The organism is Aquimarina rubra, from assembly GCF_042684305.1.
GTDB lineage: Bacteria > Bacteroidota > Bacteroidia > Flavobacteriales > Flavobacteriaceae > Aquimarina > Aquimarina rubra.
In genome coordinates this window covers 1656614-1771956 of the sequence record NZ_JBHULE010000019.1, presented here as the reverse complement: position 1 = coordinate 1771956, position 115343 = coordinate 1656614, and the positions used below count along the sequence as shown (strand labels likewise).

Sequence of the window (115343 nt, the reverse complement as noted above, 5' to 3'; positions counted from 1 at the left end):
AGTGACTCAGAGCACACACTTAGAATCGCAGCTTCGTATGGTCTGAAATTAGTAGTAACTACTGGGTTTTTGGCATTTAAAATAGCCCATTGAGTAATCTCTATTGGAGTCTTATCCTTTAACGTATTATTCAAGTTCTCTATTTCCTTCTCTGTAAATTTCATTTTTAATATTTCTTTTTCTGTCACTTCGATCTTAGTCGAGAAGTAAAACTGCAATTATCTTCCCCATTTGATACGATTCCAGATTCTTTCATGAAAGAAATACAGAATCATTTTTGTAATAAAATCAATTGATGCTATCGAAGTAGCCAGTGCTATTTCACCCGTTAAAACATAAGAAACTATTAGCGTATCCAATGTACCAACCACTCTCCAGCTTACTGCCTTTGCTACACTTCGCAAAGGTTTCTCTGAAGTTCTATCAGTCTCGTACGATGTTTTCTTCGTAGCTACTTTATCTAATATCATTTGATCTACAATCATTTTTATCTTTAATCCTATTACCCTATCGGAATAGTAGATTATTAAACAAATGTATATATAAAAATCTATTCTTTAGTCTTTAATGTTTGAAAAAATCACTAGAAATGAAAGAATTATGATATTATTAATAAAAAGCCTAGTGATTTAGTAGATTATTATAATACCCCGTAAAAAACCAAAAAAAGATGATTAAATATTTTTCAAAGCCTGCTCTATATCTGCAATAATATCATCAATATGTTCTAATCCTACCGAACATCTTACCATTCCATCAGTAATACCAACGGCCAATTTATCTTCAGCAGCTAATTTGCTATGCGTTGTAGAAGCCGGATGTGTAACGATAGTTCTGGTATCTCCTAGATTTGCTGAAAGTGAGCACATTTTGATGTTATCAAAAAATGTCTTTCCTCCTGCTACCCCATTTTCAACTTCGAAAGCTACGATATTACCTCCTAATTTCATTTGTTTCTTAGCTATCTCATACTGCGGATGAGATTTTAAAAAAGGATATTTTACCCAATTTACCTTAGGATGTGACTCTAAAAACTCAGCTAACTTCAATGCATTCTCACAATGTCTATCTGCTCTTATCGCTAAGGTCTCCAAACTTTTTGATAATACCCAGGCATTAAATGGTGATAAAGCAGGGCCGGTATTTCTCGAAAAAAGATAAATCTCCCTGATCAATTCCTTTTTACCAACAGTAACACCACCCAAAACACGCCCTTGGCCATCAATTAATTTGGTAGCGGAATGAATTACCAGGTCTGCTCCGAACTTTATTGGGTTTTGCAAATATGGTGTAGCAAAACAGTTATCGATAATCAACAACAGCTTATGCTTTTTTGCAATCCTACCTAATAATTCTAAATCTAATACATCAACTCCAGGATTGGTAGGGGATTCTGCATAAATGATTTTTGTATTTGGTTTAATTAACGTTTCTGCTAAAGCAACTTCATTAACCGGAAAATAACTAGTCTCTATATTCCACTTTGGAAAATACTTGATAAACAATGAATGTGTCGAACCAAATACGGATCTTGCCGACACAATATGATCTCCAGCATCTAACAAAGCTGCAAATGTAGAAAACACAGCGGCCATCCCAGTAGCAAAAGCATAACCATCCTCTGCTCCTTCTAATTTGCAGATTTTATCTACAAACTCAGTAGTATTAGGGTTACTAAAACGGCTGTACAAGTTTCTATCTTTCTCCTCGGCAAAAGCGGCTCTCATTTCTTCAGAATCTTCAAAAACAAATCCTGACGTTAGATACATTGGCGTAGAATGTTCTAAAAACTGAGTTTTCTCTGTCTGCGTTCGTACCGCTTGTGTTTCAAAATTTTGGCTTTTTAGGCTCATACTTCTTCGTTATTAACGACTACTTTATATTTGATCGTTGCAGTTGGCTCTAATGTTTTAGATACGGAACAATATTTTTCAAATGATAATTGTGCTGCTCTTTTTGCTTTTTCCGGAACTATCTCTCCTTCTAAATATACAGTCACTACAATTTCTTTAAAAGGTTTTGCGCCATCAATTTCTACTCGTGACCCATCAACTTCAGCTCTGTAATTTGTAATCTCTTGTCGTTGTTTTTTTAATATAGAAATCACATCAATCGCACTACACCCCGCTACACCCATTAATACATATTCCATCGGACTTGGCGCTAAATCGTGTCCACCAACTTCAGCTTTACTATCTATATGAGTTATATGCCCTCTTTCATTTTTTAGTTCAAAATGATAATCATTATCAATTCTTTTTAGTTGTATTTTCATTATATCTCTTTTATTTATTCTATTTAGACGTTACCCTTCGACTCCACTTAGACAACACTTCGACAAGCTCAGTGTGACAGCTCAGTGTGACATCTTAGTGTGACATCTCAAGGTCGGGCTTTTTGCTGTATCTTTTTATTTGGAATACTTCGAGAACCTCAGTCCGCCAAATAGAAAAGAATGACTCATCATATGTTTTACATTCACGATTTCTTAAAACAATAAAAAACAATGAGTAATACCTAACACAATTACTTTTTATCCTTTTTCGGTCAATCTTAATATATCTCCAAAAACTCCTCTTGCAGTAACCGCTGCTCCTGCTCCTGCTCCCTGAATCACGATAGGTTGATCTCCATATGATTCTGTATAAATTTCGAATATCGAGTCGGAACCTTTTACTTGTCCTAACGCACTACTTTCTGGAACAGATACGAGTTTAACGTCTAAAATTCCTTTTTCTTCAAATAAATCTCCGTGTAAATCTCCAATATATCTAAGTACATGGTTTGGTTTCTGTTCTGACTTTATTTTTTGATACACCAAATCTAATTCTTTTAACTTTTCTAAAAACTCATTTGCACCTCCTTCTCTCAAATTCTCAGGAATCAAATTATGGATATTAATATCTGTAAATTCATTACTCAAATCCAATTCTCTAGCCAAAATCAATAATTTTCTTCCTACATCATTTCCACATAAATCTTCACGAGGATCGGGTTCTGTAAAACCTTTATCAATAGCTTCTTGCAATACTTCACTAAAAAGCCTTTCCTCTTTAGAAAAAGTATTGAACAAATAACTTAAAGATCCTGAAAACACACCTTTAATTCTAGTTATATTTTCACCGGATAGATGTAATAGCTTGATCGTATCTATTAGCGGTAACCCAGCTCCTACGTTTGTTTCATACAGATATTGTTTTTGATGCTCTTCTAACTTAGATCTTAATTCTTTATAAAACTCAAAACTTAAAGTATTCGCTACTTTGTTTGAAGAAACTAAATCAAATCCTTCTTCTACCAAAGTAATATAATGATCCGTGAATTCTTTGCTAGCGGTATTATCTATCGCAATTAAATTTTCTAAATGATGTTTATCAGCAAACTTAATTATATCTCCTATTTCGTATTGAATTCCTTCTTTTACATCTGATCTCCAAGAAGTTTCAATTCCGTTTTTATTCAAAAGAATTTTCTTTGAATTTGCTACCGCAAAAATGTTCAAGTCAATTTTTTTTCTCTTTTCAATCTCCTTCGCAGATTTTAAAATTTGATCTATCAAAGTCCCTCCTACTAATCCATGTCCGAATACAGCGATATTTATCTTTCTTGAAATTTCAAAAATTTCTCCATGAATAACATTGAGTGCCTTATGAAGTTGATTTTTATATACAACAAGACTTACATTCTTTCCGGAAACTGTGTTATTAAATAACAAAGGAATCACCTGATTCTTAATCAATGCATTATAGGGTCTATGAAAGGTACTTAAATCTTGTCCGATAATGGAAATTACGGATACATCATTTTCTACGGTAATTATATTTACGTCCCGCTTGTACAAATCTGCTTCGAACTCCTGTTCCAAAACTTTTTTAGCTTCTACTGCTTTATCCGCTCCTACAACCAGCCCTATACCTCTTTCTGAAGAACCCTGAGAAATCATACTTACGCTGATATTATTATGGGCTAATGCTTTAAAAATCCTTGCATCTACTCCTACTTTTCCTAACAAACCTCTTCCTTCTAAATTGATTAAAGAAACATTTTCTAAAACCGAAAGGGATTTAATTCCGTTCGCATTATTTTCTGCAGTAATCAGTGTTCCTCTATTGTTATGATCAAAAGTATTTAAAATGCGTAATGGAATATTTTTTTCTATCAACGGAATAATAGTCTTGGCATGAAGAATATTCGCTCCAAAATAAGCCAACTCATTTGCCTCAGCAAAAGATAATTTTTCTATTTTTCTTGCATCAGACACTAAATCAGGATTCGCCGTATAAATACCACTTACATGTGTAAAATTTTGTAGCTCTTCTGCATCCAAATAATTAGCCAATAATGCTGCTGTATAATTACTACCATTTCTACCTAAGGTAGTGGTTTCATTATCAGTATTTGACGCTATAAAACCGGTTACGACATTAACGGTTGTACCGTTATATTTTTTAAAATGTGTGATCACATTTTCCTTTGACAATTTATCCAAAGGCTGTGCCTCACCAAATGTACCATCCGTTTTAATTAATTCTCTACTATCTGTAAAATGAGCATTAACTCCTTTTTCCTTAAGGATATGTGTAATCAGTTTTGCAGAAATAACTTCTCCTTGTGATAACACCTGATCCTTAATCCTTTTGCTATAGTCTCCTAAAAGAGAAACTCCTTCAAAAAGTTTATCTAAGGTTTCAAACTCGTCATCAACACTAAAACCTGCGTAATCTGCTACCTGATATTTTTTAAAAGCCTCTAATTGCTCTTGATAACTTTCATTCCTTACAGCTTTATCCAAAATAGCTTCTAATTCATCGGTTGATTTTCCTCTTGCAGAAAGAACAACAGTTATCAATTCCCCATTGTTAACCTTATCTTCAATAATATCAACTACTTTGTGGATTCCTTTACCATTCGCTAATGATTTTCCTCCAAATTTTAAAACTTTCATCTTCATCTTATTTTAAAATACATCTTGCAATAACTCACTGAGTTGGTCAAATTCTATTAGAAATGCATCATGTCCGTGAACAGAATTAATTAAATGATGCGAAACATTATGTTTTACTTCTTTTAATTTTTTAAAGGTAATTTCATCCTCTACTACCGTAAAAAACCCATCAGAATTCACACTTATGATATGAATGTTAGATCTAATAGAACCTGCAACCTCTATAAAACTTCCTCTTCCTGCTGTAATATCTATATTCGCTAAAATGTGATTTAATTCTTTATATGCCGAAAGCGTGAATCGTTCATCCAGTTTTTTTCCGTGATGAAATAACCAACTTTCGACATTATACATTTCCTTTTCATCATTATAACTTCTATTAAACTTTTGTTTAAACGATTCAGGAGACCTATAAATCAACATTGCATGTAATCGTGCATCGTGCACAGGGTTTTCAGAGTTCAATAAAATCTGTTCCTGCACAAGACAATTGGCTTTTAACCAATCAGTTGATTTCCAATCTGTAGCTACGGGAATTAAATGATCAATCAAATTAGGTTTTAAAGCAGCAAGCTCCCAGGCAATCCCACCTCCTACCGATCCTCCAATAGCAGCATGGAGTTTTTTAATATTAAGTAGCTCTAAACCTTTAGCAAAAATCGCAGCAATATCTCTGGCGGTAAAAAATGTATAATCAGAAATCAAATTACTCTCTTCTCCATCATACCCATTCCCCGGAATGTTAAATGATAATACAGTATATCTATCTGTATCAATACATTTCCCTTTACCAATCAATCCGTTCCACCAACCATTTGGACCACAAACACTAGAATTTCCGGTCAACGCGTGATTCACCAAGACTATTGGAGCATCCTGTAAAGAATTCCCAAACACTTCAAAAAACAAAGGTATTTGGTCAATCTTTTGTCCTTTTGTGGTCGTATAATTGGATATTTGAACTTTTTGGAGCATAGATAAATTACTTCTAACGAGTACAACTAACCCTTAACTAATTTGCTTTTCAAGGGTTCAAAACTCAATACTAAAGAATTTGATTATTTTACTTTTTCGGTTACTTTGGCGAATGCACTTTTTAAATCGGTTTTTAAATCTTCAATATCTTCTAATCCAACTGATAACCTGATCAAATCCCTAGTAACACCAGTAGATTCTTGTTGTTCAGGATTTAATTGTTGATGCGTGGTACTGGCAGGATGAATAATGAGCGACTTAGAATCTCCAATATTTGCCAGTAACGAGAAAATTTTGGTTTCGTTAGCCACAGTTTTAGCAGAATCAAAACCTCCTTTTATACCAAAAGTTATAATACCACTTTGCCCTTTTGGAAGATATTCTTTTGCAAGTTTATAATACGGATCACTCTCTAATCCGGGATATTTTACCCAAGCCACCTCGTCTTGGTCTTGTAACCAAGTAGCCAATGAGAGTGCATTTTCACTATGCTTTTTAATTCTAATTTCGAGAGTTTCTAACCCTTGTAAAATCTGGAATGCATTAAAAGGACTTAATGCAGCTCCGTGATCTCGTAAACCTTCTATTCGAGCCTTAGCAATAAATGCTGCAGCACCTAAAGCATCATGATATACTAACCCATGATAGCCTGGTGATGGTTCTGTAAATTCAGGAAATTTACCGCTTGACCAGTCAAAAGTCCCTGCATCAATAATCACGCCTCCAAGAGAAGTTCCATTTCCACTAATATATTTTGTTAGTGAATGAATTACGATATTAGCTCCATATTCTATTGGATTTAACAAAGCTGGTGTTGCTACTGTATTATCAACAATCAAAGGAACTTTATAAGCTTTAGCTTCGGCAGAAATAGCTTTGAGATCTAATACATCTAACTTTGGATTGCCTAGTGACTCTACAAAAAACACTCTGGTGTTCTCCTGTACAGCGTTTTTAAAATTCTCCGCATTTGATGGATCAACAAAAGTGGTTGTGATTCCAAACCTTGGCAATGTAACGCTTAAAAGATTATATGTTCCTCCGTATAAACTACTTGAAGCAACAATATGATCACCAGATTTTAACAAGGTAAGTAATGTAGTGTTAATTGCCGCTGTACCTGACGCTGTCACTACTCCTGCAATACCTCCTTCTAAGGCTACCAAACGCTGTTCCAAAATATCATTAGTTGGATTATTTAATCGAGTATAAATAAAACCAGACTCTGATAAATTAAACAAATTAGCTGCGTGATCAGCATTATTAAACACATAGGATGTAGTCTGATAAATAGGAACTGCTCGGGTTCCTCCATTTAATTTTACATCATGTCCAGCATGTAAAGCTTCTGTTGCAAATTTTTGTGCACTCATAATTTTCTATTTTTTAAATTTTAATAATTAAATAAAACTCAAATACATCAAACACTATATAAGTGTGTGGTTATAGAAAATTAAAAAGAAAGGAAACGACAGTTACAAGAGTTGTAATTGTATCGAGTTATCTTTTTCGTCAATGACGAATAGAATTTAGCACCTTCTTTACGAATAAAGGGTTGCTAAGGTTTCATAGGGTCTATTCCCTCCACCTTTCTTAATAACTTACTAATATGTATAAGAAACTTCGAAACAAATCTAGTAATTATTTTTAAACTGAAAACAATTTGTTTTGAAAATTGTTTTAATCGGAAAAATGACTCGGAAAAAGATTTTTTATTGGAAGAAAATTAATGATACGTTAAATCCTTTCGAATATTATCATTTTTTTTACCTTTGCCGAAATAGTAAAAAGGGATAGATTTGACTGATTGCAACCCTAAAGAACTGAAAATAGACGTATTCATATGAAAATATTGAATTTATTCAGTTCATAAATGCTAAAGCAGTTCGATACCAAATAATTCTTGTCGAAGGCTTCTTTATTGCAATCTTGTCATAATTTATTATAGTTTATTCTATAAAAACAACAAAGAATGGCATATTTATTTACTTCAGAAAGTGTATCTGAAGGACATCCGGATAAGGTAGCAGATCAAATTAGTGATGCTTTATTAGATAATTTTTTAGCTTTTGATAAAGACTCAAAAGTTGCTTGTGAAACTTTAGTGACTACCGGTCAAGTTGTCCTTGCCGGAGAGGTTAAATCCAAAACGTATCTTGATGTACAGCAAATTGCTAGAGAGGTAATCAATGAAATTGGATATACTAAAGGTGCGTATCAATTTAGTGGTGATTCTTGTGGTGTGATATCGCTAATACATGAGCAATCTCAGGATATCAATCAAGGTGTAGATAGAGAAACTAAAGAAGAGCAAGGTGCAGGGGATCAAGGAATGATGTTTGGATATGCTACCAAAGAAACTGAAAACTACATGCCATTAGCATTAGATATTTCTCATAAGATTCTTATAGAGTTAGCTAAATTGAGAAGAGAAGGTACAGAAATTCCTTATTTACGTCCTGACTCTAAAAGTCAAGTTACTATAGAATATAGCGATGATAATGTACCACAACGTATCGTAGCCATAGTAGTCTCTACTCAGCATGATGATTTTGATATTGATGATGATGTGATGCTGGCCAAAATTAAAAGTGATATCGTTTCTATTTTAATTCCGAGAGTAGTTTCGCAATTACCAAAGTATATTCAGAACTTATTCAATGATCAAATTACCTATCACATCAACCCTACAGGCAAATTTGTTATTGGTGGCCCGCATGGAGATACTGGTCTTACCGGCCGTAAAATTATTGTTGATACTTATGGTGGTAAAGGAGCTCACGGTGGTGGAGCTTTTTCTGGAAAAGATCCCAGTAAAGTAGACCGTTCCGCGGCTTATGCATCAAGACACATTGCCAAAAATCTTGTTGCTGCGGGTGTTGCCAGCGAAGCATTGGTACAGGTTTCTTATGCTATTGGTGTTGTAGAACCTACTTCAATTTTTGTAGACACCTATGGCACTAGTACTTTAGATATTACAGATGGCGAAATTGCCGAGAAAGTTGCTCAAATATTTGATATGAGGCCCGCTGCGATTGAAGAACGACTTAAACTTCGTAACCCAATTTATAAAGAAACTGCTGCTTACGGACATATGGGTAAAGAACCAAAAATTATTACTAAAGTTTTTGAAAGCCCTTATTCTGGTAAAGTAGAAAAAGAAGTAGAACTATTTACCTGGGAAAAACTAGATTATGTAGATCAGGTAAAAAAGGCGTTTCAAATCTAATTTTATAATTAATTTGACGTAAATTTGTAGTCTCCAATGCTTTATGAAATTTTTTGAAATAAATCTAGTTCATTTCAAAATCAGATACTATAAGAAAACCTACGAATACTAAATTGTTAAAGAGACTGTCGTTATAAACAAATATCTTTAACCCTAATGATTAAATGATCAAAAAAAGTATTGAAATGAGATTAAAAATTGGAATCACTTTTACATTGTTTTTTATTTACGGTCTTTCCTTTGGACAAGATTATAAGAACAATACAAAATCCATTAAAGAAGTTGATATCAAAATAGAAGAAGGACAATATAGCGCAGATGATACTGTTTCTGCAGACAGATTGATAATTGAAACTTCTGATCAAGCTGATTTAACCCAAGACTATACTAGTTTTACTGATGAAGAATGGATGAAAATCAAAATACAAATCCAAAATAACAAGAAAAGAGTTATTGATAATAATGAGATTTTTGTTTCTAAAACTATAGATACAGTTTTTGTAACCGCTCCTGGTTTTAATAACAAATCTCAGTTATCGGGTTGGTAAACTTAGAATAGAACATATTTAGAATAAACCGAAGACTGCCTTTTATGGCGGTCTTTTTTTCTTAAAGTCACCAATCCACATAGAGAATTCTCAATTCAGGGGGTAATTCCTAAACAAAAAGGGTTGTTTTCCCTCTGGCAATATCCTTTTACTAATCTTAAATTAGCACCTGTAAATCAACTGATTAAAAAAACAGAACTATGAAATTACAAATATTAATGATGATAGCTTTGATATGGATTGGACAAAGCACATTTGGGCAAACTACTGAAACAAAAAATAATTCGACAGATAAGAATTCGCAAAACAAAACAGCACAAGCTAAGGGTACTTTGATTACCAATATTTCAGAACAAGGTCAATCGCCTAAGAACAATGATATTTATTATAGTGAACAAGAGTGGAAAAAAATAAAACAAGAAATTCGAAAAAACAGAAAGAGAATTACAAACAGTAAGGACGGAATTCATACTTCTAAGATCTTAGATACGATTTATCTAGAAATAAAAATTCCTACAACCAATTCACAAATTACCGATTGGTAATACTCTGGAAAATCTATAATTGACATCCAGTGTATTAAAAAGACACTTTGTTATAGAAAATAGGGGTATTTACCTGTCATAAATTTTATGGTTTTAGTGTAATTTAGGTTCGGATTTTATTTGTAGCTTAATATAATCTTTATTGGCAATTATTTTTTATAGTTTGCCGCAGTAATATTTGATCCATTTTGTCACTCTTAATATTCTTTTACACAAACTGTAGTGACAAAAAAAATAGAATATTAACAACTTAAAACCATACCCGTCATGCCAAAATCAAATTATTGTTTAATCGATCCAGACGGAGGTTCTCTAAAAGTTAGAGTGACTGCTAATAATGGTATAAGATCAGGATCCGTTTTTATTCTCTGGGAAATCCAAAATGGAAAATGGGAGAAGAAAGAAAAATTCAATGTTATTACAGGAGATGATGGAGTTGATGAGTTTATTCTTCTAGAGAAACCAGATGACATCGAAAATGATTCTCTTGCTTGGTCTATAAACGCTTGTTCTTCTATTAATAATGTTGAGCGTGGAGAGTTTAGTATTACTATTATTCAGGATGGAAAAGATCGTTGGAAAAAAGAATCTTCTCGTCTTGTTCCAAAATGCTCAGACGGTAAACAGCTTCAATTTGGAAGTCACGTTATTTTTAAACATATGATTTCAGAACATATCCCAACCTCTGACTTATGGAAAGACACAGAATAAGTTTCGGTATATTAATATTCTTGTTTATGTTCATTGGATATTCACAAGACACCGAACAACCCGGAGATAACCAAGATGCTTATACTTTTAAGCTTGATTATAATGTTCCTGAAAGTCCTGCGTTTGCCGTTTTGGATGCTAATCCAACCACCATTATGCGCGCAAGTACTCCCCAGGAGATTATAACGCATTTAGCCAGTAACTTTCTAAGTGGAAACGAAGTAAGTCCAGGATTAGCTTTTGACTTCAACCCTTATCTTACATTTGGCGGAAGGCTAAAAAATGTAAAAGAATATAGGAATAGTTATGGAAAAAGATTTCTTGCCAACTTACAACTATCGTTTGCTACTATAAACTCTCAGGATTTTCCAGATGATCTTTTATTCTCAGGAGGATTACGGGCAACGCTTTTTGATAGCAAGGATCTTATGTTTGATGAACAATTAGGAAAAGATATTGATGACGCTTTAAGCTCTGGTGGAACTGATCCTGGACCCATGAATGATAATGATCAAGGAACCGTGGTAGATAATCCTGCACTTAAACAAGCATATGTAGATGCCAAAACACGTTATATGAATAAACCAGGAGGTTCTCTTGCACTTGGTTATGCTATTGCCGGTAGAGCCAGAGATAATTCATTTAAAACAGATAGCATTGTTACCTATAGACATCAAGCCTGGTTAGTAGGACAGTATGATTTGGGAAGAAGTGGTATGAGTATTAATGCTATGGTAATGTATCGATACGATCAGACTCCACAAACTCCAGACAATGATGGTTTGGTAAGCGGTATTGCGCTTAGAAAATACGGTCAAAAACTAATTCTTTCTGCAGAAATCTATCATGATAGTATGAAAGAAAGTATTGATTTTGGCGGATATGCAGAAGCCTATCTTATTCCAAGCATTACCCTCTTTGTATCGCTCAAAAAAGAAACAAATAGTATTACCGGTGATGAAGATGTAATTTTAAAACCCGGTATCAAATGGAATTTTAGTCAATCTAAAAAATAATTCGCCTCCCCACAGAATAGCAAATATCCCCAAAGATTTTAAACAACTTATAAAGTAAAATAAGAAATCATGGGAAAAACACTGCGTGTCTGCCTTGCAATGGGTGGAGGAGTTTCGTTAGGCTCGTTTTCGGGGTCAGCATTAACAGAAGCATTAAAATTACTGGTGCTTTACGGAAAGGATACTGACAAAAAAGAATATGATCAAGTAATTGTAGATGGAATGAGCGGTGCAAGTGCGGGAGCAATTGCGCTAACCATTATGCTTAAATGCCTTATTGATTACCGTTCGATGATACCATTATTTAGCGATCAACTCAAAGAAGAAGATCTTCTTGATGAAATCATTAAAGAGTATTTTGGAGGAGATAGTACAAAAGCAGAAAAACACAAGAATAAATTTGAAACCTTAAAAGCATTACAACTTGCTCAAAAAATTCAATACAAATTATGGGTAGAAGAGGTAGATTCAGTAAAACTCTACGGAGGTAAAACTGATAAAAAATATGTTGCTAATCCAACAGAATCATTTTCTTTATTAGACAGAAAATTATTAGAAGATCTCACAAAGAAATATCTAATGACATCAGATGGTGTGGATATTTCGAGAAGGCAGCTTCTAGATCCAAACCGGGTGATTTTTGCATGCTCTCTCACTAATCTCCTACCTATTGAAGTTGATTTTTTAAAAAAAGGGGTTACAAAAAATGGTTCTAATGAAAAAGATAAGTTACAGCGTAATTTCTTAAAATCTGTGGGATCCGAAAATCATTCTGAGTTACGAGTTATAGATTTCGTTTTCGATGAAGATGCAGTAAACCAGCAAGAAAAAGAAACAGATTCCAGATGGTTAAAGTTTTGTAATACTCCCAATCCAATTATTCCTACCCAATTTCGGATAAAGGATAAAGCCGCCTGGGCTACTATTTCGGCTTCTGCCCTGGCCTGTGGGGCATTTCCCATTGCATTTGAGCCTGTACTCCTTAAAAGATTTAAACAGGAATTTGGTGATAACAATGGCAACACAAACTGGCCATCATCGTTTATTGAAATACAACACGAAATAGAAGAATACAAATCCGATAGCGCCGAAATCTTTAAAGAAAATAGTTGTTTTGCCGAAGAAGGCAATAACAAATTGAATTATGAATGCTTCAATTTCCCTTATATCGATGGAGGAACATTTAATAATGAACCTATACGAGAAGCCTTTAAAATAGGTACGTTTCAAGATTTTGGTCGTAATACTCAAAATGAAGAAAGACTTATCCTCTTTGTAGATCCTATTGTGAGAAAAGAACAATATCATTCATTTAAAGTTTCTGCGTTCTCGCCGGTAAAAGTATCCGGAAGCGAAGTATCCTTTAAAAAAGAATTAGGTAAGCTTTTTGGAAATACTTCAAGTATTCTAGGAGTCCTCACTAATCAAGGGAGCATCAAAGAAGAACACAAAATAATCGATATTAAAGAAAACTTCGCATTAAGAAAAACTATTTTCAATTATCTGGATGCGAATACGGATATGAGTAGTAATCTAAATGTTGAAATTATTGCCACGGCTTTCAACAAAATCGCAAAAAACCTAACAAATGGTATTATTTCACTTGGAACCAGAGATCCAATGGAATATTTTTTAGCTGAAATAAGAAAGAATTGCGAGGATGAGAACGGAAATCAAATGGCTTGTTTTCAAATACTAAAAAAAGACCTAATAGAACTCAAGAAATTAATTGACCAAAAGATAAAAAAATCAGAAACTCTTAAAATCGATGATGCATACAGAATTTTAAAATTGGAAACTAAAGAAGATAAAAATGGATTTGCCCAAACAGTTTTTAAAGTAATCGCAGATTTTGCACTCAATACTGACGGAAAAAATGAGAATGCATATCGTGCTGCAATACTACCCGTTAATAAAAACCTGGATACCATAGAGTTACCAGGTAGCGAAATTGAAGCATTTGGAGGTTTTGCTTCATTCAAAGCCCGTAAATATGCTTTTGAATTTGCCCGTCTTAGCACGCTTTTTTCTCTTAAAGAAAGTAAAGGAGGATTTCGACCTAACAGCCCTTTTATTGCAAATGAAGGATTTAAGAGCCTAGAAAACAACTTAACAAACAAAATCGAAAACATCGATTTCTTTACTAATGGAAGCCAATATGCTGGAGAATTAGAAAATCATCTTTTTAATCCTTCAGTTATCCGTTTAAAAGGAGTTTTATTAAGCAATAAATATCTGAGATTTATTCTTCTTAAAGTTCCGTTTGTGGCCACCTCTCTATTAGGAACTGTAGCTATGCCCCTTGTTTCTATTGGGTTATTTGCAAGTTCCATTTTCAAAAAATCACCTTGGAAAGGTTCTAATATCGTAAATAATTTCATTAAGAAAAGTGTAGATCAAATTAATTACTTACCATTAGAACCAGTAACTATTTCTATCCTAAGTGATACTAAGCTCAACAAAAAGTTACTTGTACGTTGTGCTGATGGTAAAGTAGAAAAACGAAAAGTAATTGAGCGGCCGTTTCAAGTTTCTGAACATAAGACTAGATATCAATATTATTTTCAGGTATCTCTTTTAGAATATATCAAACAAGCCAATTCAATACGTCCAGAAACTGTATCCCAAAATGTTGAATCTTTAAAGATCAATTCTCAATTGATACAACGACTAGGATTGTCACTGTCTGGTAAAGTAAGAATACCAGGCAATATTGACGGTAACTTGAATCCTGAAGATAAGCGCAAAGAAATAGAGAAAAACTATTCGGATATTATTACAGAAATGCGAATTGACAGGGTAAATCTTCCATTACTTAATAACGCGATCAATGACCCGTCGACAGCGCTGCATTATTCGCTAAAAAATATTAATTACCACGTAAATCCATTACTGGAAATTGATCTTCAAAAACTAACCGAGGGATGGTATTTTAAAGAACAAACAGAATCGTTGGACAAAAAACTACAGCGCAAGACAGTAGCTTAGATCATCAGTATTTGATGGTTACACTGAAATAACCCCATAGATTATGGGGTTTTCACCTCTTTATTTGTTAATGTTCTAATGGTATTTTTATAAAACGTAAAAAAATCACTCACTAATGTTTTCCAAAAAAGTAATAGTATATCCGTTACTCTTTGTAGCACTGTTTATTCATGCTCAAAATTATAAGTTTCATCATTACACCTTAGAAGATGGTTTGTCACAAGAAACCATAAATGCAATTATAAAAGATTCCAGAGGTTTTTTATGGTTAGGGACGCAAGATGGACTCAATCGATTTGACGGTGATCGGTTTGAGATTTTCAAAAACGAAGAACACCCAAATAGTATTTCAGGAAATCATATCACTAAGCTTCTCGAAGACGATCTGGGAAAGCTATGGATAGGAACTAGTAATAACGGAGTTTGTATCTATGACCCAAACACAAAATCGATTACAAGAATAGGTGATACAGAGATCGATATGAGTGCAGCTTGTTCAGGTATAGTTAAGGATAAAAATGGAAATATCTATATTTCGTTCTTTAATCAGAGTTTGGTAAAAGTATCTCAATCTGATCATAAATCTATGGAAATCAGTAAAATAAATTTTTTTTCCAAAATCTCAGGTACTATTTCTACAATGAGTGTAATAGACAACACTCTTTTTGTTGGCACTAAAGAAGGAAATCTATTCTATAGTGATCTAGACAGAAACGGTACTAATTTCAAAGAATATAAACACGAACATAATTGGAGAAACATCAAGTCTATTGTTAGAGACACATATGGGCAAGTGTTAATTGGCACTGATTCTGGACTCTGGAAACTAAACTTTCAAGAAAAGACTAGCACACAATTAAAAATTAAAAGAGACCCATCATTTAGTAACCTAAGTGTTGCAGATATCATCGTAAATAAAGATAATGTCTGGATCGCAACAGACAACGGACTTTATCATCTAAAAGACTATAAACAAGATCTTTTGGAATTTGATACTTTTAAAAGGTATAGAGGAGACAACAATTTAAGCAACACCATTTCCTCAAGTAATGTACATTGCTTGTATCAGGATGACGAGTTTTTATGGATCGGAGCAAACAAATTGGATGTATTAGAATTCAATCCTCCTGTTTTCAGGACGCTTCAAAATTCAGATGTAGGCTGTTCTAAAAAACCATTTGTAAACAATCACATTTATTCCATTTTAAAAGAAAAAAAAAGGACCTGGGTAGGAACCAGAGGTGGAATGAACCTAATTACGAATGATAGCACCTATAACTTCAGAAAAACTGATAAACCCAACTCTATTGCATACGATGTGGTTAGAGGAATTGAAAGAGATATTGATAATAATTTATGGATTGCTACTACAAAAGGAGTTTCTATTCTCAATCTCAAAAAATTCTCACCAGACGATCCTAAATTTATACCCCTTCTTCACAATCCCGTAGACGATTCTTCACTTAGCGAAAATAACACCAGATCCATATTTGTTGATCGGGATCACAACATATGGATCACAACTTTCGGAGGAGGAATCAACTTATTTACGGGTGACGTGAAAGCAGAAAAATTTAGCTTTAAACATTTTAAAAACATTCCGGGCTATGATAACTCTATAAGTTCAGATTTGGTATTAACGATGATACAAGACCACCAAAAAAACTACTGGATCGCCACCAAAAACGGGTTAAACCGATTGAATTTTGAAGACGATAATTTCGAAAAACCATCTTTTAAAACATTTAGAAATATACCCGGAGACACAACTTCTTTGTCTAATAACTCTGTTTTGAGTGTATTTGAAGATTCTGACCACGTGCTATGGGTAGGTACCCAAAACGGGTTACATAAGTTTGATGCCAGTAAAGAAACTTTTAAAGTTTACGGTAAAAAAGAAGGATTGCTTAATCCGGTGGTCTATAATATTCTAGAAGATGAAAATAAAAATCTATGGATGAGCACCAATTTCGGTCTATTTCGTTTCAATAAAAAAACTGAAATCTTTTCAAATTTTAACTCAGGAGATGGATTACTAAGCACAGAATTTAATCTGGGAGCTGCATTTAAGGACCCAAAAACCAATGAATTGTACTTTGGTGGCATCAATGGTTTAAACTTTTTTAAACCGGAAAAGGTTTCTGACCTTGATAGAGAAGGCGCAATACTATTGACAGAACTTAGGATCAAGAATAATATAGAAGTTCCTTCTGCTAATGATACTTCGGTACTAAAGAAAAATATCATTACAACCAAGAGTATTCAATTAAAACACGATCAATTCCCTTTTTATCTAAGTTTTTCTAACATGGATTTTAGAGCTTTTAAAAACAATAAATATCTCTACAAACTTAATCCTGTTGATGATACTTGGAATGATTTATCCAATACTCAAGAAATACAATTTCCTAGCCTTTCTCCAGGAACCTACAAATTACAAATACAAGGAAAAACTAGAAATCAAATCTGGGATAAAGATCCATTGGAACTGGAAATAGAAATTCTTCCTCCCTGGTGGAAAACAAACATAATGTATACAGTATATATTTTAATAATCGTTTTTATTCTTTTTACGATACACCGATTTTTATTAGCAAGAAAATTAAACATTCAGGAAGCTCAAAAACTCAGAGAGATAGACGAACAAAAAAGCAAATTATATACCAATATTACGCACGAATTCAGGACTCCATTAACTGTTATTTTAGGAATAAATAATACGTTAAAGGAACGTCTGGCATCCAATAAGTGTTCTCAATATCTCGAACATTGTGAGATGATACGTAGAAATGGAAAAAACATGCTACAGTTGGTAAATCAAATGCTAGACTTGGCAAAACTGGAAGAAGGAAAATTAAAACTACATTTACAACAAGGTAATATCGCCGAATTCTGCCGGTATATTGTTTCGAGCTATTCATCACTTGCCGAATCTAAAAATATATCAATAGCTTTTTATACGGAACAAGAAAATATCCGCATGGATTTTGATCAGGATAAAATACAACAGATATTATCTAATCTCTTAACCAATGCCATAAAGTTTAGTGATTTAGGATCTGATATTGTGGTTCATCTTCATCAGAAAAATGATGATTTTACCCTAAAAGTAAAAGATTCAGGAAAAGGAATTCCTAAAGAAAAAATAACGCAAATCTTCGATCGATTCTATCAAGTAGAGCACGTAGACAAAATAGAGCAAGCAGGAACTGGCATTGGCTTATCCCTTACAAAAGAATTAGTTACCTTAATGGACGGCAATATCGAAGTTGACAGCACACTGCATCAAGGGTCTATTTTTACTGTAATCATACCTATTACTAACACCGCAAAAGTTACCGCAGAATTTTCAATGAATAAAAAACCGTCACCAAAGACAAAAACATATCCACAAGAAACAGCACAAAACATAACAAGCAAAAACGATCGACCACTTGTTTTAGTAGTGGATGACAATAAGGATATTATACAACTTTTATCAGTTTCTTTAACAGATAGCTATATCGTAGTTGCTGCAAGTAACGGTAATGAAGGAATGGAAAAAGCAATACAACTCATCCCTGATATCATTATTTGTGATGTGATGATGCCAGAAAAAGACGGACTGGAGTTATGTGACATCCTGAAAAAAGATGAAAGAACCAGTCATATTCCTATCATTTTATTAACGGCCAAGGTGACCGAAAATGACAAAATTGCGGGCTTACTGCACGGTGCAGATGCTTATCTCCACAAACCTTTTAGCAAAACAGAGTTGCTTGTACGTATCGAAAAACTGATTTCTCTTCGCACAATCCTTCAACAAAAATTTTCATTGAATTCTTCTTGGCAAACAGTTTCGGATAAAAAGATGAATACTAAAAACAAAGACTTCATTGATAAAGTACTTACGAGTATTGAAAAAAACCTGGATAATACTAATTATGGTAAACTGGAACTCTCAGAAGATTTACATCTTAGTGAATCACAAGCTTATAGAAAGATCAAAGCAATTACTGGTTTTTCTACAGCTATCTTTATTCGAAAAGTACGTTTACAAAAAGCTAAATTCTTACTACAAACAACGGATCATAATGTTTCTGAAGTATCGTATATGACAGGCTTTAGTAATCCAAGTTGGTTTTGCAAAGCTTTTAAAGAAGAATATGATCAGCCACCCAATGCAATGCGAAACTCTTTGGTATCCAATTAATACAAACGTTTTTCTTCTTTGAATTGCAATCATAGTACATGGATTTTTTTTGCAGCGCAATGATACTTCAAATCTATGAAGAGATACTTCCATTCATTTAGTAAGGTTCAGATTAATATTGTTTCGAGAACGAAATACGATCTCATAAAACAGTATTCATCTAAACATACAAAATCATGAAAACAATTGAAAAAAAAGATCCAAAGGGAAAACAAGGAGAAAAAACAGGTAAAAGAAAAACAGCAGCCCGTAAAACCCGACCAAAAGTAAAAACAACAACAGGAAGGAGTGGTAGATCTCCTCAAAAACCGCAAAAAGAAGCCGTAACTAAAAAACCGGTAAAAGACATTATTAAAAAAAGACCTCAGCAAACCCAGCTCAAGGATAAAACCATTGCCAAATTTAAAAGAGATAACACAGAGGTAAAATATGTGGTACAAAAATCTAATAAAAAACGTGCTGCACAAGCCAAAACTACTACATCTAACCTGCCAGAAACCAAAGAAGAGGTGATAAATGATTTGATCTGTACTACAAAATATGTTGAAGAAAGTGTAGAAAATGCAGATCAATACATCCTAAGTCCATTATCTAGTATATGGTTGGGTGCGGCAATGAACCTAGACGATTTAAACAGAGGTGTTTATTCTAATAACACAGAAGATAGAAGACCTATCACCATCTCTAATAGTTTTGGATATGCAGGTGAGAATTACAAAACCATACAAAACCCGAGTAAGCACAAAGTTCATCAGGCGACGGTTTCGTTAAAAAATCAAGAAATCGTTCAGAATCCCGGTACGCAAATGCAATTTGATCTATTCGAGGTAAACTCTAGTGAGCAATTAAAGCTCCATTTTGGAGCAGAAGCACAGATCGGGTCAGTTAACATAGCAGGGGCTTCAGATTTTAATTTTACTACCACAAACAAAAATTATATGGCGGTATTTAAACAAGTATTCTATACCGAATCAGTTTCGCCAATAGATAAAAGTAAATTTTTTAAAGACAGATCGGCAAACGACAAAGATATTTATGTTTCATCCATTGCGTGGGGAAGATTAGTTTTACTCACCATAGAATCCAGTTCTTCAGAACAGGAAATTTCTGCAATGCTCAATGCTACCTTTGGAGAAAGAGTAAGTGCAGAATTTCAGGCAGAGTACGAAAAAACGGTTAGTGAATCTAATATCCAATTGTATATTTTGGGTGGTGGATCGCAATCTGCAGGTACTTTAATTTCGGATTTATCCCAGTTAACCAGTTATATTTCTGACAATTCAGAATATCATCCACTTAATAATCCGGGTAGTCCGATTATTTATCAATTTACTTCTGCCGGATCCGGAGCTTTAACCAGTGTATTGTCTTCTACATCTTATCCCCTACAAGTATGTGTTCCATATACAGGAAAATATGAAGTAGAAATTCAAAATATTGAAGTGGTTAAAAAGAATAAAAACAAAAACCTGAATGTGTATGGTAAAGTGACCGTTAAGGCATATACAAAAATGAAGAATAAAACTTCTGGAAGTTATTCAAATCCACCGGGAGGCGCAACCGCCTGGAACGAAGGAAAGAAAGAAGCAGTAAAACTTGGTGAAGGCGAAAAAGAAAGGATCAAATCCAAAAAAGTATTGACGTTTGATAAGCTTACTGAAATCGACGATAAAGCGTCTTACATAGAAATCAAAGGAGACTTATCCGAAAAAGAAGCATTGAAATCAGACCATCTGGGAGTGAAAACAAAGAAAATTTATATCTATGACCTTCCTAATTACGCTTCATCTGCGGGTAGTATAAATGATGATAATTATTTAGAATTTAGAGACGGAAAAGGAATTATTAGAGTAAACTTTGGTATTAAATCATTAAATAGTTATTAATAAAACTCTCCGGAAATATTTTAAGAGGCTGTCTAAAAAGCAACTTTACTATGTCAAACTGAGCTTGTCGAAGTTTTTAACTTTTTGCTTTTCAAAATGTCTTCGACAGGCTCAGACTGACAATTTTAGATTGTTTACGCTTTTTAGACAGCTTCTTTTTATGTATTAAATAACCTATAACAAAGATTGTTTTCATCTTTTTTAAAGAAGATTGAGTATTCTTAATGCACTACTAAAACCCTTGCAAACACTTGTTTCAAAGACAATTCATTTTCTGATTTGCAACAATAACACATGCTATTTTTGATCATAGAAAGGATACTGCAACCTTTTGAAAATATACTACAATTCCATCCTCCTGATTCCTTCTAATATTGCTTTTGAAATCGAGATACAAAAAGAGTATCAAATCAAATAATAATATTTTAATTCTAAACATTATGAAAATCAAAATCACATTTGACAAATTGTATGTGACGGACAACGGGGATCCATCACACGAAACAAACGGAGAATTGTATTACAGTTTTAAAGTCAATGGAAAATCATTGATTAGTAGATCAAAAAGTAATCCGAAAAAAGTAAAAGACAAGGCGACTATCCAACTAAATAAATGTAAAGAACTGGATGTAAAAGACAACGAAACTATTAAAGTTAGTGGATATGTAGGAGACTCAGACAAAGGATTTAACGGAAAAGATGAGTATGATGACTTTTCTGTTATTTTAAAGAATTCTAATAACTGGAAAGAAGGGAGTAACTCCGTACATCTGGTAGATGGACGACTAAACGTTACGTTATATTATGAGGTAGAAATAGAAGGCTCTACAAACACCACAGGCCTCAATACACCTAAAAAATCGGCTTCGCTTACTTTGGTGTCTTTTGATGATAGCAAATTCTACAACTTAGTTCAGAATGCTCATAACAACTATAGTTTAGGTTTTGAAGGCTATGACAAAAGTGTGTTAATGAAAAAAGTATACACCTCCTTTCCAAAACCAAGTGAACACGTTAAAGATACTACAAAGAAAAAGTTTCTTGAAAAATTAACCGAGCTAGCAGATAATGGATATTTTATTGATGTTATCATCCATAGTCACGGGACTTATGAAAAAGTCACACTGGATGACGGAGAAGTAATCACCAACAATGATATCCAAAGTCTTGCTACCGGAAAATATGCAGGTGGTAAATTTCCATTACGTATGGTATATATGGTAAATTGCAATGGGTCTACACTGAATAACAATTTCATCAACGCCGGTGCCAAAGCTGTGTGTGGAGCCAAGTTTATCAACTTTATGCCTAATCAAGCCAACAAGTTCATCAGGGAATGGAATGATGGAGAGCGTTTTGATACGGCGATTAGGAACTCTGACACGGCTTCTTCCAGAACGGTGATGCATTCCTTGATTGTAGCTGATTCGAAAACAACAAAGTTTGAACCTAAATGTAAAATCTTTAGTACGGTTCTAGGTAAAAGCGATTGTGCAGAAGCCTACTTTACCAAATTCTGGTTAGCAAAAAAAGAGTATGACTCTAATAAAAGTGGAAAAGACAATATGAACGCATCTTCAAAAATGATTATTTCTGGTGATGCAGGATTGCGAAAAGCAGATAGACCTTCGTGGTAATAAAACTGTTATATCAGATGTGAATAGTGTTAAAGGATTTAAGTTACTTCGAGTTATACCGATAACAATCTGGATCGTATCGAGAAACATTTTGAACTATAAATTTTCTTTGTTTTCGATATACCGAATCAATGATTTGGCACTCCAACAACGAAAATTTTTTAACATTATACACATTATTTCATTTGTTAAAGAATAGGCGTAATTTTTGATATCTTTTCAAAACTTAAAAACATCTTGTTATGAAAACTGATACATACACCAAATCTGTATTGACTATTATTGCTGTTTGTCTAAGCATTATCGTGCTAAAAGACATTGATATCATTCCGAAAGCGTATGCTGAAGGTTCAACTACTACCTTATCAAACTATGGATTAGTTCCTGTTAACGAAGACGGAACAATCACCGTAAAGTTGGACACTTCTAATGAAATTGATGTAAACATAAAAAGCATTAGCACGTATGATAAGCTTAAAGTAGATCTCAACCAAATCAGCACCAGTGAAGAGTTAAATGTAAATATCGATGAAATAGGCGGTAGCTATGTTTCAAGTGGTGGACCTATCAAAGTAAAAATCCAGAATTGATTCTGGATTTTTGTTTTCGTTAATTTCATATTACCAAACTCGCTCGGAGTAAAAACAACTCCCCTTATTGCTGCATCTTCAAATAGTAATCTACAGAATGCTTTCCTGAACCGTAAAACAAAAAGAAAACACATAGTAAAAACACCACACTGGCAATAACCAAATTGGCCACGTTCATTTCTCCGACAAAATTGATAACAATTGCCCCGATTAACAGTGGTAATTGCGCAGCAACAGACCAGCGAGTCAATAAACCGAAAGCAATGAGAATTCCACCGATTAAATGTGCGGGAGCTACATAATGAATAACGATCATACCGCCAGCAAGGTTCTGAACGGGTTTAAGTAAGTCTACTAATATCTGACTATTGCTGATGAAATTAATTCCTTTTAAGAATAAAAATACTCCTAATGCAATTCTAAGAAGATCTAATGGATAATACGTATGGGCATTAGCCCATTTATTTAATGACTTTATAGTTGGCATAATGAAAAATGTATTGATTAGACCACTATAAGATACTGATTTTTAACGTGATAAAAAACACAAATTAAAAAGCCACAAATAAAATATACTATAAACCAGATGCTACTGAGGTAATTTTATCCAGAGCCGCGCTTATTTTATTAAGCACTTCTTGAGTACCCCCTATTTCGTGACGCTGTTGTAAATATTGAGGGTCATTGTATGAAATTCTCACTACATTTTGTTCATCTTGCCAAACCATAATTTTTTGTGGGAGATCCAATCCGGTTGTTTGGGCATTTTGCATCAAAGGAGTTCCTAATTTGGGATTTCCAAACATTACAATTCTGGTTGGCCTTAGCTCTAATCCTACAGAAGCCGCATTTGCCTGATGATCAAGTTCTGCAATAATTTTCAGATTTGGATTATTAGAAATTACCTCTATAAGTGTGCTATACGTTTCTTCAAAACTCTTAGTACTTTCTTTGGTTACTATTCCTTCTTTTGCTGCAGTTTCCATACGCTCTAATTCATTTTGTACTGTTTTAGACGTATCATTCGCAGTTTGATTACAGGAAATCAAAGTAAGGATATATAGAAAAAAGAAAACTATTCTTTTCGCACCTTTGATTTTAGTATAAGGCTTGATTTTCATTGCTTTTATAATCACAATCATTCATATTAATATACCAAGCCATCTTTACATTATCGCTATACTGATCGCTTTTATCCACTTCAGTATGATCCAAATACACTTGGGTCATTTCTCCGGTGGTTCCTAAAACAGCATACCAATAATGAGTTTTTACGAGATTTATGTGATGCTGTTCTCTGGAGGGTGCTTGCCCCATAATTCTTGACAACTGAGCATACACTTGACCTTTATTAATTGTTAAAAACTGCCCTTCTGCAGTATGTTCTACTGCAAAAACCCCGGTAAGACCATCCTTTTTATACTCGCTATAAACTCCCCAACCGACTCTTATTTCACACCCTTGACGAACTGCATTTTTTAGATTATCAATACTTCCCGACAGGGCATTTCCCTTTTCGTCATTGGCATAAATGACTTGCCATCCTTTGTTGTTATCTACTACATTTTCTTTTTGTGTTGTGGTATTACAAGAACTCAAGAAAACCACTGAAAATAGTATTATAATATCCCTAAACATCCAATAACTTTTGGTTTAAAGATAACTTAAAACCAAATCAAAATTAAATTTCATCCGTTATTTTTAATTGTTTAAGTCCAATTCCTTGTTAGGAAAAGTTTCTTATTTAAAATCTACTGTAATAATAAAATAGTGAGGAATATTAAAATGACTTCCCAATTTTTCCGGTCGAATATTGGATTGCGCTACTTCGCAATAAGAAGCTGAACCATTCTCGTGCATGTTTGGTGTAATTAAAGCTAGCACTGCATTTTTGCCTTTTATCGGCATGTTAAGTTCTGGGTTACTGCCAAAAAAGTCTTTGAGTGCATATTTTTCTGCATTATCATCTAGGTCAAAATACAATTTTTTACTCCCAAAGTTTTTGCCTCTCATTTGTATCTTCAATTTTCTATCACTAAGCTTAAAGTAGAAACTTAGCATTTCTTTTTCAGAAGCTACTTTAAAATAATCTAATTCAGTTCCATCAAAAAGAATATTTCGAGTTAACTCTTTGCCATTTTTATATTCAACAACTTCAATTACATAAGACATCCCTTCAATGTTTTCACCTTCAAAAATCAGCTTCTCTAAAAAAATGTTTTCGAAGTCAATAAGTCCTTGTAGATCTATGTTTTTAAATCCATATTCGTTAGTCATTTTAACTGTTGTTTGGGATAATCCAAAATCTGAAATTGCTAAAAAAAGAAGTGCCGTAAATAGTTTTAAGTTCATAATAAATTAAGTTTTTTGATGATGTAATATGTTTGGATATATAAAGGGTGCTACTGGAGCGCAGTATTGTCCATAACACCATATTTTTTTTGATATTTTCAGAATCTGATATAGTCTTATTACAAATTATACTTTATAGTTAAAATCCAGAATCGTGGTTGTACAACATAACTAGAAGTACTATTAAAAAGCTCATTAAAACTATCCCTGTTTATACTTTCGGTATCCAAAAGATTCGTGACCGAAAACTTATATTCCCATTTACTGTCCGGTTTTTGATAAAACACTTCTGCATCCCAAAAACTGTATTCATTTAAGGTAGTACTCGCGTCACTATAGTTATAATAACTGTAGGATGATTTCAGCAAAAATCCTTTGGCAAAAGCCCAATCTAATCTTGCAAAAGGACGACTGGTATAAAAAGTACTTTCTGCACCATTATTATTATAATCATTAACAGTAATACTATAACCTAAGTCAAAATTTGGGCCTTTTTTAAAATTCGTAGACCATTCTGTTTGGTATGTTTGTGTAAGACTTATACTCTCGCTTGGCAATGTGTTTACAATGTTATTAAAGCTGGACCAACTTACATTCGCTGCTAGATTCCCTTTGATCTTCCCAAAAGTCCTTGTGAAATTTCCGTTTGCAGTAAGTACTTGATCTGCAAGATTTGAGTTAATCGGAGTATTTACCCGGTTAATCCCGGTAACTATGCTCGTGTTTTTTATAGGATTCCGTCTATTAGAATAACTTATTCTTGCAAAAATATTGGTGTAATTAAACATATTAAAACTAAAATAGTTTAGGGAATAGTTATCATACAATCCGTTCTCCAGGTTTCGATTTCCTTGAGATAAAGAATTGTAATTATTGAAAACATACCCTTCTGCAAGGTTATTTATATCCGTATAATTAGCTGTAATTGAATAATTAAAACGTAAGCTCTCGCTTTTTTTAAACTGAACCAGTGCAAAGAAGTCAGGTAATACCAACCATTCATTCTGGTTGATGGTGGTCCCTAGTTGCGTATCGCTGAGATCATAATTATGAACGCTAACTCCTGGATTAAATGTAAAAATACCCGTGATGAATTTGTAATGTAATCCTGCGTATAGATCCCTAAAATTATAGGTTACATCATTGTTAAATTCCTCTGTCTCAAAGTTATTCTGGTTTCCGGTATCCAAAATCTGAAAAATCTCGGAATCAAAGTTTTGAGTGCTTAATGTTGATCCCAATGTAAAATTGAGATTACTTTTTTTATTCAACACATAGTAATAATCCAGTTTTGCATCCAATTTACTGGTCTTTATATTTTTTTGTTGATTGATGTTATATCGTTCTGATTCTTCTAAAGGCTCATAAGTATCTGCATCAGGATCATTGGGATCATTGATTTGAGTAAAAACACCTCTAAAAGGGATTTCTGATCTAATCGCATTGTAAAATGGATCCTCTTCCTGGAACAGATGTTGCGCTTCCAAAGAAAAGATGTTTTTAGTGTCTAGTGTATAATACGCATTTAGATTCTGTTGGATCGAAAAAGGCGTGTTCTCTAATCTTTCGTTGATATCTTCAGAAATATCTCCTCTTACAGAAAGAAAAGTATCATCTTCTTCTTGTTTAGAAACTTTGCCAAAAACATCATAATCCAATCTAAAGTCACTATTAGGCCTATAACTTGCACTCATTTTTAACAACCCTAAAGTACTTTGCTGTTGTGTATTATCAAAAGTCTCTTCTATTGTATTGTCTGTTGGATCCGATGTATCGTCAATATAAGTTCTTCTTGTATTTGTTATCAAATCTGTTTTGGTATCGCTAACAATTCCGTAACCACTAATATCTAATTTCTTACTTGCTGACATACTAAAATTAGCGGCACCAAACTTGGTATTAATCTCATTAGCACGATTGTTTTGTAATACAGCAAAAGCCAAGTCATCTGTGGTGATATTAAAAGATGTACCTCCTCTATTTAAATTTCTGAAACCACCGGTGAAATTAAAGTAATCTCTTCTGGTAAATGGCACTTCTCCAATATCATTAAAATCTGTAAGGATATTAATGCTGTACTTTGGACTGTAATAAAAGAGTTTTGGTTTTACTAAATATCGTTCTGTTTCTCCTACTCCGGCACCTGCGGTTATTTCTCCAAACCAAAAGTTCTTTTTTCCTTCTTTTAGTTTGATATTAATCGCTACTTGATCCTGGTTATTACGTAAACCACGCATTTGTCCCACATCTTCATAATTTCTCAAAACTTCTACTTTATCCAAAGCATCCGCGGGTATATTTTTGGTGGCTAGTTTAGAATCTCCATCAAAAAAATCTTTTCCTTCTACCATTACTTTAGAAACTGTTTTCCCTTCGACTTCTATTTCGCCATCCTCATTTACTTCGATTCCTGGTAGTTTTTCTAACACATCCCCTAATTTTTTTTCACTACCGGTGGTAAATGAATCTGTGTTATACACCAGGGTATCTCCCTTGACCACCACAGGCATTTCATATACAATTTCTACTTCATCCAGACTGTTCTCTTCTGATTTCATTTCAAAATTAGCGATCGCATCGGCGGTATTTACAGTAACCGTCTTATCGTTTGCAGAAAGGCCTATAAAACTAACTTTGAGAATATATGTGTCATTAGTGGGTACCGAAATTTTATATTTCCCTTTATCATTTGTAATTCCATAAGCGGTCATAGCATTGTCTGATTTTTTATACGCAATGACGTTTGCCATTTCCAGTGGATTACCTAAAGAATCTTTAACAAATCCGCTAATCTGAACTTTTTGTGCAGACATAGTGATCCCGACCAATAAGATGGTATACAGTATTATTTTGTTCATTTTTTTGATTGATTTATGACATTGTCATCATTAGACTTTTACGCTGAGAATCTAAGCCAATAGAAGACCAACAAAGTCCTAGTTTTCATTTGCACATCGACAACACTTCGACGGGCCTGTCCTGAGCTTATCGAAGGGCTCAGTGTGACATTGAAATTCTATTTTACTTAACTATATTGAATTTTTATACAAATACTAATTCCTGCGTCCTCCGCCCAGACCACCTCTTCCTCTTCGTTGTGTGCTAAACTGCTCGATCATTTCTTCTACTTTCTCTTTTGTGATATCATCAAATTCCTTTTGAGACACTTCTTTTCCTTTAGTGGGTGCTTTAATTTCTTCTTTTTCTTTAGTATTTAGCACTATCTTATTACACAACACGGTAGTTCTTCCTTCCTGAATCTCTAGAATCAAACCCGGTAATCCCCAATAAGATCCCGGACCTTGATTTACCGGAATCTCGGGAGTATACCAGGCAATTACCTCTATTTCGTTTGATGTTTCGGATCCATTCTGAACATCTTGACTATTTGCTTGATCATCGGCTCCGTTTTCTCTCTGTTCTCTTTGTTGTCTAGCTTTCCTTCTCATCGCTCTCCAATCCATAAGTTCATTTACTTTTTTGGTGGTGGTTGCCTTAAAACAAGTATAGTTTCCTATTTTCTTTGTCTCATTTACTAAGGTCCAATTGTATGTTATCAATGAGTCTTTGATCAAAAAGTTTTTACCATAAAATTCGCGTTGATCATAGTATTGACCTTCTTGGATATTTTTATAGTAATTATTAGATGTAAAACCAGAAAGCGTGGTTCCCCATCTTCCACCTCCTTCTGATGTGTCTAATTGTGCTTCTTCTTTATACGTAGCTGCACTTTTATTAAACGCAAGGATGAATGTTTTTTCCATAGCGGATTTCATTCGATCTGCAATAGCTTTTTTCTGGTCTTCAGACATTTGTCGCCTACCAAAATCCATATCCATTCCTGTTTTACTGAAATAATAGGCTTTTCCTTGAAAATCCTGTGCTGTTGTTAAAAGGGTAGTAAGAATACTTACTAATGTCATTAAAGTCTTCATGTTAGGCAGTTTTAAAACTTTTAGACTCCATTATTAACACGTAGTTTAATCAATGAAAGTTAATTATATCCTAAAAAAACCTGCATAAAATATAGTATCTGTAACGTCTCTTGATTGATTTCTGATGATTACCCTCTTATTCTTATTTGCATACTATTTCCATCATCTCGTTGTGGTCTTCTATCCTGCATTTCCTTCATTTTTTTCTGTAAAATTTCTTCGAATTTAGTTTCTGACACAACTTTACCTTTTCCTGGAGGTATAATCTCTACCTTTTTCTTTGGATTCAGCACTATTTTATTACATAGCATGCTTTGTTGTCCATCGTTAACCTCCATAATTAATCCAGGTAATCCCCAAAAAACAGAAGGTCCATTATTAATCGGAATTTCTGGAGTATACCAAGCAGTAATAGTGATTTCTACCTCTTCTACCTCCTGGTTTTCTTCAGAATTATTGAAAGAAACACTTCTAGAACGTTGTTCTGTTCTTTTGGCAGTAGCTTTGTAACAGGTATAGTTTCCTATTTTTTTGGTTTCATTCTCTAGTTTCCAGTTTAACTTCGTAAGTGAATCTTTGACCAAAAATAGTTTACCCAACATATCCCGTTGTGCAACAAATCGTTCTTCTTTATTATTTTTATATAAGATATCCGAGGCTCCCGACCCTGCAACCATTACTCTCACTCCTGTTGCCGGTTGAGGAGTTCCTAAACGCTCTTCTTCTTTATAAACAGATTCTATCTTATTGAATTGTAATGTATACTCTTTCTGAAATTGTTTTTTCATCATTTCATGAATCTGTTTTTGCATTTCAGAATTTACTTGCGTACTATCCAGTTGTATATCTAATTTTCTGTTTGTCTGGTAGGTAGCAATCCCTTGAAAATCCTGTGCCGAGATATTTCCTGCGATGAATAGGGTTGTCAGTAAGAATAATCTTATCATAATCATATCTTTTAGTTATTATTGATATTTGTTTATTTGAACTGTTCTTTCGCAAAGATGAAGAGTAAATATGAACCAAACCGTTAACCAGTGTTAACGAGTGTTAAGCGATAGTTTTTATCTAAAATAAGTACCTTACTTTTGAACTATGAAGAAAAGAAACTACAAAACGATATTATACTTTATTGGCTTTGTAATTATTGTAACTATTGGCATACAGATATATTGGAATTATATAAACTATCAGTCCGGAAAGCAACAATTGATTAACGAAGTACAGATCAGCCTGGATAATGCCGTAGATCAATATTTTATAGAACTCGCTGAGGAAAACACCATTGGTTTTATTGCCAGTGATTCTACCTACAACCTCAATAAAACTATCCAGTTGGATAGCCTTATCAATAAGATTGACATCTCCAATAAAAACTTCAAAGGGTTAGATTCTATACATTTAAAGATCGATGCGTCTAACTTGGTTCAAGATTCATTAGTAAATGACAGTTTACGTAAAAATCAAGCACTAAGAAACGCAAAGGCGCTGCGCTTTTCCAGAAACTTCGTTTTATTAAAAAACAAAGATTCTATTGATGATGTTTTTAGAACCCTTACGTCTAAAATCATTATTTCTCTTACTCAAGACTCCATTGGGCTTCAAAAAATAGATACGTTGCTTAAAGAAGAGTTACTTCGTAAAAATGTAAATGTAACTTACGGATTAAAACTTGATCCCAGAACAACACCCATTAAGACCTTACATGATGACATTATAGCATCTGCCTCATTAAGTACCGCATCAAAATCAGCCTATCTTCCTAAATCCAGCAAGCTCGAACTTTACTTTACTAATGAAAAACTTATTATTTTTAGAAAGAATTTATTAGGTATACTATTATCTTTCTTACTGGCAGGAGCCGTAATTGGCTGTCTTCTTTATCTTTTAAAAATCATCAATCACCAAAAACAGTTAGCCGAGCTAAAAAATGATCTCATTAGTAATATCACACACGAGTTTAAAACCCCAATTGCAACCATCAGTGCGGCTTTAGAAGCTATCCAAAATTTTAATCAGGAAAATGACTCGGAAAAAACCAAAAAATATGTGCAAATGTCTTCCAATCAATTGGAAAAATTAAATACGATGGTAGAAAAGATTCTGGAAACCGCGACGCTGGATAGCGAAGAGTTACAACTTAATATAGAAAAAATAAATCTAGTAGACCTTATTGACAGTATCACCAAAAAACATCAAACGAATTCTCCGGACAAAAAGATAGTATTTACCAGTACACAAGATAACATTTGGAAAAAAGTTGATCCATTTCATTTTGAAAACGCCATCAATAATATGGTGGATAACGCTATCAAATATGGTGGTGATACGATTGAAGTATTTTTAAAAAATATAAAATCTAATATTATTCTTGAGGTAATGGATAATGGAACCTCATTAACAAAAGCCCAAAAAGATAAGATCTTTGAGAAGTTTTATCGTGTACCAAAAGGGAATACGCACGATGTAAAAGGATTTGGTATTGGATTATTTTACACCAAGACTATTGTTGAAAAACACGGAGGAACTATAGAATTGTTGCTTGAGCAAGAACGAACTAATTTTAAAATCACTTTACCTAATGGCTGAAATTATTGACATCGTATTGGCTGAAGATGAGCCTTCTTTAGGGCAAATTATCAAAGAAAGTCTGGAAACCAGAAATTTCAAAGTACATCTCGCGCAAAATGGAGAAGAAGCACTTGCTCTATACAAATCCGTTAGCCCAAAACTATTGGTGCTGGATGTGATGATGCCTAAAAAAGATGGCTTTACATTGGCCAAAGAAATCCGATTAGAAGACGAAACCATCCCGATCATATTTCTAACAGCAAAATCCCAAACACAAGACGTAGTAGAAGGTTTTACGATTGGTGGAAATGATTACCTAAAAAAGCCTTTTAGTATGGAAGAGCTGATTGTTAGAATTAATAATCTACTACACAGAACCAAAACACAACTAAGTGCTGAAGCATTAACCATCGGAAAATATATTTTTGATTTCCCAAAACAGATATTGACTTACGAAGATACATCGTATCCACTTACGCATAGAGAAGCACATTTATTATTTCATTTGGTAAAAAACAAAAACCAAGTGTTGGATCGTTCTATGATTCTTAAGAAACTTTGGGGTGATGATGATTTCTTTAATGGCAGGAGTATGGACGTATTTATTACCAAACTTAGAAAAAAACTAAAACAAGACGATACCATCCAGATTATTAATGTTAGAGGATTTGGGTATAAATTAGTTTGTTAGAAACGACCTTATTTTTGTACTTTGCTGGTTTATGAACAAATTTATATTCTTCATACTTCTCATTGGCTGTAGTACTCATAGTTATGCTCAAAGAAATGTAGTGGTACAAGATTCTATTTCGCTAGAAGCTGATCAGTTTTTAGGCATCGATTCTTTTGGTGCCATATATTTTACCAAAGGAAATATATTTTATAAAAAATGGAATGGTCAGAAGTGGCAGTTTGGAGATTTTATTTTAGGACAACTTACCCAGGTATCCATTCTTAATCCACTAAAAATTGTGTTATTCTACGAATCCTCTAACACCCTGGTTTTAGTCGATAAATATTTAAACGAAATAAACAGGATTAATTTTAATACGATTGCCGAATTTAAGAGTCTTTCCCTGGTTTCTCCGGCAAATGATAATAGCAGCTGGCTTTTTGATAATAACACCCAGCAATTAGAAGTATTTAATACTATTTCTAACAAAACACTAGTGGCTACACAACCTATTAATGAACTCCCAACTACATTAAGAAGCAACTTTAATTACTGCTGGATACTGACTTCTGAAACACTTTCGCAGTTTAATATATATGGAAGTCTACTGAGTAGAACTCAAAATGAAGGATTTACCGATATGAGAATTATCAACAATGATCTTGTCTTACTGAAAGAAAACAATTTGTATTATCGAACTTCGGCTACAGAAAAAATAGAAAAAATAAATCTTCCTGAAATTCCTGTAAAACAGTTTTATGTTACTAATGAAATCCTTTATATTTACCACCAAAGTAAGATTTACAGTTTTGATCTAACACCCCAAAAAAATTAATCTATTATGCACGTAGCCATTGCAGGAAATATTGGTGCCGGAAAAACAACATTGACCAAATTATTGGCAAAACATTATCGATGGGAGCCTCAATTCGAAGATGTATTAGAAAATCCTTATCTAGAGGATTTTTATAATAAAATGGAGCGATGGTCTTTTAATCTGCAAATTTATTTCCTGAATAGTCGATTTAGACAAATCCTGGAGATTAGAGAAAGCGGAAAAGATATCATTCAGGATAGAACGATCTATGAAGATGCATATATATTTGCTCCAAACCTTCACGCAATGGGATTAATGACCAATCGTGATTTTGAAAATTATAAATCACTATTTGATCTGATGGAAAGTGTGGTAGAAGGTCCTGACTTACTTATTTACTTGCGCAGCAGTATTCCTAATTTGGTTGCACAAATCCACAAACGTGGTCGTGAATATGAAAACACCATCAGTATTGATTACCTAAGCCGATTAAACGAACGGTATGAAGCCTGGGCACATGGATATGATAAAGGTAATCTGTTGATTGTAGATGTAGACCACCTTAACTTTGTAGACAATCCAGAGGATCTGGGGAATATCATAAACCGAATTGATGCAGAATTAAACGGATTATTCTAAAAATAACAAAGGCCTTTCTTCATCGAAAGGCCTTCTTTTTTGAACTTGGAGTAACAAGTTTCTTTTTTACTTAAACTTCTTAAGACTGTTGCTCTTCTTCAGTTTCAGTTTCCTCCTTTTTATCTTCGTTTACTGCTTTTTCCAAAGATTTATCAAGTTCTTCTCCAGCTTCTTTTACTGCCTTTTCTGCTTCTTTTTCAATCTCGGCTGCTTCTTTTACAGCTTCTTCTGCAGCATTTTCTGCCTCTTTTTGTACTTCGCTGGTTTCTTCTGTGGCATTTTCAGTTTCTTTATTTGTATCTCTACAAGAAACAAACGCTACATTTAAAGTAAATAAAAACACTAAGGCTAAAATTACTTTTTTCATAATATAAAAATTTTAGTTGTTATTATACGGCTATAACGGTATTCTATTCGCGCTATTTCTATTACCTTGGTAATGTTTTCACAAAAAATCTTAATTTTTTTAACAGAATGAATTTCAGTGATTTATTTCAATTCCTTTCAGAATTACAACAAAACAACAACAAAGAATGGATGGATGCTAACCGAAAATGGTATCAACAACTTCGAAACTCTTTTATAAATTGGTTGGATCATCTAGACACAGAACTAGCCAAAATTGATCCGGATTATTATCCAACTTCTGGCAGAAAAGGAATTAACAGGATAAACAATAATCTTCTTTTCCATCCTAATAAACCCGTTTATAAAGATCATTTTGCCGCTGGATTAGATCAACGATCCAAACAAGGAGATTTTTATATACAGATCGGAATTAACGATTGTGAATTGGCTGGAGGCTATTGGAAACCAAATCATAAAATCCTGCATAGTATTCGCGAAGCTATTGATTATAACGGCGAAGAATTACTTAAGATCATAAGTAAAAAAAGTTTTCAAAAGACATTTGGTGAATTATACGATGACGGAGATTCTTTAAAAAAAGCCCCTAAAGGATTTACGATGGATCACGAACACATCGATTTATTGCGTCTTAAAACTATCGCTGTTATTCATCCTCTGACCAAAGAAGAAATTCTACAAGATGATTTTAATGAAAAAGTAATAGAAGTTTATAAAGAAATGCTTCCTTTTAGACGATACTTAAATGAGGCCGTAACGGTATAGATTTAGTCTATTTTCTCATCCAAATATTTTACAATCATATCGGTTGCTCCTGTATTACTATTGATAAAATGACCGGCAATCATTCCGGTTTGTTGCCTAAACCTTTTATTCTCGATCAACTTGTTCATTATTTTAGAGAATTCGGTTGAATTCGATACAGAAAATAATCCCGCAAGTTTCTGAAGCTGTTTGGCTTCTCTAAATTTTTCAAAATGCTGTCCTATAATAATTGGAATTCCGAAGGTGGCAGGTTCCAAAATATTATGCAATCCAGAGGTTCCCATAGCTCCACCAACATAGGCAATATCTCCGTAACTGTAAACGCGCGATAAATAACCTATGGTATTCATAATAAATACCTGGTAATCGTTCAGGCTCTTTCCTTCTTTATTAGAAAACAGCACAGTCTTTTTGGTCAACTTTCGCTTCAGCTCCTGTACACCATTATCTTTTATCTCGTGCGGTGCAATAATGAAACATAGATCATCCGAGGCTTGATTTACATAGTCTAAGAATACCTCTTCATCTTCTTGCCAGGAACTTCCCATAACAACGCAAAGTCTATCTCCAATAAATTCTGAAATGAAATCCACCTGATTATCCATTTCAATCTGGTGTGCAACTCTATCAAAACGGGTGTCACCACTAATAGTAACATTATCAAAACCAGCTTGATGCAATAATTTTTGAGAAATAGCATCCTGAACAAAAAAATGATCTACTTTTTTTAATGCATTTCGCATAAAGCCTCCATACCACTTAAAAAATGCTTGATCCTCTCTAAAAACCGCAGATATAATAGTAATAGGTATCGATTTATTATTTAATTCCTTCAAATAGTTGGGCCAGAACTCGTACTTCACAAAAACAGCAAGTTTGGGATGTACCAGCTTTATGAATTTTCTGGCATTTAATTTAGTATCTATCGGTAGATACACGATTACATCGGCGAGCGCACTATTCTTTTTCACTTCATATCCCGAAGGAGAGAAAAAAGTAACTAACAATGTATGATCAGGATATTTTTTCTTCAGTATTTCCATCACCGGAACTCCTTGTTCATATTCTCCCAAAGAAGCACAATGAAACCAAATTACCTTATCATCTGATTGTATCCTCTTTTGTAATACTTCAAAAACTGTTTTTCTTCCTTTTGCGAATAATGAAAGTTTTGGACTTATGCTTCCAATAACAGGAAGCAATGCATTGAATGCCGAAATAAGAAGATTGTAGAAAAAATTCAAGAGTTCTGATTTTATATGCTGCTAAAATACGGCTCTTTCTGTTAAAATTCAGTCAAACTTTTGGGCCAAAAGATCAATTTATCAAATTGACAATAAATTAGTATAATTAGCATTTCGATAAAAATAAATTTGAATTTTTACATTTTTAACAAAATTAATTCAATAAAATTATTAAATTGACACCAACTATCACACAAACTCAAATCTTATGAAATTAAAATTTACTCTAATTGCATTATTTTCTTGTGCAGTATTATTTTCGCAAAACTTTTTGGAAGTACAACTTCCTAAACCCGATAAGTTAAATCCATTTTTTATTGGTCCACTTCTGAAATCTACTATTCATTATGGTGTTACTCCACCTAATTACAATGGAAAAGTAATTCTATTTAATCACGGGTATATAGACCTTAATCAGACACAATTTTTGTTTGACAATTCTTTCTACCAAAAAACCTATGACGAAGGATATCAAGCAGTTTTTGTTGCTACTACCCGAGGCGGTGGCATATGGGTCAACGGAGAATTATTGGCAGAATCTATCGATATTATCACAGCAAAGTATAATGTATCGGATGTGTCTATTATAGCGCATAGTAATGGAGGAAAAGCTGCCGAAGCTGCTATGATACAGTATGGCAAAAAAAACAAGGTAAGTCAGGTTTTTGCCTTGGGAACACCTTATTGGGGAACATATTTAGCAGATATTTCTCAGATGCCCTGGTTAAACTGGGCGTGGCGCCTAACAGGATTAAACGAAGGTGCCAGAACCTCTACTACCTATTATTGCCGGGATGTTGTGCGTCCTTATTTAGATAATAACTCCAATAATGAACCAGAAAAATTTGTTGTATTAGGTGCTTCAGGGTATTTTAATGGATCTAACCTTTTGGCCAGAGCAGCTTTTACCACAACCGGTGGGATTTTACTACCGGTTCAGGGAGCAAATGATGGGGTTGCTCCTTATAGAAGTACATTAAGACCAGGAGCAGAATATGTATTCAGAAAAAATGATTATCGCGCTTTTTTTGACCATATTGATGTTAGTTTAGGACAATTTAGCTGGCGTTATGTAAAATCATATTTGCAAAATCGTTCTCAGAAAAGCAATCAATCTTTAGAAACCAACATTGCGGATAACCATATCACTACCAGTAACTATTATATCATTCATTCTGAAAATGAATATGATCAAATTACATTGGATAAAAACTCAACATTTGCAGTTGCAGAAATTATCCACGAAAATCCAATAGCAGAGTTTCAGGGCTTTGACCTAAATCAAAAACAAATAAACATAACAAAAACTCACCATGCAGAGGATCACAAAACCGTAATTCCATTATCCTCAAATCATATTAAACTAAAAAGCGAATCTCGTTTTGCTGCTTTTATCAAACAGAATAATGGCATCACTATGTCTCTAGAACATCAAGTAAAAAATAACTATCCTACTTTAAAGGTTGATGTTTTATCCGAGAAAAAAAATAATGAATTACTGCAAAATACCGAAATACGTGGAGTTATTATCAAAACTTCAAAAATTGATGGTACTCCACTTAAAAACGATCCTGAGATCATTACTTTTGATAAAAAGAACGGTAGTTTTTATTTCGACACTAAAAATCTGGAAGAAGGTGTTTATAGCTTGTTTCTTAACTCAGAAAGCAAGGGTAATTTTAAAAGAAGTATCATTTCTGGATTTGTGGTTGGAGATGTACTAAAGGCTTTGAGCAACAGCACCGAAAACTCAGATTTACTCAATCAAACCGACAGATCTATTCAAATCACACCAAATTCAGTAAAAAATTATGCGTTATTGTCACTTCAAGGGTATGATATTTCTGATAAACTATCATTAGGTGTATATGATATTACAGGAAAAAAGATAACCGATTTTGTTGTCCCGGCAAATCAAAATTCGCAGTATAATATCTCTGAGAAACTACAGCCATTATCAGCTGGCATATATCTTTTACAGGTTAATAATCTGAAAACTATAAAATTTGTAAAAGAATAATAGTATAAATATCTGAGATAAAAGCTTTTGCCAATGTGACACCATTCTGACTGTATTCGTTAATAAAAAACACATCAAAACCGGGTATCACATTGTCAATCGCTTCATTATTTTGTACTTTCGTCAGGTCACAAAACACATCCTATGAAGAAGATTCAAATGGTTGACTTAAAGGGTCAATACGAACAAATAAAAGAACGCGTAGATGCATCTGTTCTTGACGTTATCTCCTCGGCTGCTTTCATTAATGGTCCGGAAGTACATAGTTTTCAAAAAGAATTAGAAGAATATCTAGAGGTAAAACATGTGATTCCTTGTGCAAATGGAACAGACGCTTTGCAAATCGCAATGATGGGATTAGGTCTTAAACCGGGAGATGAAGTTATCACCGCAGATTTTACCTTTGCCGCTACTGTAGAGGTGATCGCATTATTACAACTTACACCAGTATTAGTAGATGTAGAACCGGATTCTTTTAATATTGATCCTGAAGCTATCAAAAAAGCAATAACTCCTAATACAAAAGCAATTGTACCTGTTCACTTATTCGGACAAGCTGCCAATATGGATGAAATTATGGCAATTGCTAAGGAGCATAACCTGTATGTTATTGAAGACAATGCGCAAGGTATTGGTTCTAGTTATAAATTTGCAGATGGAAAAGTTGCTAAAACAGGAACTATTGGTCACGTTTCTTCTACTTCATTCTTCCCCTCTAAGAATTTAGGATGTTATGGTGATGGTGGAGCTATTTTTACTGATGACGATGATTTGGCACATACCATTCGTGGAATTGTTAATCACGGTATGTACAAAAGATATCATCATGATGTAGTTGGTGTAAACTCTCGATTGGATTCTATACAGGCTACAGTGCTTAGAGCAAAACTGCCACATCTTGATGCTTATAACAATGCCAGAAGATCTGCTGCAAGAAAATACAACCAAGCTTTTGAAGGGATCGAGAATATAATAACCCCAAAAGTTAAAGGAAATAGCTGCGGAACCAGTTCAGCTATAATTTGTGACACTTGTAACTGTCACGTATTTCATCAATACACGCTTCGTGTGATGAATGTAGATAGAGATGCATTAGCAAATCATTTAAATGAGGCAGGCATACCTTGCGGAGTATACTATCCAATTCCATTACATAGTCAAAAAGCATATCAGGATGATCGTTATAACGAATTAGATTTTCCTGTAACCAATCAATTGGTAAAAGAAGTAATTTCTTTACCTATGCATACTGAATTGGATGATGATCAAATCAATTATATCACCAAAAATATTATTGATTTTGTTACCAAATAAACCCCGTAAATTAGCAAAATACAGATTAAAGACTATTTTTGATCTAATTACTTTTTTACAAATACCCTACATACCCCTTAGTTTAGTTAACTAAAATAACAACCAATAAAACCCACAATGGATTCACTTTGCATCTGTTATAACTTAGTTGATCATAATAAGCTTTCTGGAATTCCTCCTTTACCAGAAGCATATATTGTACCTGTAAATAATGATCGTCTTGGTTATGTAGAAAAACAAGCTACCGCTCAAACATTAGCAAGTTTCGAAATACCATATTTAGAAACACCACATGAGCAATTATTAGAAATATGTGCCAGTCTAAAAATCCCTGTATTAGAACAGCAATTCAGGCCAGCCAAAAAACGAAAAACATTTGGTTTAGCAGATATATTAAAAGACCCAAAAACTAAGGAAGTAGTTATCAACTATATTCATAAAAAACTTTCACTTTTTTATGCCCTGATCATTGAAAACAAGTATGCTGTTGTACACAATGCACAGAGAAAAGATCCATTTGAGGTTCATAGGTTATCGATTGGTGACAGCACCCTTAACCCTATTTTAGAGTTTACTAAAACAGATGAAGGTATTGACTATGCTTTTACCCTAATGGAAGAAGAAAAAGTTATAATTCCTCAAAACCATAGTATTCAGATATTACTAAATGAGCCTTCCTGGATTATTTTAGATAGATCCATTTTTCATATTGATAATCTAAATGCCAATAAATTAAAACCGTTCTTTAGTAAAGAAAAAATTACTATTGCTAAAAAGCATATCAAAACATATCTGAATAAAGTAATCATACCTGTCATTAAGAACGTGGATGTGATCGCTAATGGTTTTGAAATTGTGACCCATTCAGACATAACATCTTATCAAATAGAGGTTATCCAGGATTTAATAAAAGAACATTATGTTGCCAAAGTAATTTTTGATTATGGCGAAGCCTCTTTTGATTATAACAGTGCTAAAAGAACTTCTTCTGATGTCCATTTTGGAGAGAATGAAGATATCCAGATCACCCAAATCAAGAGAGACGCAAAGGCAGAAAAAGAAATAATCGCATTACTGGAATCCAAAGGACTAGCGCTAAACGCAAATCTTGTATTAGAGCCTGAAAGTACTGAAGATCCGTTAACAATTTTTAATTGGATACAAACTCATCATAAAGAGCTTGAAAAGGAAGGTTTCGAGATTATTTTACCTGACCTTGAGAATAGAACGGTAAATCTTGAGCCTCATCAGATCGAGATTAAAAATAAAAAAAAAATGACTGGTTCGATGTCAAAGGAATAGTCCTTATTGGTACTCGGGAAATTCCGTTTTCCAAATTCATCAAGTACATAAAAGAGAACAATCGATTTTTTCCAATAAACGATCAATACGTCTTCATTATTCCTTTAGAATGGATGCATCGTTTTAAGAAATTAGCAGATTTCGGAAAAGTTAATGACAATAGTATTCTTGTAAATAAGGGTAATTATACACTTTTACAAGACATAGTTCCTCCGGAAGAGTTGGAGATCACCGATACCATTGATGTAGCATATCAACCGTGTTCTAAATTAAAAGCCACTTTAAGACCGTATCAAGAAGAAGGTGTAAAATGGTTGGTAAAGCACAATCAAAATCAATTAGGAGCTTGTCTTGCTGATGATATGGGACTTGGTAAAACACTACAAACTATCGCCACATTAGTTTTTAGCAAGGAACAACTTATACCAGAAACCGAAGTGCCAAAAACGATTAAACTAGATCTGTTTAGCGATCCATTAGAAATCAAAACATATCTAAAGGCACTCATTGTATTGCCCTCTTCTCTTGTGTTTAACTGGGCACAGGAAATATTAAAATTTGCACCTCATCTTACAATCACCAAGTATGTCGGTAGCGATCGAAAAAAAATCGTTCCATACCTAGAAACGTATGATATTATATTAACAACATATACAACGCTGTCCAAAGATATTTCTATTCTACAAAAAACAACGTTCACCTATTTAGTTACAGATGAGAGTCAACAAATTAAAAACAAAGAATCTAAAATATTCAAAGCTATTAATAAGATTAATGCAATCCATAAAATTTCGTTAAGTGGTACACCTATCGAAAATTCATTATCAGATCTTTGGTCTCAGATGGAATTCATCAATCCCGGTATACTGGGAAGTTATCCGTTTTTTAAAGATCATTTCAAAATTCCCATAGAAAAGCATCAAAACGAAGATCGCATAAAAGAACTAAAGACATTAATAGACCCTTTTATTCTAAGAAGAACTAAAGAACAAGTTGCTAAGGACTTACCCGAGTTATCAGAACAGATCATTTATACCGAAATGTTGAGCGCACAAGAAAAAACATACGAGTCCCAAAAATCGGCTGCCAGAAATTTATTATTAGGTATTGATACGGTTTCTTCTAATAAAATTCATATTATCAACACTTTAACCAAATTACGTCAATTAGCAAATCACCCTAAACTATTAGATACTCAAACAGAAGAACCTTCCGGAAAGTTCAAAGATGTTAGCTCATATCTGGAAACCTTGGTGAAATCGAACAAAAAAGTATTGATATTTAGCTCTTTTGTCTCGCATCTTAATCTATATCAGGAATGGTGTAAATCTGAAGGTATTTCTTTTGTAAGTCTTACCGGTCAGACTAAAAGCTCTGAAAGGGAAAAAATTGTACATGAGTTCCAAGAAAATGATTCAATTCCACTGTTCTTTATTTCATTAAAAGCAGGTGGTGTAGGTCTTAATCTCACGAAAGCTTCGTATGTAGTGTTACTGGATCCCTGGTGGAATCCTTTTATTGAGAAACAAGCCATTGCACGTGCGCATCGTATTGGACAAAAGAACAATGTGATGGTCACTCGCTTTATTACTAAGAATACGATCGAAGAGAAAATACTAAAGCTACAGGAACAAAAACAACATCTTTCGGATGAAATTATAGATATCAATACAATTCCGGATTATATAGAAAGTGATTTACTTGAATTATTAAAATAATTATCTGGGCGTTCGAGCGAGCTATCCACTATATCTTTTTGGTTTTTTACAAAAACTAAAAAGGATGCCGTTGCTATCTCTAACGCAAAACTTTTCTCATCGTCTAAATCATAATCCGTAACAAAATGGACAAGTAGACGTCTATTAAGAAAAATAATTAAACCTTATGAAACATATTTTACCACTCCTTGCTTGCATCCTGAGCTTCTGTTCATGTTCTTCTCAAGAATCAGTTATTGTCGAAAAGAATGAAATTAATCTGGAAGACTACCCTAAATTATATACAGACTCCAATAAAACAACATTCACTGACAAATTTCATTTTCTAAAAAATATTACTGTATATGAAATAACATATCTAAGTGATGGGCTAAAAATACAATCGTTTGCTGCTGTACCAAAAAATGAAGGAAAGCATCCTGTGATTATATACAATCGAGGTGGAAACCGGGATTTTGGAGCGCTAAACATAAAGACCGCAATAGGTCGATTCTCTAAATTGGCCAGTGAAGGATATATTGTGATTGGCTGCAATTATAGAGGATCGGGTAAAAGTGAAGGAATGGAAGAGTTTGGCGGTAAAGATGTAAATGATATTTTAAACCTCAACAAAGTTATTAATGAGTTACCTGAAGCAGACACTAATCGTGTGGGCATGTATGGTTGGAGTCGTGGCGGTATGATGACCTATATTGCATTAACAAAAATGAACAATATAAAAGCAGCAGTTGTTGGTGCCGGAAAATCTGATTTGAGAACTATCGACAGACCCGAAATGGAGAAAAAAGTTTATGCCGAATTGATTCCGGATTACTACCAAAATAAAGAAGCTGAACTTAAAAAAAGGTCAGCGGTATTATGGGCAGATAAATTTTCTACTGAAGTGCCAATACTTATATTACACGGCAATGCTGATTGGAGAGTAAAGTCTACGAATTCGTTACAATTAGCTTTAGAATTTGAAAAACACAGAATTCCGTATAGATTAAAGATTTATGAAGGAGCAGATCACGGTATCACCCAATTTAGAGATGAAAGAGATCAAGATGTATTGGATTGGTTCAATAAATATCTAAAAGGTTCTGCAGAATTACCAAATATGGAATTTCATGGTAGATAAATTACTCTGAACAGCCGTAATTCTAAAAGAAATCATAATCTGTTGATCAATTACAGTATTTTATTTTAAATTGTTGATCTTATAATTAAGCACAAATCCATTCACAAACAACTTTACACAATTTATAATCTTATGAAATTCTTTTACACCTTACTTTTTGCTCTGATAAGTATAACACTGACTGCCCAAGACACCTATCTTCATTGCGGAAAATTAATTGACACCAAATCAGGTAAAATGCTAACCGAAAGAACAATCGTTGTTTCCGGAAATAAAATCAGTAAAGTCGAAATTGGATATACCGAAGGAGAAAGCGGTGATATTATTATTGATCTAAAAGACAAAACGGTCATGCCGGGACTTATTGATATGCATGTGCATATGGAAAGTGAATCTAACCCAAAGGCATATTTAGAGCGCTATACAAACAATGAAGCAGATGTAGCATATAACTCAGTGGGATTTGCAAAAACTACCTTAATGGCAGGATTTACAACGGTAAGAGATCTTGGAGGAAGTGGAGTCAACATTGCATTAAAAAAAGCCATCGCACAAGGAAAAATTGATGGCCCAAGAATATTCACTGCTGGAAAATCATTGGCAACAACCGGAGGTCACGCCGACCCGACGAACGGAGGAAACAAAGCTCTAATAGGAGATCCCGGTCCAAAAGACGGTGTCGTAAATAGTGTCGAAGATGCTAAAAAAGCAGTTAGACAACGCTACAAAAACGGAGCTGATTTAATTAAAATTACTGCAACCGGTGGAGTCTTGAGTGTAGCCAAAAGTAGCTCTAATCCTCAATTTACTGTTGAAGAAATAAAAGCTATTTGTAAAACCGCTAAGGATTACGGATTTCATGTGGCTGCTCACGCACACGGTGACGAAGGAATGCAACGTGCCATTATTGGTGGTGTAACTACCATTGAACACGGTACACTGATGAGTACTAAAACAATGGATTTAATGAAAAAAAATAAAGCCTATTTAGTACCAACGATCACTGCAGGAAAAGAAGTTACAGAAAAAGCAACCATAGCAGGGTACTACCCGGATGTAATTGTTCCTAAAGCGCTCGAAATTGGACCACAGATTCAAGATACATTTAAGAAAGCGTACAAGCGTGGTGTACGTATTGCATTTGGTACAGATGCCGGCGTTTTTAAACACGGACAGAATGCCAAAGAATTTGGATATATGGTAGAAGCCGGTATGCCAGCTATAACAGCTATACAATGTGCTACCATCGTAAATGCAAAAGTTCTGAACATGAGCAAAGAATTAGGGCAAATTGCACCTGATTTTATAGCAGATATCGTAGCGGTAAATGACGACCCTTCTAAAGAAATAAAGACTATGGAAAATGTAGTATTTGTAATGAAAGAAGGTAAAATCTATAAACAATAATTCCACTTTAATCAGCATAGGAATTCATTACAAAACCACACTTTTGTGAAAAAAATATCGCAATATATTATTCTGGTAGTCATTGTATTATTTGGAACATTCTATCTGTATACGAAATGGTCTGCTGCGGGTGAAGGTGATACTGCGCCTGATTTTGAAGCTTCTTTGGTTGATGGAACACCTTTTAAACTTTCTGACCTACAAGGCAACTATGTACTCTTGGATTTTTGGGGTTCTTGGTGCGCACCTTGTATTAAGGAAAGCCCTAAATTAGTTGCTCTTCATAAAAAATATGCTGAAGATCTAACTATCGTAAGCATTGCTTTGGAGAAAGACTCAGAATCCTGGAAAAAAGTAGTTTCCAAATTTGGATATACCTGGAAACATCAAATAGTTGATCAAAATAGATTTGTAATGCTATCGGATATTGCAAGAAAATATGGTGTTTCAGAAATTCCGGCTAAGTTTCTGATATCGCCAGAAGGAAACCTGATCGGAAGCTATTCTTTTAAACAGATAGACAGTTTATTAACCAAAGTCAGTTTTAACCAATAGAAATATGAAAATCAAACATATATATCTTGTATTGATTGTTGTTATCTTTTTCGGGTGTAAGGAATCAATAAAAAATTCTGGAACCACTCAAGAAACTGAATTAAAAAAGACTGAGACCGACACAATTATAAACAAAACAACTGCACAGCCCAATGTGACGGTACTAGAAAAGCAATTTGAGATAGCTGGTTTAAACCGAAACCGACAAATTAGAATCTATTTACCACCTAATTATAATGTAACTAACAAGAAATATCCCGTGCTTTATATGCATGATGCGCAGAATCTATTTGATAAATTCACCTCGTATGCCGGTGAGTGGGAAGTAGATGAAAGTCTCAACCAACTTGCAAAAACATCTGGAATAGAATTGATTGTTGTGGGAATCGATAATGGAGCAGAAAAACGTATGAATGAATTGAGCCCCTGGAAGAACGAACAATTTGGTGAGGCAGAAGGCAAGGCATATATGGAATTTATAGTGAAGCAAATCAAACCATACATAGATACCCAATATAGAACTTTAGAAGATAAAAACAATACTGCTATTATAGGAAGTTCTATGGGTGGATTGATCTCGCACTATGCGATTTATCAATATCCGGAAGTTTTTGGCAAAGCAGGAATCTTTTCTCCCTCTTATTGGTATGCTGAAGATGTTTTTACTTTTACTAAAGACAATCCGCTTCCTAAAGAAGCTCGTTTGTTTCTTTTAGTCGGTAAAAAGGAAGGACACGGAATGGTAGAAAACACTCAAAAAATGTTTAATAAAATTCTTTCTTCCAATCATCCCAAAGAAAATATAAATATGATTATGGATCCAAAGGGAGAACATAACGAAGCTCTTTGGAAAAAACATTTTGCTACGGCTATTAAGTGGTTATTTATCGATTAAAAGAAAAAATCAAATAAATTATGAGAACGATAGTGATTTTTGCGCTACTAGCGATCATTTCAATATCTACCCAAAGTCAGGAAAACAATCTTTTAATATTCAAAAATTTAGTAGGCAAAGAATGGAAATCCGAAGGGAAATGGGGAGATGGCACCGTTTTTAAACAAGAAACTGTTTTCACGTTTGACTTAAACAGTACGTTGGTGATTGCAAAATCAAAAGGATTTACGGACCAAAAACAGACTCAATATGGCTGGCGTAATCACGGAATTAGAAAGTTTGACACTGAAACCAAAACTATTAAGTTCTGGGAGTTTGATGTTTTTGGAGGTGTAACAGAAGGAACTGTTACAGTAGATGGAAAAAACCTGATCTATCAATATCCATATGGCGAATCAATAGTTACTGATATGTGGGAATATATTGATGATCATACCTATAATTTTAAAGTTGGGAATTATGTAAATGGAAACTGGAAACAGGTATATCTGGAAACCCAGTTTAAAGCATTGAAATCAAGTAATAACAATCATTAACTTTTTTTATTAAAAATTGTCCTTCATAATATCACAAAAAAAACCTCGTAGCCAAAAGGACATCGAGGTTTAAAATTTTTGTTACTATTCTAGATTGAAGCAGCAATAGTTTCCATTGATCTGTCTACTTTTTTCACCAGTCCGGATAGTACTTTCCCAGGACCAACTTCAGTAAATGATATGGCTCCATCCTTGATCATATTTTGTACACTCTGCGTCCATTTTACCGGAGCCGTTAATTGTGCAATCAGATTCTTTTTAATCTCTTCCGGATCGGTAACTGCAGTTGTAGTTACATTTTGATAAATCGGACACGTAGGTGTATTAAAAGTTGTAGCTTCTATAGCAGCTGCTAACTCCTCTCTTGCAGGTTCCATTAATGGAGAGTGAAAAGCTCCTCCAACAGGCAATACCAATGCTCTACGAGCACCTTTTTCTTTCATCAATTCACAAGCCTTTTCTATGGCTTCTACTTCTCCCGAAATCACCAACTGACCGGGACAATTATAGTTTGCAGCCACCACTACGCCATCTATTTCTTCACATCCTTTTTCTACAACTTCATCCTCTAATCCTAGTACAGCTGCCATGGTAGAAGGTTTTAATTCACAGGCGCGCTGCATTGCCAGAGCTCTTTTAGACACTAATCTAAGTGCATCTTCAAAATTCAATGTTCCATTAGCCACTAATGCAGAAAACTCACCTAACGAATGTCCTGCAACCATATCAGGCTGGAAACTATCTCCAAGTACCTTACTCAGGATTACCGAATGTAAGAAAATCGCCGGCTGAGTTACTTTGGTCTCTTTTAGCTCATCCGCAGTACCTTCGAACATGATTTTAGTGATTTCGAAACCTAAAATATCATTGGCTTTATGAAAAAGCTCTTTAGCAATTTCTGAATTTTCATATAAATCCAGACCCATTCCTGAAAATTGAGCCCCTTGACCTGGAAAAACATATGCGTTCATGTATTGTGTATTTAAAATTTTAACAAAAGTAAGTATTATGTTGATAGTGAATGTTAGTTAACTTATAGAATTTTACCTATACTGATTTAAAATACGTGTAACACTATTATAATAAGAACTGCCAAAAAGATTAAGATGTACCAATAAATAATATAACTGCCAGATACCTAATCTTTCTCTCCAATTCTCAGTAAGTGGAAAAGTTTCGTTATATATCTCAAATAATTCCGGATCAAAACCTCCAAAAAGATGCATCATTGCGATATCCATTTCTCTGGAAGCATATGATACAGCAGGATCTATTAAACAAGGATAACCTCTGGTATCCATTATAAAATTACCATTCCAAAGGTCTCCATGAACCAAACTCGATGCTTCATTTGGAATTTCAGTTTCAATAGTTGCATAAAAATCATCCAAATTCCGAAAAGAAAAACCTCTATTTATTGCCATCTCAAATTGTGGTTGTAAACGTTGATTTATATAGAATTCTGAGGGCGAGATATGCTTATGATTACACTGAGGCAAACTACCTATGTAATTATCATTTTCAAAACCAAAATAAGGCTTACTTTGCTTATGTAAAAGCGCAAGTTGCTTGCCAAATACAAGCCAAAAATCTTCTATTTGTTTTCCGGAGTCAATATATTCTAATAACAAAAATGCTTCATCATTACTGCTTCCATAATGCAGTACTTGAGGAATCGTAAAAACCTTAGCTTTTCTCAATTCTCGAAGCCCTTCGGTCTCTGCTTGAAACATTCCAGGAAATCTCTCGTCACTATTAATTTTGACTACTAATTTTCTGGTACTTGTAATCAACAAACAAACCTCATTAATATCTCCTCCTAAAAGCGGTTTCGTTTTTATGATCTTTTCAGAAAGAAGGTTTTCAAAATGTTGTATGAGTATTTTTGATGGCAAAATAACACTACTTCTTCTTATAAGTCAAATATGTAAATCCAAACTTGTGCCGCTCATCTGCTCCATGAAGTTCTTTGTTCTCAATGATCCAAATTTCGGGATCTATCTCAGGAAAAAAGGTATCCGCTTCAAACGTACCGTGTACTCTGGTAAGCTCTATACGATCAGCATATTCCATTCCCATTTTATAAATCTCTCCTCCTCCAATAATAAATGGTTTTGGGTCATCTTTTGCGATTTCTAGAGCCTCCTCCATAGAGTTCACGACAACCGCTCCCTCCGGTTTATAATCCGGATTCCTAGTAATTACTAAGTGCACACGATTTGGTAACGGTTTCGGGAATGATTCAAAAGTTTTGCGACCCATAATAATATGATGTCCGGTAGTAAGTTCTTTAAATCTTTTAAAATCGTCCGGTAAATGCCAAACCAAATCATTGTCTTTTCCTAAAGCATTATTTTCGCCGGCCGCTGCAATCATGGTGATTATTTGATTAAAACCAGTAGCTTTTGGCTCCTCGATAACTTTAGGTTGCTGTTTTTTTATGAATTCTTCTTTCTTTTTAATTAGCTCATCTTTTGGGTACATTAAGTCTACGTCCTTTTGTATTAATTCGATTTCTGCCTTTTGTTTTGCAATTAACCGCTCCATCTGATTACTTGTCCATTCGGCACCCATAAATTTGTGAAACAGCCAGACATTGCAAAAATGCAATACAAAAAGAAATGCCCAACAAATAACAACTACCGCATACCAATCTATACCAAAAAAAGTAACTTCTTTACCAAACCCAATTAACAAATTAAGAATAACCAAAAAAATGGATCCAACCACAAACACTATGAAATGCTGAAATAGTCTTTTCTTTTGAACGATGCGCTTACGAGCGTGCTCATACAATTCACGTTGTACGGGATCAATTTGTGGAGTTTCTTTTCTTTTTGAAAACATTTTAATAGTACCTTAGTCTTACTTGATTAATATATCAAAGTAAATATAAAGGTTTTGATAAAAAGCCCTAAAATAACTTATGAAGAATTTAAGAAAAGAATTTCCTGTACTTTCCCAAAACACTTATCTCAATACAGCATCCTCTGGATTATTATATGATTCTTTATTGGATTACCGACAAGAACATGATCTTGATTTTCTAATTGGCGGAAGTACTTTTAGAGATCAGCAAGAAAAGTTTTTAAATACCGTAAGAAAATCAATTGGCTTTTTTTTTGGTTGTACACCAGAAAACACTGTACTAACTCCAAACTTTTCGTTGGGTTTTAATACCATTCTAAATGGATTAGAAAAAAAGAAAAAAGTGCTGTTATTGGATGAAGACTACCCCTCTATAAACTTTGCCGTTGCCAATAAAGGATTTGAGGTTTGCCATGCTAAAGTAAATTCCTCTCTGGAACAAAATATTGAAGAAGCTGTCGCGAAACACAAACCAAGTATTTTTGCTTTTAGTTTAGTACAGTATACCACCGGTATTGCTATTGATCTTAATTTTCTGAAACAACTAAAACTAAAAAACCCTGAGCTATTAATCATTGCAGACGCCACACAATTCTGTGGAACCAAAGTCTTTGATTTCAACACATCCGGAATCGACATTTTGGGATGTAGTGGTTATAAATGGTTATTAGGCGGCTATGGCAATGGTTTTATGTTATTTAAAGAAAACGTATTGGATCAAATTACTCCCGATACTTATAAAAAAGCCGCTTCTAATACTGATTATGATTCTTCATATACAAATTTACGAGCACGATATGAATGTGGACACTTAGACACATTTAATTTTGGTAGTTTACAATATTCCCTACAGTATATTTCCAAAATAGGACTTTCGGTAATTGAAGAACAAATAAATGAGTTAAGCATATACGCTAAAACCGAATTAACAAACTTAAACCTACTGGAAAATGATGTTATTAGTCGGAAAAATCATAGTTCTATTTTTAATATAAAAGGAGATCAAAAAATGTACAATTCCTTAAAAGAAAAAAACATTATTACTTCTTTAAGAGGCAATGGAATTAGAATAAGTCTTCATTTTTATAATACAAAAGAAGATGTTACCAGATTAGTCGATGAACTACATCGTTATCGTTAATATTTAATTGTTAAATGTTGATTAAATTATTGAAAATCTGATAGTTTACTCTTTTCTGTTTTGATGTTTTATATTAATTTCACTTAAATTTTATTAACAGAAAATTAATTACAAACTAAAATTATGGCAATAACCAAGCAATACTTAAAATCAAAGCCTATCTGTAAAGTAACATTTTCAGTTCCTGCAAAAGAAGCTAACTCTGTAAGTGTAGCAGGAGAATTTAACGAATGGAATACTGAAGCTACAATATTAAAGAAGTTAAAAAATGGTACGTTCAAAGGAACTTTAAATCTACCAAAAGATCAGAAATTCGAATTTAAATATGTTGTAGACGGACAGTGGACTAATGAATCTGATGCTGATGGATATCAGTGGAATGATTTTGCTGCTGCAGAAAACAGCTTATTAGTACTTTAAAGAAATACTACAGATTGACATTGAGGTTGTAGCCACTTATTCTACGACCTCAATACCTTTCCAAAATGCTACGTATCCTTTTATCTGTTTAGCCAGATCACTTGTTTCTGGATAATACCAAGCCGCATCCATATTTTCTTTACCATTTACAGTAACGGTATAGTAAGATGCAACTCCTTTCCAGGGACAATTAGTATGAGTTTTGCTTGATTTAAAAAATTCTTTTTTAATTGCTTCCGGAGGAAAATAATGATTGTTTTCGATTACTTTGGTTTCATTACTTTCTGCAATTACCTGGTTGTTCCAAATTGCTTTCATAGTTTTATTTTTTTAATCAAAAATCTACTCTGATTTTTTAAATACGTAATTTTTATAATACTGGTTTTTATCAGTAAACGACTCTGTAATCTGTAATCCAGATTCTTTTGCCAACCAATTCACTGTATCATCATCATACTTCTGAGAGATCTCTGTATGAATACTTTCCCAGGCTTCAAAATGAACTTGCAAAGACAAACAATTGATATCTACTGTTTGCTTTTTAGTACTTACCAAATAACTCTTGGCTGTGCCACTTTCGGGATCATATACCTCCCAATGTATAAACGCATCCAGATCAAAATTACCTCCAAGTTCTTTATTAATTCTTGCTAAAACATTTTTGTTAAATGCTTCTGTTACACCTGATTTGTCGTTATAGGCATCTAAAACTTTCTGTGGATGTTTCTTTTGATCAAACCCCATAAAAATCAAATCATCTGGATGCATGGCAGCATTCAATTTTTTCAAAAACTGAATAGCTCTGGGATGTAATAAGTTACCAATATTAGAGCCGAGTACCATAATTACTTTTTTGCGATTACTAATATGTTGTAATCTATCCAAAACTTCAAAATACTCACCTATCTCACCCTCTACATCAAGATCAGGAAATTCTTTAGCAAGATTATTAACTAATCCATCAATTGCATTCTCGCTAATGTCTATTGGATGATAGGTAACAGGATATTTTTTATCAAGTAATTCGCTTAGTAACACCTTTGTTTTTTTACCATCTCCAGCTCCTAATTCTATAAGATCAAAACCTTTTTTATCCTCATCAAAACTCTTTAGGATATCCGATTTATGCAATTGAAAAATATCATATTCTGCATTGGTAAGATAATACTCCGGCAACTCCATTATTTGCTGAAAAAGTTTATCTCCTACTTCATCATAAAAGAATTTAGAAGATAAATATTTAGGAAAAGCAGTAAGTCCTTCGTGTACTTCCTTTCCGAAAGTACAAGTCAGGACATTTTGATCTTTTGAATTCATGTATTGAGGTTATTTATTTTTTACTAATCGCAATCCATTAAATTGCCATCTTAGTTGTGGGTGAAAAAAATTACGATAGGTATATCTTGTGTGATTATTAGGTGTCGCCACCGAACCTCCTCTGAGTACTTTTTGGTTTACCATAAATTTACCATTGTACTCACCTAGCGCTCCAGGAGCTTTAGCATAATTAGGGTATGGAAGATATGCGCTTTCTGTCCATTCCCATCTTACTCCATAATTAAAATATTGTTGAGCCGCTTCCCATTCAAATTCAGTAGGAAGTCGTTCTCCTTTCCATTGTGCGAAGGCAAAGGCTTCATAATAGGAAATATGCGTTACCGGAGCGTCGGGGTTTAAAATTTTTAAACCTCCTAATGTATATTGATGATATTCCTTGTCAATTTCGTGCCAGTATAAAGGTGTTTTTATGTTATTTTTTTTGATCCAATCCCAAGCTTCAGCGTGCCACAAAAGACTATCCTCATAACCGTTATCATTTATGAACTCTAAATACTCTTTATTTGTAACCAGTTTATCCGCTATGGCATATTTTTGGAGAAAGACCTTATGAACTCCTAATTCATTATCATAACAAAAGTCTTTCCCTTTATAACCAATTTCATACACACCTTCGTCTATGGTATGATATTCTGTAGAAGATTCCATCTTAGGATTTTCTATAAACGTATCATTATACTTAGGTAATAAAGGATTATTCCCAAGAATGTATTTGATATCAGTAAGTAATAATTCCTGATGTTGTTTCTCGTGATGAATACCTATCTCTACAAGATCTTTAATTTGTTGATTCTCATTTTCCTCTAATAAAGATTTTAAATGAGATGTAACATGATGTCTGTACTCATAGACTTCATTTACAGTTGGCCTAGAAAGATTGCCCCGGTTCGTTCTTATTACTCTTTTTCCAATACTTTCATAATAACTATTAAAAACAAAGGCAAAGTCGCTATGAAATCGAGTGTATCCTGTTTTATATTTAGAGAGAATAAATTCTTCAAAAAACCAAGTAGTATGTCCCAAATGCCATTTTGGAGGCGAAACATCAACTATAGGTTGAACGACATAATCTTCAGTCTGAAGTGGAGAACAAATTTCTTCTGAGTGAGCTCTGGTCTGTAATAAAGAAGAAAGCAAATTATCAGTAATTACCATAAAAAAAGAGTGTATCCGATTTACGAATACACTCAAATTTAATGATTTTTATCTTGCTACTACTGTATAACAGAGTTAATCCAATGTTAAATATACTTATAAGATTATTTTGGCTTTATAAAAGTTATCGGTGCCACATACGCTATAGCAATGGGTTTTTTACCCCATTTGGCAGGTTTCATTTTAGGAATTGTCCTGATAATTCTAACCGCTTCTCTCTGAAGATATCTATGACCACCTTTTACATCTATCACTTCAGCCTTGCCTTTGTTGTTTATAATAAATTCTACAGTAACAGTTCCTTCCAAACCTTCTTTTTCAGCGATTTCAGGATATCTAAAATTTCTTATGATATGATTTCTTAAACTATTGTCAAAGCATTTAATTGGAGTTTGCCTTCCATTCTCACATTTGGGCCACATAGGCGTGATTCCTTTTTCATTAGCATTCTCTTGTGACAGGATCACATTATCCTGAGCAAATAAAAATGTTGAACATAAAATTGTTACGGCAAGTAGTAGTTTTTTCATTGTAATTCAGTTTAAATTTTGGGGGCTAAACTGCAACTGCACCTTTGATATGAGGGTGCGGATTATAGTCTTCCAATATGAAGTCATCAAAAACGAAGCCAAAAATATTTTTCACCTCTGGATTAATCCTTATCCTTGGTAATTTTCTTGGAGTTCTTGATAACTGTAATTCTAATTGTTCTATATGATTATTATAAATATGAGCATCTCCAAATGTGTGTATAAACTCTCCTGCTTCGTATCCACATACTTGTGCCATCATCATAGTGAATAAGGCATAAGATGCGATATTAAAAGGTACTCCCAAGAAAATATCAGCACTTCTTTGATACAATTGGCAAGACAATTTTCCATCCGCTACATAAAACTGAAAAAAAGCATGACAAGGAGGTAGTGCTGCTTTACCATTGGCAACATTCTCTGAAAAAGATTTTGATGTATCCGGTAAAACACTTGGATTCCAAGCGGATACTAACATCCTCCTGCTATCAGGGTTCTGTTTTAATGCTTCTACAATTTCCTCAATTTGATCTATTTCATCGCCATTCCAATTGCGCCACTGATGTCCATAGACTGGTCCTAAATCCCCATTTTCATCTGCCCATTCGTTCCAGATACGAACTCCATTTTCTTGCAGATACTTAACATTAGTATCTCCATTAAGAAACCATAACAATTCGTAAATAATTGATTTAAGATGTAATTTTTTGGTTGTCACCATCGGAAAACCTTCACTCAGATCAAAACGCATTTGATATCCAAAAACACTTTTTGTACCAGTGCCTGTTCTATCTTCTTTTTCATTGCCATTTTCCAGTACGTGGCGTACGAGATCAAGATATTGCTTCATATTCCCTTTCTAACTTTCTTTTGGGTTTCTTAAAATTATACTAATTCCTGTCAAATATACAAAAAATAGGTTTCCAGATATCTATCAATATATGGATTATGAAATAGTTATAAAACCTTTTTTATAATTATATTTTCAACAATAAAAGACTGTGATTTTTATCCAATAATCATTCCGGCTATCGTAGCAGAAAAAAGCGAAGCAATTGTACCTCCTATTAGAGCTTTCATTCCAAATTCTGATAAGGTTTTTCGTTGTCCGGGAGCAAGCGAACCAATTCCTCCGATTTGTATACCTATCGATGCAAAATTTGCAAAACCACACAACATATAGGTGGCCATAATAACGGATTTATTGTAAGTAAAATGTAAGGCATTGGATGTTTCTTTTAGGTCTGCTAATTGAATATACCCCACAAATTCACTGGCTGCCAACTTGATCCCTAATAATTGCCCCATTAACATTATATCTTCCTTTGCCACACCAATTAACCACATCAATGGAGCAAAAATTGTACCTAAAATAGACTCTAAAGAAAATTTTTCGTAAGGAGTATGTTCTGCAATGAAAGCGCTGAATGTGGTCACCTCTCCAATCCATCCTAAAATTCCATTAACCATAGCTATTAAGGCCACAAAAACTAACAACATAGCTCCTACATTAGCTGCAAGCTTTAATCCTTCTGTGGTTCCATTAGAAATTGCATCCAATACATTAGAACCTATTTTATCCTGAGTAACCTCAATAGAACTATCTATTTTCTCGGTTTGAGGAAACAATATTTTGGAAATTACTATAGCTCCAGGAGCAGCCATAACAGAAGCTGCCAAAAGATGTCTGGCAAATTCTAATCTAAGTTGTTCGTCATTACCTCCTAAAAAACCTATATATGCAGCCAATACACCACCAGCAACAGTAGCCATTCCTCCAACCATCACCAGCAAGATTTCAGAGCGTGTCATTTTTTCCAAATAAGCTTTGATCATCAAGGGTGCTTCTGTTTGGCCAAGAAAAATATTTCCGGCCACACTTAGGCTTTCTGCTCCAGAAATCCCCATTAATTTAGTCAATATCCAAGCCATTCCTTTAACAACCACCTGTATAATTCCAAAATAGAACAAGATAGATGTTAAAGCTGAAAAGAATATGATTGTTGGTAATACCTGAAATAAAAATATAAAACCGTAACTATCAACATCCATCATACCTCCTAGCAAGAATTCGCTTCCAGCCTGAGTATACAACAAAATTTCATTAAAAATTTTCCCTATAAAATTAAATATCGCCTGGATAAACTCAACTTTTAAAACCCCAAAAGCTAAAAGCAGTTGTCCCATTAATCCAATTCCAACAGTTTTCCAATTAATTGCTTTCTTATTACTACTAAATAAAAATGCGATTGTTAAGAGGACTATCATCCCTAAAACACCTCTCCAAAGACTTGTAAAAGAAAACCCTTGATTAGGTATCAATTCACTGGTTTCTGATACAGGAGCAACTTCAACTTCTTCTTTTTCGGAAACAAGAGAATAGGAGAAACTATTTTTTGACAACACTAAAGTAGAATCAGTAATGCTTTGAATTTTATACCTAATAATAGAATCTTCTGATTTTTCAGGAAAAAAAAGTAATACTTTATTTTGAGCCAGATAGTCACCCTTTAACTTTTCTGATTCATTGTTAAAAGTATATGAAAAGAGTCCTTTTTCTAAAGTTAAATAATCATTATCACCAACTTCAAAAACATTTTCTGGTGTCCCTTCCACACTTTTCAAAATCCATTTTTTCTCTATGGATTGAGCTGATACTATTGTAAATGTAAATAATGATAACAGGAAAGATAGTAGTCCTTTTTTCATAAAATAGAAGTAATATTATAATATTTAGGAATATGGGTGCATGTGATCAAAACTAACCACGTTTTGAAATTTCATCTCTGATTCTCGCGGCTAACTCATAATCCTCATTAGCAACAGCTTGTTCTAGCATACGATTTAATTCTTCAAGAGATAAATCCTGATAACTGGTTTCCTTACCAACCATCTCTACATCGTCAGAGACCAACTCGTCAACCAAGAGGCTTTCAGGATCATCTTCCCCATCTTTTTTAGGATTTACTTTTAGATAAATTCCCGCTTGATCCAAAATATTCTTATATGTAAATATAGGTGCCTGAAAACGTAAGGCTAATGCAATTGCATCGCTGGTTCTGGCATCTATAATTTCTTCTATTTTGTCGCGTTCACAAATAATACTGGAATAAAAAACACCGTCTACCAGTTTATGAATAATTACTTGTTTAACAACTACATCAAATCGATCAGCAAAATTTTTGAATAAATCGTGAGTAAGTGGACGAGGAGGTTTAATCTCTTTTTCTAAAGCTATTGCTATTGATTGTGCCTCAAAAGCACCAATAACAATTGGCAATTTCCTTTCGCCATCTACCTCGCTTAAAATCAATGCATAAGCACCATTTTGGGTTTGACTATACGATATTCCTTTTATGTTCAGACGAACTAAACTCATAGTAATTTCAATAAAAAAAAGGCTGTTTGAACAAACGGACTTTTACCTAAGTTCAAACAGCCCTTGATTGGGCACAATTTATGAAAATTATGCGTTATTCGCCTTAAATTCCTTTAATTTTTCAATTAACTGAGGTACTACTTCAAAGGCATCACCAACTATTCCATAATCCGCAGCCTTAAAGAATGGTGCTTCAGGATCATTATTGATTACCACTTTGACCTTACTGGAATTAATACCTGCAAGATGTTGAATAGCTCCAGAAATTCCTACAGCAATATACAAGTTTGTAGCAACAGGTTTTCCTGTCTGCCCAACATGTTCTCCATGAGGTCTCCATCCCATATCACTCACTGGTTTAGAACAAGCCGTTGCTGCTCCAAGAACATCAGCAAGCTCTTCTATCATTCCCCAATTTTCTGGTCCTTTAAGACCTCTACCTCCAGAAACTACCACTTCTGCATCCGCTATCGATACCTTATCCGTTGCCTTATCTACTGATGTTACATTTACAGTAAAATCCTCATCAGAAAGAGATGGTTCAAATCCTTCAGCAGCTGCTGCACCTGAAGCCTCTTTTAATCCAAACGCGTTATTAGACAATCCTATAAGCTTAATATCTGTTGTAATCTCGGTGATATTAAATGCTTTGTTCGTAAAAGCTGATCTCTTTACCGTAAAAGGTGAAGCGCTTTCTGGCAATGATACAACGTTAGAAGCATATCCTGCATTAAGATGCACCGCTAACATTGATGCTAAAAATTTACTGTCTGCACTAGAGCTCACTACTACTACTTTTGCACCTTCTTTTTCTGCTGCTTGTTTTAAAGAATCAGCATATGCTTTTGCGTTAAAAGTAGTTAACTTATCATTCTTAATCTCTAACACCTTATCCACTCCATAATTTCCAAGCTCACTGCTATCCGCTGCGTTAAAACTAACAGCAGTAACTGTAGTACCAAGCATATTAGCAATCTCTTTTGCGTAAGACGCTACTTCAAAGGCTGCTTTCTTAAATTTTCCTCCTTCGCTTTCTGTGTATACTAAAACTGACATATATACTATTTTTTTATATTGAACCTATTAGACAATAGGTATTTATTTATACGATTATATTGCTTTAGCTTCGTTATGTAATAACTCTACTAATTGACCTACATTATCCGGAGAAACTAAAGTAACCTCTCCTTTAGGAGCTGGTTTCTCAAATTTAACGGCTTTTGTCTCTACAGAAGTTTCTACCGGTTCTACAACCGTTAACGGCTTTTTACGAGCCATCATAATTCCTCTCATATTAGGAATACGAAGGTCACTTTCTTCTACCAAACCTTTTTGACCACCAACAACAAGTGGTAATTTAGTGGTTGAAGTTTCTTTTCCTCCATCAATCTCACGGATAGCAGTTGCTGTATCTCCTTCTACTTCCAGTCCAATACAAGTATTTACAAAATTAGCTCCGGTAAGTGTAGCCAACATTCCAGGAACCATACCACCGTTATAATCAATTGATTCTCTACCTGCTATTACCAGGTCATATCCTCCATCTTGTACAACTTTAGCTAACTGCTTTGCCACATAAAAACCATCAGTAGCCTCAGTATTTACTCTAATTGCATTATCTGCTCCAATAGCCAAGGCCTTTCTTAGCGTTGGTTCTGTTTCTGCACCTCCAACGTTCACTACATCTACAGATGCACCTTGCTTTTCCTTAAACCACATAGCACGTGTTAATCCAAATTCGTCATTCGGATTAATAACAAACTGTACTCCATTTGTGTCAAACTTAGTGTCACCTTCTGTAAAATTAATTTTAGAAGTTGTGTCTGGCACATGGCTAATACAAACTAATATCTTCATTTTATATAGGTATTTTTTGAGAATTTAATAATAAAAGCGAAAGTACAAATAAAATGTCGAATTTACTATGCATGCATAATAAATTTTTCAAAATTCAATGATCAGTAAAGGGTATTAATTGCTACTTTTGCCTTTCGTGTAGCACAAAAATAATTATTTTATAAATGAAAACGATACAATTCAGAGAAGCAATTTGCGAAGCAATGAGCGAAGAAATGCGCCGAGATGAATCCATTTACTTAATGGGTGAAGAAGTGGCTGAATATAATGGAGCTTATAAAGCTAGTAAAGGAATGCTTGATGAGTTCGGCCCGGATAGGGTAATTGACACTCCTATCTCTGAACTTGGTTTTGCCGGTATTGGTGTTGGTAGTGCTATGAATGGTAATCGCCCGATTATTGAATTCATGACATTTAACTTCTCTTTGGTTGGTATCGATCAGATTATCAATAATGCAGCAAAAATGCGTCAGATGAGTGGTGGTCAATTTAATATCCCAATCGTTTTTAGAGGCCCAACAGCTTCTGCGGGACAATTAGGTGCTACACATTCTCAAGCCTTCGAGAATTGGTTTGCCAATACACCAGGATTAAAGGTAGTAATTCCTTCGAACCCAAAAGATGCAAAAGGCTTATTAAAATCTGCTATCCGCGATGACGACCCTGTTATTTTTATGGAGAGCGAGCAAATGTACGGAGATAAAGGAGAAGTGCCTGAGGGAGAATATACCATACCATTAGGAGTTGCGGAAACTAAAAGAGAAGGTACCGATGTGACTATTGTTTCTTTTGGAAAAATAATTAAAGAAGCCTATAAGGCGGCTGATGAGCTCGCTAAAGAAAACATTTCTTGTGAAATTATTGATTTAAGAACAGTACGGCCTTTAGATTTGGATGCAATTTTTGCTTCAGTCAAAAAGACGAACAGATTAGTAATCCTTGAAGAAGCCTGGCCTCTTGCCAATATCGCCTCGGAAATTACGTATCAAGTACAGTCTAATATTTTTGATTATCTGGACGCTCCCGTCATAAAAATTAATACTGCAGATACACCAACACCTTACTCACCAGTGCTATTTGAAGAGTGGTTACCCAATAGTAATGACGTGGTTAAAGCTGTCAAAAAAGTGATGTATAAATAAAATAAACCCTATTCCTTTGAGTTTCATTAAATTTGCGACTGTTTTTTAAACTTTTTGAAAAGTGGTCTGAAAATTGCGGGACTAAACGAGCTTTACATCAATTATTACACATTTATAAAAATATTAGATGAGATATTGGGTTTTAGGGATTTTATTTTTTGCTTTTAGCAACTCTTTCATTTTTGCACAGACCAAAGTTAGTGGTTACGTTTACGATAGCAACAAACAAGCTATCCCATTTGCCAACATTGTATTTGTTAATTCTACAATAGGAACGATTACCGATGAAAATGGTAAGTTCTATATGGAATCTGATGAAAATCATAGTAGTATAAAAGTTTCATTTCTTGGTTTCGAAACGAAATCCGTTAAACTAACGAAACGAACTACATATAACATGGAAGTGATTTTGGAGGAAGAAGCCGCTTCTTTAGACGAAGTTGTTATATATAAAGGTAAGACTTCTAAAAAAAATAACCCCGCCATAGACATCCTTCGAAAGATTTGGGATAACAGAAGAGAAAATGGTGTTAAAAAATTCAAACAATACAATTACGATAAGTATGAAAAATTAGAATTTGATCTTAATACTATTGATAGTGCGCTTGTGAATAGCAGAATTTTTAATGGTATGGAGTTTATTTTTGAAGACATTGATACTTCCAGAATAACAGGAAAAACCTACTTACCTATCTTTCTAAACGAGGCAATCTCGAAGGTATACGGTGATAATGAGCTTAACGAGCTTAAAGAGGTTCTTAAAGGAAATAAAAATGCAGGATTTAGTGATAATCAAACGTTAATCGCTTTCGTAAAGGACTTATACTCTGATTATGATATCTATGATAATTATTTGAAATTCTTTGATAAAAGTTTTACGAGTCCATTATCCAGAACCGGAATTAATGTTTACAACTACATACTTTCTGATAGTGCCTATATTGGTGATAAATGGTGTTATAACATTATCTATTATCCTAGAAGAAAAAATGAACTTACGTTTAAAGGAGATTTTTGGGTAAATGACACGACTTGGGCGATTAAAGAAATTAACCTCGAAGTTACCAAAAGTGCTAATATTAACTGGGTAAAAGACTTATACATCGAACAAGAATTCGACGTACTAAATGACTCCATATTTTTAATTACCAAAGACTATTTTCAATCAGATTTTTCGTTTAGTAAAAAAGAAAAATCAAGAGGAGTTTATGGTAAGAGAACCACCTTATACGACAACTACAAATTTGATCAAAAGAAAGATAAAAAATTCTACCAGAGTCAAGTAGACCCCTACGATCAAGATATTTACAATAGAGATGATTCATTTTGGTCAAGTGCGAGGATGGAGGAACTGAACAAAGATGAACAAAAAGTTTATAAACTTTTGGATACTCTAAGAACGGTAAAAGCCTTCAAAAGACTCTACAACGTAGGAACTATACTAGCTACCGGATATGTAGAATTTAATGGTTGGGACTTTGGTCCTTTATTCTCTACCGTTGGTTACAACACTATTGAAGGATTCAGATTACGAGCCGGTGGCAGAACTTATTTTACGGCAAATGATCGCTGGAGAATAGAGGGATACGGTGCTTATGGCTTTAAAGACAACAAATTCAAATATGGTCTTTCAGGAAAGTATTTGGTAGACAGAAAGTCTAGATTAATAGTTTCCGCAGGTAATAGACGAGATGTGGAACAGCTTGGAGCTAGCCTTACCAATACCAATGATGTAGAAGGTAGAAGTTTAGCATCCTCCTCGATAGTTGCGACCGGAGACAATACCAGACTGACCTCTATCAATTTATCTGCATTTTCTATGCAAATAGAGCCTAGAAAAAACTTTACTGTAGGGGTAACAGGATCCTACAGAACATTAAAACCTGCTGACAGAAATTTATTTAGTTTAGATTTTGTTGATCCAGATACGGGTGACCTGAGAACAGAGATAAAACAGGCAGAAATTTCTACTACACTCGCATATTATCCCGGAAGAAAAACAACAGGTTATGGTGTAGACAAGATAACCGTAAACGATGGTGATTATGCACAGCTATTTCTTAATTATGCTGTAGGTTTAGATCATATTCTAGACAGTGATTTTGAATATCAAAAGCTTCAATTCTTTTACAGACAACCGTGGAACATTGGTGGTTTTGGGGTGTTAAATAGTTCTATTGAGTTGGGGAAAACGTTTGGAGAGGTTCCACTCGGACTATTAAGTGTTGTGCCAGGTAATCAAACCTATCTCTCTATTCAGAATACATTCCCTTTATTAAACTTTTACGAGTTTGTTACCGATACGTATGCTTCTGTGCATATGGAGCATAATTTCAACGGAAGAATTTTTTCCAGAATACCCTTACTTAGAAAATTAAATCTAAGAGAACTGGTGGGTATTCGTGGTGTGTGGGGTGAATTATCCGACGAAAACATACTTTTAAGTCAACCTTCTAATGAAATCCTTATTGCTCCGGATGAAGAAATATATTGGGAATATAGTCTTGGTGTAGGAAATATTTTCAAAATTTTCCGAATTGATTTTCATTTTAGAGGAAATTATTTTGATAATCCAGATGCTCGTGATTTTGGAGTAACAGGATCGTTCGGATTCTACTTCTAAAAGATTAAATTCATGCATTCTTTTCAATATTGAAGTACTTATTTTCTCTGAAATTGTCTTATACATTTTTTACGAAAACCTTTTAGTTTACCATAACATTAAAATTTAGCCTGAAAACGTATTATTTTTGACTATAAATTTTAACCAACCCCTTGTAATACTTATATTTGCCGCCCATAAAAATGAGAACAAGAATATGAGCGCAGCAACTCGCGAAAGTTTCGATGTATTAATCGAAATCCCAAAAGGAAGTCGTAACAAATACGAATACGATTTTGACATAAAAAAAATCAGATATGATCGCATGATTTTTTCATCAATGATGTATCCTGCAGATTATGGATTTATCCCTGAAACTATGGCATTAGATGGAGATCCATTAGATGTTCTAGTACTCGTAACAGAACCTACCTTTCCTGGATGTGTAATGGAAGTAAAACCAATAGGTGTTTTCCATATGGCCGACGAAAAAGGTCCTGACGAAAAAATTATCTGTGTACCAATATCCGACCCAATCGCTAGTCGATTAGCCGATCTAAAAGAAATGAACCCACATCTGATAAAAGAAATCGAACACTTTTTTCAGGTTTATAAGGATCTTGAAAAAAAGAAAGTAGATGTTGGTGGCTGGGGTAATATAGATGAAGCCAAAGAAATTATCAAAGCGTGTGTAAAGCGATTTGATGAATTAGAAGACAAACCTAAAGGATTATTTAGCATCTATTAAATTAAATTCTAAAAATTCTAAAAAAGCGCAATATTTAAACAAAAATATTGCGCTTTTTATATTTAGATGAATTTACTACTTTTAGCAGCTAATTAACTAAAAACACATTTAATGGAATCAAATATGATTTACATGCCAATTGTTTTGGCATTACTAGGGCTAATTTACATGCTGGTTAAAAAATCTTGGGTAATGAAACAGGATGCCGGTGACGGTAAAATGAAAGAAATTTCAGATCATATCTATGAAGGAGCCTTAGCTTTCTTAAATGCCGAGTATAAATTACTTTCGATATTTGTTGTAATAGTAAGTATCTTATTAACTGTTGTTTCCTTTATAGTACCTACTACTCACTGGTTAATTGTAATCGCTTTTATTTTTGGAGCTGTTTTCTCTGCTTTTGCAGGTAATATAGGAATGAAGATAGCTACCAAAACTAATGTAAGAACAACACAAGCTGCTCGTACCAGTTTACCAAATGCACTTAAAATTTCTTTTGGAGGAGGTACCGTAATGGGATTAGGTGTAGCAGGTTTGGCGGTTTTAGGTTTAACAGCATTCTTTATTTTGTTTTTTCACTACTTTATGGGTGGAGAATGGACCAACACAATGGATATGACTATTGTTCTTGAGACATTGGCAGGATTCTCTTTAGGAGCAGAATCTATTGCATTATTCGCCCGTGTTGGTGGAGGAATATACACTAAAGCAGCTGATGTAGGAGCCGATTTAGTTGGAAAAGTAGAAGCAGGTATACCAGAAGACGACCCTCGTAACCCTGCTACTATAGCAGATAATGTGGGTGATAATGTGGGTGATGTTGCCGGTATGGGAGCCGATTTATTCGGTTCATATGTTGCAACAGTATTAGCTGCAATGGTACTAGGAAACTATATCATAAAAGATATGGGAGGAAATATTGTCAATGAAGGATTTGGTGGAATTGGCCCTGTATTATTACCTGTAGCAATTGCGGGAGCTGGAATTATCATTTCTATAATTGGAACTATGCTGGTAAAAATTAAAAGTAATGATGCTAAAGAAGCGCAAGTTATGGGTGCTCTTAACATTGGAAACTGGACATCTATCGCACTTGTAGCAGTATCTTGTTTTGCATTATGTACATATATGCTTCCGGAAACCATGAAAATGGAATTTTTTGGTGAAGGTCTGATAGAAATTTCTGCAATGCGCGTATTCTATGCAACACTTATAGGTTTGTTTGTAGGAGGGGTAATTTCTGCTGTAACAGAATACTATACAGGATTAGGTAAAAAACCAATTTTAGCAATTGTACAAAAATCAAGTACTGGTGCAGGAACAAACATTATTGCAGGTTTGGCAACAGGAATGATTTCTACTTTCTCTTCTGTATTATTATTTGCTGGGGCTATTTGGGCATCCTACGCATTTGCAGGATTCTATGGAGTTGCAATGGCAGCTTCTGCAATGATGGCTACTACTGCGATGCAATTAGCCATTGATGCATTTGGTCCTATTGCCGATAATGCTGGAGGAATTGCTGAAATGAGTGAGCAAGAACCAATCGTAAGAGAACGTACCGATATTCTGGATTCTGTAGGGAATACAACCGCTGCAACCGGAAAAGGATTTGCAATCGCATCTGCAGCTTTAACATCATTGGCTTTATTTGCCGCGTATGTTACATTTACCGAAATTGATGGAATAAACATCTTCAAAGCACCAGTCTTAGCAATGTTATTTGTTGGAGGAATGGTACCAGTCGTATTCTCCGCATTAGCTATGAATGCCGTAGGAAAAGCAGCCATGGAAATGGTATATGAAGTACGCCGTCAATTCAAAGAAATTCCTGGAATTATGGAAGGAACCGGCAAACCCGAATATGACAAATGTGTTGCAATTTCAACAAAAGCGTCCTTAAAAGAAATGATGTTACCAGGATTGTTAACAATAGGTTTCCCGTTAGCAATTGCTTTTATTCCAATGATTTTTGGGATGGATAATCAAGCCATTGCAGAAATGTTAGGAGGCTATATGGCTGGTGTTACTGTATCTGGTGTTTTATGGGCAATTTTTCAAAATAATGCAGGTGGTGCATGGGATAATGCTAAAAAATCTTTTGAAGCCGGTGTAGAAATCAACGGAGAGATGACCTATAAAGGATCTGATGCTCATAAAGCTGCCGTTACCGGTGATACAGTTGGAGATCCTTTCAAAGATACCTCAGGGCCGTCTATGAACATATTGATTAAGTTGACTTGTCTTATAGGACTTGTAATCGCGCCTATACTTGGAGGACACACTTCAGAAACTGCAGTAGCAACAAATGAAATAGAAGTCATTGAAACTAAATCGTCTTCGGATAAAGTTGAAAAACAAATTGAAGTTAAAATAGATATGGATGGTGAAATAGCAAATGCTTTGATTACTATAACAAAAACCGAAAATGGTAAAACTTCTTCTGAAACTAAAAAATTACAAGGAACAGAAGAAGAGGTGAAAGCTAAAATTGAGGAAATTAAAGCTTCTTTAAAATAATTTATAAAAGCTATATATCAAAAAAACCTCGCTTAATAGCGGGGTTTTTTATCTTTACGAATAATTACTAATCTATGTTCAAAAAAAAACCATTACGAATTAATTCTTATTTGGGTTACGGGACTACTGAGCGCCTCAGAGCTGCAGGTAGAGCCTTAGAGGATGAAAACATAAATTTTGATGGTAATACGAAAACATTAAAAACATTACGTAATATCTACAGGCAGTTCGAAAGTGATGAAATTAAAAATGCTGATATCGAACTTAAATTATCGAACGGCATGACATTTATCTCTAAAACGGATGCCGAAGGGTATTATCACTTTGATGAAACTTTATCAAATAGCAAAGAGTTAGTGAATAAGGAAGGATACTTAACCTATCTTGTTTCCTATAAAAACATGGATAATAAAGAAATCCTTCAATCAAATACATTCAAAGGAAAGATGCTTGTTCCTTCTTCTGAAGCCTCGTTTGGAGTGATTAGTGATATTGATGATACTATTTTACATACCGGTGTTGCATCATTATTTAAATGGAGAGTTATTGCGAATACTTTCTTTAAAAATTTTGACAGAAGATTACCGCTAGAAGGAACGGTTCAGTTTTATCAAAAATTAAAACTTGGCAAAAAAAATGAGCCCATCAATCCAATCTTCTATGTTAGTAATAGTCCCTGGAATTTATATGATTATTTGACTGCCTTTCTAAAAAAACATTATTTTCCTGAGGGTCCAATATTACTAAGGGATTTCAGAACACCCTTTGATAAGACTCCAAAACCCAAAATACCTCACAAACAATCTGAAATTCTAAATTTACTAAGCGTTTATCCAAACTTAAAATTTATATTAATTGGTGACAGTGGAGAAAAAGATGCAGACATCTATACAGGAATTGCAAAAAAACATCCTGATAGAATTTTGGCGATTTATTTAAGAAGTGTAAACCACAAAAGAAAAGAAAAAAGAATAATTAAAATTATTAATTCTTTTTCAACCACCCCTATTCTCCTTGTACACTCTTCACAAGAAGCTGAAGCACACGCAAGGCAGCAAGGAATTATTAATTAGTTTTTTAAACTTCTAACTTCAGAAGTGAGCGCTGCCATGGCATCTTGTAATTGCTTTATACCTGTGGTATCAGGATTGGCATCAATATTAAAACTAAGTTTACTATTCACCTCCCATAGCTCTACAATTTGATGTGTTTGAATAGTGTATGGTAAATAATCAGAATTTAAAGAAATCAAGGTTAACACAGATGAGTCCTCATTTTTTCTAACTTTTTTAACCACTACACTATCCTGTAAAACTACTACATAAAGAGCATTACTTCTTAATTCTGTGAGATTATTGACAGCTTTTCCAATCACCCATTCTTTGGGTTCTAATACCGGCAACATACTATCGCCTTCTACCTGAAATCCTCGATAAGTAGCATTTCTATACTCCGGAAGAGGAATGTCAAATGCGGGCAACTGTTGGTACCAATCTACATCTTGTACATTATGTGGATAACCAGCAGCGGCTTTTACATTAACCAGTACAATATTTTCATTGTTTTCAGAATCTACAGTTATAACTTTTGGAGTAACATCTCCATTGTGTAACTGAATTTTCTTTTGATCACTTTCACCAAACAACCAAAGAGGATTCACACCAAACTCCTTAAGCAGTTTAGAAACTACTTTTCCCGAAATTTTGGTTTTCCCTCTTTCTATATCCGCAGTAGAGTTTTTAATATCTAAAACCCTTGCAAAATCAGATTGAGTAAAATGATTTTCTTCACGGATTGATTTAAAACGTTGAATGGTTTGGTTAGTTAAATTATCCATACAACTCCAATTTATTTATTTGTATACATTCCTGTTACTTGATTTGGGATAATTCTGTAACAAATATACTATTTTTTGGAATATTTCCAATTTTAACACAATTTGATTTTTATTTTATTGGAATATTTCCATAAATTTGGAAAAATTACTAGCTAATTCAATTTCCTATGGCATCACAAATCATTTTACACCAACCAGAATCAGAAAAAATAATTCGATATTCATTGAATAATTCAATTCCCGCTACCGAAGAACTTTATAGAAAGTTAATAGACAAAGGTTTCTTTTTTAAAAGAGATCATAAGATCAATAACTACACTTTTGATTTTTATTCACCTCTATTAAAAATTGCTATTGAGATTGATGGATACGCACACGAGTTTACCGATGTATATAGTCAGGATGCGCCTAAAAAATTACATATACATTCTTTAGGAATAACCGTGTTGCGTTTTACTGATTACCAAATACTGGTAGACATAGAAGAAATTATAAGAGCTCTGAAACATCAAATAAAATTGTCTAAACATAGAAAGTATGTCGTTTGACAGAATACGCGAAAAACTTTCAATACTAGCAGATGCTGCCAAATATGACGTATCCTGTGCAAGTAGCGGTGGTAAAAGAGGAAATAGCCAAAAGGGTTTGGGCAACAATACAGGGATGGGGATTTGTCATAGTTATACAGAAGATGGTCGTTGTGTCTCTTTATTAAAAATACTGCTAACCAATCATTGTATTTTTGATTGTGCGTATTGTGTAACCAGAAAAAGTAATGATATACAACGGGCTGCTTTCAAGATTCAGGAAGTAGTAGATTTAACTATTGATTTTTACAGAAGAAATTATATTGAGGGTCTATTTTTAAGTTCCGGGATTTTCAAAAATTCGGATTATACCATGGAGCGTTTGATTGCGGTTGCAAAAAAGCTTCGGTTAGAGGAAAATTTTAATGGATATATTCATCTAAAATCCATCCCTGGCGCCAGTGATGAACTTATGAGAGAAGCAGGACTTTATGCAGATCGTCTAAGTGTTAATATAGAAATACCTACCATATCTGGATTAAAACTTTTAGCTCCGGATAAAAAGCATGAAGACTTCATAAAACCCATGCAAAAAGTAAAAAATGAAATTATCCAGTACAAAGCAGAACGAAAAATTATAAAAAGTACACCAAGATATGCTCCGGCTGGTCAAAGCACACAGATGATTATCGGTGCCACAGGAGAAAGTGATCGTGATATCATGTACTCAGCCACCTATTACTATAAAAAGTTTAATATGCGTAGAGTATATTATTCAGGCTATGTTCCGGTAATGGCTGATAACCGCTTGCCTTCGCTAGCTACCAAAGTACCTATTCTTAGAGAAAATAGGTTATATCAGACCGATTGGCTATTGAGATTTTATGGATTCTCCGTCAATGAATTGTTGAATGACCAATATAAAAATCTTGAACTGGATATTGATCCGAAATTAAGCTGGGCATTGAGAAATTTACACATGTTTCCCGTCGATATCAATAAAGCAGATAAAAGTGCATTAGCCAGAATACCAGGAATCGGAATGCAATCTGTTTCAAAAATATTGCAAGCCAGGAAATTTAGAAAATTAGACTGGTCACATCTAAAAGCAATTGGTATTGCCCTAAACAGAGCAAAATATTTTATTACTTGTAACTCTAAAGACTTTCATCATCAAGATTTTACTCCTTTACAATTAAAAAATAAAATCCTGAAAAATTCTAAAAGTAAACACGAAAAACACTTTACGAATCAATTAAGTCTTTTCTCATAAAAACTAAAAGATGAATCATCACACTATTTTGATATATGACGGAAGTTTTGATGGTTTTTTAACGTGCATATTTACAGTATATGAACAAAGAATAATTACACCTATTATTAGAAACGAATCTGAATCTAATAACCAATTATTTACAACTTCAGAAACCATCATTACGGATAAAATAAAATCACGTAGGGTTTGGAAGGGAATAAAAACCAAAATAATACCTTCTCAACAAAAAATATTATTCAACGCTTTTTTAAGTGAAATTAAAGGAGTAGAAAACACATTGCTTGCTTATATTCAAAATTTATTCAATACCCAAAAATCTAATCTAATCGATTATGGAAATAAAGATATCCTTAAAATTAACCAAGTAGCTAAAATGGTTGGTAGAGAAAAACACAGAATGGAAGCTTTTGTGAGATTTAAAAAGACTAAAGATGGTATTTTCGTAGCAACTGTAGAACCCGACTTCAATGTACTACCTCTAATAACCCATCATTTTAAGGATCGGTATGCTGACCAAAAATGGTTAATCTATGATATTAAACGAGCATATGGGATATATTATGATCTACATAAAGTAGATATCATTACTTTAGACTTTTTTTCAAAATTAAACACCAGTATATCAAAGGACAGTTATGCAGATAGTGAATTAGGTTTTCAACATCTGTGGCAAACATATTTCAACAATGTAAATATAAAATCCAGAAAGAACTTAAAGCTGCACACACAACATCTTCCCAAACGTTATTGGAAATACTTGATAGAAAAAAACGATATATAAAATAAAATGTTAAATTTGCCGTTCAATAACCCAATTAACTAAATCTATCAATTATGAAAAGATTATTTTTAGGAGCAATTGCTCTAATGTTAGCAGTTTCAGTAACTTCTTGTAGAGATACAAAAAAAGCAGAAGATGCTGCTGAAGATGCTGTAGAAGAAGTAAAAGACGCTGCTGAAGAAGCTAAAGACGCCGCTGAAGAAGCTGTGGAAGATGCTAAAGACGCTGCTAACGAAGCTGTAGAAGACGCAAAAGAAGCTGTTGATTCTGTAAAAGCTGCGGCTGGTGAGGCTGTAGATGGAGCCGTAGACGCTGCTAAAGAAGCTGCTGGTGATGCAGTTGATGCTGCAACAAACGCTGTAAAAGAAGGTGCGGATAAAGCTGCAGACGCTTTAAAAAAGCAATAATATATAGAATAGTATATATTAAAACCCTCCTGAAATTTTCAGGAGGGTTTTTTATTTCTAATCATACCACGCTACTTTTTCATCTATTGGATTCCGTTTAGAAGTTATATCTTCTTCTTTATCATAATTACCTAAATATAGAAACCCCAAACATCTTTCACCTTCTTCAAAATCAAAAAACTCGTTCATATACTCGATTAAAGCCGGACTACTCCAGTAACATCCCACCTCATTGGCAGCGCAAGTCAACCACATATTTTGGACAGCCATCGCGGTAGCCGCAATTTCTTCCCATTCAGGTACTCTTTCTTTAGGATCACGTTGCATACATATCGCTATAATAGCACTCGCGGCTGTACACTTATTCTTAATCTTTTTATGTTTAAAAGGAGAAAACTTTTCTTCTGGAGTAATATCAGTATAGGTATCAGATAAAAAAGTCCCCAGTCGATCTTTTGCTTCTCCCATCACAATTTTAAATCTCCAAGGTTCAGTCAAACGATGGGATGGAGCCCAATTTGCATTTTCAAGCAAAACCCGGATAAACTCTTTAGAGACAGGTTTATCGTTATATTGAGAAGGAAAAATTGCTCGTCGCTCCCTAATAATCCGATTTAAATATTCATTATTCATGCTTTTTACGTTTTTAATGTAAAGTTATTATTAATATTGAGACCAATAAAAAATAAATACAAGTTATAGATCTTGAATTTCCATGCACGTCTTCATAAAGCTGAGCAACTTGATAATTTATCTTTATCGGGTAAAGTATTATTAAAAACCTTGACAAGCCTAAAGTTAATCAATATACTTTTTGGCAATCATAGACAGCTTGTCAATAGTACTTTACAATATTGTAGGTCAAAACCAGAAAAAAAATATTTTCGCATTCTAGATTTAGGTTGTGGAGGTGGTGATAGTATTCATAGTATTTCTCAGAAACTAAGTCAAAACGGAATTCAGGCTTATTTTTTAGGAATAGATGGCAATCAAGAAAGCATTGCTTATGCTAGTTCTAGATACGCCCACCACGATCATATAGAATTCAGGACAGCGAATATATTGAAAGATTCGTTCTCGATTCCTGAATGTGATCTAATTGTAAGCAGTCATTTTATGTATCATTTTAAGGATGACGAATTAGTAACCTTTATAAAAAAAGCAAAACAAAAAGGAATTAAACACCTTATTTTTAGCGAATTAAAAAGAAGCCGTTTTGCCTATTTTTTATTTAAATATTCAAGTTTAATTTTACCAATTTCCAAGATGGCGAAAAAGGATGGTTTATTAGCGATACGAAGAGCTTTTACCATAGAAGAACTAAAAATCGTTCTGAACAAAAGTGATATAACAAATTATACTATCGATAAAAAATTTTGGTTTAGAACACTAACAAAAATTAATCTCTAAATATGAAAGATATCCTCTTTGATTTTTTAAACAAACTAAAACAAACCCCTAAAACATTAGTTCTGACATATGTTACGATATATTTCTTATGGGGATTAGGAATGAATGAATTTGGCACAGAAATGGGCATCGCCAGATTTGCTAATTGGTGGCAGGTTATCACTTGTTATATTTTATACATGGTTCCTATATCTATTATATTAAAAGAATATAACTTCTTCAATCAATATGCTTATGGCTTAGTTGCTATGGGGATACTAGAATTTTTAGGATATTGGCTACAAACTTCTTATGTGTATCCAAATAATATTCTTGATCAACTATTCAGTCCTCAAAACTTCAGTTTGGGAATGGCTTTATTTTTCGCTTTATATTTTCCAGCCGGAAATTGGTTAGTTGATAAAGTTCACGGTCTTATCTTTAAAAAACAAGAAATAGATTCTCCTTCTACCTTGCAACAAGAATAAACTGTTGTTTGCCTTGTTTTTTTACTCGATACTTATCTTGAATTGCTCTGGCTCCTTTTAGATCTAATGAATCTGCTACATAGGTAATCCAATCTTGTCGGTGCACGATAGCATTATCTAAAACTGCATCCGTGAGGTTAGCATCCTCCAACTTGGTCCCCCATAAGGTAGCTTCTGTCAAATCTGCTTCTGTTAAATCTGCTCCGTACAATTTGGCATTGGTAAGATCAGCACTTAACAATTCAGAATTGCGAAGATTGGCATTGGTTAAAACAGATTGTTTTAAATTAGCATCAGACAGATTTATTCTTTCCATATTCGCTTCTATCAATTCACTTCGTTCCAGGTTAGCAGCAGGTAGATTTACTTCGGATAAATTGGAGTTGCTTAAATTAACATATTTAAGATTCACTCCTCTTCCCAAAAATATATCTTTAAAATAGGTATAGCTAAAATCAGACGCATCCAAAATCTCCCTATAAGACTGATCTGCCAGATTACTCCTGATTAAACTAAACAAGAGTTGTCCTTTTTCGGGACTAATTTTTTTATCAATCAGCTCTCCGTCTTCTTTATACTTATAAGGTTTCATTGCTCTAGATAAACTTGCTATTCTTGCTTCTAAAACCGGACTAATATTACGCTCGCTAGATCCTTTATATTTCAGCTCTTCGCTAAGATCAGAAAGTAAGTTATCCATAATAAAAACTAGCGATGACCTTCTTTCTGCTTCTATCAGCTCATTTTGATTATCGACTAAGGCGTTCTGATTGATAACCAGTTTGGTTTGATATATAAGGATTATAGAAGGAATCAGTGTTACTAACAACCCAAAAAGGCCAATTCTTGTAATACGCCAGATAATATTAGAAGACACATCAGAAACTGTATCCACAGACACAGATTTAGTTTCTTTATATTCTGTTATAGCATTATTAATACTTTGCTTAAGTCTTATTCCTAAGAGAGGAACACTTGATTTTTTTAGTATCCAAAAACCAATACTTTTTTTCTTCTCCTTCCTTTTTTTTATTTGATCTAATTGATCTTGGAGTTGTTGCTTTTCTTTCTCTAGCTGGTCGATTCTTTCTTGCTCAGTCACTTTATGGTAGATTTTGGGATTTTAGAAGCTCAATATATTAAAGTTTGGCGATTCATGCCAATATAAAAAGAAAGCCTTTTCTAAATAAAAAAAGGCTTTCCAAATCTAACATAATAAAATATAGTCCAAAAACTATCCCCTACTTCATATAGTTAGATATATCATCCGAAATATTTTCAACTAAAGAATTTTGTTCGTTTTGATCCACCTGATTAATGATTTTAGCTAAAAGATGTACATAACTCGCCACATACTCACGTTTTTTAGTATCATTTACATACTCTTTCCCCTCCACAACAATGAACGTAATCAGATTACGTATAATCTGTCTTAAATCTGAAACACTTAGTTCTTCTTTCATTGTATAAATCTTAGACGTATTACTAAAACCTACATTGAAATTAGAATTCTAAATTCCTAAAAATGAATATGAAACATTATAAAAACAGTGATTTCCGACAAAAAGCAACTTTTATCGATTTAGAGAATTATCCCGGCATTAAACCAAAAATAGTATTGTTAATTGTTACTTATTTTAAATAAACAAACCCAAATCAATATCCAAAAATGCTTAAAGTATTATTTAAAACACAATTATTAACCCCTTAAAAACAGATAAATAATCTACAATAAAACACGAATGTGAACGATATGATTCATATAAAATGTACCTATTTTATATAATTGTAATTAAATTCTTTTTGCTCTAAATTTAAAACAGCTTATAAATCAAGAGAGACACCTTCATATACATAACCTTGGCCTCCATTACCTAATTCATTAAAATCATACGTATACAAATGATCTTTAATTACAGAATTGTAGTATGTATAGACCGGCTTGTTCCCAGCTATATCATCGGCATAGCCTAAAATACCTTCATATCTCCATCTACCAACAGCAGACGTCATTTGTCCGGTTACAGTTGTTCCTGGAAGAAATTCGTTATAATATGCCAATACTAAACTTCCATAGGCATTATAATAATATATGGATTGGATATCATTTAATATTGCAGGATGTTGCCTTACATCGGTTGTGATCACTCTATCCCCGTTAGCAAGGTTATGCCATCTGGTAATTGCTCTCTCGGTTGGTCCATTGGATAATACAGAACCTAAAATACCTTCATAATTAAAACCTGCATTTACTCCTTCGTTGTAGTCTACAGTATACAGATGACTACCATCTTTATAAAATCGATAAATATGCCTAACTCCCGAATTATTTCCAGAGCCATTACCGGAACCGGAACCTTCATTACTATCAATATTAATAGGTAATCTTTTTGATATATCTGTTACATCGGACTCATTTAGACCATCATTGATTTCATCTTCGGAACAAGAAAAAGTTAATAATAATGAAAGGGTCAAAAAAGAATTGAACACTAAACTAGATTTTTTCATAACTTAAATATTTTTTATTATTTAAGGTCCTGTTACTATTGTATTCATTTTGTTACCCAATAAAAATCGATTTTTTAAATATATAAATATCGCAATTTTACTCCTCTATTTTTCAAACGATTATACAATCGAAAACTTTTAACTGTTTTTAAAATCCAGAGATATGAATCAATTGAAAAATTTGCCAGAAATTAAATTACTTAGAAAAAATCAACAAAACTTGTGGTAACTGGTTGTTTTACTGAGTAGGAAAATGATTGTTTCGGATGGCCGATGGCTAGAAATTCCTTTGGCATATCTTCTGTGTTTGCCTGCTAGCTTAATTATAATCTCAGCTTAGGCTAACATAAATTTACAAATACCACATCACATATCCAGAGTTATTCTGGATATGTGATGTGGTATATTATTAATAAAATCAATTACTACGGAATATTTTATATTCGTTAGGTAGAACAAAAGGTTATTCAACTATTTGAAACTCTAAATAGTAAGTATTTAAGATTTATTAAGGATAAGGATCAGTATCATTCCAGAATATCACATTCGACTCGACTTAGGATCAAAATCATGAAATACTACAAACCTATCGATCATTGATAATTGACTTTCTAAGTTTAGGTCACTTCATTTATCTCCTTCTCCCAGAGTACGTCATTGCCTCTCCTTTACCAAAGGCATAGCTTAATCCAAAAGTAAAAAAGCGTCCACGCCGCCCAAAATTATAGGTTTCAAAAGTAGGTTGGTCTACAAAACGTTCTTGAATTCTGGAAGCAAAAACATCACGGATACCGAGATTTGCTACAATTTTTCCTTTTAAGATTTTTTTGCGCATACCTATATCCAGAAAGGCAAAACCACTTTGTTCCCCTTGTACAGTTTCAAATCCAGAGCGGTAGTTTCCATTAAATTCTAAATCAATATCTGCAGGTAAACCGATTTTTGAACCTAACCGCGTAGACCATTGATTTCCTGTAAAGTCAAAAATCTGGCCTTCAAAAGCCCCTTTTCGAACAAAATAATTAAAGTTAAAATCCCCAGTAAAAGTCAGCCATTTTGTGGGACTGTATTTTCCGTTAGTTTCAAAACCTATAGAAGAATTCGTACCAATATTTTCGGGGGTAGTAAAATTTACATTATCCACAAAAGTCGATACCCGTTCTACCACATCTGTTGTATAACGATGATACAAACTGGAACTCATACTCGCCTTTCCAATTTCATAAATACTAGTTAGCTCATAAGAATTGGTAAACTCAGGTTGTAATTCTGGATTTCCGGTTCGGATATTGAAATTGTTTCTAATGTTGAAAAAAGGATTCAAATCCCAAAGCCTAGGTCTAAAAATTCTTTTAGAATAACCGGCTTGAAGCGAAAACTTCTCACTAAATGTATAGGAGGTATGAAAACTAGGAAAAAAATTGGTGAAATTTCGCGAGTTACCTTCATTCGTATTTGCTAATAATGTTTCTAAATCAGTATTTTCTACTCGTAAACCTCCTTTAACCCCCCAGATTTTATTTTCATAAGCTATAGTTCCATAAACTCCCAACACCTTTTGATTCCATTCAAAGTCATTGGTTAGATTTTCGTTTATTACATATTCTCCATCAATAAAATCCTCTACCTCAAAATCATTCCCCACATCGTTTATGACATATTGTGCTCCGGTCTCTATGGTATATTCTTTAGTTAATGGGTTGGTATAATCTGCTTTGAAGGTGAAATCTGCTTGCTGAAAATTAGTGGCAGTCCGTTGATTATTATCTACATTTTCTCCTTCAAGTGTAGTATCTGTAAATAATGAAGACTGATCTTTTCCAAAAAAACTACCCAAAGCACTCAGTTGGAACGTATGGTCTTCATTATTCTTAAACTGTTTTTTCCAATTAAATTCATACTGCCATTTGGGGTTGGTCGCTTCGGTAGTTTCGTCTCGCATCCATCTAGATACCAATATATTACTAGCCTCAAAAAAACGAAAGTTAGTTTCAGAAGGCTGGTCTTCGATTTCGTAGGCAAAATTTCCTGAAAGAGTAAAAACGTTGTATTTATTCAAATGGTAATCTGTACCTAAGGTAATATTGAAAAAAGTTTCATTCCTGAAATTCTCTCCCTCACTAAAAATTACTTCATTATTTGTGAGATTTCGGTTAATCGCTTCGTTATCTCTAGGCAATGAACGGTAACCGGCTCCCATCTGAGTAAACAGGTTAAATTTTTCCGTTCTACGATTAAGACTAAACCCTATACTATGATTATCAGGTATACCTGTATTAAGTGACACAGAACCGTTCCATCCTTGCTTTTCCTCTTTTTTCAGGATGATATTTAAAATTCCAGAAGTACCTGAGGCTTCATATTTTGCCGAAGGATTAGTGATTACCTCAATACTTTGGATCATATCTGCCGTGATCGTTCCAAGAGCATTACTTGATTCATCAGCCAATACAGAAGGTTTTCCATTAATCAGAATTTGAACTCCTCCGGCTCCTCGTAAACTTATTTCTCCTTCTATATTAACATTAACCGAAGGTACGTTGTTAAGCACTTCTAATGCACTAGCTCCTGTGCTACTTAGGTCTTTACCAACATTAAAAACACGTTTATCCAGTTTAAACTCTGTTTTAGAAACTTCTCCTCTAACAACAACCTCATCTAGTGTTTGGCTGTCTTGATAAAGTTGAATGGTACCAAAATCGACTTCTCTTCCTTTTACTTTAAAATCACGAAGTTTTATGGTTTTAAACCCCATAAAACTAATTTCGACATAAAAATCTTTTTGTACAGTTTTTATTTCAAAAGCACCTTGATCATTTGTTATTGCTCCCGAAATAGTGGTGTTAGCGTTTGTATCATTTAAAACAACTGTGGCATAAGGTATAGGTTGACCGGTTTCGGCTTCAACTAGCAATCCTGAAACTAGTATTTCTTCATTTTGAGCCCAGATGCCAGCTGTAAAAAATAATAGTATTAAAAGAACCCGTATGTTCATTATATTTTAATTATAATTTGATTACTCAAAGAAAAGGAGAAGAATAGATTTATAAAAATCCATTTGGGTAAACAACTGTTGTAATCAGACAAACGACATTATTGTCATTGACCTCGATAGATCTGCCGTTTATAGCAATTATTAAGAGGATTGCCTTTTAAATCTTATAGTTGGAGAAGCAAAAACTATATTTGTTATACAGCTTTCGATATTGTGAAAAAAATATTCTTAAATAAAGAGGTTTGGTTTCAGGTGATATTGCATATCGTCGTATTTACTTTTTATTCATTTGACCGTCGTAATCCTGAAATAAAACCTTATCAATATGTGTTCTTTTTGAATTTTGTAATTGCCGGTCTTATGGTGAATTATGTACTTCTTCCTAAATTCCTATATCCCGGAGCATACTTGAAGTTTGCATTATATGTTGCATTGGTGGTGGTGTGGGTAATTTTTGTGGAAGAAGTTATATTAGAAAAAATCTATTTCCCGGATACGCGCGGTACCAGGTTTCTGGGTGTAGCATATAATCTTATGAGCACTTTGCCAACTTTATCAGTCCTAGCAGGATTCAAATTTGGCTGGGATGCCCTCATCAAACAAAAAGAGGTCAAAGAATTAAAAGACTCTGTAAAGGAAAGCGAACTTCAATTCCTGAAATCGCAAATTAATCCTCACTTCTTGTTTAACAATATGAACAACCTGTATTCATATGCCATCGAAAAATCCCCACGTACACCAGAGGTTATCCTAGAGTTATCGGGTGTGCTACGATATATGTTGTATGAGTGCAAGGCAAAATACGTATCGCTTTCAAAAGAGGTGGAACAATTAGAAAACTTTATCAACCTTGGGCGTTTGCAAATAGAAGGGCGTGGCACAGTTTCTTTCTCGAAAAGTATTGCCCAATCAAATTTTCGGATAGCTCCACTTATTTTGATTGCTTTTCTTGAGAACGCTTTGAAACACGGAAGTTCTAGTCAAACGGGTGGTATAATTATTGTTGTAGATATCAAGATTACTGAGGATGGATTCCTTTATTTTAAATGTTCCAACACCTATAAAACACAAACCAATACAAACAATTTAGATAGCGGAATTGGCTTGGAAAATGTAAAAAAACGGCTTACTATTATATATCCAAAGGCACATACATTACAGATTAAGGCTAATGAAGAAACATATGAAGTTGAATTAACCATCGATCTAAAAAAGTCTCGGTAAGAATGAAGTGTATCATCATAGAAGACCAATTACCAGCACAACGTATTTTGAAAAAATACATTGAAGATACAGGTTCGCTAGTACTCATAGGAACTTTTACTGATGCTCTGGAAGCTATGGAAATGATGAAATCGACCAAAATAGATGTCATTTTTTTAGATATTCATTTACCCAAGATATCAGGTATCGATTTTTTAAAAACGCTATCCAATCCACCTCAGGTTATTCTTACAACAGCTTTCTCTGAGTATGCTTTGGAGAGTTATGAATTTGATGTGGTGGATTATTTATTGAAACCATTTTCATTTCAGCGGTTTATTAAAGCTATTTCGAAGGTTGAGAACAAACAGCAAAATTTAATTCCGAGTGTAGAGACCACGGAGATGAATGAAGTGTATGTGAAAGTAGGCTATGACCTGGTGCGTATTCTTATTGATGATATTGCCTACATCGTATCTGATGCTGATTATACGGAACTTCACCTACAAAACAAAAAACACGTATCATCTGAAAGACTGCGTTACTGGGAGGAACTTTTACCTTCGAAAAAATTTATGAGGGTACATAAATCATACATCATCAACACCACAGAAATTGAGAGAGTGTCTGGTAATCAAATTTATTTAATAAATCAGAAAACAATTCCTTTAGGCAGGGCTTATAAGAATAATTTTATGAAAAAATTCTTGTAAGAAGAGATTGTATTGATGTTGGCTACTATTTTATTAATTAGTATCTATATGCTCAATACTATACCTGATATGTCAAAAGATCATTATTATATCAAGAAAGTCCTCTTTGGCTTACTCCAGAAATATGGTCGTTTTATTGAACTTTTTACTAGAAACCAGGGAATAAAATCTATCCGGTTCAATAAAGCGGTTCATTTCATAAGTTTACTAATTAATACTTAAATAAACTAGTTGTCATTTGGATATGCTCCCTTTGACATTTTTTCTCAATATACGATATACATATTAGTATATTACAAAAAACATATAAACTATTAAGGGAAAAAATCGTGTTTTAATTTTATTTTATTAATTTAGAAGCAACAAAAATTATAAACCACCCCATAACTGAAGTTTTCTTCGGTTATGGGGTGGTTTGTTTAAAATGAAAATACTTAATAGTAGATTCTTGTGAAAAACCGTAATTCATATGCAAATAAGTTTTCGATATTGTAATAAAAAATGGATTGATTAATGCAAAATGATTTTTTAAGAAAAGGTCCTGTTGAAGGAGAAGAATTGAAATACTATGGCATGATTATTATAGTTGTGTTTCTAGTATGTTTAGCATTTTATCTTTATGATCGATATAAAAATAAAGGGTGATTTTTAAATAGTATATTCTTAATCAAAAAATCAAATGAAGTACTCAATAATCTTAATTTTTCTTACTGCTGGATTAATTATTGCTGGATTTATAAGCCCAAAAGATAATTGGACAAAAGACGATAAACTTTTTTATTATTTTCTAGTAGCAGTTTTTATAATCTCGACTATATATTTTTCTATAAAAGATGGTAGAGGAAAAGAAATTTTTGAGAACAAAATAACTTCAAATTTGGATACAACGGTTACAAATACAAAAGTATTAATTAAAGATCTATATTCTTTAAATACAGAATTGTCAAAAGGAATTGACAGTGCTAAAGATATACTAAACAATATAAACAGCTTAAATACTAATTTATTTGAAGTCAATCAAAAGGCAGATAGTCAACTACAACTTTTAGAGGAATCATTGAGTAAAGCGGAAACTTTTCAAATTAATTTAGAGAAGCAACTGGAAATAGAAATTACTAGATTCGATCAAGAAAAACCAAATCTAGATATACCCACTAATGCTGTGTTTATAAAATCGACTAAAGATTATTCTTATGATTTTGAGATTAATATAGTAAACAATGGTGGTCGAGTTGCTATAATTGAGAACCTAGATTATTTAATGATTCCTCTTGATAAAGAATTGGACACTATTGGAACTACAAAGATGAAAAATTCAAAACTATCAAATGAATTAACATCGAATAGTGACAGCATATTTACAGTTATCGAAAGAGACTTTTGCAACCAAGAAGAATATGAGAGAATTGAAATAGTGTTTTTTTTGGCTAGAATAATATACAAGGATATGGCAACAAGTACTCAATACACTAAGAAATTTGCTTATCAATGGGATAAAAATCAAAATCCAAAAAAACCTACTTTTTACTTTTTAAGACCTAAATATAAATCTGAATTAATTAGAATACTAAATAACTCAAATTTGCAGTATTTTATGGATTAAACATCTTAGTTGAAAGTTCAATAAACGGATTTGTTAGTTTTAATTTAATATTAAACTGATTTTGATGAACTTTCAAACTCTATGTTTAAAATTAACAGAGTTTAGAATCTCAAAGTTGAAACTTACTTTTGCAAATCTAATTTTAAAACCATAATATGAGTAATGTAGAAAAGTTGACTAAAACGATGGAAAACCAAGATAAAATAATTGAGAATATCGTAGAAATTCATAAGAGTGATGTTTCACTTGAAGAGATGGAATATTTTATTAAATATATCCATATTGGTCCATCTAAAAATTATGGTGCTTATAATTTTTGTCAAAGTTTATCTGATTATCACGAATATTTTGGAAAAGCTGGATTTAATTTTTCCGAAGAAAAAATTGAACAAGTTTTTCAACATTTAATGTTTCGTTACCCTGATAAAATATATAAAACAAATGATGGTTTTAAAGTTCTAAATGAATTTAAACCTAATTTAAATTTTGAATCAGTAATATTTAAAACGATTAATTATTATAAATCAAAAATGTAATAAATTAATCAAAGTCTAAATAAACGATGGCAAAAAATTTCATTTATAGAGAACCTGTCCTATCAGCTTTTATGGGAATTATAATAGCTGCTTTAGGATGGAATTTAATACAAACATATTCACTTGGAAGAGAAGTTTCAGAGGTAAATATGATTAGTAAAAATAATGAGAATAGAATGGATAGAATAGGAGAAACAATTCCACAAATAAAATCTGCTCTAGCTGCTATAGAAATAGAAAAGTTATTAAACAATGCCTTAATTGCTTTCGAACCTCAAAAGGATTCTAATGAAGTTTGGAGCATGAACATCGCTCTAGCTAGTGTTTCAAGTTCTGAATTAACATCATATAATATTAAACTTGATAGCCTAGAGGATAATTATGTAATGATGGCTGCCTCTGGAACGATTATGAATTCAAAAAAAGGAAGTGTTCTTTCATTTTACGATTTTGAAAAGTTTTCTAATAAATACGTAGACATACCTAATAATATTGATTCTAAAAATAGTTGGATTATTTCAGGATCAACAGAAGAAATTTCCAAATTATTAAAATCAAAATCCGAAACTATTAATAGGACTGAACTCAAGTTAACAGAGAAAAATTTCCAATCTTTAATTGATAGTTTAAAAGTTCAATAAAACGATGATATCCTATACACGCTTTTAAAAATTCCTCATTTCGCGCTTGATCCATGATAAAGATCTATTATTTTATGAAAGAAACTTTACAAACATTTTTAATTTCTGTTTTAATTGTTTTAGGCTCTTTATTTTTAATAAGTTTATTACTTCAGAATTTGTATTCGGCTATAAGATTGTATCAAACGGGAGAAGTTCAATTAATGGAGGTAACAGAAAAAAAACCAGTCATTCATCATGGCAAAAATGGTCCAACTGTTACAGGGCATGTCGTATTAGTAAAAGAAACTTCAAGTGAACTGTATGTAGTAAGTGATCTACACTATTTTAAGATTAATTTTGGAGATAAAGTAAAAGTGCTTTTTAGTGAACAAATTAATAAGGGAATCGTTTTTAACAAATCAATTCCAGGATTTTTTACAATTGTATTTACATTAGAGGGGTATGGTACTATATTTTTGGTTTTAGCTGGAATATTTTTATTAATAGTATTACTTAAACACGCCATAAAAGCGAATTATAAAATAATTAGTGATAGATTTATTAAAGCCATTGATATTGCTAACGATGATGATTCAATGAATCAGTCATATTTTAGTTTTTGGCTGGTGGTTATAAAAAAAATAGTTCCAGATTTAGTTGTGATATCCTTTATGTATTTAGTTGCTATATTATCAATACGAAGTTTACTGATAATTGAAAGTTATAGCAAATTTGGTTTAGGATTAGTGATTTTTGTTTCTACACTAACATTTTTATTTTTTCCTTGGCTTACATTCACATTAAAACAGACTTTTTCTCAGAAAGTTATTGTGAAAAATTCAATTTCTTTAGTGAAAATAGCTTTAGGGTTATATGGGATTGTTAAGACTATAAATTTTATAAATAATTCTACAAATAATGAAAGTGATTTACAGGGATTAATTTTGGATTATCTTAAATATCTGATTAATTTTTAAAAACCCGATAGTGTGGAAATATTTTCCGTGCGGATTTGTAGAATAAAAGTTCAATAAAACGATCAACAGTAATCTACTTAAGTAGTTATGTTTTATGTTTTTACTGGTTGATATATGCTTATGTTGGGTACAATTTAAATGACGACAATTCTATGAATGAAGAAAATTCAAAATATCATGCAAAAATCAAGACCAAATCAACAGAATCTTTTGCAACTTTTTGGCAAGAAATCCAGAGATCAGAAATGCTTATAAGCTATTTAGAAGTTGGAAATAAGCTTATTTCAAAAAACAATGGCGAGGCGAAAGAATATTTCACAAGTATCTATGATCACGTGGCTAACCCTGAAATGGTAAAAAAAAGCTTGAATAGCAATTTAGACAGCTTTCTAGATGTAAATTTTTATGAAATCCACTTAAGCTCGATGATATATGTAAATACAATTGATAACTTTAATACTTATTTTAAAGATATTCTTTCAGAAGTTGTACTTAAGAAACCTCAAATTTTAAAATCCCAAGAATCTGAAAAGCTCGACTTTATTTTGGAACATGAATCATTGGATGATTTAATTAGTTCTATTGCTAGTAAAAAGATTGAGGAACTATTTTATAAAGGAATAAAAGACATCGAAAAATTCTTTAAAAGTCGACTAAACATAGATATTTTTAAAACCGATGAACATAGAAAAAATATTAATTTTTATATTCAGCTGAGAAATTTAACAGTACACAATAGACGAAAAATATCAAAAGAGTTTGCTAAACAATTTCCTGAATATGTAAACCAAATTGGGCAACACCTAAATTTCGAATTCAGTTATGTTTCGAAAATGAATTTATGCTTATTCAATTTCGTAGCAACAATAGATGAAGAGATTTCTAAAAAGTTCAAACTTAAAATTATAACTGGACTCCGCACCAGATAGCGCGGAAATGTTTTCCGTCCGGGATAGTACAATTAAAGTTCAATAAAACGATAAAATGACAACAAAAGAAAAAGCTGATTATATTCTAGAATTTTTTAAAAATGGAGAGCATCAACAGATAATGAAAAAATTTAATTACTCTCCAAATTTTGATATTGAGGTTTCAGATTCGAAAAGTAACATTGATTTCTCACGCTCTGTAAAAGTTGATAACTATTTAGAAGCACAAGAAATTATGGAAATGATTTTAGGTACTAATAAAAATCCTAACAAAATTAAAGGTGACATACAGAATAGGTTAGATAGGAAGAATTTAAATCACCTAACTCCTTTTTTTCTAATTTTTAAGGGTAATAGAAAAGTTCAATAAAATGATAATATGCTTAAAGAATTCGAGAATCTAGACTTACCAAATAATCATTATTTAAAAATCGCAAAACAATTAAAAAGTAATTATTTTAACGATTTTTTAGAATCAATTAATAAAATAAAGAAAATCATATCTGAGAAAGATTTTAAAGTTTTTTGGGAAGATAAAATGCAATTAAATAAATCTAAATTTGATGAAAAAAGCTTTATACAAGGAGCTTGTGAAATCGCAGTAGCAAATTACTTTAGTGAAAAAGATAATTTCAAAGTTGAGGTTCAGGTTAACCCTAAAAACAAAAAAGATGTGGATTGTCAATTCAAATCAAAAGGGTTTACATATAATATAGAGGTTAAGTGTGCTTCTTTTGACGCAATGGAAGAGGTTCAAAACTCTGATTCTTTTAAATTTCAAACTTTAGGAAGATTAGATAACAAAGATGACATAATTAATATTCTGTCAAAAGCTATTGACGAAGGGTTAGAAAAGCAAGGAAAGGTACTGAAACCACATGCTGAATTGAAAAACATGGACAATAACCTGAAAGATTTTTTAATATCAGCTCATAAAAAATTTAATTCTGAATCTGATGAAAAGGAAATTAATATTCTATTGATTGGCTGCAACGACAAAGCTGATATGCAAAGCTGGGTTGGTTATTTAACAGCTTCTGCTGGATTATTTACAGATAATTCATATTTCGACCAAATGAATTATAATAATGTTGATTTAGTCGTATTAACAAATTTATACTACAAACATAAAGATTTTCACAAAAAAAATATTGAGAATTCTTGGAGTTTAAAAGGAACATTAAATTTAAGTATCATAAACCCATTTAGTTCAAAAAAGAAACTTGATGGAATAATAAATTTTGACAACGAAATGATTAATTATAATACAGAAATTAATGAATTTATTGTTCCTGGTGATGCCCCGGATAGTGTAAAGGAAGCTGTAAGAATACCTCATTTTGTAATTGACTATTTAGAAAATGAACAAGGCAAATATTTATTTGATAAAAAAATCTAAAAGTTCAATAAAACGATAATCTAAAATAAGATTAATATCATGCCCAAAAAAAAGAATTCATATAAAAAGTTTCATGAAAGGATATCAAAAGCAGAAACTAAAAAACATGATTTCACATATTATAAGGAAAGATTATCTGAAGAATTAATAAGTAATTTTAACGATATAATTCGTCGAAACAAAATGGACAATGATGCATCTACTGCAGGTGCTGGTGCTGAGCAAATTTGGGCAGAATTATTTAAAAAATGGTTGCCTAAAGGCTTAATTATAGAAACACAGGTAGGATATTATTTCCGGATGGTACTACAAGTCCCCAATTGGATATTATTATTCTAGAACCAGATTATCCAGCTTGGCTCTTGAATAATAAAAAAGAACTTTTTTTATCACACGGTGTAATTGCCGCCTTTGAATCAAAAATTAATATCACGGGTACTGCAATTACTGAAGCAACAAATGATGCACTTAAAATCAAAAGTAAATTTTATCAAAGTAAATTTAGCCATCAGGTTGGACCAATAATTGGACTATTAGGATTCTCACATAATTGGAAAAAACCAAAGAAATCTTTAATAGGTAATTTTTCTAAATACTTGGATAAGGTTGATCATCCCAGTTATCTTTTAGACTTATGCTGTATTTCTGATTTAGCAACAATTGAAGTTTATAAATGTTTGTGCTGTGAAGATTATTTCCCAACTTCGGAATTTTGGTTCGAAGCTGAGTACAATGTCTCTTATTTTAGTGCTCCAATAGTAGCGTTAATCATGAAATTGAGGTATTTAATCAATAGAAAAAATAAGTCGGTTGATTGGCTTTGGAATTATATTGAAGAAGTTGATAGGTATGAAACCGGAGGGGGATGGTCTCCAAGGTATTTTGAACCCTATAAAATATGGAAACTTGAAGAAGTATATTTAGGAAGAACTGAAACAATCAGACAAACTCTTGTGAATAAAACATATGAAAGTATTATAAATTATATGGATGAATTGAAAATAGTTTTTGCATCGAGAGGATATAATCCATTTGAAAATGAATAAAAATTCAATAAAACGATGGAAGAACATCATTGCACTATAAATATCAGATACGATCTACCTAAAGATATTTGGGATAAAGTAGCACAAGTATATGCTCAGATGCCTGGATGGTTAGGTTTTGGAAAAGAAGGTTTAGGTCAAAAAGGTATTCCATACTGGTTTAGTTTCAACGAAGATGAAAAATACATATTTGCGTCAATAGAACCTGGTGGACTCCAGTTCGAAGCAAATATGGATGAAGATGAATGGCTTGCTTGGAAAACCTATTTTAAAAAGATCGCTACAGAAATTTTAGGATTCAAAGTTGGAGAAATAGAAGAAGGTGAAGTAGGATATGAAATAGAGTGGATCGATTAACTACAAGAGTTCAACAAATTCCATTTTAAGCTCTTTTAAACTACAAAATAACAAAACTTATAATTATCCTAACGACTTCACAATTAGCTTAAATACCACCTTTGTTTTAATCCAAACAACTAGAAAAAGGATCAAAAAACAAAGCAAATCAAAATCTAACTTCCAAATATTCATTTAAAAAGAACATATACTAAAATAAAAATGTTGAAACTATGTTGAAACCAGCAGGAAATTAAACCATTCCCACACAAAAACAGAAACGTCTAAAAACAAAAAAGCCTTCAAAATCGAAAGATTAAGAAGGCTTTAAGTACTCGGGACGGGACTTGAACCCGTACGTCCTAATGGACATTGGATTTTAAGTCCAACGTGTCTACCAATTCCACCACCCGAGCGTGGTATATTTTATCAGAGCGAAAGACGGGATTTGAACCCGCGACCCTCACCTTGGCAAGGTGATGCTCTACCCCTGAGCTACTTTCGCATTTTAATACTGTACATCAGGAATATTACTTGAGGGTTTTTATCATTCTAAGAATGAAGCGACCCATATCCGCCTGAGGCGGATGATGCTCTACCCCTGAGCTACTTTCGCAGTAATTTTATGAACTTCGCAATTCGTTATTGCGGATGCAAATTTAAAACATTTCTAGTAATACCAAAGTCTTTTCTAAAAAAAGAATAAAAAACTTTACACCGATGAAGCTTTCTTCCTGGTTAACATACGTTTAATCTCATTCAATTTCATCAAAGCTTCTACCGGAGTAAGCGTATCTATGTCAATATTTACAATCTCATCTTTGATTTCTTCCAGCAAAGGGTCATCCAGATTAAAGAAACTTAATTGTAATTCATCTTCCTCTTGGATTCCTTTTATTTTATCAGTTAATTCTTCACTACTATGAGATTTTTCTAATTTTTTAAGCATCTTATTAGCTCTATGCAATACTTGCTGAGGCATTCCCGCCATTTTAGCTACGTGAATTCCAAAACTATGCTCACTGCCGCCTGGAACTAATTTCCGTAGAAAAAGTACATTGTCCTTTAATTCTTTTACCGCTACATTATAATTTTTTATACGATCAAAAGTTTCGCACATTTCATTCAATTCATGATAATGTGTTGCAAATAATGTTTTCGGCCTTGCTGGATGTTCATGGAGAAATTCACTAATGGCCCAGGCGATTGAAATTCCATCATACGTACTGGTTCCACGACCAATCTCATCAAGCAACACTAAACTCCTATCCGATATATTGTTTAGAATGTTTGCCGTTTCATTCATCTCTACCATAAATGTAGATTCCCCCATAGAGATATTATCACTGGCTCCTACCCTCGTAAATATTTTATCTACCGCTCCAATCTTGGCTTCATCTGCAGGAACAAAACTTCCCATTTGAGCTAATAAAACGATCAATGCGGTTTGTCTTAATATCGCAGATTTACCACTCATATTAGGACCTGTAATCATAATCATCTGCTGATCTTCTCTGTTCAAAGAGACATCATTTGCTATATATTGTTCTCCGGGAGGTAATTGCTTCTCTATTACCGGATGACGTCCATTTTTAATTTCAAGAATATGAGAATCATCGATAACAGGACGTGTATAGTTATTTTCTTCTGCCAACTGAGTGTAAGAACATAGGCAATCTAATTGCCCAATTAAATTAGCGTTTAGTTGTACTGGCTTGATATATTCATTCATCCACACAATCAAATCACTAAATAATTGCTGCTCTAATAACAGGATTTTTTCTTCTGCTCCCAGAATTTTAGCTTCGTACTCTTTTAATTCTTCAGTGATATATCTTTCTGCATTTACTAATGTTTGCTTACGTATCCAGGTTTCAGGCACCTTATCCTTATGAGTGTTTCTTACCTCAATATAATATCCAAAAACATTATTTGAAGCTATTTTTAGAGAAGTAATACCGGTAGCCTCTGTTTCTCGTTCCAGCATTTTATCCAGATAATCTTTCCCTGAAAAAGCGATAGAACGTAATTCATCCAACTCATCCAGATATCCATCTGCTATGGTATTTCCTTTTAGGATATTTACAGGAGCTTCTTCATTAATCGTCTCTTTAATTTTATTTCGGAGCAACTCGCAATCGTGAAGTGTATCTCCTATCACTGTTAATGCTTCATTATCGCTATTAGCAGCTTGTGCTTTTATCGGCACTATCGCTTCCAAAGAATTCTTAAGTTGAATAACTTCTCTAGGATTCACTTTTCCTGTAGCTACTTTAGAAATCAAACGTTCAATATCTCCGATCTGCTTAATCTGATGTTGAATCTTCTGAAGCAAAATCTTATTTTCTAAAAAATACTGTACAACTTCATGACGTTTATGGATGCTGGCAATATTCTTAAGAGGCAATGCCAACCAACGTTTTAAAGTACGACCACCCATCGGAGAGATGGTTTTATCAATAACATCTATTAATGTTACTGCATTAACAGCATTAGGATTATACAACTCTAGATTACGAATGGTGAAACGATCCATCCAAATATACTCATCCTCTGCAATACGCTGTATAGCCGTTATATGTTGTAATTTATGATGTTGTGTCTCTCCTAAGTAATGGAGAATCACACCTGCAGCGATAACACCTTCTTGCAAATGATCCACTCCAAATCCTTTTAGGGAAGTAGTTTCAAAATGAGCATTCAAGGTTTCATTTGCATAATCCGTCTTAAATACCCAGTCTTCTAAGAAAAACGTATGAAAATCACTTCCAAAATCTTTTTGGAAAGACTGCTTTTTAGGTTTAGGAATTAAAACCTCACTCGGATTAAAATTTCGTAAAAGTTTATCCATTTGTGCCACATCACCCTGTGCAGTTAAGAACTCTCCGGTAGAGACATCCAAAAATGCAACACCTAGTTCTTTTTTACCATAATGTAGAGCACATAGAAAATTGTTGGTCTTACTCTGTAAAACCTCATCATTTAGAGCAACACCGGGAGTTACCAACTCTGTTACTCCTCTTTTAACAATAGTTTTAGTCTGCTTCGGATCTTCTAATTGATCACAAATCGCAACTCGTTCTCCGGCTTTTACTAATTTAGGAAGATACGTATTCAAAGAATGGTGTGGAAACCCAGCTAAAGCTGTTTCATGCTCACTTCCATTACCTCTTTTGGTCTGAACAATATTGAGAATAGCAGCAGCTTTGATAGCGTCTTCGCCAAAAGTCTCATAAAAATCTCCTACTCTAAACAACAATAATGCGTCAGGATATTTAGCCTTAATCGCATTGTATTGCTTCATTAACGGAGTTACTTTCTTTTCTTTTTTTGCTGCCAAAAGGATATAATTTTGCTACTGTGGCTAAAGTAGGTATTCTCTATTTTTTTTTGAAACGTAGTGAAAAGGAGTTATTCATTTTTATTCACAATCCAGTTTCAATGAATAAATGTATGAATGGTATAATGAATAAATGATATTTTTGCCATAATGGAAAAGAAGAGAAAACTAAAAAATAGCGAGCTAGATCGCAAAACAGTGGCTGAATTTAAAGATGCAGAAAAAACTCCGCTGATTATCATCCTTGATAATATCCGAAGTCTTAATAATATTGGATCTGTGTTTAGAACGGCAGATGCTTTTTTGATTAAAAAAATATACCTATGCGGTATCACTGCAACTCCACCTCACAAAGACATTCAGAAAACAGCACTTGGAGCTACCGAAACGGTAGATTGGGAGTATACAGAAAATACTTTAGAACTAGTTACTAAACTTCAATCCGAAAATATCAAAATCGCATCCATTGAACAAGCTGAAAATGCAACCATGCTTAACGATTTTAATCCTGAAGCTGATCAAACCTATGCGATCATTTTTGGAAACGAAGTAAAAGGCGTCCAACAAGAAGTGGTTTCTTCTAGCGATACTGTAATCGAAATACCACAATACGGTAGTAAACATTCTTTGAACATTTCAGTTAGTGCTGGTGTCGTGATATGGGATTTGTTTTGTAAGTTTAAGGCTCACTAACTCAATCACTATTTTCATAATGAAATTCATTTCTGTACTACTAGTCGCCTGTCTAACTTTCATAAGTTGCAACCAAAAAACAACAGAAGCTAAAAAAGAGGAAGCAATGACAGAGGATCAACTCATCGCAAAAGCAAAAGAAATTCATAAAAATGTCATTACGCTGGATACCCATTGTGATATCAATATCAAAAACTTTACAGATTCTATTAATTACACACAAGACCTAAATTCGCAAATCACCTTACCAAAAATGAAAAAAGGCGGACTAGATGTTGCCTGGTTTATTGTGTATACGGGTCAAGATTCACTCACAACAGAAGGTTTTGAGAAAGCACATAAAATTGCTATGTCTAAGTTTGATGCAATTCACAGATTGGTGGATACTATTGCTCCAAATCAAATTGAATTAGCATTGACTTCTGAAGACGTTCGTAGAATTCACAAATCCGGCAAAAAGGTAGCTATGATTGGTATTGAAAACGGTTATCCGGTAGGAACCGATATCAATAACGTAAAAAAGTTTTATGATCTGGGAGGAAGATACATGTCATTATCTCATAACGGACATAGCCAACTCTGCGACTCTAATACTGGCGAGGCTGATGATGTATGGTTGCACAATGGATTGAGTGATCTTGGAAAAGAAGTCGTAGCCGAAATGAACAAATGGGGTATGATGATTGACGTATCACATCCATCCAAGGAATCCATGAGACAAATGATCGAGCTTTCTAAAGCACCGATTATCGCTTCTCACTCTTCTGCAAGAGCTTTATGTGATCATAGTAGAAATCTTGATGATGAACAATTACAGTGGTTAAAAGAAAATGGCGGTGTGGTACAAACCGTTGCTTTTACCTCTTATTTGAACACGGAAAAATTCGAAAAGAGAGTTGTTAAAGAAGTAGAGATCGGAAAACAAATAGCAGATTCTATGGGAGTCACTTGGCTAGAACGAGAAGAAGTCATGAAACTTAGTTCTGAAGAAAAAGAAACCTACTATGACTTTTTAGGAAAAATGGCTGCGATAAGACGAGCAAAGGTCAAAAAAATGAACAACTTACCTCCTGCCGTTGATGTGGTAGATTTTGTAAATCATATTGATTATATGGTTGATAAAATCGGTATAGAACACGTAGGTATCAGTTCTGATTTTGATGGTGGTGGCGGTATTGAAGGCTGGAGTGATGCTTCTGAAACGTTTAATGTTACTTTAGAATTGGTAAAACGCGGATATACCGAAGCACAAATAGAAAAACTTTGGAGCGGTAATTTACTTCGTGTTTTGGATGAAGTTCAAAAAGTTGCTAGTGCCCTACAGAAGGGATAGATTATTTGGTCAACTGGTTTAAAATCCAAATATAATCTTCACGATTGCTTATAAAATCCTTATCGGATATATCTATGATTCGAACATTAAAGTGCGCTTGTGATTTAATGAATTGTAAGTACCCTTTGTTGATTTTATTTAGATATTCTGCGGGGATTTTCTGCTCGTAGTCGCGGCCACGTTTTTTAATATTTTCTAACAAGCGTTCCGTGTTTTGATATAAATACACATACAATCCTGGCTTTGGCAAATCGCGATACATAATATCAAAAACCTTCTTGTACAACTTATATTCATCCTCCTGCAAGGTTACCTGTGCAAAAATCAATGATTTAAACACATCGTAGTCACTAACCACAAAATCCTTGAATAGATCAAACTGACCTATATCATCTTGTAATCTTTGATAACGATCGGCTAAAAATGACATTTCCAGCGGAAACGCATATCGTTCCATATCTTCATAGAACTTTGGCAAAAAAGGATTATCAGCAAAACGCTCTAGCACCAACTTAGCATTAAATTCTTGAGCAATCAGATGTGCTAAACTTGTTTTACCGGCACCAATATTCCCTTCTATCGTTAGGTATTGGACTGAGGATAAAGAATATTTTTGTTTAGGATTTAAAAGAACATCTTTTAGCTTTATTACTTCAGATACATCTGTTGTATTTTCTAGAAGCTGATGTACGGTTTGTTTTACTATTGGATGTTCTTCCTCCTCAGCTATTTCTTCAAGAGGTTTCAATACAAATTTCCGATCTTGCATAGAAGGATGAGGAACAATCAAATTCTCGGTTTCTACAATTCCTTCCGAAGAAAAAATAATATCCAGATCAATAGTTCTTGCTTCATATCCTTCTGCATCTGTTCTATTCCTTCCTAATGAATTTTCGATTTCCAAAAGTTTATCCAAGACTTCTGAAGTAGCATCAAAAGTCTTTACCAAAATACACGCATTATAAAAATCGTCACTACTAAACCCCCAAGCCGGTGTTTGATACACTCCTGAAATATCCACTACATCTCCAATAGTTTTATAAATCAACTGCAAAGCCTGCTGAAGATAATCCAGACGATTTCCGATATTACTTCCTAAAGAAATATGTATACGATTTGATGTTTTCAAATGTGGATATTTATATTCTGAGTAGAACTCTGTATTTTTAAGAACAAATTAAGGAAAACAAAATCACTTCACCTTATTTTTGAGCGAAGTATTATGAACTAAATCTATTTAAACCAAACTCCCTCTGAATCTAAAAGACAAAATAGTAGCGTATAGGATTTATCTCATACTTGGAGCTTTATTTATTTCTTCATTAGTAGCATCTAATCTAATTTTTCAGAAATTCTTCTACTGGGATTTTTTCGGAGTATATACTTTTGAAATTTCCGTAGGGATTTTACCGTACCCTATCACCTTTTTGATTACTGATATCATTAGTGAGGTCTATGGAAAAAGAAAAGCCAATCAAATTGTTACCGCTGGTATTTTTGCTTCATTCTTTTCGTTGTTAATTGTTTACGCCTCCAAAGAAGTTCCCGCCACAACTTGGTCTCCAATTAACGATGAGACGTTTACTAAGGTTTTTGGTGCAACCGCCGTTGCTGTTTTTGCTTCTATGATGGCATACCTTTTTGCTCAGTATATTGATATTCAGATTTTTCATTTTTGGAAAAGAGTTACTAAAGGAAAACATCTTTGGCTAAGAAATAACTTCTCTACCTTTTCTTCTCAATTTATTGATACTTTTACGGTATTGCTGTTATTATGTTCTACAGGCGTTATTGATTGGGATCGTTTTGGAGTGCTTTTATTAAATGGCTTTTTATTCAAAGTATTGGTTGCCGCTCTAGATACTCCCATTCTCTATTTGGGTGTTTACATCTTAAGAAAAAGGTTCAAATTAAAACAGGGAGGTGAGTTAGCTCTAGAGATTTAAAAAAATCTAACAAATAGTTAACTCAAAAATAGCAACATCGTACCTTTGTAAATCGTTACTTTACACAAAAGCAATTAAAATGATCAAAAAAGCTCTTAAGATCTTCGGAGTTCTTGTAATTCTATTGATTATAACAATCATTTCGCTACCTCTCTTATTTGGAGGAACGATAAAAGATAAAATCCGTTATTTAGCGAATCAGCATGTAAATGCAAAAGTTGATTTTACTGATGTAGACATAAGCTTAATCCGAAGCTTCCCTCAGGCATCTGTGATTATTGATGAGCTTTCTATCATTAATTTCGCTCCTTTTGAAGGAGATACATTGGCATATGCCAAAAAGATTTCTCTGGATATGTCTATAAACGAATTATTCAAAGATGCTTCAGAACCTATCAGTGTCCAGAAATTTATAATTGACGAAGCAAACATTGTAATAAAGACAGACTCAATAGGAAATTCTAATTTTGACATTACAAAAACATCAGAAAAAACCGAAGTAACTCCAGAAGAAGAAGGTAGTTCTTTTACCTTTGAACTAGATCATTATGAAATAAACAACAGCAAACTTTTGTATAAAGATGATGTAGGCAAAATTGCGTTGCTCATGACTAATGTAAATCATAGTGGCGATGGATCTTTATCAGGAGAGAACATACTATTGGACACAAAATCCAGTTCTGAAGTGTCATTTAGTCTGGATAACACAGAATATTTAAATAAAAATGCATTAAAGCTCGATGCAGAATTAGAATTAGATCTTGAGAATCAAAGATATGCTTTTAAAGAAAATAAGGCTTTTGTAAATCAACTACCGTTGGAATTTGAAGGGTTTGTACAGCTTTTCGAAAAATACACCGATGTAGATCTCAGTTTTAAAACCCCTTCATCGGACTTTAAAAATTTCTTAGCCGTTATTCCGGAAGTATATGCTAAAAACCTGGATGGGGTTCAAACTACAGGAGATTTCTCTGTAAAAGGTACTATCAAAGGAAAAGCTGATGATACATATATCCCAAAAATGGATATTAAAATTATATCAAACAATGCGTCATTTAAATATCCTGATCTACCAAAAAGCGTTCAAAACATTACAATAGATACACAAATTAAAAACGACACTGGTTTAGCTGATGACACGTATATAAATATTGGAAATCTTACTTTTAGAATAGATCAAGATACCTTTGCAGCCAAAGGTAGTTTAAGAAATATAACAACAAATATGATTGTAGATATGGCTGTGAATGGAACACTGAATCTTGCCAATTTAGATAAAGCATATCCAATGCAGTTAGAACAGGAATTGAACGGAATACTTAAAGCAAATGTAAACACCAATTTTGATATGCAATCTTTAGAAAAAGAGCAATATCAAAATGTAAAAAGCTCTGGTACCGCCAGTTTAGATAGTTTTACCTATGCTTCTCCAGAATTACCTAATGAGATAAAAATTAAAAAAGCCAGTGTAAGTTTTAAACCGCAGACAATCACTTTAGACAAGATGCAAGTGACTACAGGTAAATCTGACCTAACTGCAGAAGGTACTATTAATAATTTAATGGGTTTTTTATTCTCAAAACAAGATCTTAAAGGAAACTTTGATGTTAATTCTGAAGTTTTTGCGGTAGATGATTTTATGGTAGCAGAAAATGAATCAAGCGAAGGACAGACCAAAAATACTGAAAAAGAAGCACTGAAGATACCATCATTTCTTGATGCAACTTTAAATTTTAATGCGGAAAAGGTAATCTATGACAACTTAGAGTTACGAAAAACAAAAGGGAGTGTAAAAATAAATGACGAAACTGCCTATTTGCAAAACGTGACATCTAATTTATTTGATGGAGGACTTGCCTTTAACGGCAAAGTATCCACTAAATCAAAGACTCCTAATTTTGGCATGAATTTGGACTTGAGTAAAATTGATATTGCTAAATCTTTTTCAAGTCTGGAATTACTGCAAGGATTAGCTCCAATTGCCAAAGCCTTAACAGGTGCATTAAACACACAAATTAACTTAAATGGTAATCTAAATAACGATCTTACACCCGTACTAAATTCTCTTAAAGGAAACGCTCTGGCAGAAATACTGGATGCTCAAGTTAGTACTGCTCAAACACCATTATTATCCAAACTAGATAGTCAACTAAACTTTCTAGACCTTGACAAACTAAGCCTAAAAGATCTTAAAACCTCACTAAGTTTTGATGATGGTAAAATCAATGTAAAACCATTTGATTTTGACATTAAGGGAATTAAAATAACCGCTGGAGGAAGTCACAGTTTTGATATGAATATGAATTATAATGTATCATTAGATGTACCTGCAAAATATTTGGGTAATGAAATAGGTGGATTAATTTCTCAACTTAACGAACGGGAAGCCAGTGAAATGAAAGTTGCACTACCTATTGGTATATCGGGTAATTTTTCTAACCCCAAAATAAATCTTAATACCAAACAGGCTGTAACGCAATTAACCCAGCAAATTATTAATAAGCAAAAGGAAAAAGCTAAAGACAAAATATTGGATAAAGGTACTGGAGTACTTACTGATTTATTAGGCGGCTCTAACAAAGACAAAGATTCTACTAAAACAACAACTGACGAACCAGAAGACAAGCTTAAAGATGCCGCTAAAGATATTTTAGGAGGATTTCTTGGTAAGAAAAAGAAAAAAGACACTACAGGAACAAAGAACTAACACCTTTACATAACATATATTAACTCCTTTTTTTTGTCATTTTACCAGTTAAAATGATAGAACACTCTATTTTGTATAAAAATCCTAATGACGATTTAGTAACACTACTGATTAATTTTTTTTGAGCTTATTTCTTACTACATTAGCTTTGGGAAAATACATAATAAGGGTTAGATTTTAATTGGATTAATAAATAGTACAAACCATTTAAAATTTAGAACCAATTAGCACTTCACAAACAGTACCCAAGACTTTTAACGCCTTTTTAGTAAAAAACTGAGTTTCTAACACAATAAATTTATTAAAACTGAATTAACTATTTAGTAAAGTTGTAACCCATAAGCTAAACCCTTATCATCATAATTTTACTCTCAAAATACTAAAACCCCCACAACAGTTATGAGATCAACAATTTTATCCCTGACAATACTGATATTTTCCTCGGCTATAGTATCATCCCAAAATATGATTAATGACGATTCCATGAAATGGATGAAAGGATGGACTAATTTTGACCCTAATCACGAAGCATACCCCGAAGCAGACGAAGATATCCCGACTATTATCGATCAAGATTTTTATCTAACAAATGATGCAGTCTACTTGATGTCCGGTAATGTTTATGTTACTAACGGAGCCACATTAACAATACAAGAAGGAACTATTATTCGTTGTGCAACAGAAATAGAAACCAGTCTTATCATTAGTAGGGGATCCAAACTTATCGCCAGAGGCTTAAATGGTCAACCTATAGTTTTTACTTCTAGTAAATCCCCAAGAGCAAGAAAAAGTGGTGATTGGGGAGGAATTATCATTGCAGGATCGGGAACAATTAATTCTCCTTCGGAAGCTGGTATTATAAAAGGTGATTTTTTACCTCAATATTCACTATATGGAGGAAATAATGATGATGAAATGACTGCAATTATGACCTATGTAAGAATTGAATATGCAGGAAAAAAAGTTAATCGATCAAAAGAATTAAATGGCCTGTCATTATATGCGTTAGGAAAAGAATCCATCCTTGACAACATTATGATAAGCTACTCTGCAGATGATTCTTTTGAGTTTTTTGGAGGAAAGGCAAATATGCATAACCTAATTTCGTATAAAGCCAAGGATGATGACTATGATTTTACTCTGGGATTTCAGGGAGAACTATATAATATTCTTGCAGTAAGGCATCCATACATCTCTGATGTAAGTGGATCATATGCTATCGAGATAGATGGGTATGATAAAAAATTAGGTATAACATCAAAAGGGTTATCCTCTGTAAATATTAAGGATGCCACTTTAATTAACTTATCCGATAGTAGCAACTACCAACATACCAATGCTGCTATTTCGTCAAAAAACCTGGCACGGTTAAATTTTACTGATTCCAAAATATCCGGTTTTGCTAACGTGGTGAAATTCGATAAATCATATACCTCATATGCTACTTTAGAAAAGTCTTTTTCTTTAGAGAATAGTATCTTCAATGTTCACGATGTTAATGTACTGGTTCAACTAGAACCTAAAAGCGAAGCACAAAAACTGCTTAAATATAATATGTTTACTACGCAATTCAGAAATGTCGCTGATTTTTTCGAGAAGCCACTAGATGCTAAAAACCCAAAATTCATACTAAAACAATCTCGTGACACTTATACAGTCATGCAATAAGATCAAAATTTACCTTAATTAACACCCTTATAATGAAATCAATTACCCTATTACTAACTTTGTTTCTAACAATTACCAGCTTTGCACAATCCAAAAAAAATATATTTTTTGACCAAAGCACCTTGACCACAAAATTTCATACTATTGATGAGTTGGAAGATTTAAAAAAAGGAGAACTGGTTAAATTATATATAGAACGTGCAAATGAAATTATTACCGTCCTACCTTATATCGCATTAACCAATGAAGCAGATGTAAGCCTTTCGGATATCGGTATTAAAGAAAACTCTGATAATCTTAAACTGTTAAAAAAACATCACGAAACCACAACAGATGCTTTTGAAAGCACAAGTAACTTAATCACTGAGTTTATACCATACGCTGACACCGAAAAAATAATATGGTCCATTTTGTATTATGAAGAAATGATTAAAAAAATCCGAATAGGAGTCAACGGAAATTTTTAAAACACACCTACCCTAACGTTAAAAACAGCTTTTATAGCTGTTTTTTTGCTTTATACCGTTTGCATCATATAATATCAACACCCGCCTAAAACACCATAAACAAAGCGGAAAGCAACAATAAACTTGATAAAATCTCTACTAATAACAATTACAAAAAAATGTTAATAAATGTTTTTTTATGTAATCTTCATTTCATCTAACCGTACTAAATGATATCACCACCGACAAATGATGACTTTTTGATATTATTCAAATGTGGTTTACTAAAGTGTAAGACTTAAAAAATGGAGTTATGAAAAAAAGAGAACTACTTAGTATATTTTTATTTATTGCAATTTCTATCTCAGGATTATCTCAAAATAATTTCAATGTAAATAATATGAAATGGACAAGGGATTGGACAAACTTTGAACCAAATCGTACTAATTATCCTAATCACGATATCCAATTACCAAACATTATAAGCAAAGACACGTATCTAAGAAGTGATATTATTTACCTTATTTCAGGAGATGTATATGTAACAGATAATGCCACACTAACCATCCAAGAGGGAACACTGATAAAAGCGGATTCCGAAAAATCTACCAACCTAATTATTACTAAAGGCGCTAAACTTATTGCTGATGGAAGCAAAGTTTTACCTATAATATTTACATCTAACAAATCTAGTCATTCCAGAAAGAGCGGTGATTGGGGAGGAATTACAATTATTGGTTCTGGTAAAGCAAATACAGTAGAAGGAGAAGGAATCATAAAAGGAGAATTTAATCCATTGTATACCAAATTTGGAGGAAACGATATCGATGAAGAAACTACTATACTTAGATATGTTAGGATTGAATATGCAGGTAAATCAACCAATGGCCTTTCATTTTATGCTCTTGGAAATCAATCTGTAGTAGAAAACATAATGGTCAGCTATTCTGCCGATGACTCGTTCGAATGGCACGGAGGAGCCTCTACTTCCAAAAATCTTATCTCCTATAAATCCAGTGATGACGATTTTGATTTTACTCAGGGATATAGAGGAGAACTAACAAACATTTTAGCCGTCAAACATCCTTATATTACAAGCAACAATGGATCTTATGCTATTGAAGTAGATGGTTACAATAAAAAATTAGGTTTTGAAAGTTCTAAAATATTATCAAGTATAGATATCACCGGAGCAACATTAATAATATTGGTAGATGAAAGCAACTATTACCACTCCAGAGCTGCAATATCGATTAATAACCTTGGACAATTATACATAAATGATTCTAATATATCCGGATTTTCTGATGTAGTCAAACTAGATAAATCATTCTCTACGCTCAGAATGATAGAAACAGCTTTTAAACTGGATAACAGTTTTTTTAATGTACATAAAGAAGGGGTTACTACGTATCACAACATAACAGGAGACACATTTAACTTGCTTAAATACAACCGATTTACTAAAAGATTTCAGCAACCTGAAGAGATTTTTAGTGATCCTTTAGACAAAGCGAATCCAGATTTTACATTAAAGAATTCATTAAATAACTATATGGTAGTTCAATAAACGTTCTTCCATCAACAACTAACACCATGAAAAAAATACTTACCATATTACTTGTAACATTAACGATTGGCACCTTAAGGGCCCAAACCAAAAAAAAAGGAGTTTTCTTTGACAATAACGATTTGACCCAAAGATTCCACACTATTGATGAACTACAAGACCTTAATAAAGGAGCACTAATAGAATTATACTTAGAACGTGTTAAAGAGATTTTTATAGTTCTTCCCTATTTATCTTTATCAAATACTCCAGGAACCAGTCTTGGTGATGTAGGAATCAAAGAAGATTCTGACCACATTAAAGTAGTTGAAAAAAACAATGAAATAGCCGATAGAGCATTTGTTTATACAACAAACACTATAAAAGAACTAGTTCCTTACTCTGATACAGATAAGATTATCTGGGCAATATTGCATTTTGAAGAAATGATAAAAAAGATGCGATTGGGTAAAGAAGGAAATATCTAGAGGCTACGCCACTAAAAATCAAGCTACAATTTAAAATTATAAAATGTTTAAAATAAAAAAGTGCTTCCTAACAACTGTTTTTTAGCTCTTTTTTGTGCTTTTAAACCTAAAAATCTGCATTAGACTGTTAAAAATTATAATAAACTTCAAAAAATACTAAAAACACAAAACTTTGATTTACAGTAATTTGTAGAAATCGCATTTTTTCATTCAAAAAATATTTATTAAAGATAAACTTTTTGTTTATCATTTTTCATAAATGAATAAACAATTCATAAATATCTGACAGCCAATACAATAAAATTAAATTAAGTAGGAATTATACTCTTAAAATTATCACAAATAAACCTAAAACAACGACGAACGTACATATTTTACGGTAAATACGTAACCAACTCTTTAAAAAGTATAGTAACTTAGTATCCCTAAAGAAGAAGAAAGAAATTTCTTCTGAATTTATAACCCCAAAATAACACTTTTATGAAACTAAGATGCGCTTTGACCTCAAGCATTCTATTATGTATTACCATCCTAACTTCTCACGCTCAAGATTTTGACAGAAACGACAGTAAGTGGATAAAAGGTTGGACCAATTTCACACCAAATACCACAAACTACCCGGAACCTGACGAGAGACTTCCTAACATTATCGCGGATGACACATACTTAAGTAATGACACGGTATATTTACTTTCTGGAGACGTTTATGTTATTGGTAATGCAGTTCTTACGATTCAAGAAGGAACGGTCATAAGAGCTGATCACGAAAATCCAGCGAACCTTATTATCACTCGAGGTTCGAAACTTATAGCAGTAGGATCAGAAGCTTATCCAATTGTTTTTACATCTAATAAAGCGGCTAAATCACGTGCAAGCGGTGATTGGGGTGGAATTATTATTGCAGGTTCAGGAAAGGTAAATTCTGTTTCCGGTAATGGTGTTATTAAAGGAAACTTTAATCCGCAGTATGCTGTATACGGAGGAACCGATAAGGATGAACAAACAGCAATTTTAAGATATGTAAGGATTGAATTCCCAGGCAATAAAACCAAAAGAACAGAAAACGCTAATGGTTTATCCCTGTTTGGAATTGGTACTGCTTCCATCATTGATCACGTAATGGTTAGTTATTCCGGTCAAGATTCGTTTAACTGGACAGGAGGAAATAATAATATGAGAAACATGCTTTCTTTTAAAGCAGAAGATGATGACTTTCAAATCTCTGAAGGTTTTAAAGGAGATTTGGACTTTTTGATGGCTATACGTCATCCTTATATCACAAGTCCAAAAGGATCCTATGCAATAGAAATTGATGGATATAACAAAGAACTTGGTTACTTACGACCAAATTCAATTACAGACGTAACTATTACCAATTCGACTTTTGTAAACCTTTCTGACAACTCTAATTATATGCATACTACATCTGCTATTTCTGCCACGAATTCTGCACTTGTCTATCTGCATAATTCAAAAATATCTGGTTTCTTAAATGTGGTAAAATTCGACGAGTCCTATACTTCATTAGCGGTTATCGAAAAAGCTTTTAAAATGGATAATAGTTTTTTTAATATCCACGGAGAGGGTGTAGAAGTAAGTTACAAGCCAAATAACGGCGTTGCCAATGTATTAAAATACAATAGGTTTACTAGAGATTTTGTTAGTGTTGATAATCTTTTCGAAGACCCTATGAGTAAATCCTCTCCAAAGTTTCAACTTAAAAAATCTATGAATAATTATATGGTAATGCAATAGACAATATATTAAAATACTTTTTTTGCTCTGGATCTCCCCAAATCCTATTTAAGAATTTTAACACGGTAATCTAAATTATGCTCAAATCAAAATTACTAATTGGTTTTATCTCTTTTCTGTTTTTTCAATATACATATGGTCAGAAAAGAGATGAAGCCGTTTTTTTCGTTCAAAAAGATCAAATAACCAGATTTCATACAATTGGTGATTTAGAAAAGTTGAAAAAAGGTGAACTTATTCAATTATACCAAGATAGAGTGAGAGAAATTGTAACGGTTATTCCATTTTTATCCTTAACCAACGAACCAGGTGTTCGTCTAGGTGATTTAGGAATTAAGGAAGATTCTGATCATATAAAATCACTAAAAAAGAGTGCAGAAGCAACTGAAGAAGCAATAAGTATTGCGCAAAATTCTATTGAAGAACTGGTACCCTATGCAGATACAGAAAAAATCATATTAACAATTCTCTACTTTGAAGAAATCATAAAGAAAATGAGAATTGGAGTTAACAGAAGTTTTTAACTCATATCACAATTTAAAATTAACAATCCTTTCTACTAAAAAAAGATGTTTTGATTCGGCAGAAAATAATTAAGTATATCTCATAAAGTTGTGTAAGGATAACTACAAAAGTTATACTAAGAGTATATGATTTTAGTTTATCTAATTCTTGGAACTTTAACATCAATCGTCGGTGCACTTCCTCTTGGGGCAGTAAATATTGCCGTTATCAATACTACCATACGAGAAGATGTTAGGAAAGCATTTAGAATTGCGTTAGCAGCCGGTATTGGAGAAGTATTTCTTGCTTTTTTTGCGTTACACTGTAGCATGGAACTTACCGATTTTTTCGAAAATAATCCATGGATTCAGCTCGTAATCATTTCCATATTTTTAGTTCTGGGTGTTTATTTTTTAGTACGAAAGAAGAAAGAAGAAACTACCAAACAAACTCAAAAAATTAAGTTGGGAAAGTCTAAGTTTTTAACTGGTTTCTCCCTTGCCTTTTTAAACCCTCCTGTTATTGTATATTGGATAATAGCCATATCGCTTACAAACAAACATCTTTTTCAACTTACACTTCACACCCCTTTAACAGCGCTATTTCTATTCTTTACTGGAATATACCTAGGCAAGATTGGCACATTGTATTTATATAGCAAATGGGGAAATAGAATGGCTAAAAAATCTGGAGATGCCAAGACTAAATTATTTAAGATTATTGGCATTGCACTAATAGTCATTTCTTTTGTTCAGGGTATAAAATTCTTCGTAGTATAAAAGGTTTATAGTATATACATTTTTTATACTGAATTATACCTTTTTTTGTTTTCGAAATCGCATATTTTTGCAGGCAAAGAAGGCCTTAATTATAATGATGAAAAACGACCTAAATCCTACATTAGAACTTTCCAAAACTGATATGAAACAATATGGCTATTCCATTATTGATCATATTGTGGAACATTTTGACACTCAAGACTCTAAAAAGCCGGTCGCAATAGCAACCCGTGAAGAAATGGATGATTTATTGGCCGAAGACATCCCCTACCGTCCCACTAGCGCTAATGAAGTACTCGAATTTGTAATGGAACACATCATTCCACAGAGTACCATCGTTTCTCATCCAAAATCATTTTCTTTTGTACCAGGTCCAAGCAATTACATCAGTGCAATGGCAGATACCATTGCTACCGGATTTAACATTTTTTCCGGTGGATGGGCTGCTTCTCCGGGAGCTGCAGAATTAGAAATATTAACGATGAACTGGTTGTTAGAAATCTTTGGATTTGGCACCAAAGAAGGAGGAGGTATTTTTACGAGTGGAGGATCCATGGCCAACCTTACGGCACTGGTTACCGCCAGAAGAATAAAATGCGGAGATGACTTCTCCAAAGCTGTCATTTATTTATCAGACCAGGCACACTCTTCAAACATAAAAGCCATCAAAGTTATTGGTTTTAAGAAAAGTCAAATAAGAATTATTCCAACAGACCTGGAATTTAAAATATCGCTTAACAAATTAAAAAATGCGATAGCTAAAGATCGTCTACAGGGTTTAGAACCATTTTGTATGATTGCCTCTGCCGGTACTACGAATACAGGTACCGTAGACCCATTGGATGAAATTGCACAAATCTGCGAAGAAGAAAAATTATGGTTTCATATTGATGGAGCTTATGGAGGTGCTGCAATATTGGCAGATAACGGGAAAGAATTATTGAAAGGTATCGAAAAAGCAGATTCTTTAACAGTAGATCCACACAAGTGGTTTTTTCAACCTTATGAAATGGGTTGTTTACTGGTTAAAAATCACAACTGGCTCAGTGGGACTTTTAGCGAAAAGCCCGAATATCTTAGGGATGTAGAAGGTAACGAATCCGAAATCAATTTTTATGATCATGGGATTCAGCTTACACGCCGTTTTCGTGCGTTGAAGTTCTATATGTCCTTAAAAACATTTGGTTTGGATTCTTTTAAAAAGGCCATTCAATATAATGTAGAGCTGGCAGAACGAACAGAAACTATACTTAGAAAAAGTCCTAAATGGGAAGTTATTTCTCCGGCCACTTTAGCAGTCATAAATTTTAGATATAATCCCATTGATGAAAATCTTTCGGAAAATGAAATCGATATAATTAATCAGAAAATTTCTGAAAAAATGATGGAATCCAGAGAAGCATTATTAGTCACTACCGTACTTTTAGGACAGGTAGTTTTAAGAATGTGCCTCATCAATCCCAGAACGACTTTGGATCATATAACAGATACTATTAAACAGTGTGAGCTATACGGAAATGAATTATTGGTATTAGAAAAACGCTAACTAAATGATAGATAGCTGAACCACGTACCCTTCACTATTCCTTACGTTAAAAACAGTATCGTCTTCAAAAATTAAATATTGCCCCTTAATCCCTTTTAACACACCAGAATATTCTGGTGTTTTTTCAAGATTTAAGCTTTTTAATTTATTAGGATATGCTAATACTGGAAAATTAAGTTCAGTTTCCTTATTACTCGCTATAAAATACTCTTTTACTTCATCAGGTATAAACTCTTCAAGCCTATCTCGATATTCCGCCAGATCTTCGTCTTCAATTTCATTTTTAAGCATTTTTCGCCAATTCGTTTTATCAGCTACATGTTCTTTTAGGGCTACTTCCGTAATACCTGCAAGATATCTATTAGGTACTTCTACAATCTCGATAGCCTCGTGTGCTCCCTGATCAATCCATCTGGTAGGTACTTGCGATTTTCTGGTGACACCAACTTTAATATTACTAGAATTCGCCAAATAAACAATATGTGGTTGAAGCTGCACCTTTTTTTCGAAATCTAAATCCCGATCTTCAATATCTAAATGTGCAGTGCTAAGCTCTGGTCGCATCACCCAATCTCCTACCTGAGGTTGATTATAAAAATCATCATAACAATATCCTTGTCTGTATATCTTTTTATTTTCTCCACAAGCCAAACACTGATATTCCACAAACTTAATAGTTACCCTTTTATTCAATAATTGATTCACATGAATAAAATCAGACTCAAAGACTAAATAATACTGAATCGGGTTCCCTATCTCGGTTTGCATTTTGGTGAGTACTCCTTGATATTGCATAAAAAGTTTAGTTATAAGTTAAATGTATAAAAAGAATGTTATTATTTTTATTATTTTAGTTTCCGATGAAAGTCAACCACACAATCATATTAATGCTAATTACAGCCTAAAGATACATCAAAAAATGCCAATCCCTTTAGTTAATTCAATCGCTAGCTGGTTTCTAAAAAAGCGTTTTCATCAGATGGAGCTTTTTCTAAAATATCCTAATGAGGTACAGCTGGAATTGTTACATGTTTTACTAGAAACAGCCAGAAATACTGAATTTGGTAGAACCTACGATTTTTCATCCATCCATAACTACGAAACTTTCAAAGAGCGTGTTCCAATCCGATCCTACGAAGATTATGAAGAAATGATCGAACGCAGCCGACTAGGAGAACATAACATTTATTGGCCTACTCCGATTAAATGGTTTGCAAAATCCAGTGGAACTACTAATGCTAAAAGTAAATTTATACCCGTTAGCCAAGAGTCTCTAGAGGACTGTCATTATGCAGCAGGAAAAGATCTTTTGTGCATGTATTTGAATAACAATGAAAACTCTAAACTTTTTACCGGAAAAAGTCTGCGCCTAGGAGGTAGTAAAGAATTATATAAAGAAAATGGCACTTCATTTGGTGATTTGTCTGCAATTATCATAGACAATATGCCTTTTTGGGCTGAATTTAGTTCCACCCCAAGTAATGAAGTTTCTCTGATGAGTGATTGGGAAACCAAAATGATGGCTATCGTGCATGAAACTGTTCAGGAAAATGTTACAAGTCTTGCAGGAGTTCCTTCTTGGATGCTGGTGCTACTAAATCAGGTATTAGAAACAACGGGCCAAGAAAATTTATTCGAGATTTGGAAAAATATTGAAGTATATTTTCACGGAGGTGTCAGTTTTGAGCCATACATTGACCAGTATAAAAAGATATTGCCAGGAAATTCTTTTAAATACTATGAAATTTACAACGCATCTGAAGGTTTCTTTGCAATCCAGGATCGAAATGAATCATCAGAACTCCTATTGATGCTTGATTACGGTATTTTTTATGAATTTATACCAATGAACACTTATGGAACCAATAATGAAACAGTAATACCATTAAGTGATGTAGAAGTTGGTAAAAATTATGCTGTTATTATTACTACAAATGCCGGTTTGTGGAGATACAAAATTGGTGATACCGTGCGTTTTACTTCCATTAATCCATATAGAATAAAAGTATCAGGAAGAACTAAACACCATATCAATGTTTTTGGTGAAGAACTCATTATCGAAAATGCTGAAGAAGCTCTTAGAAAAGCTACCCGAGAAACTGATAGTGAGATCATTGATTATACTGTAGCCCCTATTTTTATGGAAGGAAAAGAAAAAGGAGCTCACGAATGGATGATCGAATTTAAAAAACCACCAAAGAACCTCGATCATTTTACCAAAATTCTAGATCAAAATCTTCAGAACATCAATAGTGATTATGAAGCGAAAAGATATAATAACACTACATTGAACATTTTACGAATTAATAATGCACGACCTAATTTGTTTTATGATTGGCTTAAAAAAAATGATAAACTTGGAGGCCAGCATAAAATACCCAGACTCTCTAATTCTAGAAAATATCTCGATGAACTGCTAGTTTTAAATAAAGTAGGCTCATATTCTCTCTAGCACATAAAAAGCATAAAAAAACTTGCTAAAAAAAGTAAAATTCCCCATAAAAAAATATAACATTACGGTTTTAACGTAAAAAAACTACGTAAGAAATTCTATTTTTTGGTCAAATTTGAGTATTTCATCGGTTAAAAAAACCGATTGAACTAAAAAATAAAAAATATCTTTTTCACACCTAATTTTCATACTAAATTTGTTACCAGTTAGTTACAACTTACCAAAGGTCCCAAATATGAAAAATCTTTTACTCTGTCTTATTTTTATTTCCAGTTCTATAGCTATTAAAGCTCAAGAAGTAGTTATCAATTCTAATATTAGTGACCAAAAAGAAAGTGTTTCTAAAAAAACCAATTCGCTCTCAAAATCTCCTATCAAATATATAGATACAGATAGCAATCATATTTGTTATGGGGAAACTTCTAAAGTTGCATTTTACGAAGTATTAATTGCCAAAAACGGATTCAATATAGAGCTTAAAGATAGTAAGGCTTTGGTAATTAGAAATACGGAAGAAATCATTTCTAAGAAAAGAGAGGAAATACTATATTCTGAAGAAGATTAACATTTTTGTTCTAGATATCTAAAACGTACAACACAAATACTTTTATATTCTTTTAAAAGTATTTTTAATCTAAAAAACTCCTTAAGTTATAACTTAAGGAGTTTATTTTTTCTGTTATGAGAGGCTAGAGGCTGCCTAATTATGAGACTGCTTTAAGTTTATTTATTGTTGATTTATTTAACTTTTTCTCTGCATAATCTTTTGTTACTCTCAATTCTGTTTCTTCACTTTCCGGTAATTCGTACATAGCATCTGTAAGAATTGCTTCGCATAAAGAACGTAATCCTCTTGCTCCCAACTTATATTCTACAGCTCTTTCTACTATATAATCCAGAGCTCCAGGTGTAATTGTAAACTCTATGCTATCCATGTCGAAAAGCTTTTTATATTGCTTTATAATCGCATTTTTAGGCTCGGTAAGAATAGCTCTTAATGTACTATTATCCAATGGATTCATATGCGTTAATACCGGTAAACGACCAATGATTTCAGGAATTAATCCAAAATCTTTTAAATCCTTAGGAATTATGTATTGCAACAGATTATCTTTTTCTATGACATCCTCAGATTTAGAAGCACTGAAGCCCATAGCTTGCATATTCAAGCGTTTTTGTATAGCATTTTCGATACCATCAAAAGCTCCTCCTGCAATAAAAAGTATATTTTCGGTATTAACTTCAATAAACTTTTGATCAGGATGTTTACGTCCACCTTTTGGCGGAACATTAACCACGGTTCCTTCTAACAACTTAAGCAACGCCTGCTGCACTCCTTCTCCAGAGACATCTCTTGTGATACTAGGGTTATCACTCTTGCGGGCGATTTTATCGATCTCATCAATGAAAACAATCCCTCTCTGGGCTTTTTCAAGATTATAATCAGCTGCCTGCAGTAAACGTGTAAGAATACTTTCTACATCTTCTCCTACATATCCCGCCTCTGTAAGTACAGTAGCATCAACAATAGCTAAAGGTACGTTTAGCATTTTGGCAATTGTCTTTGCAATAAGAGTCTTACCAGTACCCGTTTGTCCAACCATAATGATGTTACTCTTCTGGATTTCGATATCATCATCGGTATTAGGCTGTAATAAACGCTTGTAATGATTATACACAGCAACAGACATGACTTTCTTAGTAAACTCTTGTCCGATTACATATTCATCCAAAAATTTCTTAATAGCCATTGGCTTACGAAGCATTAATTCAGAGCTAAGTTCTCCTGCTTCCTCATCTTTTGCTTCTTCCACCACTATTCCGTGAGCTTGTACTATACAACGATCACATATATGCGCATCTAAACCAGCAATTAACAAATTGGTTTCTGGTTTCTTTCTTCCACAAAACGAGCATTCTAAATCTTCTTTCGGCATAATTATCTATTTCAAAATCCTGTCGATAACCGCAGTATTGACAGACTTGTTTCTAGGGGTGCAGACTGAATGTATCTGCCATTATTTATTTATACAATTATTCTCTTGTCAATATCTCATCAATCATTCCATACTCAAGCGCTTTATCGGCTTTCATCCAGTAATCTCTATCACTATCTTCATATACTTTATCGTATGTCTGCCCAGAATGTTTTGCAATAATCTGATACAGCTCTTCTTTTAATGTCAGGATTTCACGAGCAGTGATTTCGATATCACTAGCTTGTCCTTGAGCTCCTCCAAGAGGTTGATGAATCATCACTCTACTATGAGGTAAACCAGAACGTTTTCCTTTCTCTCCTGCACATAATAGTACAGCTCCCATAGACGCGGCCATTCCTGTACAGATCGTTGCTACATCCGGTTTAATAAATTGCATCGTATCATAGATTCCTAAACCAGCATATACACTCCCTCCTGGAGAATTTATATAAATCTGGATATCTTTTGAAGAATCTACACTTTCCAAAAACAACAACTGTGCTTGTATAATATTTGCAACCTGATCATTGATTCCGGTACCTAAAAAGATAATACGATCCATCATCAAACGAGAAAATACGTCAAAAATAGCCACATTCATTTGACGTTCTTCTATGATATTAGGAGTCATCCCGGTTGGATACATACTACTAATTATCTTATCATAGTAATTACTACTAATACCGTGATGCTGTGTTGCGTATTTTTCGAATTCTTTTCCGTAATTCATATGTTCTTTTTCTGAAATTTTATTTTTATAAAAAAGGCGTTAACCCAACCTTGGTTTAACGCCCTAAATATAAGTATAAATTCCTTATGAGTATATGTTGATTATTTGTAAACTTCTTTTACAAAATCATCAAAACTCACTTCTTTTTCCTTCAATTTAACATTCTCCTTATAGTAGGCTAGTAATTTCTGACTCATTAGTTGTTCAGAAATTCTTTTTACCTCATCCTGATTAGATAAAATTCTGGCAGCAATATCTTCCAGCTCTTTATCCTCTGGAGACATCTGACCAAATTGTGCCATCTGTCCTTTTATCAAATCTTTAGCAAATTCTTTTAGTTCATCAAAAGTAACCTGAAGATTGTTATCGTTAATTATTTTTCCTTCAATTAATTGAAAGCGTAATCCTTTTTCACTCTTCTCATACTCATCCTTTGCTTCATCCTCTGTCAAAGGTTGTTCTCCTGTTGCCTGAATCCATTTTTGTAAAAACTCTGCTGGTAAATCGAATTTAGTATTTTCCAGAACACTCTCAGTAACATCGTTAAGCAACTGTTGATCCGATTGCTGTACAAACTGACGATCCGCATCTTGTTTAATCTTTTCCTTTAGTTCAGTTACTGACTTCACAGTATCTTTACCATAAAGCTTATCAAATAAATCCTGATCTAGATCCGCTAATTCCTGATGATTGATTTCAGAAATGGTAAAAGTTACCTCGATGTCTAGATCGTGAGCTTCATCATGACTAACCTTAAGAGCATTCATCAAATCGTGATCATCCGTAAATAAACCTTTGGTCTTTAAGGTAAGAACATCACCAACTTTAGAGCCAATAAATTTATCTAAGTTTCTCTTTCCTTTTATTTTATCTAAAGAAATCGTAGTTTGATTTTCGATTTCTTTTTCTTCATTTACAAAAGTACCATTGATCAAATCGTCTTTCTCTGCACTATCCTTAGATATCAATTTACCATATTGCTTTTGGATTGTTTTGATTTGATTATCGATCATTTCATCCGTAGCAACGATTTTATAATGAGTAATTGCTTTTTTACCATTCAGTTTTACTTCAAATTTTGGCGCTAAACCTAATTCAAACTCAAAAGAATAATCATCTGCATCCCAGTTAAAGTTTTCCTGTTCTTTTGGTAATGGATTACCAAGAACATCTAACTTCTCTTCTGTAAGATACTTATTAAGAGCGTCTTGCAATAATTTATTTACTTCGTCTACCAAAACGGCTTTTCCATATTGCTTTTTTACCAACCCCATAGGAACGTGGCCTTTTCTAAAGCCAGGAATATTGGCGTTCTTACGATAATCTTTAAGGATACTATCCACCTTATCGCTATAATCTGCTTTTGCAATATCTACTGTTACTACAGCATTCAAATCGTCTAATTGCTCTTTTGAAATATTCATTATCTCTACTTTTTTGTACTAAAAATCGGGTTGCAAAAGTAATACTTTTTTAGAACTCGACAAAGTTTTAACTCCCTGAAAAACAGTTAGCTTTTATCTTTCTTTAAAATAGAGTATAATATGGATTGAAACACTGATAACAAAATACTAAATATCACTGCCCAAAGCCAGCCATTCACACTAAAACCAGAAACAAAATGATCAGCAATCAAAATAATAGCTGCATTAATTACCAACAAAAATAATCCTAAAGTTACAATGGTTACCGGCAATGTTAAAATAATCAATAACGGCTTTACAATGGTGTTTAAAATCGCCAAAAGTACCGCTACGATAAGTGCACTTACATAACTATCAACTCCAACTCCCGGTAAAATCTCTGCCAAAACCAATACAGCAATGGCACTAAGAATCATTTTTAATAAGAATTTCATAAATAAACGTTTAGATTGATTTTTAAGGTAATAAAAACAATATAATAAAAAAACCTGCTATTAAAACAATAGCAGGTTTTTTATATTAATTTTTAGAAAACTCTAATTTACTTCATTACTAAGTGTAACCGTTCCATAATCACCTGGATTAACAGAAGGTAAAGTAGCTCCATAAGTATCTTTTATAGCATCAATAATACCATTAGTAACCAAAGCGTGAGCTCTAGGTGTCGGATGCACACCGTCTAGAGAGAATCCTCCTCCAGTAACAAAATCTGAAGTTATCACTCCACCATCAAATGGAATTCCGCTTCCTGCCGCTTGTGTTAAGTCACTTGCTACATCGTAAAATGCCAAACCGTTAGCTGCCGCAATACCTCTAATAGAAGCATTAAAAGCTACACGAGCGTTCTCAACTGAACTTTGCTCATCTGAAGTTAATACAAATTGATCTTGCATTGGATAAGTAACTCCATTAACAGATAATTGACCTGCCTGTTCTGGTGTTAAACCAAAACCTACTAATTCTGCTAATCTATCTTCATTTATCTGACCTATAACCCCTGCACTAGTTAAAACCAACAAGTCATTAGATGTAGCTTGTCTTGCCTGCCCATATTGCGCAGCAAAAATTGCCGCTTGAGCAGCACCTAGTGCTGGTGTTAAAACCGGCACTAACTGTGCTGATATATCTGTCAATGACTCATCTCTTATAACAACAGGACTAGCTCCAGTTGTAGAAAATTCAATTGCTCTTTCTGGAAAACCTAAAAAAGCAAATGCCCCATTTAATTGCCCATATG

At 33.4% G+C, this 115343-nt stretch carries 105 protein-coding genes, 2 tRNA genes and 1 riboswitch (2 of these 108 running past the window's edge); of the genes, 63 read left to right on the top strand and 44 right to left on the bottom strand.

What is annotated here, in order from left to right; translation table 11 throughout:
* From ACFSR1_RS16260 to ACFSR1_RS16230, 7 genes are all read right to left on the bottom strand, one after another.
* Window positions 1–164, bottom strand: the beginning of a protein-coding gene (locus tag ACFSR1_RS16260; RefSeq protein WP_378294073.1) for a phosphoadenosine phosphosulfate reductase domain-containing protein. The gene continues 463 nt to the left of window position 1, outside the view; the window shows 164 of its 627 coding nt (coding positions 1–164); the start codon lies at window positions 162–164; its stop codon lies off the left edge, out of view.
* A 54-nt stretch (window positions 165–218) separates the two neighbouring features.
* Window positions 219–470 carry a DUF2061 domain-containing protein gene (locus tag ACFSR1_RS16255; protein WP_378294072.1) on the bottom strand — a complete coding sequence of 84 codons (252 nt, stop codon included), beginning with the start codon at window positions 468–470 and terminating at the stop codon, window positions 219–221.
* Between the two features lie 204 nt (window positions 471–674).
* Window positions 675–1853: a trans-sulfuration enzyme family protein gene (locus tag ACFSR1_RS16250; protein ID WP_378294071.1), complete on the bottom strand. Its 1179-nt coding sequence runs from the start codon at window positions 1851–1853 to the stop codon at window positions 675–677.
* A complete protein-coding gene (locus tag ACFSR1_RS16245) occupies window positions 1850–2275 on the bottom strand; it encodes an OsmC family protein (RefSeq protein WP_378294070.1) in 426 nt (141 codons plus the stop codon). The genes ACFSR1_RS16250 and ACFSR1_RS16245 overlap by 4 nt, the downstream gene beginning before the upstream one ends.
* Window positions 2276–2533: 258 nt before the next feature.
* Window positions 2534–4945 (bottom strand): bifunctional aspartate kinase/homoserine dehydrogenase I, encoded by a 2412-nt coding sequence (gene thrA, locus ACFSR1_RS16240; protein ID WP_378294069.1) that lies wholly within the window; start codon window positions 4943–4945, stop codon window positions 2534–2536.
* A 12-nt stretch (window positions 4946–4957) separates the two neighbouring features.
* The gene (locus ACFSR1_RS16235; RefSeq protein ID WP_378294068.1) at window positions 4958–5920 is read right to left on the bottom strand and encodes an alpha/beta fold hydrolase; all 963 of its coding nucleotides are present in this window, start codon (window positions 5918–5920) and stop codon (window positions 4958–4960) included.
* A gap of 83 nt (window positions 5921–6003) precedes the next feature.
* Entirely contained in the window at window positions 6004–7293 is a 1290-nt protein-coding gene (locus ACFSR1_RS16230) for an O-acetylhomoserine aminocarboxypropyltransferase/cysteine synthase family protein (RefSeq protein ID WP_378294067.1), read from the bottom strand.
* 124 nt (window positions 7294–7417) lie between these two features.
* Window positions 7418–7523, bottom strand: a riboswitch (SAM riboswitch).
* Between the two features lie 369 nt (window positions 7524–7892).
* Between ACFSR1_RS16230 and metK the strand changes: the two genes are divergently transcribed.
* The 10 genes from metK to ACFSR1_RS16180 all read left to right on the top strand — a co-directional run bounded on the left by metK (window position 7893) and on the right by ACFSR1_RS16180 (window position 23262).
* On the top strand, window positions 7893–9149 hold the full coding sequence (gene metK / locus ACFSR1_RS16225; RefSeq protein WP_378294066.1) for a methionine adenosyltransferase: 1257 nt from the start codon (window positions 7893–7895) through the stop codon (window positions 9147–9149).
* A 185-nt stretch (window positions 9150–9334) separates the two neighbouring features.
* Entirely contained in the window at window positions 9335–9697 is a 363-nt protein-coding gene (locus ACFSR1_RS16220) for a hypothetical protein (RefSeq protein ID WP_378294065.1), read from the top strand.
* A gap of 200 nt (window positions 9698–9897) precedes the next feature.
* On the top strand, window positions 9898–10242 hold the full coding sequence (locus ACFSR1_RS16215) for a hypothetical protein (protein ID WP_378294064.1): 345 nt from the start codon (window positions 9898–9900) through the stop codon (window positions 10240–10242).
* A 267-nt stretch (window positions 10243–10509) separates the two neighbouring features.
* A complete protein-coding gene (locus ACFSR1_RS16210; RefSeq protein ID WP_378294063.1) occupies window positions 10510–10953 on the top strand; it encodes a hypothetical protein in 444 nt (147 codons plus the stop codon).
* Complete coding sequence (locus ACFSR1_RS16205; protein WP_378294062.1) at window positions 10935–11969, top strand: hypothetical protein; 1035 nt, start codon at window positions 10935–10937, stop codon at window positions 11967–11969. Before ACFSR1_RS16210 ends, ACFSR1_RS16205 begins: the two co-directional genes overlap by 19 nt.
* A 69-nt stretch (window positions 11970–12038) precedes the next feature.
* On the top strand, window positions 12039–14957 hold the full coding sequence (locus ACFSR1_RS16200) for a patatin-like phospholipase family protein (protein WP_378294061.1): 2919 nt from the start codon (window positions 12039–12041) through the stop codon (window positions 14955–14957).
* A gap of 115 nt (window positions 14958–15072) precedes the next feature.
* Window positions 15073–19149 carry a hybrid sensor histidine kinase/response regulator transcription factor gene (locus ACFSR1_RS16195; RefSeq protein ID WP_378294060.1) on the top strand — a complete coding sequence of 1359 codons (4077 nt, stop codon included), beginning with the start codon at window positions 15073–15075 and terminating at the stop codon, window positions 19147–19149.
* A gap of 176 nt (window positions 19150–19325) precedes the next feature.
* Window positions 19326–21035, top strand: coding sequence for a thiol-activated cytolysin family protein (locus tag ACFSR1_RS16190; protein ID WP_378294059.1), 1710 nt, complete (start codon window positions 19326–19328; stop codon window positions 21033–21035).
* A gap of 440 nt (window positions 21036–21475) precedes the next feature.
* Window positions 21476–22672 (top strand): hypothetical protein, encoded by a 1197-nt coding sequence (locus ACFSR1_RS16185; protein WP_378182273.1) that lies wholly within the window; start codon window positions 21476–21478, stop codon window positions 22670–22672.
* 242 nt (window positions 22673–22914) lie between these two features.
* A complete protein-coding gene (locus ACFSR1_RS16180) occupies window positions 22915–23262 on the top strand; it encodes a hypothetical protein (protein ID WP_378182270.1) in 348 nt (115 codons plus the stop codon).
* A 64-nt stretch (window positions 23263–23326) separates the two neighbouring features.
* On the opposite strand, the gene ACFSR1_RS16175 is transcribed toward ACFSR1_RS16180, so the two are convergent.
* The 7 genes from ACFSR1_RS16175 to ACFSR1_RS16145 all read right to left on the bottom strand — a co-directional run bounded on the left by ACFSR1_RS16175 (window position 23327) and on the right by ACFSR1_RS16145 (window position 30496).
* The gene (locus ACFSR1_RS16175) at window positions 23327–23749 is read right to left on the bottom strand and encodes a DoxX family protein (RefSeq protein WP_378182267.1); all 423 of its coding nucleotides are present in this window, start codon (window positions 23747–23749) and stop codon (window positions 23327–23329) included.
* 88 nt (window positions 23750–23837) lie between these two features.
* Window positions 23838–24383 carry a DUF302 domain-containing protein gene (locus ACFSR1_RS16170; protein ID WP_378294058.1) on the bottom strand — a complete coding sequence of 182 codons (546 nt, stop codon included), beginning with the start codon at window positions 24381–24383 and terminating at the stop codon, window positions 23838–23840.
* Window positions 24361–24900 carry a hypothetical protein gene (locus ACFSR1_RS16165; protein ID WP_378294057.1) on the bottom strand — a complete coding sequence of 180 codons (540 nt, stop codon included), beginning with the start codon at window positions 24898–24900 and terminating at the stop codon, window positions 24361–24363. Before ACFSR1_RS16165 ends, ACFSR1_RS16170 begins: the two co-directional genes overlap by 23 nt.
* Before the next feature lie 102 nt (window positions 24901–25002).
* Complete coding sequence (locus ACFSR1_RS16160; RefSeq protein ID WP_378294056.1) at window positions 25003–25614, bottom strand: hypothetical protein; 612 nt, start codon at window positions 25612–25614, stop codon at window positions 25003–25005.
* A 119-nt stretch (window positions 25615–25733) separates the two neighbouring features.
* Window positions 25734–28472: a carboxypeptidase-like regulatory domain-containing protein gene (locus ACFSR1_RS16155; protein WP_378294055.1), complete on the bottom strand. Its 2739-nt coding sequence runs from the start codon at window positions 28470–28472 to the stop codon at window positions 25734–25736.
* Window positions 28473–28667: 195 nt separating this feature from the next.
* A complete protein-coding gene (locus ACFSR1_RS16150) occupies window positions 28668–29549 on the bottom strand; it encodes a GLPGLI family protein (protein WP_378294054.1) in 882 nt (293 codons plus the stop codon).
* 128 nt (window positions 29550–29677) lie between these two features.
* On the bottom strand, window positions 29678–30496 hold the full coding sequence (locus ACFSR1_RS16145; RefSeq protein WP_378294053.1) for a GLPGLI family protein: 819 nt from the start codon (window positions 30494–30496) through the stop codon (window positions 29678–29680).
* A 148-nt stretch (window positions 30497–30644) separates the two neighbouring features.
* On the opposite strand from ACFSR1_RS16145, the gene ACFSR1_RS16140 reads away from it, so the two are divergent.
* Genes ACFSR1_RS16140 through ACFSR1_RS16125 form a run of 4 tightly spaced genes read left to right on the top strand, consistent with a single transcriptional unit; the run spans window position 30645 to window position 34249 of the window.
* The gene (locus tag ACFSR1_RS16140) at window positions 30645–32138 is read left to right on the top strand and encodes a sensor histidine kinase (RefSeq protein WP_378294052.1); all 1494 of its coding nucleotides are present in this window, start codon (window positions 30645–30647) and stop codon (window positions 32136–32138) included.
* Complete coding sequence (locus tag ACFSR1_RS16135) at window positions 32131–32811, top strand: response regulator transcription factor (RefSeq protein ID WP_378294051.1); 681 nt, start codon at window positions 32131–32133, stop codon at window positions 32809–32811. The genes ACFSR1_RS16140 and ACFSR1_RS16135 overlap by 8 nt, the downstream gene beginning before the upstream one ends.
* A gap of 31 nt (window positions 32812–32842) precedes the next feature.
* On the top strand, window positions 32843–33628 hold the full coding sequence (locus ACFSR1_RS16130; protein WP_378294050.1) for a hypothetical protein: 786 nt from the start codon (window positions 32843–32845) through the stop codon (window positions 33626–33628).
* Window positions 33629–33634: 6 nt separating this feature from the next.
* On the top strand, window positions 33635–34249 hold the full coding sequence (locus tag ACFSR1_RS16125) for a deoxynucleoside kinase (protein WP_378294049.1): 615 nt from the start codon (window positions 33635–33637) through the stop codon (window positions 34247–34249).
* A 79-nt stretch (window positions 34250–34328) separates the two neighbouring features.
* On the opposite strand, the gene ACFSR1_RS16120 is transcribed toward ACFSR1_RS16125, so the two are convergent.
* Window positions 34329–34616: a hypothetical protein gene (locus tag ACFSR1_RS16120; RefSeq protein ID WP_378294048.1), complete on the bottom strand. Its 288-nt coding sequence runs from the start codon at window positions 34614–34616 to the stop codon at window positions 34329–34331.
* Window positions 34617–34723: 107 nt separating this feature from the next.
* Here ACFSR1_RS16120 and ACFSR1_RS16115 point away from each other — a divergent pair, with 107 nt between their 5' ends.
* Window positions 34724–35380 carry a DUF2461 domain-containing protein gene (locus tag ACFSR1_RS16115; RefSeq protein WP_378294047.1) on the top strand — a complete coding sequence of 219 codons (657 nt, stop codon included), beginning with the start codon at window positions 34724–34726 and terminating at the stop codon, window positions 35378–35380.
* A 2-nt stretch (window positions 35381–35382) separates the two neighbouring features.
* On the opposite strand, the gene ACFSR1_RS16110 is transcribed toward ACFSR1_RS16115, so the two are convergent.
* A complete protein-coding gene (locus ACFSR1_RS16110; protein ID WP_378294046.1) occupies window positions 35383–36624 on the bottom strand; it encodes a 3-deoxy-D-manno-octulosonic acid transferase in 1242 nt (413 codons plus the stop codon).
* Between the two features lie 208 nt (window positions 36625–36832).
* On the opposite strand from ACFSR1_RS16110, the gene ACFSR1_RS16105 reads away from it, so the two are divergent.
* The 9 genes from ACFSR1_RS16105 to ACFSR1_RS16065 all read left to right on the top strand — a co-directional run bounded on the left by ACFSR1_RS16105 (window position 36833) and on the right by ACFSR1_RS16065 (window position 47491).
* Window positions 36833–38644, top strand: a complete 1812-nt coding sequence (locus ACFSR1_RS16105; protein WP_378294045.1) for a T9SS type A sorting domain-containing protein — start codon at window positions 36833–36835, stop codon at window positions 38642–38644.
* A gap of 144 nt (window positions 38645–38788) precedes the next feature.
* On the top strand, window positions 38789–39958 hold the full coding sequence (locus ACFSR1_RS16100; RefSeq protein WP_378294044.1) for a DegT/DnrJ/EryC1/StrS family aminotransferase: 1170 nt from the start codon (window positions 38789–38791) through the stop codon (window positions 39956–39958).
* Between the two features lie 117 nt (window positions 39959–40075).
* Window positions 40076–41260, top strand: a complete 1185-nt coding sequence (locus ACFSR1_RS16095; protein WP_378294043.1) for a hypothetical protein — start codon at window positions 40076–40078, stop codon at window positions 41258–41260.
* Window positions 41261–41373: 113 nt separating this feature from the next.
* On the top strand, window positions 41374–42978 hold the full coding sequence (locus ACFSR1_RS16090; RefSeq protein WP_378294042.1) for a DEAD/DEAH box helicase: 1605 nt from the start codon (window positions 41374–41376) through the stop codon (window positions 42976–42978).
* A 166-nt stretch (window positions 42979–43144) separates the two neighbouring features.
* Window positions 43145–44098, top strand: a complete 954-nt coding sequence (locus ACFSR1_RS16085; RefSeq protein ID WP_378294041.1) for an alpha/beta hydrolase family protein — start codon at window positions 43145–43147, stop codon at window positions 44096–44098.
* A 132-nt stretch (window positions 44099–44230) separates the two neighbouring features.
* Window positions 44231–45505: a metal-dependent hydrolase family protein gene (locus tag ACFSR1_RS16080; RefSeq protein ID WP_378294040.1), complete on the top strand. Its 1275-nt coding sequence runs from the start codon at window positions 44231–44233 to the stop codon at window positions 45503–45505.
* Window positions 45506–45550: 45 nt separating this feature from the next.
* Window positions 45551–46060, top strand: a complete 510-nt coding sequence (locus ACFSR1_RS16075; RefSeq protein WP_378294039.1) for a TlpA family protein disulfide reductase — start codon at window positions 45551–45553, stop codon at window positions 46058–46060.
* Window positions 46061–46064: 4 nt separating this feature from the next.
* Window positions 46065–46955, top strand: coding sequence for an alpha/beta hydrolase (locus ACFSR1_RS16070; protein WP_378294038.1), 891 nt, complete (start codon window positions 46065–46067; stop codon window positions 46953–46955).
* Between the two features lie 20 nt (window positions 46956–46975).
* A complete protein-coding gene (locus ACFSR1_RS16065; RefSeq protein WP_378294037.1) occupies window positions 46976–47491 on the top strand; it encodes a hypothetical protein in 516 nt (171 codons plus the stop codon).
* An 89-nt stretch (window positions 47492–47580) separates the two neighbouring features.
* Here the strand turns inward: ACFSR1_RS16065 and fabD are convergent, their stop codons facing one another.
* The 3 genes from fabD to ACFSR1_RS16050 all read right to left on the bottom strand — a co-directional run bounded on the left by fabD (window position 47581) and on the right by ACFSR1_RS16050 (window position 50338).
* Entirely contained in the window at window positions 47581–48462 is an 882-nt protein-coding gene (fabD, locus tag ACFSR1_RS16060) for an ACP S-malonyltransferase (RefSeq protein ID WP_378294036.1), read from the bottom strand.
* 72 nt (window positions 48463–48534) lie between these two features.
* Window positions 48535–49386 (bottom strand): fructosamine kinase family protein, encoded by an 852-nt coding sequence (locus ACFSR1_RS16055; protein WP_378294035.1) that lies wholly within the window; start codon window positions 49384–49386, stop codon window positions 48535–48537.
* A gap of 7 nt (window positions 49387–49393) precedes the next feature.
* Window positions 49394–50338, bottom strand: a complete 945-nt coding sequence (locus ACFSR1_RS16050; RefSeq protein WP_378294034.1) for a dihydrofolate reductase — start codon at window positions 50336–50338, stop codon at window positions 49394–49396.
* A 79-nt stretch (window positions 50339–50417) separates the two neighbouring features.
* Between ACFSR1_RS16050 and ACFSR1_RS16045 the strand changes: the two genes are divergently transcribed.
* Both ACFSR1_RS16045 and ACFSR1_RS16040 read left to right on the top strand, forming a co-directional pair.
* Window positions 50418–51500 (top strand): aminotransferase class V-fold PLP-dependent enzyme, encoded by a 1083-nt coding sequence (locus tag ACFSR1_RS16045; RefSeq protein WP_378294033.1) that lies wholly within the window; start codon window positions 50418–50420, stop codon window positions 51498–51500.
* Window positions 51501–51623: 123 nt separating this feature from the next.
* Window positions 51624–51920 carry an isoamylase early set domain-containing protein gene (locus tag ACFSR1_RS16040; protein ID WP_378294032.1) on the top strand — a complete coding sequence of 99 codons (297 nt, stop codon included), beginning with the start codon at window positions 51624–51626 and terminating at the stop codon, window positions 51918–51920.
* 36 nt (window positions 51921–51956) lie between these two features.
* On the opposite strand, the gene ACFSR1_RS16035 is transcribed toward ACFSR1_RS16040, so the two are convergent.
* From ACFSR1_RS16035 to ACFSR1_RS15995, 9 genes are all read right to left on the bottom strand, one after another.
* Entirely contained in the window at window positions 51957–52238 is a 282-nt protein-coding gene (locus tag ACFSR1_RS16035; RefSeq protein ID WP_378294031.1) for a DUF427 domain-containing protein, read from the bottom strand.
* A 24-nt stretch (window positions 52239–52262) separates the two neighbouring features.
* A complete protein-coding gene (locus ACFSR1_RS16030) occupies window positions 52263–53237 on the bottom strand; it encodes an L-histidine N(alpha)-methyltransferase (protein ID WP_378294030.1) in 975 nt (324 codons plus the stop codon).
* 9 nt (window positions 53238–53246) lie between these two features.
* Window positions 53247–54413: an ergothioneine biosynthesis protein EgtB gene (gene egtB, locus ACFSR1_RS16025; protein ID WP_378294029.1), complete on the bottom strand. Its 1167-nt coding sequence runs from the start codon at window positions 54411–54413 to the stop codon at window positions 53247–53249.
* Window positions 54414–54517: 104 nt separating this feature from the next.
* Window positions 54518–54943 carry an energy transducer TonB gene (locus ACFSR1_RS16020; protein ID WP_378294028.1) on the bottom strand — a complete coding sequence of 142 codons (426 nt, stop codon included), beginning with the start codon at window positions 54941–54943 and terminating at the stop codon, window positions 54518–54520.
* A gap of 25 nt (window positions 54944–54968) precedes the next feature.
* Window positions 54969–55793: a thymidylate synthase gene (locus ACFSR1_RS16015; RefSeq protein WP_378294027.1), complete on the bottom strand. Its 825-nt coding sequence runs from the start codon at window positions 55791–55793 to the stop codon at window positions 54969–54971.
* Window positions 55794–55951: 158 nt separating this feature from the next.
* Window positions 55952–57652, bottom strand: coding sequence for a NupC/NupG family nucleoside CNT transporter (locus ACFSR1_RS16010; RefSeq protein WP_378294026.1), 1701 nt, complete (start codon window positions 57650–57652; stop codon window positions 55952–55954).
* Window positions 57653–57704: 52 nt separating this feature from the next.
* The gene (locus ACFSR1_RS16005; protein WP_378294025.1) at window positions 57705–58322 is read right to left on the bottom strand and encodes a bifunctional nuclease family protein; all 618 of its coding nucleotides are present in this window, start codon (window positions 58320–58322) and stop codon (window positions 57705–57707) included.
* A gap of 87 nt (window positions 58323–58409) precedes the next feature.
* Window positions 58410–59378 (bottom strand): electron transfer flavoprotein subunit alpha/FixB family protein, encoded by a 969-nt coding sequence (locus ACFSR1_RS16000; protein ID WP_378294024.1) that lies wholly within the window; start codon window positions 59376–59378, stop codon window positions 58410–58412.
* 54 nt (window positions 59379–59432) lie between these two features.
* The gene (locus ACFSR1_RS15995) at window positions 59433–60179 is read right to left on the bottom strand and encodes an electron transfer flavoprotein subunit beta/FixA family protein (RefSeq protein ID WP_378294023.1); all 747 of its coding nucleotides are present in this window, start codon (window positions 60177–60179) and stop codon (window positions 59433–59435) included.
* 164 nt (window positions 60180–60343) lie between these two features.
* Here ACFSR1_RS15995 and ACFSR1_RS15990 point away from each other — a divergent pair, with 164 nt between their 5' ends.
* The 5 genes from ACFSR1_RS15990 (at window position 60344) to ACFSR1_RS15970 (ending at window position 68264) form a co-directional block, all read left to right on the top strand.
* Window positions 60344–61321 (top strand): pyruvate dehydrogenase complex E1 component subunit beta, encoded by a 978-nt coding sequence (locus ACFSR1_RS15990; protein ID WP_378294022.1) that lies wholly within the window; start codon window positions 60344–60346, stop codon window positions 61319–61321.
* 127 nt (window positions 61322–61448) lie between these two features.
* Window positions 61449–63944: a DUF5686 and carboxypeptidase-like regulatory domain-containing protein gene (locus tag ACFSR1_RS15985; protein WP_378294021.1), complete on the top strand. Its 2496-nt coding sequence runs from the start codon at window positions 61449–61451 to the stop codon at window positions 63942–63944.
* Between the two features lie 196 nt (window positions 63945–64140).
* Window positions 64141–64671, top strand: a complete 531-nt coding sequence (locus ACFSR1_RS15980; RefSeq protein ID WP_378294020.1) for an inorganic diphosphatase — start codon at window positions 64141–64143, stop codon at window positions 64669–64671.
* Between the two features lie 111 nt (window positions 64672–64782).
* Window positions 64783–67191: a sodium-translocating pyrophosphatase gene (locus tag ACFSR1_RS15975; RefSeq protein WP_378294019.1), complete on the top strand. Its 2409-nt coding sequence runs from the start codon at window positions 64783–64785 to the stop codon at window positions 67189–67191.
* A 74-nt stretch (window positions 67192–67265) separates the two neighbouring features.
* Complete coding sequence (locus ACFSR1_RS15970) at window positions 67266–68264, top strand: App1 family protein (RefSeq protein ID WP_378294018.1); 999 nt, start codon at window positions 67266–67268, stop codon at window positions 68262–68264.
* Here the strand turns inward: ACFSR1_RS15970 and ACFSR1_RS15965 are convergent.
* Window positions 68261–69028, bottom strand: coding sequence for an XRE family transcriptional regulator (locus ACFSR1_RS15965; RefSeq protein ID WP_378294017.1), 768 nt, complete (start codon window positions 69026–69028; stop codon window positions 68261–68263). The two genes, ACFSR1_RS15970 and ACFSR1_RS15965, sit on opposite strands and share 4 nt — an antisense overlap.
* A 167-nt stretch (window positions 69029–69195) precedes the next feature.
* Here ACFSR1_RS15965 and ACFSR1_RS15960 point away from each other — a divergent pair, with 167 nt between their 5' ends.
* Genes ACFSR1_RS15960 through ACFSR1_RS15945 form a run of 4 tightly spaced genes read left to right on the top strand, consistent with a single transcriptional unit; the run spans window position 69196 to window position 72019 of the window.
* A complete protein-coding gene (locus ACFSR1_RS15960; RefSeq protein ID WP_378294016.1) occupies window positions 69196–69576 on the top strand; it encodes an endonuclease domain-containing protein in 381 nt (126 codons plus the stop codon).
* On the top strand, window positions 69566–70828 hold the full coding sequence (locus ACFSR1_RS15955; protein ID WP_378294015.1) for a putative DNA modification/repair radical SAM protein: 1263 nt from the start codon (window positions 69566–69568) through the stop codon (window positions 70826–70828). The genes ACFSR1_RS15960 and ACFSR1_RS15955 overlap by 11 nt, the downstream gene beginning before the upstream one ends.
* 10 nt (window positions 70829–70838) lie before the next feature.
* Window positions 70839–71612: a TIGR03915 family putative DNA repair protein gene (locus ACFSR1_RS15950; protein ID WP_378294014.1), complete on the top strand. Its 774-nt coding sequence runs from the start codon at window positions 70839–70841 to the stop codon at window positions 71610–71612.
* A gap of 53 nt (window positions 71613–71665) precedes the next feature.
* Window positions 71666–72019 (top strand): hypothetical protein, encoded by a 354-nt coding sequence (locus tag ACFSR1_RS15945; RefSeq protein ID WP_378294013.1) that lies wholly within the window; start codon window positions 71666–71668, stop codon window positions 72017–72019.
* A gap of 57 nt (window positions 72020–72076) precedes the next feature.
* Here the strand turns inward: ACFSR1_RS15945 and ACFSR1_RS15940 are convergent, their stop codons facing one another.
* Window positions 72077–72652, bottom strand: a complete 576-nt coding sequence (locus tag ACFSR1_RS15940; protein WP_378294012.1) for a nitroreductase family protein — start codon at window positions 72650–72652, stop codon at window positions 72077–72079.
* A gap of 72 nt (window positions 72653–72724) precedes the next feature.
* Between ACFSR1_RS15940 and ACFSR1_RS15935 the strand changes: the two genes are divergently transcribed.
* Complete coding sequence (locus ACFSR1_RS15935; protein ID WP_378294011.1) at window positions 72725–73429, top strand: methyltransferase domain-containing protein; 705 nt, start codon at window positions 72725–72727, stop codon at window positions 73427–73429.
* A gap of 2 nt (window positions 73430–73431) precedes the next feature.
* Window positions 73432–73896, top strand: a complete 465-nt coding sequence (locus ACFSR1_RS15930) for a hypothetical protein (RefSeq protein WP_378294010.1) — start codon at window positions 73432–73434, stop codon at window positions 73894–73896.
* Here ACFSR1_RS15930 and ACFSR1_RS15925 read toward each other — a convergent pair.
* From ACFSR1_RS15925 to ACFSR1_RS15910, 4 genes are all read right to left on the bottom strand, one after another.
* Entirely contained in the window at window positions 73877–74998 is a 1122-nt protein-coding gene (locus ACFSR1_RS15925; protein WP_378294009.1) for a pentapeptide repeat-containing protein, read from the bottom strand. The genes ACFSR1_RS15930 and ACFSR1_RS15925 overlap by 20 nt on opposite strands.
* Before the next feature lie 139 nt (window positions 74999–75137).
* Window positions 75138–75359 carry a hypothetical protein gene (locus ACFSR1_RS15920; RefSeq protein WP_378294008.1) on the bottom strand — a complete coding sequence of 74 codons (222 nt, stop codon included), beginning with the start codon at window positions 75357–75359 and terminating at the stop codon, window positions 75138–75140.
* Window positions 75360–75720: 361 nt separating this feature from the next.
* Window positions 75721–76407, bottom strand: coding sequence for a hypothetical protein (locus ACFSR1_RS15915; protein ID WP_378294007.1), 687 nt, complete (start codon window positions 76405–76407; stop codon window positions 75721–75723).
* A 631-nt stretch (window positions 76408–77038) separates the two neighbouring features.
* Entirely contained in the window at window positions 77039–79402 is a 2364-nt protein-coding gene (locus tag ACFSR1_RS15910; protein ID WP_378294006.1) for a TonB-dependent receptor domain-containing protein, read from the bottom strand.
* Between the two features lie 213 nt (window positions 79403–79615).
* Between ACFSR1_RS15910 and ACFSR1_RS15905 the strand changes: the two genes are divergently transcribed.
* The 12 genes from ACFSR1_RS15905 (at window position 79616) to ACFSR1_RS15850 (ending at window position 88788) form a co-directional block, all read left to right on the top strand.
* The gene (locus ACFSR1_RS15905; protein WP_378294005.1) at window positions 79616–80626 is read left to right on the top strand and encodes a sensor histidine kinase; all 1011 of its coding nucleotides are present in this window, start codon (window positions 79616–79618) and stop codon (window positions 80624–80626) included.
* 2 nt (window positions 80627–80628) lie between these two features.
* On the top strand, window positions 80629–81318 hold the full coding sequence (locus ACFSR1_RS15900) for a LytR/AlgR family response regulator transcription factor (protein WP_378294004.1): 690 nt from the start codon (window positions 80629–80631) through the stop codon (window positions 81316–81318).
* 679 nt (window positions 81319–81997) lie between these two features.
* Window positions 81998–82921 (top strand): hypothetical protein, encoded by a 924-nt coding sequence (locus ACFSR1_RS15895; RefSeq protein ID WP_378294003.1) that lies wholly within the window; start codon window positions 81998–82000, stop codon window positions 82919–82921.
* A 155-nt stretch (window positions 82922–83076) separates the two neighbouring features.
* The gene (locus ACFSR1_RS15890; protein WP_378294002.1) at window positions 83077–83457 is read left to right on the top strand and encodes a hypothetical protein; all 381 of its coding nucleotides are present in this window, start codon (window positions 83077–83079) and stop codon (window positions 83455–83457) included.
* A gap of 26 nt (window positions 83458–83483) precedes the next feature.
* On the top strand, window positions 83484–84098 hold the full coding sequence (locus tag ACFSR1_RS15885; protein WP_378294001.1) for a hypothetical protein: 615 nt from the start codon (window positions 83484–83486) through the stop codon (window positions 84096–84098).
* Window positions 84099–84172: 74 nt separating this feature from the next.
* Window positions 84173–85057, top strand: coding sequence for a hypothetical protein (locus ACFSR1_RS15880; RefSeq protein ID WP_378294000.1), 885 nt, complete (start codon window positions 84173–84175; stop codon window positions 85055–85057).
* Between the two features lie 152 nt (window positions 85058–85209).
* The gene (locus ACFSR1_RS15875; protein WP_378293999.1) at window positions 85210–85986 is read left to right on the top strand and encodes a hypothetical protein; all 777 of its coding nucleotides are present in this window, start codon (window positions 85210–85212) and stop codon (window positions 85984–85986) included.
* A gap of 55 nt (window positions 85987–86041) precedes the next feature.
* Complete coding sequence (locus ACFSR1_RS15870; RefSeq protein ID WP_378293998.1) at window positions 86042–86356, top strand: hypothetical protein; 315 nt, start codon at window positions 86042–86044, stop codon at window positions 86354–86356.
* A 9-nt stretch (window positions 86357–86365) separates the two neighbouring features.
* Window positions 86366–87385 carry a hypothetical protein gene (locus ACFSR1_RS15865; RefSeq protein WP_378293997.1) on the top strand — a complete coding sequence of 340 codons (1020 nt, stop codon included), beginning with the start codon at window positions 86366–86368 and terminating at the stop codon, window positions 87383–87385.
* A gap of 39 nt (window positions 87386–87424) precedes the next feature.
* Window positions 87425–87724, top strand: coding sequence for a hypothetical protein (locus ACFSR1_RS15860; RefSeq protein ID WP_378293996.1), 300 nt, complete (start codon window positions 87425–87427; stop codon window positions 87722–87724).
* Complete coding sequence (locus ACFSR1_RS15855) at window positions 87706–88431, top strand: hypothetical protein (RefSeq protein WP_378293995.1); 726 nt, start codon at window positions 87706–87708, stop codon at window positions 88429–88431. Before ACFSR1_RS15860 ends, ACFSR1_RS15855 begins: the two co-directional genes overlap by 19 nt.
* 15 nt (window positions 88432–88446) lie before the next feature.
* Window positions 88447–88788 (top strand): hypothetical protein, encoded by a 342-nt coding sequence (locus ACFSR1_RS15850; RefSeq protein WP_378293994.1) that lies wholly within the window; start codon window positions 88447–88449, stop codon window positions 88786–88788.
* Between the two features lie 311 nt (window positions 88789–89099).
* Here ACFSR1_RS15850 and ACFSR1_RS15845 read toward each other — a convergent pair.
* From ACFSR1_RS15845 to mutS, 3 genes are all read right to left on the bottom strand, one after another.
* Window positions 89100–89183: transfer RNA gene (locus ACFSR1_RS15845), tRNA-Leu, on the bottom strand.
* 17 nt (window positions 89184–89200) lie between these two features.
* Window positions 89201–89272, bottom strand: a tRNA-Gly gene (locus ACFSR1_RS15840).
* Between the two features lie 207 nt (window positions 89273–89479).
* Window positions 89480–92071, bottom strand: a complete 2592-nt coding sequence (mutS, locus tag ACFSR1_RS15835; RefSeq protein WP_378294519.1) for a DNA mismatch repair protein MutS — start codon at window positions 92069–92071, stop codon at window positions 89480–89482.
* Window positions 92072–92257: 186 nt separating this feature from the next.
* On the opposite strand from mutS, the gene ACFSR1_RS15830 reads away from it, so the two are divergent.
* Both ACFSR1_RS15830 and ACFSR1_RS15825 read left to right on the top strand, forming a co-directional pair.
* Window positions 92258–92800: an RNA methyltransferase gene (locus ACFSR1_RS15830; RefSeq protein WP_378293993.1), complete on the top strand. Its 543-nt coding sequence runs from the start codon at window positions 92258–92260 to the stop codon at window positions 92798–92800.
* Between the two features lie 19 nt (window positions 92801–92819).
* Complete coding sequence (locus ACFSR1_RS15825) at window positions 92820–94133, top strand: dipeptidase (RefSeq protein WP_378293992.1); 1314 nt, start codon at window positions 92820–92822, stop codon at window positions 94131–94133.
* 1 nt (window position 94134) lies between these two features.
* On the opposite strand, the gene folK is transcribed toward ACFSR1_RS15825, so the two are convergent.
* Window positions 94135–95262, bottom strand: coding sequence for a 2-amino-4-hydroxy-6-hydroxymethyldihydropteridine diphosphokinase (gene folK / locus ACFSR1_RS15820; RefSeq protein WP_378293991.1), 1128 nt, complete (start codon window positions 95260–95262; stop codon window positions 94135–94137).
* Window positions 95263–95386: 124 nt separating this feature from the next.
* Between folK and ACFSR1_RS15815 the strand changes: the two genes are divergently transcribed.
* The 10 genes from ACFSR1_RS15815 to ACFSR1_RS15770 all read left to right on the top strand — a co-directional run bounded on the left by ACFSR1_RS15815 (window position 95387) and on the right by ACFSR1_RS15770 (window position 107521).
* Window positions 95387–96079, top strand: a complete 693-nt coding sequence (locus tag ACFSR1_RS15815) for a queuosine precursor transporter (RefSeq protein ID WP_378294518.1) — start codon at window positions 95387–95389, stop codon at window positions 96077–96079.
* Window positions 96080–96158: 79 nt separating this feature from the next.
* Window positions 96159–98786: an AsmA-like C-terminal region-containing protein gene (locus tag ACFSR1_RS15810; RefSeq protein WP_378293990.1), complete on the top strand. Its 2628-nt coding sequence runs from the start codon at window positions 96159–96161 to the stop codon at window positions 98784–98786.
* Window positions 98787–99185: 399 nt separating this feature from the next.
* Window positions 99186–100454 (top strand): hypothetical protein, encoded by a 1269-nt coding sequence (locus tag ACFSR1_RS15805; RefSeq protein WP_378293989.1) that lies wholly within the window; start codon window positions 99186–99188, stop codon window positions 100452–100454.
* 32 nt (window positions 100455–100486) lie between these two features.
* Window positions 100487–100921 (top strand): hypothetical protein, encoded by a 435-nt coding sequence (locus tag ACFSR1_RS15800; RefSeq protein WP_378293988.1) that lies wholly within the window; start codon window positions 100487–100489, stop codon window positions 100919–100921.
* 292 nt (window positions 100922–101213) lie between these two features.
* Window positions 101214–102470, top strand: coding sequence for a hypothetical protein (locus ACFSR1_RS15795; RefSeq protein WP_378293987.1), 1257 nt, complete (start codon window positions 101214–101216; stop codon window positions 102468–102470).
* Between the two features lie 26 nt (window positions 102471–102496).
* Window positions 102497–102937, top strand: coding sequence for a hypothetical protein (locus tag ACFSR1_RS15790; protein ID WP_378293986.1), 441 nt, complete (start codon window positions 102497–102499; stop codon window positions 102935–102937).
* Window positions 102938–103417: 480 nt separating this feature from the next.
* On the top strand, window positions 103418–104692 hold the full coding sequence (locus ACFSR1_RS15785) for a hypothetical protein (protein WP_378293985.1): 1275 nt from the start codon (window positions 103418–103420) through the stop codon (window positions 104690–104692).
* A gap of 77 nt (window positions 104693–104769) precedes the next feature.
* Complete coding sequence (locus tag ACFSR1_RS15780) at window positions 104770–105216, top strand: hypothetical protein (RefSeq protein WP_378293984.1); 447 nt, start codon at window positions 104770–104772, stop codon at window positions 105214–105216.
* A 126-nt stretch (window positions 105217–105342) separates the two neighbouring features.
* Window positions 105343–105975 (top strand): LysE family transporter, encoded by a 633-nt coding sequence (locus ACFSR1_RS15775; RefSeq protein ID WP_378293983.1) that lies wholly within the window; start codon window positions 105343–105345, stop codon window positions 105973–105975.
* A 97-nt stretch (window positions 105976–106072) separates the two neighbouring features.
* The gene (locus ACFSR1_RS15770; protein WP_378293982.1) at window positions 106073–107521 is read left to right on the top strand and encodes a pyridoxal phosphate-dependent decarboxylase family protein; all 1449 of its coding nucleotides are present in this window, start codon (window positions 106073–106075) and stop codon (window positions 107519–107521) included.
* On the opposite strand, the gene ACFSR1_RS15765 is transcribed toward ACFSR1_RS15770, so the two are convergent.
* The gene (locus ACFSR1_RS15765; protein ID WP_378293981.1) at window positions 107522–108316 is read right to left on the bottom strand and encodes a DUF2797 domain-containing protein; all 795 of its coding nucleotides are present in this window, start codon (window positions 108314–108316) and stop codon (window positions 107522–107524) included. It abuts the gene before it with no gap.
* Window positions 108317–108440: 124 nt separating this feature from the next.
* Between ACFSR1_RS15765 and ACFSR1_RS15760 the strand changes: the two genes are divergently transcribed.
* Entirely contained in the window at window positions 108441–109973 is a 1533-nt protein-coding gene (locus tag ACFSR1_RS15760) for a GH3 auxin-responsive promoter family protein (protein WP_378293980.1), read from the top strand.
* 235 nt (window positions 109974–110208) lie between these two features.
* Complete coding sequence (locus ACFSR1_RS15755) at window positions 110209–110538, top strand: hypothetical protein (protein WP_378293979.1); 330 nt, start codon at window positions 110209–110211, stop codon at window positions 110536–110538.
* A gap of 139 nt (window positions 110539–110677) precedes the next feature.
* Here the strand turns inward: ACFSR1_RS15755 and clpX are convergent, their stop codons facing one another.
* The 5 genes from clpX to ACFSR1_RS15730 form a co-directional block, all read right to left on the bottom strand.
* Window positions 110678–111910 carry an ATP-dependent Clp protease ATP-binding subunit ClpX gene (gene clpX, locus ACFSR1_RS15750; RefSeq protein WP_378293978.1) on the bottom strand — a complete coding sequence of 411 codons (1233 nt, stop codon included), beginning with the start codon at window positions 111908–111910 and terminating at the stop codon, window positions 110678–110680.
* Window positions 111911–112007: 97 nt separating this feature from the next.
* Entirely contained in the window at window positions 112008–112682 is a 675-nt protein-coding gene (clpP, locus tag ACFSR1_RS15745; RefSeq protein ID WP_378293977.1) for an ATP-dependent Clp endopeptidase proteolytic subunit ClpP, read from the bottom strand.
* Between the two features lie 101 nt (window positions 112683–112783).
* Window positions 112784–114106 (bottom strand): trigger factor, encoded by a 1323-nt coding sequence (tig, locus tag ACFSR1_RS15740; protein WP_378293976.1) that lies wholly within the window; start codon window positions 114104–114106, stop codon window positions 112784–112786.
* Window positions 114107–114192: 86 nt separating this feature from the next.
* Window positions 114193–114540: a phage holin family protein gene (locus ACFSR1_RS15735; protein ID WP_378293975.1), complete on the bottom strand. Its 348-nt coding sequence runs from the start codon at window positions 114538–114540 to the stop codon at window positions 114193–114195.
* Between the two features lie 102 nt (window positions 114541–114642).
* Window positions 114643–115343: the 3' end of a G-D-S-L family lipolytic protein gene (locus tag ACFSR1_RS15730; protein WP_378293974.1), read on the bottom strand. Its footprint extends 886 nt past the window's final position; the window shows 701 of its 1587 coding nt (coding positions 887–1587); its start codon lies off the right edge, out of view — the gene reads right to left on this strand; the stop codon is at window positions 114643–114645.

Bases quoted from the DNA above. Each gene is read 5' to 3' on its own strand.
- ACFSR1_RS16255 (WP_378294072.1), bottom strand. From the start codon at position 470: ATGATATTAGATAAAGTAGCTACGAAGAAAACATCGTACGAGACTGAT.
- ACFSR1_RS16250 (WP_378294071.1), bottom strand. From the start codon at position 1,853: ATGAGCCTAAAAAGCCAAAATTTTGAAACACAAGCGGTACGAACGCAG.
- ACFSR1_RS16245 (WP_378294070.1), bottom strand. From the start codon at position 2,275: ATGAAAATACAACTAAAAAGAATTGATAATGATTATCATTTTGAACTA.
- thrA (WP_378294069.1), bottom strand. From the start codon at position 4,945: ATGAAAGTTTTAAAATTTGGAGGAAAATCATTAGCGAATGGTAAAGGA.
- ACFSR1_RS16235 (WP_378294068.1), bottom strand. From the start codon at position 5,920: ATGCTCCAAAAAGTTCAAATATCCAATTATACGACCACAAAAGGACAA.
- ACFSR1_RS16230 (WP_378294067.1), bottom strand. From the start codon at position 7,293: ATGAGTGCACAAAAATTTGCAACAGAAGCTTTACATGCTGGACATGAT.
- metK (WP_378294066.1), top strand. From the start codon at position 7,893: ATGGCATATTTATTTACTTCAGAAAGTGTATCTGAAGGACATCCGGAT.
- ACFSR1_RS16220 (WP_378294065.1), top strand. From the start codon at position 9,335: ATGAGATTAAAAATTGGAATCACTTTTACATTGTTTTTTATTTACGGT.
- ACFSR1_RS16215 (WP_378294064.1), top strand. From the start codon at position 9,898: ATGAAATTACAAATATTAATGATGATAGCTTTGATATGGATTGGACAA.
- ACFSR1_RS16210 (WP_378294063.1), top strand. From the start codon at position 10,510: ATGCCAAAATCAAATTATTGTTTAATCGATCCAGACGGAGGTTCTCTA.
- ACFSR1_RS16205 (WP_378294062.1), top strand. From the start codon at position 10,935: ATGGAAAGACACAGAATAAGTTTCGGTATATTAATATTCTTGTTTATG.
- ACFSR1_RS16200 (WP_378294061.1), top strand. From the start codon at position 12,039: ATGGGAAAAACACTGCGTGTCTGCCTTGCAATGGGTGGAGGAGTTTCG.
- ACFSR1_RS16195 (WP_378294060.1), top strand. From the start codon at position 15,073: ATGTTTTCCAAAAAAGTAATAGTATATCCGTTACTCTTTGTAGCACTG.
- ACFSR1_RS16190 (WP_378294059.1), top strand. From the start codon at position 19,326: ATGAAAACAATTGAAAAAAAAGATCCAAAGGGAAAACAAGGAGAAAAA.
- ACFSR1_RS16185 (WP_378182273.1), top strand. From the start codon at position 21,476: ATGAAAATCAAAATCACATTTGACAAATTGTATGTGACGGACAACGGG.
- ACFSR1_RS16180 (WP_378182270.1), top strand. From the start codon at position 22,915: ATGAAAACTGATACATACACCAAATCTGTATTGACTATTATTGCTGTT.
- ACFSR1_RS16175 (WP_378182267.1), bottom strand. From the start codon at position 23,749: ATGCCAACTATAAAGTCATTAAATAAATGGGCTAATGCCCATACGTAT.
- ACFSR1_RS16170 (WP_378294058.1), bottom strand. From the start codon at position 24,383: ATGAAAATCAAGCCTTATACTAAAATCAAAGGTGCGAAAAGAATAGTT.
- ACFSR1_RS16165 (WP_378294057.1), bottom strand. From the start codon at position 24,900: ATGTTTAGGGATATTATAATACTATTTTCAGTGGTTTTCTTGAGTTCT.
- ACFSR1_RS16160 (WP_378294056.1), bottom strand. From the start codon at position 25,614: ATGAACTTAAAACTATTTACGGCACTTCTTTTTTTAGCAATTTCAGAT.
- ACFSR1_RS16155 (WP_378294055.1), bottom strand. From the start codon at position 28,472: ATGAACAAAATAATACTGTATACCATCTTATTGGTCGGGATCACTATG.
- ACFSR1_RS16150 (WP_378294054.1), bottom strand. From the start codon at position 29,549: ATGAAGACTTTAATGACATTAGTAAGTATTCTTACTACCCTTTTAACA.
- ACFSR1_RS16145 (WP_378294053.1), bottom strand. From the start codon at position 30,496: ATGATAAGATTATTCTTACTGACAACCCTATTCATCGCAGGAAATATC.
- ACFSR1_RS16140 (WP_378294052.1), top strand. From the start codon at position 30,645: ATGAAGAAAAGAAACTACAAAACGATATTATACTTTATTGGCTTTGTA.
- ACFSR1_RS16135 (WP_378294051.1), top strand. From the start codon at position 32,131: ATGGCTGAAATTATTGACATCGTATTGGCTGAAGATGAGCCTTCTTTA.
- ACFSR1_RS16130 (WP_378294050.1), top strand. From the start codon at position 32,843: ATGAACAAATTTATATTCTTCATACTTCTCATTGGCTGTAGTACTCAT.
- ACFSR1_RS16125 (WP_378294049.1), top strand. From the start codon at position 33,635: ATGCACGTAGCCATTGCAGGAAATATTGGTGCCGGAAAAACAACATTG.
- ACFSR1_RS16120 (WP_378294048.1), bottom strand. From the start codon at position 34,616: ATGAAAAAAGTAATTTTAGCCTTAGTGTTTTTATTTACTTTAAATGTA.
- ACFSR1_RS16115 (WP_378294047.1), top strand. From the start codon at position 34,724: ATGAATTTCAGTGATTTATTTCAATTCCTTTCAGAATTACAACAAAAC.
- ACFSR1_RS16105 (WP_378294045.1), top strand. From the start codon at position 36,833: ATGAAATTAAAATTTACTCTAATTGCATTATTTTCTTGTGCAGTATTA.
- ACFSR1_RS16100 (WP_378294044.1), top strand. From the start codon at position 38,789: ATGAAGAAGATTCAAATGGTTGACTTAAAGGGTCAATACGAACAAATA.
- ACFSR1_RS16095 (WP_378294043.1), top strand. From the start codon at position 40,076: ATGGATTCACTTTGCATCTGTTATAACTTAGTTGATCATAATAAGCTT.
- ACFSR1_RS16090 (WP_378294042.1), top strand. From the start codon at position 41,374: ATGCATCGTTTTAAGAAATTAGCAGATTTCGGAAAAGTTAATGACAAT.
- ACFSR1_RS16085 (WP_378294041.1), top strand. From the start codon at position 43,145: ATGAAACATATTTTACCACTCCTTGCTTGCATCCTGAGCTTCTGTTCA.
- ACFSR1_RS16080 (WP_378294040.1), top strand. From the start codon at position 44,231: ATGAAATTCTTTTACACCTTACTTTTTGCTCTGATAAGTATAACACTG.
- ACFSR1_RS16070 (WP_378294038.1), top strand. From the start codon at position 46,065: ATGAAAATCAAACATATATATCTTGTATTGATTGTTGTTATCTTTTTC.
- ACFSR1_RS16065 (WP_378294037.1), top strand. From the start codon at position 46,976: ATGAGAACGATAGTGATTTTTGCGCTACTAGCGATCATTTCAATATCT.
- fabD (WP_378294036.1), bottom strand. From the start codon at position 48,462: ATGAACGCATATGTTTTTCCAGGTCAAGGGGCTCAATTTTCAGGAATG.
- ACFSR1_RS16050 (WP_378294034.1), bottom strand. From the start codon at position 50,338: ATGTTTTCAAAAAGAAAAGAAACTCCACAAATTGATCCCGTACAACGT.
- ACFSR1_RS16045 (WP_378294033.1), top strand. From the start codon at position 50,418: ATGAAGAATTTAAGAAAAGAATTTCCTGTACTTTCCCAAAACACTTAT.
- ACFSR1_RS16040 (WP_378294032.1), top strand. From the start codon at position 51,624: ATGGCAATAACCAAGCAATACTTAAAATCAAAGCCTATCTGTAAAGTA.
- ACFSR1_RS16035 (WP_378294031.1), bottom strand. From the start codon at position 52,238: ATGAAAGCAATTTGGAACAACCAGGTAATTGCAGAAAGTAATGAAACC.
- ACFSR1_RS16030 (WP_378294030.1), bottom strand. From the start codon at position 53,237: ATGAATTCAAAAGATCAAAATGTCCTGACTTGTACTTTCGGAAAGGAA.
- egtB (WP_378294029.1), bottom strand. From the start codon at position 54,413: ATGGTAATTACTGATAATTTGCTTTCTTCTTTATTACAGACCAGAGCT.
- ACFSR1_RS16020 (WP_378294028.1), bottom strand. From the start codon at position 54,943: ATGAAAAAACTACTACTTGCCGTAACAATTTTATGTTCAACATTTTTA.
- ACFSR1_RS16015 (WP_378294027.1), bottom strand. From the start codon at position 55,793: ATGAAGCAATATCTTGATCTCGTACGCCACGTACTGGAAAATGGCAAT.
- ACFSR1_RS16010 (WP_378294026.1), bottom strand. From the start codon at position 57,652: ATGAAAAAAGGACTACTATCTTTCCTGTTATCATTATTTACATTTACA.
- ACFSR1_RS16005 (WP_378294025.1), bottom strand. From the start codon at position 58,322: ATGAGTTTAGTTCGTCTGAACATAAAAGGAATATCGTATAGTCAAACC.
- ACFSR1_RS16000 (WP_378294024.1), bottom strand. From the start codon at position 59,378: ATGTCAGTTTTAGTATACACAGAAAGCGAAGGAGGAAAATTTAAGAAA.
- ACFSR1_RS15995 (WP_378294023.1), bottom strand. From the start codon at position 60,179: ATGAAGATATTAGTTTGTATTAGCCATGTGCCAGACACAACTTCTAAA.
- ACFSR1_RS15990 (WP_378294022.1), top strand. From the start codon at position 60,344: ATGAAAACGATACAATTCAGAGAAGCAATTTGCGAAGCAATGAGCGAA.
- ACFSR1_RS15985 (WP_378294021.1), top strand. From the start codon at position 61,449: ATGAGATATTGGGTTTTAGGGATTTTATTTTTTGCTTTTAGCAACTCT.
- ACFSR1_RS15980 (WP_378294020.1), top strand. From the start codon at position 64,141: ATGAGCGCAGCAACTCGCGAAAGTTTCGATGTATTAATCGAAATCCCA.
- ACFSR1_RS15975 (WP_378294019.1), top strand. From the start codon at position 64,783: ATGGAATCAAATATGATTTACATGCCAATTGTTTTGGCATTACTAGGG.
- ACFSR1_RS15970 (WP_378294018.1), top strand. From the start codon at position 67,266: ATGTTCAAAAAAAAACCATTACGAATTAATTCTTATTTGGGTTACGGG.
- ACFSR1_RS15965 (WP_378294017.1), bottom strand. From the start codon at position 69,028: ATGGATAATTTAACTAACCAAACCATTCAACGTTTTAAATCAATCCGT.
- ACFSR1_RS15960 (WP_378294016.1), top strand. From the start codon at position 69,196: ATGGCATCACAAATCATTTTACACCAACCAGAATCAGAAAAAATAATT.
- ACFSR1_RS15955 (WP_378294015.1), top strand. From the start codon at position 69,566: ATGTCGTTTGACAGAATACGCGAAAAACTTTCAATACTAGCAGATGCT.
- ACFSR1_RS15950 (WP_378294014.1), top strand. From the start codon at position 70,839: ATGAATCATCACACTATTTTGATATATGACGGAAGTTTTGATGGTTTT.
- ACFSR1_RS15945 (WP_378294013.1), top strand. From the start codon at position 71,666: ATGAAAAGATTATTTTTAGGAGCAATTGCTCTAATGTTAGCAGTTTCA.
- ACFSR1_RS15940 (WP_378294012.1), bottom strand. From the start codon at position 72,652: ATGAATAATGAATATTTAAATCGGATTATTAGGGAGCGACGAGCAATT.
- ACFSR1_RS15930 (WP_378294010.1), top strand. From the start codon at position 73,432: ATGAAAGATATCCTCTTTGATTTTTTAAACAAACTAAAACAAACCCCT.
- ACFSR1_RS15920 (WP_378294008.1), bottom strand. From the start codon at position 75,359: ATGAAAGAAGAACTAAGTGTTTCAGATTTAAGACAGATTATACGTAAT.
- ACFSR1_RS15915 (WP_378294007.1), bottom strand. From the start codon at position 76,407: ATGAAAAAATCTAGTTTAGTGTTCAATTCTTTTTTGACCCTTTCATTA.
- ACFSR1_RS15910 (WP_378294006.1), bottom strand. From the start codon at position 79,402: ATGAACATACGGGTTCTTTTAATACTATTATTTTTTACAGCTGGCATC.
- ACFSR1_RS15900 (WP_378294004.1), top strand. From the start codon at position 80,629: ATGAAGTGTATCATCATAGAAGACCAATTACCAGCACAACGTATTTTG.
- ACFSR1_RS15895 (WP_378294003.1), top strand. From the start codon at position 81,998: ATGAAGTACTCAATAATCTTAATTTTTCTTACTGCTGGATTAATTATT.
- ACFSR1_RS15890 (WP_378294002.1), top strand. From the start codon at position 83,077: ATGAGTAATGTAGAAAAGTTGACTAAAACGATGGAAAACCAAGATAAA.
- ACFSR1_RS15885 (WP_378294001.1), top strand. From the start codon at position 83,484: ATGGCAAAAAATTTCATTTATAGAGAACCTGTCCTATCAGCTTTTATG.
- ACFSR1_RS15880 (WP_378294000.1), top strand. From the start codon at position 84,173: ATGAAAGAAACTTTACAAACATTTTTAATTTCTGTTTTAATTGTTTTA.
- ACFSR1_RS15875 (WP_378293999.1), top strand. From the start codon at position 85,210: ATGAATGAAGAAAATTCAAAATATCATGCAAAAATCAAGACCAAATCA.
- ACFSR1_RS15870 (WP_378293998.1), top strand. From the start codon at position 86,042: ATGACAACAAAAGAAAAAGCTGATTATATTCTAGAATTTTTTAAAAAT.
- ACFSR1_RS15865 (WP_378293997.1), top strand. From the start codon at position 86,366: ATGCTTAAAGAATTCGAGAATCTAGACTTACCAAATAATCATTATTTA.
- ACFSR1_RS15860 (WP_378293996.1), top strand. From the start codon at position 87,425: ATGCCCAAAAAAAAGAATTCATATAAAAAGTTTCATGAAAGGATATCA.
- ACFSR1_RS15850 (WP_378293994.1), top strand. From the start codon at position 88,447: ATGGAAGAACATCATTGCACTATAAATATCAGATACGATCTACCTAAA.
- mutS (WP_378294519.1), bottom strand. From the start codon at position 92,071: ATGAAGCAATACAATGCGATTAAGGCTAAATATCCTGACGCATTATTG.
- ACFSR1_RS15830 (WP_378293993.1), top strand. From the start codon at position 92,258: ATGGAAAAGAAGAGAAAACTAAAAAATAGCGAGCTAGATCGCAAAACA.
- ACFSR1_RS15825 (WP_378293992.1), top strand. From the start codon at position 92,820: ATGAAATTCATTTCTGTACTACTAGTCGCCTGTCTAACTTTCATAAGT.
- ACFSR1_RS15810 (WP_378293990.1), top strand. From the start codon at position 96,159: ATGATCAAAAAAGCTCTTAAGATCTTCGGAGTTCTTGTAATTCTATTG.
- ACFSR1_RS15805 (WP_378293989.1), top strand. From the start codon at position 99,186: ATGAGATCAACAATTTTATCCCTGACAATACTGATATTTTCCTCGGCT.
- ACFSR1_RS15800 (WP_378293988.1), top strand. From the start codon at position 100,487: ATGAAATCAATTACCCTATTACTAACTTTGTTTCTAACAATTACCAGC.
- ACFSR1_RS15795 (WP_378293987.1), top strand. From the start codon at position 101,214: ATGAAAAAAAGAGAACTACTTAGTATATTTTTATTTATTGCAATTTCT.
- ACFSR1_RS15790 (WP_378293986.1), top strand. From the start codon at position 102,497: ATGAAAAAAATACTTACCATATTACTTGTAACATTAACGATTGGCACC.
- ACFSR1_RS15785 (WP_378293985.1), top strand. From the start codon at position 103,418: ATGAAACTAAGATGCGCTTTGACCTCAAGCATTCTATTATGTATTACC.
- ACFSR1_RS15780 (WP_378293984.1), top strand. From the start codon at position 104,770: ATGCTCAAATCAAAATTACTAATTGGTTTTATCTCTTTTCTGTTTTTT.
- ACFSR1_RS15775 (WP_378293983.1), top strand. From the start codon at position 105,343: ATGATTTTAGTTTATCTAATTCTTGGAACTTTAACATCAATCGTCGGT.
- ACFSR1_RS15770 (WP_378293982.1), top strand. From the start codon at position 106,073: ATGAAAAACGACCTAAATCCTACATTAGAACTTTCCAAAACTGATATG.
- ACFSR1_RS15765 (WP_378293981.1), bottom strand. From the start codon at position 108,316: ATGCAATATCAAGGAGTACTCACCAAAATGCAAACCGAGATAGGGAAC.
- ACFSR1_RS15760 (WP_378293980.1), top strand. From the start codon at position 108,441: ATGCCAATCCCTTTAGTTAATTCAATCGCTAGCTGGTTTCTAAAAAAG.
- ACFSR1_RS15755 (WP_378293979.1), top strand. From the start codon at position 110,209: ATGAAAAATCTTTTACTCTGTCTTATTTTTATTTCCAGTTCTATAGCT.
- clpX (WP_378293978.1), bottom strand. From the start codon at position 111,910: ATGCCGAAAGAAGATTTAGAATGCTCGTTTTGTGGAAGAAAGAAACCA.
- clpP (WP_378293977.1), bottom strand. From the start codon at position 112,682: ATGAATTACGGAAAAGAATTCGAAAAATACGCAACACAGCATCACGGT.
- tig (WP_378293976.1), bottom strand. From the start codon at position 114,106: ATGAATATTTCAAAAGAGCAATTAGACGATTTGAATGCTGTAGTAACA.
- ACFSR1_RS15735 (WP_378293975.1), bottom strand. From the start codon at position 114,540: ATGAAATTCTTATTAAAAATGATTCTTAGTGCCATTGCTGTATTGGTT.